Origin of the sequence: Sphingomonas sp. IBVSS2, from assembly GCF_002127225.1 — a bacterium.
GTDB lineage: Bacteria > Pseudomonadota > Alphaproteobacteria > Sphingomonadales > Sphingomonadaceae > Sphingomonas.
The window spans coordinates 171,637-285,468 of the sequence record NZ_NFUR01000001.1; the positions used below are offsets into that span (position 1 = coordinate 171,637).

109 protein-coding genes and 1 tRNA gene (2 of these 110 cut by a window edge) are annotated in these 113,832 nt (G+C 69.1%); 71 read left to right on the plus strand and 39 right to left on the minus strand.

The features are described 5' to 3' along the window. The 7 genes from egtD to gluQRS all read right to left on the minus strand — a co-directional run. Positions 1–204: the 5' end (the start) of an L-histidine N(alpha)-methyltransferase gene (gene egtD / locus CAP40_RS00710; protein ID WP_086127445.1), read on the minus strand. 774 nt of this gene lie to the left of the window's left edge; the window shows 204 of its 978 coding nt (coding positions 1–204); the start codon lies at positions 202–204; its stop codon lies off the left edge, out of view. A 49-nt stretch (positions 205–253) separates the two neighbouring features. Beyond that, complete coding sequence (gene egtB, locus CAP40_RS00715; RefSeq protein WP_086127446.1) at positions 254–1,531, minus strand: ergothioneine biosynthesis protein EgtB; 1,278 nt, start codon at positions 1,529–1,531, stop codon at positions 254–256. A 52-nt stretch (positions 1,532–1,583) separates the two neighbouring features. Next, a complete protein-coding gene (locus CAP40_RS00720; RefSeq protein WP_086127447.1) occupies positions 1,584–2,129 on the minus strand; it encodes a cob(I)yrinic acid a,c-diamide adenosyltransferase in 546 nt (181 codons plus the stop codon). 73 nt (positions 2,130–2,202) lie between these two features. Beyond that, complete coding sequence (locus CAP40_RS00725) at positions 2,203–3,072, minus strand: CmcI family methyltransferase (RefSeq protein ID WP_086127448.1); 870 nt, start codon at positions 3,070–3,072, stop codon at positions 2,203–2,205. Positions 3,073–3,119: 47 nt separating this feature from the next. Next, positions 3,120–3,755 (minus strand): LysE family translocator, encoded by a 636-nt coding sequence (locus CAP40_RS00730; RefSeq protein ID WP_086127449.1) that lies wholly within the window; start codon positions 3,753–3,755, stop codon positions 3,120–3,122. Positions 3,756–3,809: 54 nt separating this feature from the next. Then, complete coding sequence (locus CAP40_RS00735; RefSeq protein ID WP_086127450.1) at positions 3,810–4,043, minus strand: twin transmembrane helix small protein; 234 nt, start codon at positions 4,041–4,043, stop codon at positions 3,810–3,812. 9 nt (positions 4,044–4,052) lie between these two features. Next, entirely contained in the window at positions 4,053–4,904 is an 852-nt protein-coding gene (gluQRS, locus tag CAP40_RS00740) for a tRNA glutamyl-Q(34) synthetase GluQRS (RefSeq protein ID WP_086127451.1), read from the minus strand. A 98-nt stretch (positions 4,905–5,002) separates the two neighbouring features. Here gluQRS and CAP40_RS00745 point away from each other — a divergent pair, with 98 nt between their 5' ends. From CAP40_RS00745 to CAP40_RS00770, 6 genes are all read left to right on the plus strand, one after another. Then, positions 5,003–5,569, plus strand: a complete 567-nt coding sequence (locus tag CAP40_RS00745; RefSeq protein WP_086127452.1) for an HNH endonuclease — start codon at positions 5,003–5,005, stop codon at positions 5,567–5,569. Positions 5,570–5,683: 114 nt separating this feature from the next. After that, positions 5,684–7,270 (plus strand): serine hydrolase, encoded by a 1,587-nt coding sequence (locus CAP40_RS00750; RefSeq protein ID WP_086127453.1) that lies wholly within the window; start codon positions 5,684–5,686, stop codon positions 7,268–7,270. Between the two features lie 71 nt (positions 7,271–7,341). Next, positions 7,342–9,648 carry a transglycosylase domain-containing protein gene (locus CAP40_RS00755; RefSeq protein WP_256923953.1) on the plus strand — a complete coding sequence of 769 codons (2,307 nt, stop codon included), beginning with the start codon at positions 7,342–7,344 and terminating at the stop codon, positions 9,646–9,648. A gap of 174 nt (positions 9,649–9,822) precedes the next feature. Next, positions 9,823–10,881, plus strand: a complete 1,059-nt coding sequence (locus CAP40_RS00760) for an alpha/beta fold hydrolase (protein ID WP_086127454.1) — start codon at positions 9,823–9,825, stop codon at positions 10,879–10,881. Between the two features lie 129 nt (positions 10,882–11,010). Then, positions 11,011–12,012 (plus strand): low specificity L-threonine aldolase, encoded by a 1,002-nt coding sequence (locus CAP40_RS00765; RefSeq protein WP_086127455.1) that lies wholly within the window; start codon positions 11,011–11,013, stop codon positions 12,010–12,012. A 49-nt stretch (positions 12,013–12,061) separates the two neighbouring features. Then, on the plus strand, positions 12,062–12,976 hold the full coding sequence (locus CAP40_RS00770; RefSeq protein ID WP_086127456.1) for a DMT family transporter: 915 nt from the start codon (positions 12,062–12,064) through the stop codon (positions 12,974–12,976). On the opposite strand, the gene CAP40_RS00775 is transcribed toward CAP40_RS00770, so the two are convergent. The 4 genes from CAP40_RS00775 to CAP40_RS00790 all read right to left on the minus strand — a co-directional run bounded on the left by CAP40_RS00775 (position 12,886) and on the right by CAP40_RS00790 (position 18,746). Then, complete coding sequence (locus CAP40_RS00775) at positions 12,886–13,698, minus strand: NAD(P)-dependent oxidoreductase (protein WP_086127457.1); 813 nt, start codon at positions 13,696–13,698, stop codon at positions 12,886–12,888. The two genes, CAP40_RS00770 and CAP40_RS00775, sit on opposite strands and share 91 nt — an antisense overlap. Before the next feature lie 139 nt (positions 13,699–13,837). Continuing rightward, complete coding sequence (locus CAP40_RS00780) at positions 13,838–15,472, minus strand: M28 family metallopeptidase (protein ID WP_256923954.1); 1,635 nt, start codon at positions 15,470–15,472, stop codon at positions 13,838–13,840. Beyond that, on the minus strand, positions 15,469–17,055 hold the full coding sequence (locus CAP40_RS00785; RefSeq protein ID WP_086127459.1) for a M20/M25/M40 family metallo-hydrolase: 1,587 nt from the start codon (positions 17,053–17,055) through the stop codon (positions 15,469–15,471). The genes CAP40_RS00780 and CAP40_RS00785 overlap by 4 nt, the downstream gene beginning before the upstream one ends. A 2-nt stretch (positions 17,056–17,057) precedes the next feature. Beyond that, entirely contained in the window at positions 17,058–18,746 is a 1,689-nt protein-coding gene (locus CAP40_RS00790; protein WP_086127460.1) for a M28 family metallopeptidase, read from the minus strand. Positions 18,747–18,866: 120 nt separating this feature from the next. On the opposite strand from CAP40_RS00790, the gene pepN reads away from it, so the two are divergent. The 3 genes from pepN to CAP40_RS00805 all read left to right on the plus strand — a co-directional run bounded on the left by pepN (position 18,867) and on the right by CAP40_RS00805 (position 23,556). After that, positions 18,867–21,455, plus strand: a complete 2,589-nt coding sequence (gene pepN / locus CAP40_RS00795; protein WP_086127461.1) for an aminopeptidase N — start codon at positions 18,867–18,869, stop codon at positions 21,453–21,455. Between the two features lie 72 nt (positions 21,456–21,527). After that, positions 21,528–22,013, plus strand: a complete 486-nt coding sequence (locus CAP40_RS00800; protein ID WP_086127462.1) for a methylated-DNA--[protein]-cysteine S-methyltransferase — start codon at positions 21,528–21,530, stop codon at positions 22,011–22,013. 37 nt (positions 22,014–22,050) lie between these two features. Beyond that, on the plus strand, positions 22,051–23,556 hold the full coding sequence (locus CAP40_RS00805; RefSeq protein WP_086127463.1) for an AarF/ABC1/UbiB kinase family protein: 1,506 nt from the start codon (positions 22,051–22,053) through the stop codon (positions 23,554–23,556). 49 nt (positions 23,557–23,605) lie between these two features. Here CAP40_RS00805 and CAP40_RS00810 read toward each other — a convergent pair whose 3' ends face one another. After that, the gene (locus CAP40_RS00810; RefSeq protein ID WP_086127464.1) at positions 23,606–25,225 is read right to left on the minus strand and encodes an alkaline phosphatase; all 1,620 of its coding nucleotides are present in this window, start codon (positions 25,223–25,225) and stop codon (positions 23,606–23,608) included. Positions 25,226–25,387: 162 nt separating this feature from the next. Here CAP40_RS00810 and CAP40_RS00815 point away from each other — a divergent pair, with 162 nt between their 5' ends. Then, positions 25,388–26,938, plus strand: a complete 1,551-nt coding sequence (locus tag CAP40_RS00815; protein WP_086127465.1) for a glycosyltransferase family 39 protein — start codon at positions 25,388–25,390, stop codon at positions 26,936–26,938. Here the strand turns inward: CAP40_RS00815 and CAP40_RS00820 are convergent. The 3 genes from CAP40_RS00820 to CAP40_RS00830 are packed head-to-tail and all read right to left on the minus strand — an operon-like array spanning position 26,875 to position 29,551. Then, complete coding sequence (locus CAP40_RS00820) at positions 26,875–28,074, minus strand: glycosyltransferase (protein ID WP_086127466.1); 1,200 nt, start codon at positions 28,072–28,074, stop codon at positions 26,875–26,877. The two genes, CAP40_RS00815 and CAP40_RS00820, sit on opposite strands and share 64 nt — an antisense overlap. 11 nt (positions 28,075–28,085) lie before the next feature. Beyond that, the gene (locus CAP40_RS00825) at positions 28,086–28,622 is read right to left on the minus strand and encodes a DUF2141 domain-containing protein (protein WP_086127467.1); all 537 of its coding nucleotides are present in this window, start codon (positions 28,620–28,622) and stop codon (positions 28,086–28,088) included. Then, the gene (locus CAP40_RS00830) at positions 28,619–29,551 is read right to left on the minus strand and encodes a hypothetical protein (protein ID WP_179187837.1); all 933 of its coding nucleotides are present in this window, start codon (positions 29,549–29,551) and stop codon (positions 28,619–28,621) included. The genes CAP40_RS00825 and CAP40_RS00830 overlap by 4 nt, the downstream gene beginning before the upstream one ends. Positions 29,552–29,740: 189 nt before the next feature. Here CAP40_RS00830 and CAP40_RS00835 point away from each other — a divergent pair, with 189 nt between their 5' ends. Beyond that, positions 29,741–30,835 carry a glycosyltransferase gene (locus CAP40_RS00835; protein WP_086127468.1) on the plus strand — a complete coding sequence of 365 codons (1,095 nt, stop codon included), beginning with the start codon at positions 29,741–29,743 and terminating at the stop codon, positions 30,833–30,835. Positions 30,836–30,841: 6 nt separating this feature from the next. Here CAP40_RS00835 and CAP40_RS00840 read toward each other — a convergent pair whose 3' ends face one another. The 7 genes from CAP40_RS00840 to pyrE form a co-directional block, all read right to left on the minus strand. Continuing rightward, a complete protein-coding gene (locus CAP40_RS00840; protein WP_086127469.1) occupies positions 30,842–32,896 on the minus strand; it encodes a TonB-dependent siderophore receptor in 2,055 nt (684 codons plus the stop codon). Then, on the minus strand, positions 32,893–33,513 hold the full coding sequence (gene maiA / locus CAP40_RS00845) for a maleylacetoacetate isomerase (RefSeq protein ID WP_086127470.1): 621 nt from the start codon (positions 33,511–33,513) through the stop codon (positions 32,893–32,895). Before maiA ends, CAP40_RS00840 begins: the two co-directional genes overlap by 4 nt. Next, positions 33,510–34,676 carry an AI-2E family transporter gene (locus tag CAP40_RS00850; RefSeq protein ID WP_373384792.1) on the minus strand — a complete coding sequence of 389 codons (1,167 nt, stop codon included), beginning with the start codon at positions 34,674–34,676 and terminating at the stop codon, positions 33,510–33,512. Before CAP40_RS00850 ends, maiA begins: the two co-directional genes overlap by 4 nt. Next, positions 34,673–35,545: a signal peptidase I gene (gene lepB / locus CAP40_RS00855; protein ID WP_086127472.1), complete on the minus strand. Its 873-nt coding sequence runs from the start codon at positions 35,543–35,545 to the stop codon at positions 34,673–34,675. Before lepB ends, CAP40_RS00850 begins: the two co-directional genes overlap by 4 nt. Beyond that, on the minus strand, positions 35,545–35,949 hold the full coding sequence (gene acpS / locus CAP40_RS00860; protein WP_086127473.1) for a holo-ACP synthase: 405 nt from the start codon (positions 35,947–35,949) through the stop codon (positions 35,545–35,547). The genes lepB and acpS overlap by 1 nt, the downstream gene beginning before the upstream one ends. Before the next feature lie 106 nt (positions 35,950–36,055). Further along, entirely contained in the window at positions 36,056–36,808 is a 753-nt protein-coding gene (locus tag CAP40_RS00865; RefSeq protein ID WP_086127474.1) for a pyridoxine 5'-phosphate synthase, read from the minus strand. Between the two features lie 13 nt (positions 36,809–36,821). Then, a complete protein-coding gene (gene pyrE / locus CAP40_RS00870) occupies positions 36,822–37,418 on the minus strand; it encodes an orotate phosphoribosyltransferase (RefSeq protein WP_218822096.1) in 597 nt (198 codons plus the stop codon). A gap of 160 nt (positions 37,419–37,578) precedes the next feature. On the opposite strand from pyrE, the gene coxB reads away from it, so the two are divergent. Beyond that, positions 37,579–38,685 carry a cytochrome c oxidase subunit II gene (coxB, locus tag CAP40_RS00875; RefSeq protein WP_086127476.1) on the plus strand — a complete coding sequence of 369 codons (1,107 nt, stop codon included), beginning with the start codon at positions 37,579–37,581 and terminating at the stop codon, positions 38,683–38,685. A 4-nt stretch (positions 38,686–38,689) separates the two neighbouring features. Then, complete coding sequence (ctaD, locus tag CAP40_RS00880) at positions 38,690–40,357, plus strand: cytochrome c oxidase subunit I (RefSeq protein WP_086127477.1); 1,668 nt, start codon at positions 38,690–38,692, stop codon at positions 40,355–40,357. A gap of 102 nt (positions 40,358–40,459) precedes the next feature. Here the strand turns inward: ctaD and CAP40_RS00885 are convergent, their stop codons facing one another. Beyond that, the gene (locus CAP40_RS00885) at positions 40,460–41,923 is read right to left on the minus strand and encodes a hypothetical protein (RefSeq protein ID WP_144034180.1); all 1,464 of its coding nucleotides are present in this window, start codon (positions 41,921–41,923) and stop codon (positions 40,460–40,462) included. 294 nt (positions 41,924–42,217) lie between these two features. Here CAP40_RS00885 and CAP40_RS00890 point away from each other — a divergent pair, with 294 nt between their 5' ends. Further along, positions 42,218–43,108, plus strand: coding sequence for an aspartyl protease family protein (locus CAP40_RS00890; protein ID WP_086127479.1), 891 nt, complete (start codon positions 42,218–42,220; stop codon positions 43,106–43,108). Positions 43,109–43,215: 107 nt separating this feature from the next. Here CAP40_RS00890 and CAP40_RS00895 read toward each other — a convergent pair whose 3' ends face one another. Further along, the gene (locus CAP40_RS00895) at positions 43,216–44,694 is read right to left on the minus strand and encodes a glycosyl hydrolase family 28-related protein (protein ID WP_086127480.1); all 1,479 of its coding nucleotides are present in this window, start codon (positions 44,692–44,694) and stop codon (positions 43,216–43,218) included. Between the two features lie 212 nt (positions 44,695–44,906). On the opposite strand from CAP40_RS00895, the gene CAP40_RS00900 reads away from it, so the two are divergent. The 9 genes from CAP40_RS00900 to CAP40_RS00940 all read left to right on the plus strand — a co-directional run bounded on the left by CAP40_RS00900 (position 44,907) and on the right by CAP40_RS00940 (position 51,487). Further along, on the plus strand, positions 44,907–45,809 hold the full coding sequence (locus tag CAP40_RS00900) for a heme o synthase (protein WP_086127481.1): 903 nt from the start codon (positions 44,907–44,909) through the stop codon (positions 45,807–45,809). Then, on the plus strand, positions 45,806–45,985 hold the full coding sequence (locus CAP40_RS00905; RefSeq protein WP_086127482.1) for a hypothetical protein: 180 nt from the start codon (positions 45,806–45,808) through the stop codon (positions 45,983–45,985). The genes CAP40_RS00900 and CAP40_RS00905 overlap by 4 nt, the downstream gene beginning before the upstream one ends. Beyond that, a complete protein-coding gene (locus CAP40_RS00910) occupies positions 45,982–46,542 on the plus strand; it encodes a cytochrome c oxidase assembly protein (protein WP_086127483.1) in 561 nt (186 codons plus the stop codon). The genes CAP40_RS00905 and CAP40_RS00910 overlap by 4 nt, the downstream gene beginning before the upstream one ends. Positions 46,543–46,628: 86 nt before the next feature. Next, positions 46,629–47,531, plus strand: coding sequence for a cytochrome c oxidase subunit 3 (locus tag CAP40_RS00915; protein WP_086127484.1), 903 nt, complete (start codon positions 46,629–46,631; stop codon positions 47,529–47,531). A gap of 1 nt (position 47,532) precedes the next feature. Continuing rightward, entirely contained in the window at positions 47,533–47,934 is a 402-nt protein-coding gene (locus CAP40_RS00920) for a DUF983 domain-containing protein (RefSeq protein WP_256923957.1), read from the plus strand. Further along, entirely contained in the window at positions 47,934–48,554 is a 621-nt protein-coding gene (locus tag CAP40_RS00925; RefSeq protein ID WP_086128387.1) for an SURF1 family protein, read from the plus strand. The genes CAP40_RS00920 and CAP40_RS00925 overlap by 1 nt, the downstream gene beginning before the upstream one ends. Before the next feature lie 311 nt (positions 48,555–48,865). Beyond that, complete coding sequence (gene thrC, locus CAP40_RS00930) at positions 48,866–50,257, plus strand: threonine synthase (protein ID WP_086127486.1); 1,392 nt, start codon at positions 48,866–48,868, stop codon at positions 50,255–50,257. Positions 50,258–50,321: 64 nt separating this feature from the next. Further along, positions 50,322–51,191: a class I SAM-dependent methyltransferase gene (locus tag CAP40_RS00935; RefSeq protein WP_086127487.1), complete on the plus strand. Its 870-nt coding sequence runs from the start codon at positions 50,322–50,324 to the stop codon at positions 51,189–51,191. Beyond that, a complete protein-coding gene (locus tag CAP40_RS00940; RefSeq protein ID WP_086127488.1) occupies positions 51,191–51,487 on the plus strand; it encodes a hypothetical protein in 297 nt (98 codons plus the stop codon). The genes CAP40_RS00935 and CAP40_RS00940 overlap by 1 nt, the downstream gene beginning before the upstream one ends. Before the next feature lie 93 nt (positions 51,488–51,580). Here CAP40_RS00940 and CAP40_RS00945 read toward each other — a convergent pair whose 3' ends face one another. Genes CAP40_RS00945 through CAP40_RS00955 form a run of 3 tightly spaced genes read right to left on the minus strand, consistent with a single transcriptional unit; the run spans position 51,581 to position 53,171 of the window. Continuing rightward, positions 51,581–52,219 (minus strand): heme exporter protein CcmB, encoded by a 639-nt coding sequence (locus tag CAP40_RS00945; RefSeq protein WP_086127489.1) that lies wholly within the window; start codon positions 52,217–52,219, stop codon positions 51,581–51,583. Then, positions 52,216–52,782, minus strand: a complete 567-nt coding sequence (gene ccmA, locus CAP40_RS00950) for a heme ABC exporter ATP-binding protein CcmA (RefSeq protein WP_086127490.1) — start codon at positions 52,780–52,782, stop codon at positions 52,216–52,218. The genes CAP40_RS00945 and ccmA overlap by 4 nt, the downstream gene beginning before the upstream one ends. Next, a complete protein-coding gene (locus tag CAP40_RS00955; protein WP_086127491.1) occupies positions 52,779–53,171 on the minus strand; it encodes a metallopeptidase family protein in 393 nt (130 codons plus the stop codon). The genes ccmA and CAP40_RS00955 overlap by 4 nt, the downstream gene beginning before the upstream one ends. A 45-nt stretch (positions 53,172–53,216) precedes the next feature. On the opposite strand from CAP40_RS00955, the gene CAP40_RS00960 reads away from it, so the two are divergent. Further along, on the plus strand, positions 53,217–53,507 hold the full coding sequence (locus tag CAP40_RS00960; protein ID WP_086127492.1) for a 4a-hydroxytetrahydrobiopterin dehydratase: 291 nt from the start codon (positions 53,217–53,219) through the stop codon (positions 53,505–53,507). 150 nt (positions 53,508–53,657) lie between these two features. Here the strand turns inward: CAP40_RS00960 and CAP40_RS00965 are convergent, their stop codons facing one another. Next, on the minus strand, positions 53,658–54,200 hold the full coding sequence (locus CAP40_RS00965; protein WP_144034183.1) for a hypothetical protein: 543 nt from the start codon (positions 54,198–54,200) through the stop codon (positions 53,658–53,660). Then, positions 54,197–54,976: an SDR family oxidoreductase gene (locus CAP40_RS00970; protein WP_086127494.1), complete on the minus strand. Its 780-nt coding sequence runs from the start codon at positions 54,974–54,976 to the stop codon at positions 54,197–54,199. The genes CAP40_RS00965 and CAP40_RS00970 overlap by 4 nt, the downstream gene beginning before the upstream one ends. Before the next feature lie 54 nt (positions 54,977–55,030). Between CAP40_RS00970 and CAP40_RS00975 the strand changes: the two genes are divergently transcribed. From CAP40_RS00975 to CAP40_RS00990, 4 genes are read left to right on the plus strand one after another with little or no spacing between them, the layout of a single operon-like run. Continuing rightward, positions 55,031–55,798: an ATP-binding cassette domain-containing protein gene (locus CAP40_RS00975; RefSeq protein ID WP_086127495.1), complete on the plus strand. Its 768-nt coding sequence runs from the start codon at positions 55,031–55,033 to the stop codon at positions 55,796–55,798. After that, a complete protein-coding gene (locus tag CAP40_RS00980; RefSeq protein ID WP_086127496.1) occupies positions 55,795–57,315 on the plus strand; it encodes an ABC transporter permease/substrate-binding protein in 1,521 nt (506 codons plus the stop codon). Before CAP40_RS00975 ends, CAP40_RS00980 begins: the two co-directional genes overlap by 4 nt. Before the next feature lie 43 nt (positions 57,316–57,358). Beyond that, positions 57,359–59,818 carry a glycoside hydrolase family 3 protein gene (locus CAP40_RS00985; protein ID WP_086127497.1) on the plus strand — a complete coding sequence of 820 codons (2,460 nt, stop codon included), beginning with the start codon at positions 57,359–57,361 and terminating at the stop codon, positions 59,816–59,818. After that, positions 59,815–60,873, plus strand: coding sequence for an aldose epimerase family protein (locus CAP40_RS00990; protein WP_256923958.1), 1,059 nt, complete (start codon positions 59,815–59,817; stop codon positions 60,871–60,873). The genes CAP40_RS00985 and CAP40_RS00990 overlap by 4 nt, the downstream gene beginning before the upstream one ends. A gap of 22 nt (positions 60,874–60,895) precedes the next feature. On the opposite strand, the gene CAP40_RS00995 is transcribed toward CAP40_RS00990, so the two are convergent. The 4 genes from CAP40_RS00995 to CAP40_RS01010 form a co-directional block, all read right to left on the minus strand. Then, positions 60,896–61,324, minus strand: a complete 429-nt coding sequence (locus tag CAP40_RS00995; protein WP_086127498.1) for a nuclear transport factor 2 family protein — start codon at positions 61,322–61,324, stop codon at positions 60,896–60,898. Between the two features lie 139 nt (positions 61,325–61,463). Continuing rightward, entirely contained in the window at positions 61,464–63,035 is a 1,572-nt protein-coding gene (locus CAP40_RS01000; RefSeq protein ID WP_086127499.1) for an aldehyde dehydrogenase (NADP(+)), read from the minus strand. Between the two features lie 127 nt (positions 63,036–63,162). Further along, positions 63,163–63,948 carry a FadR/GntR family transcriptional regulator gene (locus CAP40_RS01005; protein WP_086127500.1) on the minus strand — a complete coding sequence of 262 codons (786 nt, stop codon included), beginning with the start codon at positions 63,946–63,948 and terminating at the stop codon, positions 63,163–63,165. A gap of 195 nt (positions 63,949–64,143) precedes the next feature. Next, a tRNA-Ser gene (locus CAP40_RS01010) sits at positions 64,144–64,233 on the minus strand. A gap of 154 nt (positions 64,234–64,387) precedes the next feature. Here CAP40_RS01010 and CAP40_RS01015 point away from each other — a divergent pair. The 14 genes from CAP40_RS01015 to CAP40_RS01075 all read left to right on the plus strand — a co-directional run bounded on the left by CAP40_RS01015 (position 64,388) and on the right by CAP40_RS01075 (position 72,878). Beyond that, positions 64,388–65,152 carry a DUF1134 domain-containing protein gene (locus CAP40_RS01015; RefSeq protein WP_086127501.1) on the plus strand — a complete coding sequence of 255 codons (765 nt, stop codon included), beginning with the start codon at positions 64,388–64,390 and terminating at the stop codon, positions 65,150–65,152. 348 nt (positions 65,153–65,500) lie between these two features. Further along, positions 65,501–65,812 (plus strand): hypothetical protein, encoded by a 312-nt coding sequence (locus tag CAP40_RS01020; protein ID WP_086127502.1) that lies wholly within the window; start codon positions 65,501–65,503, stop codon positions 65,810–65,812. Positions 65,813–66,016: 204 nt separating this feature from the next. Next, a complete protein-coding gene (locus tag CAP40_RS01025) occupies positions 66,017–67,129 on the plus strand; it encodes a phage portal protein (RefSeq protein WP_086127503.1) in 1,113 nt (370 codons plus the stop codon). Positions 67,130–67,174: 45 nt separating this feature from the next. Further along, entirely contained in the window at positions 67,175–67,480 is a 306-nt protein-coding gene (locus CAP40_RS01030; RefSeq protein ID WP_086127504.1) for a DUF6127 family protein, read from the plus strand. Continuing rightward, positions 67,477–67,845 (plus strand): HK97 family phage prohead protease, encoded by a 369-nt coding sequence (locus CAP40_RS01035; protein WP_086127505.1) that lies wholly within the window; start codon positions 67,477–67,479, stop codon positions 67,843–67,845. The genes CAP40_RS01030 and CAP40_RS01035 overlap by 4 nt, the downstream gene beginning before the upstream one ends. 76 nt (positions 67,846–67,921) lie before the next feature. Then, positions 67,922–68,977, plus strand: coding sequence for a phage major capsid protein (locus CAP40_RS01040; protein WP_086127506.1), 1,056 nt, complete (start codon positions 67,922–67,924; stop codon positions 68,975–68,977). 64 nt (positions 68,978–69,041) lie between these two features. Next, complete coding sequence (locus CAP40_RS01045; RefSeq protein WP_086127507.1) at positions 69,042–69,527, plus strand: hypothetical protein; 486 nt, start codon at positions 69,042–69,044, stop codon at positions 69,525–69,527. An 8-nt stretch (positions 69,528–69,535) separates the two neighbouring features. Next, positions 69,536–69,679 carry a hypothetical protein gene (locus CAP40_RS20320; RefSeq protein WP_179187839.1) on the plus strand — a complete coding sequence of 48 codons (144 nt, stop codon included), beginning with the start codon at positions 69,536–69,538 and terminating at the stop codon, positions 69,677–69,679. Then, positions 69,676–70,065: a DUF3168 domain-containing protein gene (locus CAP40_RS01050; protein ID WP_086127508.1), complete on the plus strand. Its 390-nt coding sequence runs from the start codon at positions 69,676–69,678 to the stop codon at positions 70,063–70,065. Before CAP40_RS20320 ends, CAP40_RS01050 begins: the two co-directional genes overlap by 4 nt. 11 nt (positions 70,066–70,076) lie before the next feature. Further along, a complete protein-coding gene (locus tag CAP40_RS01055; protein ID WP_086127509.1) occupies positions 70,077–70,484 on the plus strand; it encodes a phage major tail protein, TP901-1 family in 408 nt (135 codons plus the stop codon). Then, positions 70,481–70,792, plus strand: coding sequence for a GTA-gp10 family protein (locus tag CAP40_RS01060; protein WP_086127510.1), 312 nt, complete (start codon positions 70,481–70,483; stop codon positions 70,790–70,792). Before CAP40_RS01055 ends, CAP40_RS01060 begins: the two co-directional genes overlap by 4 nt. Next, complete coding sequence (locus tag CAP40_RS01065) at positions 70,792–70,983, plus strand: phage tail assembly chaperone (RefSeq protein WP_179187841.1); 192 nt, start codon at positions 70,792–70,794, stop codon at positions 70,981–70,983. Before CAP40_RS01060 ends, CAP40_RS01065 begins: the two co-directional genes overlap by 1 nt. Then, positions 70,976–71,545: a tail tape measure protein gene (locus tag CAP40_RS01070; protein ID WP_086127512.1), complete on the plus strand. Its 570-nt coding sequence runs from the start codon at positions 70,976–70,978 to the stop codon at positions 71,543–71,545. The genes CAP40_RS01065 and CAP40_RS01070 overlap by 8 nt, the downstream gene beginning before the upstream one ends. Positions 71,546–71,621: 76 nt before the next feature. Continuing rightward, positions 71,622–72,878: a hypothetical protein gene (locus tag CAP40_RS01075; protein WP_144034184.1), complete on the plus strand. Its 1,257-nt coding sequence runs from the start codon at positions 71,622–71,624 to the stop codon at positions 72,876–72,878. Positions 72,879–72,958: 80 nt separating this feature from the next. On the opposite strand, the gene CAP40_RS01080 is transcribed toward CAP40_RS01075, so the two are convergent. Further along, positions 72,959–73,525, minus strand: coding sequence for a DUF1993 family protein (locus tag CAP40_RS01080; RefSeq protein WP_086127514.1), 567 nt, complete (start codon positions 73,523–73,525; stop codon positions 72,959–72,961). A gap of 196 nt (positions 73,526–73,721) precedes the next feature. On the opposite strand from CAP40_RS01080, the gene CAP40_RS01085 reads away from it, so the two are divergent. The 7 genes from CAP40_RS01085 to CAP40_RS01115 all read left to right on the plus strand — a co-directional run bounded on the left by CAP40_RS01085 (position 73,722) and on the right by CAP40_RS01115 (position 82,731). Continuing rightward, positions 73,722–75,377, plus strand: coding sequence for a hypothetical protein (locus CAP40_RS01085; RefSeq protein ID WP_144034185.1), 1,656 nt, complete (start codon positions 73,722–73,724; stop codon positions 75,375–75,377). 66 nt (positions 75,378–75,443) lie between these two features. Beyond that, positions 75,444–77,654, plus strand: coding sequence for a DUF2460 domain-containing protein (locus CAP40_RS01090; RefSeq protein WP_086127516.1), 2,211 nt, complete (start codon positions 75,444–75,446; stop codon positions 77,652–77,654). Further along, the gene (locus CAP40_RS01095; protein ID WP_086127517.1) at positions 77,651–78,454 is read left to right on the plus strand and encodes a DUF2163 domain-containing protein; all 804 of its coding nucleotides are present in this window, start codon (positions 77,651–77,653) and stop codon (positions 78,452–78,454) included. The genes CAP40_RS01090 and CAP40_RS01095 overlap by 4 nt, the downstream gene beginning before the upstream one ends. After that, on the plus strand, positions 78,451–78,834 hold the full coding sequence (locus CAP40_RS01100) for a C40 family peptidase (protein WP_086127518.1): 384 nt from the start codon (positions 78,451–78,453) through the stop codon (positions 78,832–78,834). The genes CAP40_RS01095 and CAP40_RS01100 overlap by 4 nt, the downstream gene beginning before the upstream one ends. A gap of 1 nt (position 78,835) precedes the next feature. Then, positions 78,836–80,992 (plus strand): phage tail protein, encoded by a 2,157-nt coding sequence (locus CAP40_RS01105; protein ID WP_086127519.1) that lies wholly within the window; start codon positions 78,836–78,838, stop codon positions 80,990–80,992. Beyond that, a complete protein-coding gene (locus tag CAP40_RS01110; protein ID WP_086127520.1) occupies positions 80,989–81,495 on the plus strand; it encodes a DUF2793 domain-containing protein in 507 nt (168 codons plus the stop codon). The genes CAP40_RS01105 and CAP40_RS01110 overlap by 4 nt, the downstream gene beginning before the upstream one ends. A gap of 102 nt (positions 81,496–81,597) precedes the next feature. Continuing rightward, entirely contained in the window at positions 81,598–82,731 is a 1,134-nt protein-coding gene (locus CAP40_RS01115) for an OmpA family protein (RefSeq protein ID WP_086127521.1), read from the plus strand. Positions 82,732–82,973: 242 nt separating this feature from the next. Here the strand turns inward: CAP40_RS01115 and CAP40_RS01120 are convergent, their stop codons facing one another. After that, complete coding sequence (locus CAP40_RS01120; RefSeq protein WP_144034186.1) at positions 82,974–83,792, minus strand: hypothetical protein; 819 nt, start codon at positions 83,790–83,792, stop codon at positions 82,974–82,976. Positions 83,793–83,894: 102 nt separating this feature from the next. Continuing rightward, positions 83,895–84,620 carry a folate-binding protein YgfZ gene (locus tag CAP40_RS01125; protein WP_086127523.1) on the minus strand — a complete coding sequence of 242 codons (726 nt, stop codon included), beginning with the start codon at positions 84,618–84,620 and terminating at the stop codon, positions 83,895–83,897. 46 nt (positions 84,621–84,666) lie between these two features. On the opposite strand from CAP40_RS01125, the gene CAP40_RS01130 reads away from it, so the two are divergent. Further along, positions 84,667–85,989 (plus strand): dihydroorotase, encoded by a 1,323-nt coding sequence (locus CAP40_RS01130; RefSeq protein ID WP_086127524.1) that lies wholly within the window; start codon positions 84,667–84,669, stop codon positions 85,987–85,989. Continuing rightward, entirely contained in the window at positions 85,986–86,459 is a 474-nt protein-coding gene (locus tag CAP40_RS01135; protein ID WP_086127525.1) for an SRPBCC family protein, read from the plus strand. The genes CAP40_RS01130 and CAP40_RS01135 overlap by 4 nt, the downstream gene beginning before the upstream one ends. 9 nt (positions 86,460–86,468) lie before the next feature. On the opposite strand, the gene dapF is transcribed toward CAP40_RS01135, so the two are convergent. Together dapF and CAP40_RS01145 are read right to left on the minus strand one after the other, a co-directional pair. Then, positions 86,469–87,407 carry a diaminopimelate epimerase gene (gene dapF, locus CAP40_RS01140; RefSeq protein WP_179187843.1) on the minus strand — a complete coding sequence of 313 codons (939 nt, stop codon included), beginning with the start codon at positions 87,405–87,407 and terminating at the stop codon, positions 86,469–86,471. A gap of 32 nt (positions 87,408–87,439) precedes the next feature. Beyond that, positions 87,440–88,114 carry a glutathione S-transferase family protein gene (locus CAP40_RS01145; RefSeq protein ID WP_086127527.1) on the minus strand — a complete coding sequence of 225 codons (675 nt, stop codon included), beginning with the start codon at positions 88,112–88,114 and terminating at the stop codon, positions 87,440–87,442. A gap of 101 nt (positions 88,115–88,215) precedes the next feature. On the opposite strand from CAP40_RS01145, the gene CAP40_RS01150 reads away from it, so the two are divergent. Then, positions 88,216–90,696, plus strand: a complete 2,481-nt coding sequence (locus tag CAP40_RS01150; protein ID WP_086127528.1) for a DUF2339 domain-containing protein — start codon at positions 88,216–88,218, stop codon at positions 90,694–90,696. Here CAP40_RS01150 and CAP40_RS01155 read toward each other — a convergent pair. After that, positions 90,689–91,144, minus strand: coding sequence for a DUF6456 domain-containing protein (locus CAP40_RS01155; RefSeq protein ID WP_086127529.1), 456 nt, complete (start codon positions 91,142–91,144; stop codon positions 90,689–90,691). The genes CAP40_RS01150 and CAP40_RS01155 overlap by 8 nt on opposite strands. Positions 91,145–91,235: 91 nt before the next feature. On the opposite strand from CAP40_RS01155, the gene CAP40_RS01160 reads away from it, so the two are divergent. The 19 genes from CAP40_RS01160 to CAP40_RS01250 form a co-directional block, all read left to right on the plus strand. Continuing rightward, complete coding sequence (locus CAP40_RS01160; RefSeq protein WP_086127530.1) at positions 91,236–91,799, plus strand: helix-turn-helix domain-containing protein; 564 nt, start codon at positions 91,236–91,238, stop codon at positions 91,797–91,799. A 61-nt stretch (positions 91,800–91,860) separates the two neighbouring features. Next, a complete protein-coding gene (locus CAP40_RS01165; RefSeq protein WP_086127531.1) occupies positions 91,861–92,229 on the plus strand; it encodes a hypothetical protein in 369 nt (122 codons plus the stop codon). A 372-nt stretch (positions 92,230–92,601) separates the two neighbouring features. Then, a complete protein-coding gene (locus tag CAP40_RS01170) occupies positions 92,602–93,564 on the plus strand; it encodes a sigma-54-dependent Fis family transcriptional regulator (RefSeq protein WP_218822097.1) in 963 nt (320 codons plus the stop codon). 140 nt (positions 93,565–93,704) lie between these two features. Further along, a complete protein-coding gene (locus CAP40_RS01175) occupies positions 93,705–94,136 on the plus strand; it encodes a DUF3467 domain-containing protein (protein WP_086127532.1) in 432 nt (143 codons plus the stop codon). A 3-nt stretch (positions 94,137–94,139) separates the two neighbouring features. Further along, a complete protein-coding gene (locus CAP40_RS01180) occupies positions 94,140–97,418 on the plus strand; it encodes a papain-like cysteine protease family protein (RefSeq protein ID WP_086127533.1) in 3,279 nt (1,092 codons plus the stop codon). Between the two features lie 70 nt (positions 97,419–97,488). Continuing rightward, entirely contained in the window at positions 97,489–98,508 is a 1,020-nt protein-coding gene (locus CAP40_RS01185) for a hypothetical protein (protein ID WP_144034187.1), read from the plus strand. Next, positions 98,505–98,762 carry a hypothetical protein gene (locus CAP40_RS01190; protein WP_086127535.1) on the plus strand — a complete coding sequence of 86 codons (258 nt, stop codon included), beginning with the start codon at positions 98,505–98,507 and terminating at the stop codon, positions 98,760–98,762. The genes CAP40_RS01185 and CAP40_RS01190 overlap by 4 nt, the downstream gene beginning before the upstream one ends. After that, complete coding sequence (locus tag CAP40_RS01195; protein WP_086127536.1) at positions 98,759–99,568, plus strand: hypothetical protein; 810 nt, start codon at positions 98,759–98,761, stop codon at positions 99,566–99,568. Before CAP40_RS01190 ends, CAP40_RS01195 begins: the two co-directional genes overlap by 4 nt. Then, on the plus strand, positions 99,565–101,040 hold the full coding sequence (locus tag CAP40_RS01200) for a S8 family serine peptidase (RefSeq protein ID WP_086127537.1): 1,476 nt from the start codon (positions 99,565–99,567) through the stop codon (positions 101,038–101,040). The genes CAP40_RS01195 and CAP40_RS01200 overlap by 4 nt, the downstream gene beginning before the upstream one ends. A gap of 72 nt (positions 101,041–101,112) precedes the next feature. Further along, entirely contained in the window at positions 101,113–102,882 is a 1,770-nt protein-coding gene (locus CAP40_RS01205) for a hypothetical protein (RefSeq protein WP_086127538.1), read from the plus strand. 23 nt (positions 102,883–102,905) lie between these two features. Continuing rightward, complete coding sequence (locus tag CAP40_RS01210) at positions 102,906–103,964, plus strand: hypothetical protein (RefSeq protein ID WP_086127539.1); 1,059 nt, start codon at positions 102,906–102,908, stop codon at positions 103,962–103,964. A 30-nt stretch (positions 103,965–103,994) separates the two neighbouring features. Beyond that, positions 103,995–105,347 (plus strand): hypothetical protein, encoded by a 1,353-nt coding sequence (locus CAP40_RS20080; protein ID WP_144034188.1) that lies wholly within the window; start codon positions 103,995–103,997, stop codon positions 105,345–105,347. A gap of 3 nt (positions 105,348–105,350) precedes the next feature. After that, complete coding sequence (locus CAP40_RS01220; protein WP_179187845.1) at positions 105,351–106,583, plus strand: hypothetical protein; 1,233 nt, start codon at positions 105,351–105,353, stop codon at positions 106,581–106,583. Between the two features lie 3 nt (positions 106,584–106,586). Then, positions 106,587–107,546 carry a hypothetical protein gene (locus tag CAP40_RS01225; protein WP_086127541.1) on the plus strand — a complete coding sequence of 320 codons (960 nt, stop codon included), beginning with the start codon at positions 106,587–106,589 and terminating at the stop codon, positions 107,544–107,546. A gap of 3 nt (positions 107,547–107,549) precedes the next feature. Continuing rightward, positions 107,550–108,884 carry a hypothetical protein gene (locus CAP40_RS01230; protein ID WP_086127542.1) on the plus strand — a complete coding sequence of 445 codons (1,335 nt, stop codon included), beginning with the start codon at positions 107,550–107,552 and terminating at the stop codon, positions 108,882–108,884. Between the two features lie 234 nt (positions 108,885–109,118). Further along, entirely contained in the window at positions 109,119–111,551 is a 2,433-nt protein-coding gene (locus CAP40_RS01235) for an MHYT domain-containing protein (RefSeq protein WP_086127543.1), read from the plus strand. 94 nt (positions 111,552–111,645) lie between these two features. After that, on the plus strand, positions 111,646–112,305 hold the full coding sequence (locus tag CAP40_RS01240; RefSeq protein WP_086127544.1) for a response regulator transcription factor: 660 nt from the start codon (positions 111,646–111,648) through the stop codon (positions 112,303–112,305). After that, positions 112,302–113,672, plus strand: a complete 1,371-nt coding sequence (locus CAP40_RS01245; RefSeq protein WP_086127545.1) for a HAMP domain-containing sensor histidine kinase — start codon at positions 112,302–112,304, stop codon at positions 113,670–113,672. Before CAP40_RS01240 ends, CAP40_RS01245 begins: the two co-directional genes overlap by 4 nt. Before the next feature lie 69 nt (positions 113,673–113,741). Then, positions 113,742–113,832: the beginning of an efflux RND transporter periplasmic adaptor subunit gene (locus tag CAP40_RS01250; RefSeq protein ID WP_256923959.1), read on the plus strand. It continues 1,160 nt past the right edge of the window; only the first 91 of its 1,251 coding nucleotides appear in the window; it begins with the start codon at positions 113,742–113,744; the stop codon falls past the right edge of the window.

The window sequence follows — 113,832 nt, forward strand, 5'->3', positions numbered from 1 at the left end:
CTCGCGCAGCAACGCCGTCTCGGTGCGGGTCGGATAATATTCGGGGAGGCGGGTGATCTCCTCGAACAGCTCGGAACCGCGGCGATCATAGAACCAGCGCGCGGGAATGGCACGCGGCCGCGCGGCGAGGCCGCTCAGCACATCGGCGCGGAAATGCGGATCGGCCAGGCTGGACTGGCCGTCTTCGAGTTCCTGCTTCAGCATGACTGGCCGGCCTTTCCAAACGGTTCGGAATAGAGATGGCGAAGGGGAATCACAGATCCTTCGCCAGGCGCACGCCGGTGAATTGCCAGCGTTGATGGGGGTAGAAGAAGTTGCGGTAGCTCGCGCGGGAATGGCCGCGCGGCGTGGCGCAGGACGATCCGCGCAGCACGAACTGGCCGCTCATGAACTTGCCGTTGTACTCGCCCACTGCGCCCGCGGCCGGCCGGAAGCCGGGATAGGGGCGATAGGCGCTGCCGGTCCATTCCCAGACATCCCCGAAAAAGGCCGGCCCGCCCGCCGAGGGGCGCGGCTCGACCGGGCCGGCGGCGTCGAGCTGGTTGCCGCCCGCCGGATCGTGCGCCGCTGCGGCCGCTTCCCATTCGAACTCGGTGGGCAGGCGCGCGCCGGCCCAGCTGGCATAGGCATCCGCCTCGAAGAAGCTGACATGGGTGACCGGCGCCGCGGGATCGACCGGACGGCGGCCGTCGAGCCCGAACCGCGTCCAGACCTCCCCCTCCCGCCGCCAGTAGAGCGGCGCCTCCACGCTTTCCTTCTGCACCCAGGCCCAGCCGTCCGACAGCCAGTGGCGCGGATCGCGATAGCCGCCATCGGCGATGAAACCGGCCCATTCGCCGTTGGTGACGGTGCGATCGGCAAGGGCATGGGGCGTGAGCAGCGCCTGGTGGCGGGGCCCCTCGCAATCGAAGGCGAAGCCATCGTCCGGCCGGGCGGCCATCGGCTCCACCCCGACCGCGACCAGGCCTTCCAGCCCCGCGATCCAGCCGATCGGGCCGGGCATCGCCACCGGCACCTTGGGCGCGCCCTGCCAGACGGCCGGCTCGAGCGGATTGACCGAGAAATGGTGCAATATGTCGGTGAGCAGCAGCTCCTGATGCTGCTCCTCGTGATTGCAGCCGAGCAGCACCAGCGCCTGGGCGGCGGGCGGAAGATCGGGCAGCGCATCGGCAAGCGCGGCATCGACATGGGCGCGCCAGGCGCGGATCTCGTCCAGCGTGGGGCGCGACAGCATGCCGCGCCGCGGGCGCGCATGGCGCTGGCCCTCCGCCTCGTAATAGCTGTTGAACAGGAAGGGCCAGCGCGCATCGAACAGCGCATAGCCAGGCAAATGATCGCGCAGCACGAAGGTCTCGAAGAACCAGGTGGTGTGCGCGAGGTGCCATTTGGCGGGCGAGGCATCGTCCATCGACTGGATCGTCGCATCGGCATCGGAGAGCGGCCGGACCAGCGCCTCGCTCAGCGCGCGGGTGCGGAGGAACTTCGCGCCCAAGGCGCTGGAAGCCGGCGCAGATCCCGTTTCCGTTCGCATTATGTTCTCCTAGTCCAACAGGCCTCCGCCCGTCAACCGGAGAAGATATAGGTCAGCGGGACGCCCCCGGTACCCATAGAACGTCGCCCGCCTCGCTTTGGTTCACTGCGCGGGCGGCGACGAAGAGCAGGTCCGACAGGCGGTTGAGATAGGAAAGCGGCAGCCCGCCCGCGCCGGCGGCGACCGCGGCGCGCTCGGCCCGGCGCGTGACGGCGCGAGCGAGGTGAAGCTCGGGCGCGCCCGGGGCCCCGGCGGGAAGCACGAAGCTGGTCAGCGGCGCGAGCGCCGAGTTGATATGGTCGATCCGCTCCTCGAGCCAGGTCACCTGGGCCGGGGTGACGCGCAGCGCGCCTTCGATCTCGTCCGGCGTGGCGAGATCGGCGCCGAGGTCGAACAGGTCGTTCTGGATGTGGGCGAGCATGCCGCCGAACGCATGATGGCCAAGCGTGGCGCGGGCGACGCCGATGGCGCAGTTCGCCTCGTCGACATCGCCGATCGCCGCCATGCGCGCATCGGCCTTGGAGATGCGCGAGCCGTCGACCAGGCCGGTGGTGCCGTCGTCGCCGGTGCGCGTGTAGATCTTGTTGAGCTTGACCATGGCGCGAGGATAGGCCCGGGGCCGCGGCGATTCAAATGCCTCCCCGCGCCTGGCCCGGGGAGGCCTCGCGCGGTCAGGCCGCCGCGTCCAGCGCTTCGCGCGCCGGGGGCAGGAAATGCTCCGCGCCGAGCAGCGGGTGCGGGTAGAGGAAGCGATTGGCCGCCATGGGCAGCACCACGCCCTCCGCGACGCCGGGCATGAAGTAATTGCCCTGATAGCAGTTGGGCCGGGTCATCTCGCCTTCGCCATGATAGGCGGTGCCGATCGACGCATAGTTCAGCTCTGTCCCGAACACGGCGTAGAGCGCCATGTCGACGAAGTTCATGAACCGGGGCGTGCCGCGCAGATGCGTGTCCTGCGCGATCAGCGCGACCAGATCCTCGCGCACGAAGGAGAGCGCCGAGAGATCCTTCACCACCTGTTCGAAGTTATGGTCGCCGTCGTGATGGACGATGTTCCGGCGGCCGCGCTCCTCGAGCATGACATGGCGGACATAGGCGGGCACGTCGCCATGGAAAAGCCGGATACGGCGCGCCGCATCGGGGAACGTGCGGCGGACGCGCTCATGGGCGAAGCGCAGATATTCGGCGGATATGTCGACCAGGTCGAGATCGAAGTCGAACGCCTCGATGCAGCCGGCGAGATAGGCGGTGGAGCCGCCCATCAACACGCCCACCTCGACCACCCGGTCGAACTGCCCGTGATAGTCGCGCAGGGTGCGGACGATGTCGTAATAATATTGCGGCGAACACTGGTCCTCATAGGCCAGGCTCAGGGCACCGACCGTGCCGGCAATGCGATCGAAGATGCGGTTCTGGCCAAGCAGCGAGTGCATGTCGCCGCGCGTCTGATAGCCCGACAGGATCTCGATGCCGAGTGCCGCGGCGGGATCCGGCAGATCGTGCAGCGCTTCGTCGGCAGCGATGAAGGTTCCGAAGGTCATTGGGGCATCCTGCTGGTTACCCCCGCTTTATAGAGGCGCGGCGGGCCTCAGGCGTGGCGGAAACGCAACAGCAACACACCGAAGCCGATGAAGATCGTGCCGGTCAGCCGGTTGAACCATTTCTTGAGCGCGGGCCGGGCGAGATGGCGGGCCAGGCCGCGCCCGCCCAGCGCATAGACGGCGTACCAGAAGCATTCGACCACCGCGAAGGTGAGCACCAGGATCGCGAACTGGGGGGGCTTGGGCGCGGCGGCGCTGACGAACTGGGGGAAGAAGGCGGCGGCGAAGAGCAGCGCCTTGGGATTGGAGATGCTGATCGCGAAGCCGCCGCGGAAGAGCTGGGCCGGGGTGAGACGCCTGTCGGCGATCGCCTTGTCGTCGCCCATATCGAGCGGGGTCGGATCGGCCCGCCACGCCTTGATGCCCAGCCACACCAGATAGGCGGTGCCGAGCCAGCGCAGCACTTCGAACGCGCCGGGGATGGCGAGCAGCAGCGCGGTGAGGCCGGCGGCGGAAGCGGTGAGGATCGTCATCAGCCCGGCGAGGCAACCGGCCATCGCCGCCACGGTGCGCCGCACGCCGAAATCGACGCTGCGCTGGAGGATGTGGAGCATGTTGGGACCGGGCGTTCCCGAAAGCAGGAACACGGCCATGACGAAAAGCCACCAGGTCTGGAGTGTCATCGCGCGGACCTTCGCGATCGGGGGTCTTGGGAAGGGGCCGCCGGCCCCGGCGCGTCAGCCCTTGGCCGACATGACGAAGAGGATGATCGCCGCCACCGCGATCGCCACCGCCTGGAGCAGGATGCGTTGCTGCATCAGCTTCTGCGACTTGAGCGCGCGCGGGCTCGGGCCGTCGCCATGCCCCTCCAGGTCCTGGCTGGTGGTGCCCGCCATGTTCACCAGCCCCTTGATGAGGACGAACAGAGTCGCGAACATCGCGGCGACGAGCAGGATGGCGAGGAAGAACATCCGGCCAGCTTACGCCCCTGTCGCGGCGATGCCAACCGGCAGTTGCCCCGCGCGCAATCGCTCGGCGAGCGCGCGGCCGTCCTCGCCCGCCAGCCGCATCGCCTCCAGGCTCGGGGCGCCGTGGCGCTTGGCCAGGCGCGTGCCGTCCGGGCCGGCCAGGAGCGGGTGGTGGCGATATTCGGGCGTCGGCAGGCCCAGCAGCGCCTGGAGCAGGCGGTGGACATGGGTGGCCGCGAACAGGTCCACCCCGCGCACGACATCGGTGATGCCCTGGGCGGCATCGTCGACGGTGACGGCGAGATGGTAGCTGGCGGGCGCGTCCTTGCGGGCCAGGACGACGTCGCCGGCGGCGGCGGGATCGGCCCGGACGCGGCCGGCATGGGCGTCGTGCCAGCACAGATCCTCACCCGGCGGGGGGATCTGGATGGCCCGCGCCATGTCGAGCCGCCAGCAATGCGGCCGGGCCATGTCCGGCGCCTCCAGTCCGCGGCAGGTGCCGGGATAGAGCGCGCCCTCCGGCCCGTGCGGTGCCGATGCGCTGGCGGCGATGTCGGCGCGCGTGCAGAAACAGGGATAGAGCAGGCCCGCCGCGCGCAACCTGCCGAGCGCCGCCTCGTACAGGTGCAGGCGCCGGGACTGCCAGGTCACTTCGCCGTCCCAGCCCAGGCCGAGCCATTCCAGGTCCCGCAGGATCGCGTCGACATGCTCGGGCCGCGAGCGGGTGCCGTCGATATCCTCGATGCGCAGGGTGAAGCGGCCGCCATGTTGCCGCGCATGGTCGTGCGCCTGGATCGCCGACCAGGCATGGCCGAGGTGCAGGCGCCCCGTCGGGCTTGGCGCGAATCGCGTGTGGATAACCATCAAACCGGCCCTTGACCGCGAGTCGCGGCATATGCTGTCATCAGCGCGTCACGCTTCTCGGCGAGAGGCGGGGCACCATAGTTTGGGCGAGGGAGCGCATGTATCATCCCGATCTGATCCGCCATCCGGACAGCTGCCCCGCCCTTGTGCTCAACGCGGACTATACGCCCCTGAGCTATTACCCGCTGAGCGTGTGGCCCTGGCAGACTGCGGTCAAGGCACTGTTCCTCGAGCGGGTGGACGTCGTCTCCTATTACGAACGGGAAGTGCGAAGTCCCAGCGCGAGGCTGAAGCTCCCTTCGGTCATCGCGCTCAAACAATATGTGAAACCTTCGCAATTCCCCGCCTTCACGCGCTTCAACCTGTTCCTTCGCGACAAATTCTCCTGCCAATATTGCGGGACCCAGCGCGACCTCACCTTCGACCATGTCATTCCCCGCGCCCAGGGCGGACGCACCACCTGGGAGAATGTCGCGACTGCCTGCGCCCCATGCAACCTCAAGAAGGGCGGGCGCACGCCGCAACAGGCCGCGATGCCCCTCCACATCCAGCCGATCCGGCCGACCAGCTGGCAGCTCCAGGAGCATGGCCGGCGCTTTCCCCCCAATTATCTGCACGAGACCTGGCGCGACTGGCTCTACTGGGACGTGGAGCTGCTGGCCTAGACGCGCCACTCGGCCACCTCCCTCCCCGGCTCCCCCCGGCACGCGGCCGGGGTGACGCGCGTGGTTGGTGGCGCTAGCTTCCCCGCAACGATCTGATTCACGGGGGACCCAAGCATGAGCGGCTTCACCATCGACCGGCGCACGGCGCTGGCGCTTTCGCTGGGCGGCGCGGCCATGGTCGCCTTTCCGCGGCTGGCGCTTGCCGCCGCGCTCGACGAAGCGGCGGTCGACGCGATCGTCCAGCCCTTCATGGCCGCGTTCGAGACGCCGGGCATCGCCGTGGCGATCGTCCGTCCCGGCGCCCCGGCCTTCGTCAAGGGCTATGGCGTGCGCACGCTCGGCACGCCGGGCGCGGTGGACGCGCATACCCGCTTCGGCATCGCCTCCCACTCCAAGGCATTCACCGCCGCCGCGCTGGCGCTGCTCGTCGACGCGGGCAAGCTCGGCTGGGAAGACCCGGTGGTGCAGCACCTGCCCGAGTTCCGCATGTCCGATCCCGCGGTCACCCGGATGATGACGGTGCGCGACCTGCTGGTGCATCGTTCCGGACTTCCCCTGGGCGCCGGCGACCTGATGTTCTTCCCCGCCGGCACCCATGTCGCCGCCGACGTGCTCAAGGCGTTGCCGCACCTCAAGCCGGCGCGCGGCTTCCGGGCGGGCTATGACTATGACAACATCCTCTACATCGTCGCCGGCCTGCTGATCGAGCGCGTCGCCGGCATGCCCTGGGACAAGTTCGTCGAGGCGCGGCTGTTCGCGCCGCTCGGCATGGCCGACGCGGTGGGATCGCGCGGATCGCTCCGGACCGACAATGTCGCCGGCCGGCATGCGCGGCTGGGGCCGCCGGTGCGCGGGATCGGCAAGCTGGAAGTGGTGCAGCCGGACGAAGGCCCGATGGTCGACGCCGCGGGCGGCATCAACGCCAGCATCAGCGACATGGCGAAATGGCTGCAGGTGCAGCTCGCGCAGGGCAAGCTGCCCGACGGCAAGCAGCTCTGGTCGCCCGAACAGGCCAGGGAGATGTGGAAGCCGCAGACGATCACCGCGGCGAGCGACGGGCCGACCGACACCAACCCGGCGCGGCCGGTGCTCGCCGCCTATGCGCTCGGCTGGTTCGTGCAGGACTATCGCGGCATGCGCATGATCCAGCACAGCGGCGGCCTTTCCGGCCAGGTGACCTATTCGGGGATGCTGCCGTCGCGCGGCATCGGCGTATCGGTGCTGAGCAATGTCGAGGAGAGCGTCTCCGCCGCGATCCGCAACGCGATCCTCGACCGGCTGATCGACGCGCCGGCATTCGACTGGGTGTCGAGCTATCGCACCCGCCAGAAGGCGGCGCAGGACGAGGCGCTGGCAAGCGTCGAGGGCGGCGTGGACAAGGCGCCGGCCGGCGGCCCCTCGCTGCCGCTCGCCGGCTATGCCGGGCGCTATCGCGATCCCTGGTATGGCGATGTGGTGGTGAGCCGGAAGAGCGGCGGGCTGTGGATCGACTTCGTGCCGACTCCCGTCTTCAAGAGCGCGCTCGAGCCCTGGGGGCCGGACAGTTTCCGCACCCGCTTCGCCAAGGATGCCGGCGAGGATGCCGTGGTCAGCTTCGAGATCAAGGACGGCAAGGTCGCCGGCGTGACGATGAAGCCGCTCTCGCCGCTCGCCGATTTCAGCTACGACTATCAGCACCTCGCCTTCGTGCCGGTGCCGTAATCACTGTATTATTGTAGTAATACAGATGCTGCGCTAGAAGGGCATCATGCGAGCGGCGGAATCGACGACTGATGGCTGACGGGAACGATCCGAGGAACGTTCGTTTCCCGTTGCGCCGGTCCGGCGACGATTTCGAGCCGGCGCCCGCTCCGGCGGCCAGGCCCGAGCCGCGCGCCTGGCGCCCGCCCTCGCTCGAGGGAATCGTGGGCGACGCGCTCAAGCGGATGCGCCCGCAGCGGCAGGAGCCGCCGCTCGAGCTTTCCGGCGGCATGCCCCCGCCCGGGGACTATGCCCCGCGCTGGCGCCGCGCCGCGCCGCCGCCTCCGCCCCCACCGCCACCGATCCAGCCGGGCCATGCCGAGCCGCTGCCCGCGGGCGGCTACACCACCAACCTGCCGGTGGTGGTCCGGAAGCGGAACTGGCTGCGCTGGGCGAGCTGGGCGATCGCCGGCTTCCTCCTGCTGTTCTTCCTCGCGGTCGCCTGGCTGGCGTTGACCGCGCCGCTCTCCAAGTCGCTGCAGCCGCCGGCGCCGCCCTCGATCACCCTGCTCTCCGCCGAGGGCAAGCCGATCGCGCGGCGCGGCGCGGTGATCGCCGAGCCGGTGGACGCGACGAAGCTGCCCGCCCATGTCCGCAACGCGTTCGTCGGGATCGAGGACCGGCGCTTCTACAGCCATTGGGGCGTCGATCCGCGCGGCATCCTGCGTGCGTTCGTGCACAACGTCACCCAGAGCGGCGGCTCGCAGGGCGGCAGCACGATCACCCAGCAGCTCGCCAAGAACGCCTTCCTCAATTCGCAGCGCACCTTCGGGCGCAAGGCGCAGGAAGTGCTGATCGCCTTCTGGCTCGAGGCGTGGCTGAGCAAGGACGAGATACTCTCGCGCTATCTCTCCAACGTCTATTTCGGCGACAACGTCTATGGCCTGCGCGCCGCCGCGCGGCATTATTTCAGCACCGAGCCGGAGGACCTGACCCTGAGCCAGGCAACGCTGCTGGCCGGGCTGGTGCAGGCGCCTTCGCGGCTTGCCCCCACCGGCAACCTGAAGGGCGCGCGCGAGCGGCAGAAGCTGGTGATCGGCGCGATGGTGGATGCCGGCCTGATCACCAAGGCGCGGGCGGCATCGATCCGTCCGGCGGTGCTCAACGTCACCCGGTCCAGGGACGATCTGCCCAACGGCACCTATTTCGCCGACTGGGTGCTGCCCCAGGCGCGCGACCGGGCCGGCGGCGTCGGCACCGAGCAGACGGTGCAGACGACGCTGGAGCTGAACGCGCAACAGGCCGCCGAGCGCGCGGTGCGCGGCGCCGGGCTCAGGAAATCGCAGATCGCGATCGTGGCGATGCATCCGGACGGCCGGGTGATCGCGATGGTGGGCGGCAAGAGCTATGGCGAGAGCCCGTTCAACCGCGCCACCCAGGCGCGGCGCCAGCCGGGATCGACCTTCAAGCTGTTCGTCTATCTGGCGGCGCTGCGCGGCGGCATGGATCCCGACACGATCGTGGACGACAGCCCCGTCCAGATCGGCGACTGGAAGCCCGAGAATTCGCATGGCAGCTATGCCGGCAGGATCACGCTGCGCCAGGCCTTCGCCAAATCCTCGAACGTCGTCGCCGCGCGGCTGACCCAGAAGCTGGGCGTGCGCGAAGTGACGCGGGCGGCGCGCGACCTGGGCATCTCCACGCCGATCGGCGACGACGCCTCGATTGCGCTCGGCACCTCCACCGTGTCGCTGCTCGAGCTGACCGCCGCCTATGCCGCGGTGGCCAATGGCGCCTATCCGGTGCGGCCGCAGGGCCTGAGCGACGACGAGGCGGCAAGCGACTGGCTGGCCAAGCGGCTGGGCGGGCCCACCCGCTTCAACGGGCGCCAGCTCGACGACCTGCGCAGCCTGCTCGGCACGGTGGTGGAGGACGGCACCGGGCGCGGCGCGGCGCTGCCGATCCCGACCTATGGCAAGACCGGCACCACCCAGGACAATCGCGACGCGCTGTTCATCGGCTATGCCGGAGGCATCGTCTGCGGCGTGTGGCTGGGCAATGACGACAATTCGCCGAATCCCGGCCTGTCGGGCAGCGGCCTGCCCGCGCGGGTGTGGCGCGACTTCATGACCCGGGCGCTCGACCTGCGCATCCCGCCGCCCGAGCCGACGACCGAGCCCGACGGCAACGACGTGACGCTGGACGACGTGCTGAACGGCGTGGGCGACTTCATCCAGGGGACGGGGATCGAAACCCAGGTGGTGCCGCAGGGCGTCGACCCCGACGCCCAGGGCGAGGCGCCGATCGACGCCCCCCGCCCCCCGCGCCGCGACCGGGCCCCGGACGGGTCGCCGCCCGATCGCTTCCGTCCGGACGACAGGCGCAGCGAGGAGCGCTAGGTCGTATCGACAGTCACCTATCCTTTCCCGCCAGGGGAGGACAGGGATCCGGCACGCCAACGCCGAATGTAGATCCGCCCCGGGCTTCGGCGCTCCACGGGGTCGTGATCCGCACCATGGTAGCACCCCTGTACGGCGCCGTGCGCATGTGCATTACATCATTGCAACGCCAACATGATCCGTCGCCCCATCGCAACGGAAAGCACTCCAGTGATGCCGGAGGCACAGATGTTTCACCCGAAGCGTGCGCTATCGATCTGGTCCTGTTTCGTCCTCTGGCCGATCGCCCTGTCGGCATCCGCCGCGACATCGGCATCGGCGCAGGGCACCGGGTTTCGGGATGCCGCCGCCAAGGTCTCTCTCTCGACCGGTTCGACAGTCGGTGAATGGATCTTGAAAGGCGATGCGCCGCTCAACCAGAAGGCCATCGTCGTTTTCGTCCATGGTGGGCCGGGCCTCTACACCGAACAGCGCCGCCTCGACGAAGGCGCCGTGTTTCGTCGTGCCGGGTTCACGACTGCCTATTATGATCGGGCGGGCGGCGGCGTCTCGGAGCGGCTTCCCGCCGAACAATATTCGTTCGAACGCGAGATCGCGGATCTGGAAGCCTATCGCGTCCATCTGAATGCGGACAGGCTGATCCTGTGGGGGAATTCCTTCGGCGCCGCGCTGGCTGCTGCCTATGCGGCGCGATATCCCGAGCATGTTGCGGCCATGGTGCTGACGTCGCCGGGAACCTTCCCCGGCCAGGCGACGGAACGCGACTTCTCGCGAACCGAGAGGGCGCCCGTCGTCATGTCCCAGGAAATGAAGAACGCGACGTTGCTGATCGACGGCAAGGGCGCTGCCGCCGAGCGGCAACTCAGCCAGGCGGATGCCGGCAGGATTTTCGACGATTTCGTCAGCAGCCAGTTGGCCGATGGCTTCCTGTGCAAGGGGGCCGCGCTTTCTACACCCGCGCTCCCCGGCGGCGGCAATCTCTATGCCCAGCGCCTGATCTCCAGAAGTGCAGCGAAGGCAAGACCGGCCAGCATTGCACCCGGCCGGTTTCCGGCGCTGATCATTCGTGGATCCTGTGATTTCATGCCCGCCGCCAATGCCGCGCGATATGCGGGCTTTTTCGGGGGCGACCTGATCACCCTCGACGCCATCGGCCACGGGCTGCTGGAGAATCGCGCGGCAGTGGATGACGCGATCGCCAATTTCCTGCGGCGACATTTCGCGCGCTCGTGAACGGGGCCGAGATAAACACTGCCCCATAGGATCGGGCCCATAGGATCGAGCCGTGTGAAACCGGCGGTGCGAAGTGCTTCCCGCATTCCGGCGGTTGACGCCGCCCCGCACCCTCCTCATGGACCGGCCATGCGCTTCTTCTCCGACAACGCCGCCGCCGTCTGCCCCCAGGTGCTCGCCGCGCTGGGAAGCGTGAACCGGCTCGACACCGCCTATGACGGCGACCAATGGTCGCAATCGCTCGACGGCGCCTTTTCGGACCTGTTCGGCACGCAGGTGCGCGCGCTGTGGGTGCCCACCGGCACCGCGGCGAACAGCCTTGCCCTGGCGGCGCTCTGCCCGCCTCATGGCGGCGTGGTCTGCCACCGCGAGGCGCACATCAATGTCGACGAGTGTGGCGCGCCGGAATTCTACACGCACGGCGCCAAGCTGCTGGCCGGCGAGGGGCCCGGCTCGAAGCTGACCCCCGACGCGATCCGCGCGGTGATCGATCCGATCCGCCCCGACGTGCACCAGGTGCAGCCGCACGCGATCTCGATCACCAACGCGACCGAATATGGCCTGGCCTATACGCCGGACGAAGTGGCGGCGATCGGCGTGCTTGCCAAGGAACGCCGGTTCGGGCTGCACATGGACGGGGCGCGCTTCGCCAATGCCGTCGCGCATCTCGGCTGCCATCCCGGCGACGTGACGTGGCGCGCGGGCGTGGACGCGCTGAGCTTCGGCTTCGTCAAGAATGGCGGGATGAGCGCCGAGGCGCTGATCTTCTTCCGGCCCGAGCTGGCGGAGGCGACGCTCTATCGCCGCAAGCGGGCGGGGCTGCTCTTCTCCAAGGGCCGCTATCTCGCGGCGCAGATCCTGGCGATGCTGGAGAACGACCTGTGGCTCGACAACGCCCGCGCGGCCAATGCCGGCGCGCGCCTGCTCGCCCGGGCGGCGGGGGACCGGCTGGTGCACCCGGTCGAGGCCAATGAAGTGTTCCTGAGAATGAACGCCGGGGAAGCGGCGCGCCTGCGCGCGCTAGGCTTCGATTTCTACGACTGGGGCGTGGGCGAGGCGCGGCTGGTGATCAGCTGGGACCAGGCCGAGGAAGCGATACGGCCGCTGGCCGACGCCATCGCGGCGCTGTGAGGATGGGCTTCCGCCAATTCCGCCCCGGGACGCGCTCGGGGAGGAGCCAGTGAGCAACGCCTCCCCCCAATCCACCCGCCTCTCCGTCCTGGTCCCCTTCGCGATCGTCACGCTGATCTGGGGGTCGACCTGGATCGTGATCCGCGACCAGCTCTCGGTGGTGCCGCCGAGCTGGTCGGTCACCTATCGCTTCGCGGTGGCCGGGGTGACCATGCTGGCCTGGGCGGCGCTGCGCGGCGACGGGCTGCGGCTCGATGCACGGGGCGTGCGCTTCGCGGTGCTGCTCGGGCTCGCGCAGTTCGTGTTCAACTTCAACTTCGTCTATCGCGCCGAGCAGCACATCACCTCGGGCGTGGTGGCGGTGGTCTATGCGCTGCTGCTGGTGCCCAATGCGGTGCTGGCGCGGATCTTCCTCGGGCAGAAGATGGGGCGCCAGCTGATCATCGGCTCGGCCATCGCGATGGCGGGCGTCGCCCTGCTGTTCCTGCACGAGGCGCGGCTGAGCCCGGTGGGCCCGGCCCAGGCCCTGCTCGGCATCGCCATAGCGCTGGCCGGCGTCCTGTGCGCCTCGATCGCCAACATCATGCAGGCGACCGAGACGGCCAAGGCCTATCCGATGGCGACGATGCTGGGCTGGGCGATGCTGAGCGGCGCGGCGATCGACGGGCTGTTCGCGCTCGCCACCGCGGGGCCGCCGGCATTCGATCCCCGGCCCAGCTATGCCGGCGGCATCCTCTATCTCGGCGTGCTGGGGTCGGCGTTGACCTTCAGCATCTACTTCCGGCTGATCCGCACGATCGGCCCGGCCAAGGCAGCCTATACCAGCGTGCTGATCCCGGTGATCGCGATGCTCTTCTCGACGCTGTTCGAGGGCTATCGCTGGTCCGCGCTGGCGGAGGGCGGCGCGGGGCTGGTGCTCGCGGGGCTGGTGGTGGCATTGAGGGCACGCAGGCCGAACCGGTAATCGGCATGGCGCGGCCGCCAGCCCAGCACCCGCTTCGCCTTGCCGTTCGCGACGCGGCGATTCTCGGCATGGAAGGCGCGGGCCTGGGGGCTCAGCCCCGCCTGCTCCAGCGGGACCAGCGGCGGCACCGGCAGCCCCAGCAGCGCGCAGCCATAGGCAATGACGTCGCTCTGCGGAGCCGGGCGATCGTCGGCCAGGTTATAGGCGCCGGGCGGCCCGGCGAAGCCGGCGATCACGCCGTCGACGATGTCGTCGACATGGATGCGGCTGAACACCTGGCCCGGCAGGTCGATCCGCGGCGCGGCACCGGCGCGGATGCGATCGAGCGGGGAGCGGCCGGGGCCGTAGATGCCGGGCAGGCGGAACACGTGCGCGCCGGCAAGCGCCAGCCAGGCGGCGTCCGCCCGTGCCCGGGCGATGCGGCGGCCAATGCCCATGGGCGCCATCTCGTCGACCCAGGCACCGCCGGTATCGCCATAGACGCCGGTCGAGGAGAGATAGCCGATCCAGGCGCGGGAGGCGGCGATCGCGTTCCCATAGGTTGCGAGGACGGGATCATCCTCGCCCGGCGGGACGGTGGAGAGGATGTGCGTGGCGCGCGCAATGTCGCCCGCGCGGTCGGCAAAGGTCTCGCGGGTAACGGTGGCGATTTCCGCTCGGCCGGCGAGCCGGGCGACCAGGCGCGCGGCGGTATAGCCGGGGCCGAAGATCAGGAGGCGCACCTAGCCTCCCCTCCCTGGAAGGGAGGGGATCGAGGGGTGGGTCGGGTCCAGGCGATACTGAAGACACACGGGTCGCAGCCACCGCATCGCGTGCATCCACCCACCCCCAGCCCCTCCCTTCCAGGGAGGGGAGCAAGGATCATTGCGCCCCATATCCCCCGAACCGTACCCCGAAGAAATCGCCCCGGTTCCAGCGCGGGCGTTCCGGCGCATCGGTGAGCGCACGGGCGACGGCATAGTTCAGGCGCATATATTTGGCGGCCGAGTTCCAGTCGAAGGGCAAGTCGATCTGGTCCGAGGGCTTGTGATAATTCTCGGCCAGGAACTTCTTCTGCGCCTCGGCCCCCTGCCCGCCCGGGCCTGTGTCGATCGAGACCGCCGGAATGCCCGACTTGACGAAGCTGTAGTGATCCGAGCGGACGAAGAACATCTCCTCCGGGCTCGGATCGGGGACGACGGCGAGGCCTTCGCCAGCCGCCGCCGCGGCGATCACCGGGCCCAGGCTGGAGCGTTCGGCCCCCAGCGCCACCACGTCGACCAGCGGATAGGTGAGGATCGGCATGTCCATGTTGATATCGGCGACCAGCCGGTCCTTCGCCACCGGCGGATAATGCGCGAAATAGTCCGAGCCGAGCAGCCCCTTCTCCTCCGCCGCCAGTGCCACGAACAGCATCGAGCGGCGGGGCTTCTCACCCGAAGCGACGAACTTGCGGGCGACCTCGAGCATGGTCGAGACGCCGATCGCATTGTCCATCGCGCCATTGTAGATGCGGTCGCCATTGACCGCATCCCCCACGCCGACATGATCGAGATGGGCGGAGAGGACGACATATTCCGCCTTGAGCGACGGATCGGTGCCCGGGATCAGCCCGGCCACGTTGCGCGTCGCCTGCGTCAACAGCTTGGTCTTGCTCGCAACCTTGAGCGTGCCGGCGAGCGCTCCGGTCGGGACCCGCGTGCCCCGGCGCTGCGCGGCGAGCACATCGGCCCAGCGGATCTTCGCCCCCTGGAACAGCTTCTCCGCGCCGGCCGGGCCGACATAGCCGACCGGCGGGGCGCCGGACGCGGTCGCGAAGGCGGTGCCGTCGGGCCGGGCCCAGGTCGTGCGCTCATAGTCGTAATAGGGAACGATCGCCTCGAACGGGATCTGCTCGCGCTGGGCGAGCGATTCGAGCACGATCACCGCCACCGCGCCCTTCTGCTGCGCGATCGCCGCCTTCTGCTCGTCGTCGCCGAAATGCGCCTCGACTTCGTTGGGCAGCCCCTGGGGCACGCCGGGAAGGATCGCGACGATCTTCCCCTTCACGTCGAGCCCCTTGTAATCGTCGCGCCGGCCCTCGGGATAGACGATGCCATAACCCGCGAAGACGATGCCGCCCTCGGCCTTGAAATCGGGCGTGGCCGGCGCCGCCGTGTTGACATAGTCGATGCCGAACTGGAGCGGGATTTCCATCGCACCGCGCACCAGGCTCCACTTCGCCTTCTCGGCCGGCTTGTACGAGACCAGCTTGAACGGCTGGAACCAGCTTCCCGCCGCGCCGGGCACCAGGCCGATCGCCAGCATCTGCGCCGCGACATATTCGGCCGCCACGTCATAGTCGCGCGTTCCCGCCTCGCGCCCGCGAAGCGCGTCGGAGGCGAGGAACTGGACATGCGCCTTCAGCGCCGCCTGCTCGGGCGGAAGCTGGGCGGCCGGCTGGGGCGCGGTCTGCGCCTGGGCGAGCGGCGCGACGAGCAGCGCCGCCGCGGCGAAGAGGAAGCGGCGGAGGATCACTTTTCCGAGGATCCCTGGGCCATCGGCCCATTGTAGAGCGTGCCGAAGAAATCGCCCCTGTTCCATACCGGCCTAGCCTCGGCATCGGCGATGGCGCGCGCGATGGCATAGTTGAGGCCGACGAAGCGCAGCCCCTGCTTCCAGTCGATCAGCCCCACTTCGTCCGAAGGCTGGTGATAATGCTTGTCGAGGAATTCCTTCGTCGCCGCGGCGCCCGGCCCGCCCGGTCCCAGGTCGAGCGAGACCGAGGGGATGCCCGCCTTGACGAAGCTGTAGTGATCCGAGCGGACGAACGAAGCTTCCTCGGGCGTGGGATCGGGGACGAGCTTCACGCCCTCGGCCGCCGCCGCCGCCTCGACCATCTTGCCCACCGTGCTGCGATCGGCGCCATAGGCGACGAGATCGACGAAGTCATAGGTCAGGATCGGCATGTCGAGATTGACGTCGGCGACGATCGAGCCCTTCGGGACCGTGGGGTTGGCGGCGAAATATTCGGAGCCGACCAGGCCCTTCTCCTCCGCCGTCACCGCGACGAACAGGATCGAGCGGCGCGGCGCCTTGCCCGATGCCTGGAAGCGCCGGGCGACCTCGAGCATCGCGGCGGTGCCGACGGCATTGTCCATCGCGCCGTTATAGATGGTGTCGCCCTTCGCGTCGGGCTTGCCCACGCCGACATGATCGAGATGGGCGGAGAGGACGACATATTCGCCGCTCTTGTCGGTTCCGGGGAGCATGCCGGCGACATTGTTGGCCGTGAGATTGCGGACGGCGGTGTTGGCGGTGCCGGTGGCGGAGACGCCCAGCGGGCCCGTCGGCAGTTTCCTGTCCGCCTTGTCGGCCGCGAGCACCGCATCCCACTGGATCTTCGAGCCGGCGAACAGCTTGGCTGCCCCTTCGAAGCCGACATAGGCGAAGGGCGGCGCACCGGCACCCGCCTCGGAACCGGCCCAGGTCATCGCCTCGCTTTGCGCATAGCCGACGCTGACCGCGAACGGGAAGATCGCATGGCGGGCATTGCCCTCGATCAGGATCACGCCGATCGCGCCGTGGCGGGCCGCGACCGCCGCCTGCTGATCGGGCTGGGACGAATGGGCGCGGATGTCGCTGGGCAGGTCGTGCGGCGAATCGCGCAGCACCGCGACGATCGCGCCCTTGGTCTTGAGGCCCTTATACTCCGCCTCGCTGCCATAGCCGGCGAACACCACCGGCCCCGACACCGCGACCTTGGGATTGGACGGCACCGCGCGCGCGACATAGTCCTTGCCCCAGACGAGCGGAGTCGCGACCCCGCCACTGGTGAGCGACAGGCTGCCATGATCGGCCGACTTGTAGGCGACCAGCGGCACCGGCTGGAACCAGCCGCCATTTGCCCCGGCGGGCTTCAGTCCCGCCGCAAGCATCTGCGCCGCGACATATTGCTCGGCGATGGCCAGTTCGGGCGAGCCGGTGTCGCGGCCCTTCATCGCATCGGAGGCGAGGAACTGGACATGCGCCTTCAGCGCCGCCGCGTCCCTGTCGAGATCCTGGGCGAAGGCGGGGACGGCGGCGAGCAGAGTCGCGGCGAGGAGAAGGGCGCGCTTCATGCTCACTTGGCCCCCGGGCCGTTATAGGTGAGGCCGAAGAAATCGCCCTTGTTCCAAACCGGCCGCTCCGCGCCATCGGCGATCTCGCGGGCGATGCGATAGTTCACGTCGACGAAGCGCACGCCGGACTCCCAGTCGATCGCCGGCAGCTGGCCGATCTCGTCCGAGGGCTGGTGATAATGGTTCTTCATGAAGTCGTCATAGGCCGCGCGGCCGGGGCCGCCCGCGCCGGGCCAGAGGAAGACCGAAGGCACGCCCTTGCGGACGAAGTTATAGTGATCCGAGCGAACGAAGATGTTCTCGCCCGGCAGCGGGTCGTCCGACAGCGGCACGCCGATCGCCCTGCCGGCGCGCTCGACGATCGGGCCCAGCGTCGAATGGCCGGCGCCGTACACCATGATGTCCTGGAACTTGTAGGTGATGATCGGCATGTCGAGATTGACGTCGGCGACGATGCTCGACAGCGGCACGGTGGGATTGTTGGCGAAATAGTCCGAGCCGACCAGGCCCTTCTCCTCGGCGGTGACCGCGAGGAACAGGATCGAGCGGCGCGGCTTCGTGCCCGCCGTCTTGAAGCGCCTGGCCTCCTCGATCAGCGAGGCGATGCCGACGGCATCGTCGAGCGCGCCGTTGTTGATCGTGTCGCCGGTCTTGTCGGGCCGGCCGACGCCGATATGGTCGAGATGCGCGGAAAGGACCACGACTTCCTTCGACAGCGTGGGGTCGCTGCCCGGGATCATGCCGGCGACATTGTAGCTCTGCACGGGCGTAAGCACGGTCTTGGCGGCGACGGTGACGCTGACCGGCAGGGCCTCGGCCTTGAACACGGCATTATCGGCCTTGGCGGCCTTGGCGATATCCGCCCATTTCTGCTGCGCGCCGGCGAAGAGCTTCTCCGCGCCGACTAGGCTGACCGTGCCGGCCGAAGGCGTGCCGGGTGCCGCGATATGGCCGGTGCCACTGGCATTGGCCCAGGTGAAGCGCGCGCGCGTCGCGTAGGTGGCATAGAGGCTGAACGGTGGCGCCTTGCCGGCGCGCGGCGATTCAAGCGTGATCGTGGCGATCGCGCCATGCTTCGCCGCGATCTCCGCCTTGGCGGCGGGATTGGAGAAATGCGCGGCGACCTCGCCGGGGAAACTCTCGGGCGCGCCGCCGAAATAGGCGACGATCCGGCCCTTCACGTTGACGCCCTTATAGTCGTCGCGACCCTGGCCCACGATGCCATAGCCGACGAACACCACCGGCGCGGTGACGCGGTAATCGGGCGTCTCGGGATTGGCCGACGACACGAAGTCCTTGCCGAATTCGAGCGCGACCGGCGTGCCGCCCTTGCCCGTCACCGTCATCGTGCCGGGGCCGTCGAGCTTGGCGTTGACCAGCGGGACCTTCTGCAGATAGCCGCCCTCGTCGCCCGCCGGCTTCAGCCCGGCCGCATAGAATTGCGAGACGACATATTGCGCGGCGATCTCGAATTCGGGGCTGCCGGCCTCGCGGCCCTTCAGCGCATCCGATGCCAGGAACATGACATGGCTCTTGAGTGCCGCCTGGTCGGCGGGCAGCTCGGCATTGACGATCGCATTGCGCTCGGCGGCAGTGGGGGCCGGGGCGGGCGCCGGGGCCGGCGCGTTCTGGGCATAGGCGGGCAGCGCCAGCATCAGCGCAAGGGCCAGCGGCGTGGTGGTGCGGATCATGTGGGGGAACCTCTCGGCGGCAACTCGGTATATCGCTTCGGTAGCACGGCTTGACGCAGGCGCAAGCCGGCAGATTTTCAAGGTGGCGAGCGCCGAGCTTGCCCCTATATCCGAGGCATCATGGCAGACGCTTCCAACGCCCCGCAGACTCCGCACGTCACTCGCCGCGAGGACTATCGCGCGCCCGACTGGACGGTTCCCCAGATCGCGCTCGACTTCGATCTCGATCCGGTGGCGACGCGGGTCCGCGCCACGCTGAAGGTGGAGCGCAGCGGCACCCACGACCGCCCGCTGGTGCTGAACGGCGACGGGCTGGCGGCCGAGTCGGTCATGGTCGACGGCGCCGAGGCGCAGGGCTGGACGATGGACGGCCCGGACCTGGTGATCCCGCTTGACGGCGACGCGCACGAGATCGAGACGGTCGTGACGATCTCCCCCGAGCGCAACACCCAGCTGCAGGGCCTCTATGCCTCGTCGGGCATGCTCTGCACCCAGTGCGAGGCCGAGGGCTTCCGCCGCATCACCTTCTTTCCCGACCGGCCGGACGTGCTCTCGAAGTACAAGGTGCGGATGACCGCCGACCGCGCGCGCTTCCCCGTGCTGCTGGCGAACGGCGATCCGATCGCGCAGGGCGATGCGGGCGACGGGCGCCACTGGGCCGAGTGGCACGATCCCTTCCCCAAGCCGAGCTATCTGTTCGCGCTGGTCGCCGGCGACCTGGTCGCCAACAAGGGCGTCTTCACCACGATGCGCGGGCGCAAGGTCGACCTCGGCATCTGGGTGCGTGCGGGCGACCTGCCAAAGACCGATCACGCGCTGCACGCGCTCAAGCTGTCGATGGCCTGGGACGAGACCGTCTATGGCCGCGAATATGATCTCGACGTGTTCAACATCGTCGCGGTGGACGACTTCAATTTCGGCGCGATGGAGAACAAGGGGCTGAACGTCTTCAACAGCCGCTACATCCTTGCCGACCCCGATACCGCTACCGACTATGATTACGACGCGATCGCCGCGGTGGTGGCGCACGAATATTTCCACAACTGGTCGGGCAACCGCGTCACGTGCCGCGACTGGTTCCAGCTCAGCCTGAAGGAAGGCTTCACCGTCTTCCGCGACCAGAGCTTCTCGGGCGACCAGGGCAGCAAGGCGGTCAAGCGGATCGAGGATGTGCGCGGGCTGCGGGCCTCGCAATTCCCCGAGGATGCCGGCCCGCTCGCACATCCGGTGCGCCCGGACGAGTATATCGAGATCTCGAACTTCTACACGGCGACCATCTACAACAAGGGCGCCGAAGTGATCCGGATGATGTCGACCATCCTGGGGCGCGAGAAGTTCCGCGCCGCGACCGACCTGTATTTCGACCGGTTCGACGGCACTGCGGCGACCTGCGAGGATTTCGTGCGCTGCATGGAGGAGGCCGGCGGCGTCGACCTCACCCAGTTCCGCCGCTGGTACAGCCAGGCGGGCACGCCGCGCGTCTCGGCCAATCTGGCGCAGGAAGGCGGCCGCGCCCGCCTCAGGCTCGCCCAGACCGTGCCGCCGACACCGGGCCAGCCGGCCAAGGAGCCGATGGTGCTGCCGCTCCGGCTCAAGCTGTTCGGCGGCATCACCGGCCGGCCGATGTGCGACGAGCAGCTGGTCCTGCTCAGGGATGCCGCGCAGGAGATCCTGTTCGAGAACCTGTCCGAGCCGCCGGTGCTCTCGATCAACCGCGGCTTCTCCGCCCCCGTGATCGTCGAGACCAACCGCACGGCGAAGGACCTCGCCTTCCTCTCCGCGCATGACGACGACCCCTTCGCCCGTTACGAGGCGATGCAGCAGCTGATGCTGGACACGCTGGTCGCCGCAGTGACGAGCGGCAAGGGCGAGCACGGCGCGGTGATCGAGGCGGTGCGGAACACGCTGCTCGATGCGGGGCTCGACAAGGCGTTCGTCGCCGAGGCCGTGCTGCTGCCGTCGGACAGCTTCATCGGCGACCAGATGGGCATGGTCGATCCCGACGCGATCTTCGCGGCGCGCGAGGCCCTGCGCGCGGACCTGGGCAAGGCGCTGGAGGGCGAATGGCGCGCCGCCTATGACGGCGCGCAGGCCAATCGCTTCGAATATTCCCCGGCGGCCAAGGGCGCGCGGCGGCTGAAGACCGTTGCGCTCGGCTATATCGCGGCGAGCGGCGCGGACGACGCGGCCGCGCTCGCCTTCGACCAGTTCGAGGCGGCGGACAACATGACCGACCGCCAGGGCGCGCTGACCACGCTGGTCAATGGCAGCTCGGACAAGCGCGAAGCGGCGCTCGCGGCCTTTTACCACCGCTACCAGGGCAATGCGCTGGTGCTCGACAAATGGTTCCAGACCCAGGCGCTCTCGTCGCGCGACGATGCCGCGCAGGCCGTCGAGGCGCTGGCCGTGCACAAGGACTTCACGCTCGCCAACCCGAACCGGGCGCGGGCGCTGATCGGTGCGTTCAGCGTCAACCAGCGGGCGTTCCACGATCCTTCCGGCCGCGGCTATCGCTTCGTCGCCGACCAGCTGATCGCGCTCGACCGGCTCAATCCGCAGACCGCGGCCAAGCTGGTGCCGCCGCTCGGCCGGTGGAAGCGCTTCGATCCGGCACGCGCGGCAAAGATGCGCGCCGAGCTGGAGCGGATCATCGCCACGCCGGGGCTGAGCAAGGACATGTTCGAGCAGGCGAGCAAGTCGCTGGATTGAGGCTTTGACGACAAGGTGCGGGAAGCGATTCGCGGCGCCACCGTCCATATCGACAGGGTAAGGAGACACAGCATGACCTTGTCGACCAAGACCATCCCCTCGCCCGTCGGCGAACTCACCCTCGTCGCGAGCGACAAGGGCCTTGTCGCGATCCTCTGGGAGAATGATTCGCCCGACCGGGTGAAGCTGGGCGAAGCGGCCGGCGATGCCGGGCATCCGGTGCTGATGGCGGCCGAGGCCCAGCTGCGCGAATATTTCGCCGGCACCCGCACCCGCTTCGACCTGCCGCTGGATTTCCGGGGAACCGACTTCCAGAAGAGCGTCTGGGCCGAACTGCTCGCCATCCCCTTTGGCGAGACGCGCTCCTATGGCGAGATCGCCGCGAAGCTGGGCCGGCCGAAGGCGTCGCGCGCCGTCGGTGCCGCCAACGGGCGCAACCCGATCTCGATCGTCGCCCCGTGCCACCGGGTGATCGGATCGACCGGCAAGCTCACCGGCTTCGCGGGCGGGCTCGACGCCAAGGAATATCTGCTCGCGCTGGAGCGCCGCGCCGGTTGACGCGGGAGCGTTCGCCCCCGGCCGGCGTTGGCGCCGAATGATCAAGCTGATTGCCACCACTGCCCGCGACCGCGACCGCGTGGGCGAGATCGCGGCCGTGGCCGCGCGCTTCGGGCTGGGCGTGCTGCTCGCTCGGCTGGGCTTCGCCGGCGAAGGCGCGGATGCGGACGCGGGCGCGCTGCCGCTCCCGCGCCGCACCCGGCTGGCGCTCGAGGCACTGGGGCCGAGCTTCGTGAAGATCGGCCAGATCCTCGCGACGCGCGGCGACCTGCTGCCGCCCGAATGGATCGCCGAGCTCGAGCAGTTGCACAGCGATGCGCCGACCCTCGACTTCGAGACGATCCGTGCGGCGGTGGAGGAGGCGCTGGGCGAGCCGCCCGAGGCCGCCTTTGCGCGCTTCGACCCGGTGCCGCTCGCCGCCGCGTCGATGGCGCAGGTTCATCGCGCCCGGCTGAAGGACGGGCGCGAAGTGGTGCTCAAGGTCCGCCGCCCCGGCATCCGCCGCGCAATGGAGGCGGACATGCGGCTGATCGCCGAGCTGGCCGCGCTGGTCGAGCGGAGCAGCGCCGAGGCGCGGCGCTTCGAGCCGGTGGCGCTGGCGCGCCAGCTGCGCCAGGCGATGCTCGAGGAGTTGGACTTCACCCAGGAAGGCCGCAACGCCGATCGCATCCGCCAGGACCTGGCCGGCCAGCCCGGCGCGCTGGTGCCCGGCATCCATTGGCAATGGACCAGCGAGACCCTGCTGGTGATGGACTATGTCGAGGGCGTGAAGCCGCTCTCGGCCGAAGCGCTGGCGGCGCGCGGGATCGATCCGGCGGCGATCGCCGAACTCGGCGCCGATCTCGTGATCGAGATGGTGCTGGTCCATGGCCGCTTCCACGGCGATCCGCACCCCGGCAACCTGCTCTGCCTGCCCGGCAACCGGCTGGCGCTGCTCGACCTCGGCTCGATCGGCCATGTCGGACCGGGGCGGCGCGAGGAGTTTCTGGGCTTCGTCACGTCGCTGGCCTGGGGCAATCCGCGGGCGCTCGCGGAGACGCTGGCGCTCTGGTCCGAAGGGCATGGCGTGCCGCGCGGCCGCATCGACCGCGCCGCCGAACAGATCGTCCAGCGCCATGGCGGAGGGCGCATCGTCATGGCGGAGATGGTGCCCGATTTCCTCCGCCTGCTGCGCGAGGAAGGGCTGGTGATGCCGCCGGACCTGCTGCTGGTGTTCAAGGCCTTTGTGACGATGGACGGCGTGCTCGCGCGCATCGCGCCAGGCTTCGACCTGTCCGGCGCGATCCGGCGGGCGGCGGCGCGGCTGGTGGCGGCGCGCTTCGCGCCGGGGCGGCTGGCGGCGAGCGGCGGCATGCTGGCCTGGACCCTGGCGGGGCTGGGCGACGATGCGCCGCGACTGCTGCGCGCCGCGATCCGGCGGATCGAGGCCGAGCCGCCGAACGACGCCGCGACCGCCGCCGCGATCCGGCGCGGCGCCGGCTGGATCGCCGCCGCGCTGCTGGGCGGGGCGGCGATCCTGGCCGTGGCGCTGGTGCTGGCCTAGGCCCGGCGGCCCGAACAAATATCCGGGATTTGCCGATCGGCTCCTGGCGCTACGCCATCACGTTGCGGCCGCGCGTCACCACGGCGGTGTGCCCCACGCTGGCCCTGGTGGTGCGCTGGGTAACCGTGTCCATGAACACCCAGTCGTTGCTCGCCTTTTCCGGCGTGAGCGTGAGCGCCATATAGCCGCGGCGGCTGGTGTCGCACCATTTCAGCTCGGGATTGGCCGCGACCAGGCCGGCGGCGATGACCTTCGGGTCGGTCGCGGTGCTGTTCTCATAGCCCGGCGAAGTGACGCTGTGGCCGGCGAACTCGACGCCGGCGGGCTTGCCGTCCTGCCCCAGGTCGAACGCCCAGGCATTGTGGCTGTCGCCGCACAGCACGATGAGGTTGGCGCCCGCCGCCTGGGCGGACTTGAGGAAGCGTGCGCGAGCCGCCGGGAAGCCGCCCCAATTGTCGAGGTCCGACGGCACGCCCAGCTTGCTGGCGATCACGCCGGACTGGACATAGGCGCGGGTGCGGGCCGGGGCATCCGGCTTGATCCAGTCCAGCGCCTGCTCCGGCATCCGCTGCTTGCCCATGATCGTGCCGAAGCCGACCAGCTGCCACTTCTGGCCGGCACGCACCGACCTGCGCATCGCATGGCCGAGCCACACCTCCTGCTCGGTGCCGAGCATGGTGCGCGCCGGGTCCTGCAGCTCGCCGTCGCGGAAGGCGATCAATGCCTTCTGCGCATCGGCGGAGCGGAACAGCGGAGCGAGATCGGGCTCGTCGCTGCGCGCGAGGAGGCGGCTTTCGGTGCGGAACAGCGTGGCGAGGCCGCCAATGTCGTAGCTGCCCCAGGGCGTCTCCGAGATCGGCATCCATTCCTTGAACGCCTGCAGCGCGGCCGCCTTGCGGATGCTCCAGTCGCCTTCGTCCGGCTGATGGTTCTGCGCGCCGCCTTCCCAGCTGTTGTTGGTCGATTCGTGATCGTCCATCTGGATCAGCATCGGCTTGACGCGGTGCAGTTCCTGGAGATCGGGATCGCTGCGATAGCTGGCATAGCGCAGGCGATAGTCGGCGAGATGGACCATCTCGGTCGCCGGCTCGGGCCAGCGATCCGCCACCGCGCCGCCGGCCGGCGCATAGCCGCCCCGCTTATACTCGTAGAGATAGTCGCCGAGATGGACCCACAGGTCGAGATCGGGGCGCGCCGCGGCATGGCCATAGGCGTTGAAGAAGCCGAACGGCATGTTCGCGCAGGAGAAGACGCCAATGCCGAAGCGGCCGACATTGCCCATGGGCAGCGTCTTCGTCCTGCCCACCGGCGAGAAGCTGCCGTCCGGAGCCACGAAGCGATAGAAATAGCTGGTGCCGGGCTCGAGCCCCTCGACCGTGATCTTGGCGGTATGGTCGCGCCACGGGCCGGTGATCTGCTGGCCGCCCGAGACGATCTTCGCGAAATCCGCGGTCTTCGAAATCTCTGCCCTCAGCTTCACCGCACCGCCATCGGCGGGAACGTAGCGCGTCCAGAGCAGCATCGTGTCCTGCCCCGGCTCGCCGCTGGCGACCGAATGGGTGAAGCCGGTGGCAAGCGCCTGGGCGAGGGAGAAGCCCGGAAGCGCGAGGGCGCCGAGGCCCAGCGTGCCGGTGATGAGAAGCGAGCGGCGATCGGTACGAAGCGTCATTTGTAGCGTTCCCGGACAATTTCGTCGCACGCCTTGCCGCGCTCCCGTGGCGAGTTCGTGACAGCACGCGCGCGCGGCGCTAAGCACGGACCGGAATTAACCGGGAAGGGCCCGTTCGACAATCATGCTGCATCTCCTTCCGCCCGGGGCGCGGCGCTCCTGATGGCAAGCAAGTCCGAAGTGCTGGGGAGCCGGACTGCTCGCCTTTCCGATCTGGTCGTCACGATCGCCGCCTTGCCGCGCTGGTCGATCCTGCTGCTTGCCGCCGTGGCGGTGCGCGCGATCACCTTCGGCAATCCCGTCGTCCATATCGATGAGGAATTCTATCTCGTCACCGCGCAGCAGATGCTGCACGGCGCCGTTCCCTTCGTCGACGTCTGGGACCGTAAGCCCGTGGGGCTGTTCCTGATCTACCTGCTGCCCGCCGCCTTCGGGGTTCCGGCGGGGATCTGGATCTATCAGATGATGGCGCTGGCCGCCGTGGTGGGCACCGCGCTGCTGATCTGGCGGCTCGCCGACAAGGCCGGCTGGAGTCGCGGCGGCCTCCCCGCCGCGCTCCTCTATCTGTTCATGCTCAACTTCGCCGACGGCCAGGGCGGGCAGGCGCCGGTCTTCTACAACCTGCTGACGGCCTGGGCGGTGCTGCTGATCGTACCGCACCCGGACGACGCGAGCGACGATCGCCGGCGCATCCATCGCGCCACCGCGGCGATGCTGATCATCGGCCTGGCGATGCAGGTCAAATATTCGGTGGTCTTCGAGGCGATATTCCTCGGTTTGTGGCTGATGTGGAACGAGGCGCGCCTGGGGACCAGCGCGGCGCACGTGATGCGCCGCGGCGCGCTCTGGGCGGCGGCGGTGTGGCTGCCCACCCTCGCCACCTGGGCGGTGTTCATCCTGCTCGGCCATGGCGATCCCTGGTTCTACGCCAATTTCGGCTCGATCCTGGCGCGGCAGAGCGATCCGCCGCTGGTGCTGATTCGCAACTTCCTGGAAGTCGCGCTGATGCTGGCCCCGCTGCTGATCGTCTCCGGGCTCTCGCGCCATGTTCCGGTGGGCGCGCGTGGCGAGCATCCGGTGCGGGCATTGCTATTCGGCTGGCTGATCGCCGCGGTGATCGGGCTGCTGGTGTTCGGTACCTGGTTCAATCACTATGCGCTGCCGGTCCTGCTGCCCGCGAGCCTGTGCTGCGCCGGCTATCTGGGCGGCACCGAGACCGGCCGCAAATGGGTGGCGCCGCTGCTGCTGCTCGTGGCCGCCATCGGCGGCGAGGCCAGGCTGGTCAGCGTGAAATGGCACCGCGGCAATGCCGCGCAGCTCCAGGCCCTGGCCGACGGCATCGGCCGCGGCCCGGGCTGCATGTACCTCTATTCCGGCAATCCGATCCTCTATGGCTATACCGGCCGCTGCACCGTGTCGCCCTGGGTCTTCCCGAGCCACCTTTCGCGCGAGCGCGAGAATGGCGCGCTGGGCGTCGACCAGCTCCAGGAGATCGACCGCATCTTCACCGAGCGGCCGGAGATCGTGGTGATGCGCCCCGTCTATTTCGGCGAGCGCATGGCGTCGCACCGGCTGGCGGTGAAGCGGATGGAGGAGCTGGGATATCGCCTGCGCGGCCGCTGGCCGCTTGGCGACCTCAATATCTCGGTCTACGCGCTGCCGGCGGCGCGCGCGCCGGCGCCGCCGCGCCTCGCCTCCAGCAAGCCCTCGTAATAGGCCATCAGTTCGGCGGCATGGTCGGCATCGCTGCGCACCTTGCCCGCGGCGACGCGGGCGGCGTTGCGCAGGATGGCCTGCTCGCGGCCGAACATGCGCCGGATCGCGTCCGCCGCCGAATAGGCATCGCGCGCACGATAGGTTTCGGCGAAGAGCGGATCGGCAAGCTCGGCGAAACCGCCCTCGTCGGGCCCGATCAGCGGCAGGCCCGAGGCCAGCGCCTCGGAAGCGACGAGGCCGAAGGGCTCGGCATCGGACCCGTGGATCAGCGCATCGCAGCTCGCCATGATCCGCGAGAAGCGCACCCGGTCATAGACCGGACGGAAGATCTTGATGTGCGGGCTGCCGGCGATCCGGGCCTCGAGCTGGCGGCGCTGCGGGCCGTCGCCGATCAGCATCAGGCCGACGGGCAGGTCGTTCGCCGCCGCCTCCACCGCGTCGATCACCAGCGGCCAGCGCTTCTCCTTGTGATGCCGGCCCAGGCCGAGCAGCAGATGCCCTTCCGGCGGCAGGCCGAGCTGGGCGAGCAGCGCCACGCGCAGCTTCTCGTCGCGCAGGTCGGGCGAGAACCATTGCCGCTCGATCCCCAGCGGCATCGAGGCATGGACATGCATGCCGCGCCGGCGGAACCGCTTGGCCAGTGCCGGGCCGTTGGTGACGAACGCGTCGTAGTGCCCGAGGAAGCGGCTCATGTACCGCGTGTACCAGGCAAAGGCCCGCTCGACCTGGATCGGCGTCGCCACGCTGTCGAGCCAGCGCTGCGGATAGGCGCCGATATTGTCGCCATGCGCGAAGAATATCTTCACCGCATCGCCCTGCCAGCGCGCCACCGTCCAGGCCGGGAGCCAGGGCGAGCTGGTCTCGACGATGTCGGGCTTCAGCGCGTCGAGCAGGTTCCACACCGGCTCGTCATGGACGAAGATGCCGTAATTGCGATCGAGGATCAGCGGCGGCGCCTTGACCCAGAAGATGCGGCCGCCGCCGGGCCGCTCCTCGACGCTCGATTCGAGCGCCGGCGCGATCACGGTCAGCTCATGGCCCATATCGGCCATGATCCCCATCTTGCGATCGAGATAGGTGCGCACGCCGCCACCGGTCGGCGAGTAGAACTCGTTGACGTCGACGATGCGCATCGCCCTGTCCCTCAGTCCTCCAGCGGCGCGAAGCCGCCCAGGCCCCGGAGATATTGCGCCTTGATCGAGATCTGTCCACCGCCGGGGCCGACATTGACCAGCGCCTGGCGCACCTTGGGGCGGCTGCGGCCGAGCTTCTGGTTGCTCGGGAAGCCGGCGCCGTCCTCCCAGAAGTTGAACTTGTTCTTGCCGTCGCGATCGTGCGTGAACAGCACCGCCCAGGTGCCCGGGCCGGGCGCGCGGATGCACAGCCGGACGGGCCCCGAGGCCGGCGTCTGCGCCCAGATGCGGCGGAACGGCTTGTTCTCGCGCTTCAGCGACGTGTCGTCGCGCAGGAAATCCTCCTCGTTCGGCGGATAGATCTCCAGCTTGAGCCGGCCGGTGCGGTCCTTGAGGCCGGTGACGTTGACGTAGAGCGGCACGCCGGCCCGCGTCGCGCAGCTGCCGTCGACCGGATCGGGCTGCGCGCCGGCGGCGGCGGGCACTGCCGCGGGGGCGAGCGCAGCCGCGGCGCCGGTGGCCAGCAAGGCGATCGGGAAGCGGATCATGGCTGCTTGTTCCTCGTGAGCAGGGCCTGCACGCTGAAGCCCCCGATCAAGGTGACGTGGACGAGAAGGGTGAGGCCGGCGATCAGCGCCATCAGCTCGGACATGGCCGAGCCCTGGCCGATCACCACCCCGGTGATCGCGGCGAAGGCGGCCTCCTTGCTCGGCACCAGCGGCAGGCGCCAGACGAGGAGGCGGCCGGCCGCCATCATCAGCCACACGCCGATCGAGACGTTCGGCATCGCCAGGTGCCAGGCGATCGCGACCAGCAGCGAGCCGGTGACGATGCGCGCGCAGTGCACCAGGAACACCCACCACAGCTCGCGGCGGGGCAGCGAGAACACGCGCTTGGAGAAGAGCAGGAACGGCACCGACATCAGCAGCAGCACCACCACCGAGCCCAGCACCGCGCCTTTCCATTGCGGCGGCACCAGGCCCAGATAGAGCGGCAGGCCGACGATCATCATGATCAGCGTGATCGCATTGCCGGCGATGGCCGACAGGATCATCACGTCCTTCACCGCACCGAAGGGCGCGGCGACCATCTGGGTCCGCTGACGCGCCCAGGCGTAGAAATAGGCCTCGCCCGAATAGCCGAACAACACTTCGTTCGAGATGCGCTTCTTGTGGAGCGCGGCCAGTCCGGCGAGCGGAATCTGCCACAGCCGCCGGAAGATCACATAGTCGAAGGTCGGCGGGCCGACATAATAGAGCGCGAAGACCAGGTAGAAGATCGGGTTGGTGGGCAGGCTGCGATAAAGGCCCTGCAGGCCCGAGCCGAACAGCTCGCGGCCCAGCGCCGCGATCATGAGCAGCGTCAGCGCGCCGCCGAGAATCGCCGGCCAGCGGCGCCTGATCTTTTCGACGGGTTCGAGACCCGCAAGGTCGGGCGCGCCCGGGAGGGGGACGGCCTCGACAACGCTCGTGTTCAACGAAGCCTCCAGACTTGGTTCGTTCACCGATTCACATTCCGCCGCCCAAAACGGGCGTTTCCAGCACTTTTTCCGCGTCTTGCGGCGTACAGCCCCCCAGTTTACGCCAACACGAAAATGGCTGGTGGCAGCAGATTGCGGTTTATTGCGGGGGCGATTTGGGCTTAAGAGTGGCAATCCGCAAGACCTATGTTGCACCGCACCCAATCCAAAACCGCACAACACATCCTCACCTATGCCCAGCAATTGCAGGGCGGCGGTGTGGAACGCGCGATGCTGCGCATGGCCGCGGGATGGCATGCGGCAGGGCGCCGGGTAACCCTGGTGCTGGGCAGCAGCGAGGGGCCGCTGGCCGCGGAAATCCCCGGCGGGATCGAACTGATCGAACTGGGCGACGGACGGCACCAGGCCCTGTTCCGGCTCGCGGACGAAGTCCGGCGGGCGCGGCCGGACCTGCTGTTCTGCCCGGGCAACCGCTATACCGGCGTCACTGCGCTTGCCCGGCTGCGGCTGGGCGCCGACGCGCCGCCGATCGTGGGCAAGGTCTCCAACGCGCTTGTCCGCCCCGAGCTCTCGCGGGGAGCGGCATGGCGCTATCGGCGCTGGCTGCGGCTGCATCCGCGCTTCCTCGACCATGTCGTGGCGATGACCCCGGCAATGGCGACCGAGGCGATGGCCGAGATGGGAATGCCGCCGGAGCGCGTGCGGGTGATCGCCAATCCGCCCGCCCGGCCGATCGCGGGCGCCGCGCCGGTGGCGCTGCCCGCGGGCCGCTATCTGATCGGCGTCGGGCGGCTGGAGCCGCAGAAGCGCTGGGACCGGCTGCTCGCCGCCCTGCCCCGGCTGGCCGACAAGCAGGTGAAGCTGCTGCTGCTCGGCGAAGGCGGCGCGCGCGGCGCCCTGGACGCGCAGGTCGCGGCGCTGGGACTGGGCGACCGGGTGGCCATGCCCGGCCATGCCGGCGATCCGCTGCCTGCGCTCAGGGGCGCGGCGGTGGCGGTGCTGACGTCGGACTATGAAGGCGTGCCCGGCGTGCTGCGCGAGGCGCTTTCGGTGGGCACCCCGGTGGTATCGACCGAATCGAGCGTCGCGGTGCGCGAGATCGTCCATGCGCCGGAACTGGGCACGGTGATCGCCCGCGAGGATGGCGATGCGCTGGTCGCCGCCCTCGATCACTGGCTGGCGCCGGACGCGGTCCGGCCCGCACCGGTGATCGCGACGGGCGATTCGATCGCCGACTATCTGGCATTGTTCGACCGGGTGGTGGACAGCCACCGGCGGTGACCCGGATCAGCGCAGCCGCAGCCGCACGCCCAGCCACAGGGTGCGCGGCAGCGCGCGCTCGATCACGCCCGGGCCGCTGATCCCGGCCTGCACCTCGGCATCGAAGAGGTTCTCCGCCCGAGCCTGGAGCGCGAGATCGCGCGCGAGCGGCAGCGCGGCGGCGGCGTCGAGCGTGAAGGCGCCCTTCAGCGCGCGGCTGTTCTGGTCGTCCTCGAACTGCGGGCCGGCATAGCGGGCGGTGAGCGACGCGCCTGCCTCGTCCCGCGCCCAGCCGAGCGTCGCGCTCGCCTGGTGCCGCGCGGTCTGGGCCGGGCGCAGGCCATCCAGCGACGCCGCCACGCCCGATGCGGTCACCCGCGAATCGGTGAAGGCATAGGATGCGGCCAGGCTGAAGGCGCCGGCCACCCAGCGCCCGTCGAGCTCCACCCCCCTGGCCGTGACCGCATCGAGGTTGCGCCGCTGGCGATAGAAGCCCGCCGCGGAGACGAAGCCCACGCCAGGAAAGCTGCCCGGCCCCTGCGCCAGCGTGACGTTCGCGATCGCGCCGTCGAGGCGGTTCCAATAGCCGGTGGCACGGATGGTCAGCGCCGCGACGGGGCGCCAGTCCATCCCGATCTCGGCCCCGATCAGCCGCTCGGGATCGAGCGCGGCATTGGCGGCGGTGGCGTCGGCACCCGCGCGAAAAGGGCGGTAGAGCTCGTTGAGCGTGGGCAGGCGCCAGCCCCGATATGCGGCCGTGCGCAACGTCACGGTGCCCAGCCGATAGGCGGCGCCCGCGCGGCCGGTGGCTTCCCAGCCCTGGCGATCGGGGAAGCGGCCGTTCGCGATCACCGGGCCCGGCGCCAGCGACGTCTCCTGCAGCGCGCCGTCCGCGATGTCCCAATGGTCGAGCCGCCCGCCCAGGCTGAGCGTGAGCGGCCCGCTTTCATAGCTGGCGTCGGCGAAACCGCCGACGGTCAGGCTCTCCCCGCCCGCGACGCGGCGGCGAGTCGGACGGCCGGCGACATAAGTGTAGAGTTCCTCGCTCCGGCCCGAGACGCGGCGCAGGTCTCCGCCGAGGCGAAGCGTCACGCCCCCGCCGACGGGCGGGGCAATTTCGAGGCGCGCGCCCAGGCCAGTGGCGGGCACGGCATATTGGTCGAGCGCCGGCGTGACGGCGGTGCGGGCATCGTTGACCGCCGCGAATCCCGAAGCGAAATCGCGCGCCTGGAGCCAGGCAAGCGCCGACCAGCCCCAGGCGCCGCGCCCCACCAGGCGAAGGCTGGCATCGGCGCCTTCGCTCTTCATCCGCGTGAAATCGACGCCGCGGTCGCGGCGGTCGGTGAAGGCCGAGAGATTGGCCTGGAGCTCGGTATCGGCGCCGATGCCCGCGACGGCGCGCAGGGCGATGGCGGCCTGTTCATACGGCGCGGGCCGGTCGACCGGCCCGCGATCCGCCGCGACGATCGGCGTGAAACCGTCGCCGCGCGCATATTGGCCGGCGAGGGTGGCGAAGCCGCGCCCGAGCTCGACGGCGCCCACCCCCGCGAGATCGAGGCTGTCGCGGCTGCCGCCGAGCGCGTCCAGCGAGAGCCGGCCAAGCTGCGCCGGGCCGCCGCTCTCCAGCTCGATCGTGCCGGCCAGCGCGCCGGGCCCGGCATAGCCGCTGCCCCCGCCCCGCACGATTCGCGCGCCCGCCAGGCGCACGGGAAGATAGGCGGGAAAGGCGACCCAGCCGCCAAAGGGATCGGCCTGGGGCACGCCGTCGAGCAACAGCAGCGCGCGGCTGGAGGCATTGCCGCCCAGCCCGCGCAGCGTGATCCCCTGCGAGGTCGGATGGGCCGAGCGCGAATCGGAGCGGCGGAACTGAGCGAGGCCGGCGGCATCGCGCAGCGCATCCTCCAGCCGGCCGCTGGCAGTGCCGGCAATGCGATCGCGCCCGATCGTCACCACGTCATAGGCGGCATCGCCCGGCGGCGCCGCGAGCCCGCGGCCGGTGACTACGATGGCGTCGGGATCCTGCTCCTGCGCCAGGGCGGGTACGGCGAGCAGCAGGCCCGCCGCCAGCCCGGCGATCCTCACTTGGGCGCCACCGCGTCGGGATGGGCGGCGGCGAAGGCGGGGAGCGCGGCGGCGGCGGCGTCGATCGCGACCAGCCGGGGGAAAGCGTCGAGCGGCGTCTCGAAGCGCCTGGCATTGTACATCTGGGGCACCAGGCAGAGATCGGCGATCCCCGGCGCATCGCCGCCCAGGAAGCGCCCGTCCCCCGCCATCGCCTCCAGCGCGGCGAAGCCTTCCGTGATCCAGTGGCGGGTCCAGGCGTTCCGCCCCTCCTCGTCCACGCCCATCTCCTTCAGGCGCCGCATCACGCGCAGATTGTTGAGCGGATGCGTGTCCGCCGCGACGACGAGCGCCCGGGCCATCGCCGCGGCACGGGCATCGGGGTCGGCGGGGATCAGCCGCGGCTCGGGATGGCGCGCATCGAGCCATTCGATGATCGCCAGGCTCTGCGTGATCACCTTGCCATCGGCTTCCAGCGCGGGGACGAAGCCCTGGGGGTTGCGGGCGAGATGCTCCGGCGAGCGCTGCTGGTTCTCGAGCAGCATGACGTCGCGCCGCGCATAGGCCACGCCCTTCAAGTTCAGCGCGATGCGGACGCGATAGGCGGCCGAGGAGCGGAAATAATCGTAGAGGATCATGGCGCACCTGCCGGCGGCTCGAGAGGCGTGGGCGCCCCTTCCTCATAGCCCCGGCGCAGGCGGACCCGCCATTTGAGCCGCGGGCTCTCCTCGTCGGCGGCACGGGCGGCGCGCTCCGCCTCGCTTTCCAGCGCGACCTTGATCATCGCCACGATCGGATCGGCCAGCGCGAGGCCGAGCACGCCGAACAGCGTGCTGGCGAGGATCTGCGACGAGAGGGTGAGCGCCGGCGGCATGTCCACCGTGCGCCGCGCGACCATCGGGATCACGACATAGCCGTCGAAATTCTGCACGCCGAAATAGACGATGATCGCCCATATGCCGGTCTCGGTGCCGGCGCTGAAGCCCACCGAGATCATCATAACGCCGGAGACAAAGGCGCCGATATTGGGGATGAAGGCGAGCACGCCGGTGATGATGCCGAGCAGCAGCGCCATCGGCACGCCGGCCAGCCACAGGAAGAAGGCGGTGACCACGCCCTCGAAGAGCATGCCGAACAGGCGCCCGGCCAGCAGCCGCCGCATCGTCGTCGCCATGCGGCTGATGGTGAGCGCGAACGAATCGCGCGCGTCCCTGGGCACCATCCATTGCAGGCCACGCTCGTAGATGCGCGGCTCCAGCGCCACGAACAGGCCGATGACCACGATCATCAGCAGCGAGGAGACCGCGCCGAACACCGAGCCCACCGCCGAGGTGAGCCGCCCGACGCTGCCCAGCGCCTGCTGGGCCAGGCCGGTGAGATCGGAGCGGCCCGGCATCAGGCCCAGATCGGCCACCCATTGGGCGACCTTGTTCGCCTGCACTTCCAGCGTGGTGCGCAGCTGCTCCGCCTGGGCCGCGATCTGCACTCCGGTCAGGTAGAAGATGCCGGCGAAGAAGGCGATGACCAGCAGGACGACGATCACGATCCGCAGCGCGCGCGGGATCGGCAGGATACGGCCGAGCAGCCGCGCGCCGCCATCCAGCATCGATGCGAAGACCAGCCCGCCGAAGATGATCAGGATCGGCTGGATCAGCAGCACGAACAGGGCGACCGCGATACCGAGGCCGAACCAGACGCTCGCCTTCTTCAATTCGGCGCGGACCACCGGGTCGCGCAGTTCGTTGGGGCCCGGTTCCTGGACGACATGGACGTTGGGGGAGGCTAGCGGATCGCTCATCATTGATTGTCCCGTTGCGGGTGAAGCGAGGTGCCGGCGCGGCCGGGGCGGAAGGATCGCGGCCAGGTCAGCGGATTCCAGCTGGCGCTGCCGTCGAGGCTGAAGGTGATGAACTCGGCACGGCCGCCGATATTCTCCCACGGCACCGGGCCGCCCAGCCCGCCCTGCGCGAGCGGGAAGCGGCTGTCGGCCGAATTGTCGCGATTGTCGCCCATCAGGAACACCTTGTCCCGGGGCACGCGGATCTCGGGATAATTGTCCGCGCGGCCGGGGCGGAAGCCAAGGTCGATCGTGTCGTAGGAGCGGCCGCCGGGCAGCGTCTCGCGGAAGATCGGCAGGCGGCAATATTGCCGGCCGGCCCGCGTGACGAGGAAGCCGGGATATTGGTCCTCGCTGCAGCGCGTATTGGGATCGACGGGGATATAGCGATCGCCCATCGCGCGGCGCGGGACCGCCTTGCCGTTCAGATAGACGATGCCGCCCCTGACGGCGATCGTGTCGCCGGGCAGGCCGATCACGCGCTTGATATAGTCGGTGTTGGTGCCGGGCGGCGTGACGATCACCACGTCGCCGCGCTCGGGCAGCCTGCCCAGGATGCGGCCGTGCATGAAGGGCAGCACATGGAAGGTCGGCGTCACCCAGCTGTAGCCATAGGGATATTTGGTCACCACCAGCCGATCGCCGACGAGCAGGCCGGGCAGCATCGATTCGCTGGGAATGAAGAAGGGCTTGGCGATCAGGCTGTGGAAGCCGAGCACGGCGAGCACCAGCCACAGGATGCCGCGCGCTTCCGCCCACCAGTCGGTGCGCGTCCGGGCCTCGGCCTCTTCCTCGAACGCTTCGTGACTCAACGCGAGCTCGTCCGCCCCCATCAATCTTCCTTCACCGCCTCGATCATCACCATGGCGAACGCCCAGGGATGATCGTCCGTCAGCGTCAGATGCACCACGGCGACGTGACCCGCGGGGGTGATGGCGTCAAGCCTCGCCTTCGCGCCTCCGGTCAATGCCAGCGTGGGCGCGCCGGAGGGCGCGTTGACGACACCGATGTCCTTCATGAACACGCCCGCCTTGAACCCGGTTCCCACTGCCTTGGAGAAAGCCTCCTTCGCAGCGAAGCGCTTGGCGAGCGTGGCGGCATAGTTGTGCGGGCGGGTCTTCGCCTTGGCGATCTCCAGGTCGGTGAAGCTGCGCTGCTCGAAACGTGTGCCGAAACGGTCCAGCGACTTCCGGATCCGCTCGATATTGCACAGGTCCGAGCCCAGGCCGAGGATCATGACGGCACCGCCGTCATCCCGGCGAAAGCCGGGATCTCGCGCGGCAGGCTGCTCGCACTCCCCCCCGAGATCCCGGCTTTCGCCGGGATGACGGAATGAGAAGCCCTCACCGCGCGGCGTCCATCAGCGCGCGCATGTGGCGAATCACCGGAACGAGGCCGTCGAAGATCGCCTCGCCGATCAGGAAATGGCCGATGTTGAGTTCCATGACCTGCGGGATCGCCGCGATCGGGATCACATTGTCGAAGGTCAGGCCGTGGCCGGCATGCGGCTCGATCCCCGCCTTGGCGGCGAGGGCGGCGGCATCGGCGATTCGGCGCAGCTCGGCGGCGCGGTCCGCCTCGGCCAGCTCGCAATAGCGGCCGGTGTGGAACTCGACGACCGGCGCGCCCAGGCGCAGCGCCGCGTCGATCTGGCGCTCGTCGGGCTCGACGAACAGCGACACGCGGCTGCCATTCTCCCGCAGCCGCGCCACCATCGGCGCGAGATGGTCGAAATGCCCCGCGACATCCAGCCCGCCCTCGGTGGTGCGCTCCTCGCGCTTCTCGGGGACGATGCACACCGCGTGCGGGCGATGGCGCAGCGCGATCGCCAGCATCTCGCCGGTCGCCGCCATCTCCAGGTTGAGCGGCACCGTCAGTTCGGCGGAGAGCCGGGCGATGTCGTCGTCGGTGATGTGCCGGCGATCCTCGCGCAGGTGCGCGGTGATGCCGTCCGCGCCGGCCTCGGCCGCGAGCAGCGCCGCGCGCACCGGATCGGGATAGCCCGAGCCGCGCGCATTGCGCACGGTGGCGACGTGATCGATGTTGACGCCCAGGCGAAGGCGGTCGCTCGAAGCCTCTCGGAGCTTTCCGGTCACCGTTCGCCCCCCCCTATGCCGTGATCGCCCGGCTGCCCGGCTTGGTCGCGGGGATCGCCGCCAGCTCGGGCGGGAGCTGGTCGGCCGGATAGGCGGGCACGTCCATCTTCACCAGCGAGACCAGCGGCACGCCGATGTCCGCCTTGCCGTTCGAGCGATCGACGATGCAGGCGGCGCCGAGCAGTTCGCCGGGATGCTTCCGGATCGCGGCGATGCATTCGCGCGACGAAAGGCCGGTGGTGACGATGTCCTCGACCATCACCACGCGCGCACCCTCGGGAATCTCGAAGCCGCGGCGCAGCTGGAATTCGCCGTCCTCGCGCTCGACGAACACTGCCTTGCAGCCCAGCGCCCGGGCCGTCTCATAGCCCGGGATGATTCCGCCGATCGCCGGGGAGACGACCATGTCGACCTGCCCGAACGATTCGCGGATCAGCTTTCCTAGTGCACCGCACACACGCCCGGTGCGTACGGGATCCTCGAAAATACGCATCTTTTGCAAGAAGATGGGGGAACGAAGGCCGGAAGACAGGATGAAATGGCCTTCGAGCAACGCACCTGCAGCACGAAACTCGTCCAGAATTGCGTTGCCTTCCAATGCTCGCTCCATCGCCACCGGGATTGTCGATTTCCCTTAGGACCACCCTCCAACGACCGCAACGGGCGATCAAAAAGGGTTGAGAATGGATGCGTGGCTCGTATACGCCAGTTGCACTGGGGGTAATCCTTTCCCAGCCCGGGGCTCTTGCGGAACAGGGTGAAGATAGACGATGCGCATGCTTGGGTTGACTTCGATCCTCCTGGCGGCGGGGATGGCGTTCGCCACGCCCGCCTCGGCCCAGGAGCCTGTTGCGAACACCGCGACTCCGGTCGCGAACGGTTCGGTCGCGAACAGCGCCGCGCCGGCCGTGGCCGCCACGCCGGCGGTTGCCGATCCCACGCTCGACGCTTCGGGCCGGCCGCGGACCAAGGCGGCACCGGGCATCGGCCAGCCGACCGCCGACGCGATCACGCTGCAGACGCAGGTGACGCCGACCGGGCGGGAGGCGCACGAATTCCACAATTACATCCTGCTGCCGCTGATCACCGCGATCTCGATCTTCGTGCTGATCCTGCTGGTGTGGGTGATCTTCCGCTATCGCCGCGCCGCCAACCCGACGCCGTCGCGGACCGCGCACAACACCGTGATCGAGATCATCTGGACGCTGGTGCCGGTGCTGATCCTGGTCGCCATCGCGGTGCCTTCGATCAAGCTGCTCGCCGCGCAGTTCAAGCCGGCGCCCAAGGATGCGATCACCCTGAAGGCGATCGGCAACCAGTGGTTCTGGAGCTATGAATACCCGGACAATGGCGGCATCCAGCTGACCGCCAACATGCTCAAGGAGCAGAGCCAGGTCCCGGCCGGCACGCGCTATCGCACCGATGCCGACGGCCCCCGCCTGCTCGCGACCGACCAGCGCGTGGTGCTGCCGGTCGGCGTGCCGATCCGCCTGATCACCACCGCGCAGGACGTGATCCACAGCTGGGCCGTCCCCGCCTTCTGGATCAAGCTCGACGCGGTGCCGGGCAAGCTCAACGAGACGAGCTTCACCATCGACAAGCCGGGCCTGTATTTCGGCCAGTGCTCCGAACTGTGCGGCGCGCGCCACGCGTACATGCCGATCGCGGTCGAGGCCGTGTCGCCGGCCGAGTTCGCGCAGTGGGTGAAGTCGAAGGGCGGCACCATGCCGGCCGAGGTCGCCGCCGCCGCGGCGGCGACGGCCGCGCAGAATGCCGCCGCGCCGGCCGCCGAGACCAACGCCGCCGCCGAACCGGCCGCCACCAACGAGACCGCGCCGGCCGCCAACGCCGCCGCCGGCAACACGACGGGCAAGTGAGACCATGACCGATATCGCCCTCCACGCGCATGATCATGCGCATAATCACCACGATGCCGATCACAAGCCGGGCTTCTTCGCCCGCTGGTTCATGTCGACGAACCACAAGGACATCGGCACGCTCTACCTGATCTTCGCGATCGTCGCCGGCATCATCGGCGGCGCGATCTCGGGCCTGATGCGCGTCGAGCTGATGGAGCCGGGCATCCAGTATCTGCCGACCTGGCTGAGCTACCTGCACGGCAACGAGACCAAGTTCGACGACGCCATGCACTTCTGGAACGTGCTGATCACCGCGCACGGCCTGATCATGGTGTTCTTCATGGTCATGCCCGCGATGATCGGCGGCTTCGGCAACTGGTTCGTGCCGATCATGATCGGCGCGCCGGACATGGCGTTCCCGCGCATGAACAACATCTCGTTCTGGCTGCTGATCCCGGCCTTCCTGCTGCTGCTCGCCTCGCCCTTCGCCGGCGTCGGCGCCGGCACCGGCTGGACGGTCTATGCGCCGCTCTCCACTTATGGCGAGCCGGGGCCGTCGGTCGACATGGCGATCCTGTCGCTCCACCTGGCGGGCGCCAGCTCGATCCTGGGCGCGATCAACTTCATCACCACCATCTTCAACATGCGCGCGCCGGGCATGACCCTGCACAAGATGCCGCTGTTCGTGTGGTCGGTGCTGATCACCGCCTTCCTGCTGCTGCTGGCGCTGCCGGTGCTCGCCGCCGCGATCACCATGCTGCTGACCGACCGCAACTTCGGCACCGCCTTCTACGACCCGCAATATGGCGGCGATCCGATCCTCTACCAGCACCTGTTCTGGTTCTTCGGCCACCCCGAAGTGTACATCATGATCCTGCCGGGCTTCGGCATCGTCAGCCAGATCATCGCCACCTTCAGCCGCAAGCCGGTGTTCGGCTATCTCGGCATGGCCTATGCCATGGTCGCGATCGGCCTGGTCGGCTTCGTCGTGTGGGCGCACCACATGTTCACCACCGGCATGTCGGTGACGATCAAGATGTACTTCACCGCCGCCACCATGGTGATCGCGGTGCCGACGGGCGTGAAGATCTTCTCGTGGATCGCCACGATGTGGGGCGGCTCGATCAGCTTCAAGACCCCGATGGTCTGGGCGATCGGCTTCATCTTCATGTTCACCGTGGGCGGCGTCACCGGCGTCGTGCTCGCGAACGGCGGCGTCGACGACTATATGCAGGACACCTATTACGTCGTCGCGCACTTCCACTATGTGCTGTCGCTGGGCGCGGTGTTCTCGCTGTTCGCCGGCTTCTACTATTGGTTCCCGAAGATGAGCGGCCGCATGTACAGCGAGCTGCTCGGCCAGCTGCACTTCTGGATCTTCTTCATCGGCGTGAACATCCTGTTCTTCCCGATGCACTTCCTGGGCCTGCAGGGCATGCCGCGCCGCTATCCGGACTATCCGGACGCCTATGCGCTGTGGAACCATGTCGCCACCATGGGCTATTTCATCATGGCGCTCTCGATGGTGATCTTCTTCGTCAATGTGATCTGGGCGCTGGTCGCCGGCCGCAAGGCGGAGGGCAATCCCTGGGGCGAAGGCGCGACGACGCTCGAATGGACGCTGTCGAGCCCGCCGCCGTTCCACCAGTTCGAGACACTGCCGGTCATCGAGGACGGGCATCACCACTGAGCCCGGCCGAAAGGCTGAAACGAGAAACGCCCCGGAAGGAAACTTCCGGGGCGTTTTCGTTGGGAGGCCGAGCCGCGCCAACGCTGCGGCTGGATCAAGGGGCTAGGCGATCAGGCCATGCGCCTGGAGCCGGGCGATGAGGTCGGCAATCGCCGCGCGTGCCTCGACATCCTTGTCCATCGTGCTGGCCGACGCCAAGGTCACCGTGGCCTGGCGTGCGGCGATAACCTGCAGACCATTCACCTTCAGCCCGTGCAGCGCACCGACAAAGCCGCCGCTGAGGATATTCTTCGCCGCGGAGATGCCGCCCAGGGTCTGCATCGCACCGCTCGTGCCCGAGCCATCAGATGCATCCGATGCATCGGTCCAGCGATGCGGGCAGCCGTTCCAGCGCATCGGTCCGACTGCGGTCTGGAAGTCGTAGTAGATCGACTTGTCATAGGGATCGGCGAGCGTCGAGAAATAACCGACATCCCCGAGGAACGGCCGTTGCAGACGCGGCTGATAGGCGATCAGGCCCGGCTCCTCCGGGAAGGCCAACCTGCTGTTGTCCGCCAGCTCGATCAGTTGCCCGCCCACACCTTCGATGAAGCCGCGAAGGAAACGCGAGGGATCGGAAACCATGTCCATGCGCTTGACCACGATGGCAGCCTCAGCGCCCGGGTCGAGTTGCAGCCCGCCAAAACACTCGATCACCTCGAGACCATGCATCAGAATACCCCGCTTCGGGCCATCATCGACATAGGTCTGGTGAAAATGCACGACGAGGCCCGTCGAGCCGGTGCCGTCCACCTCAAGCCATCGGCCAAGGCCGTCGGGCCACAGATTGACCTTCGCGGCGATATGGATCTGAGTCGTGTAGCCATAGGGGTCGCCGGGGGCATAGACGACACCCGGATGCGGATCGTCGTAGCGCCGAACATAGATCGCGCGGGCATCGGGATCCTTGAGATCGTTGCGGATGCAAAGATCCTTCAGCATCATTCCGGCGATCGACTGCCCGCCACCGGGCTCGATGTGCAGCGTATGCAAGCCGTCCTGAAGATCCACGTCACGCGTGACGAGATTATAGGTCCCGCCATCGATCCACAACGCCTTGTCCGCCTGATTGCCTGCGCCATTGTCGCCGCTGATCACGAGATTCTCGAGCTTGATGCGGCGATTCTCCCGGGTCTGGTCGCTGATCCGGAGCGTCGCGGTACCGGCGCCGGTCGCATAGGGGCGGATACACGGCCATTTGTTCCCTCCGCTCTCTTCGCCCACGCCACCCTGCCCGCGCAGCTTGATGTTGCTCCGGTTGATCTTCAGGTTGATCCACCAATTGCCGGCGGGGATCTCGATGGTGCCGCCATGCGCACCGAGCGACGCGATCGCGTTCTCGAAGACGGTAGTGCTGTCGACATGGCTGTTCGGCACGCCGCCGAAATCAAGGACCGACACCGTTTCGCGCAGCTTGTCGCTGGCAGTTCGCGCGACCGCATTCGAGTCGAGCTGTGCGAAACCCACCATGTCGGCACCCTGGCCCGGCGCCACACCAGCCAGATTCGCCTCATCGACAAAAGCCATCTCATTCTCCCTCACGTTCAGTATGAACATATAGGGAACATCTAAAATCCTACATTGCAACCATAGCCCTCGTTCTGCCGGTCATCCAGGACGGGGATCGCCACTGAGCCCGGCCGAAAGGCTGAAACGAGAAACGCCCCGGAAGGAAACTTCCGGGGCGTTTTCGTTGGGGCACCATCGCATCGTCCGGTTTCGTCGTGCCAGGGGCGATATTCGTCGCACGGCATTCGCGGTTCAGCGTGCAGAAAGATGCGCAGGCGGAACGAATGCCGGAACATTCAGGGAGACCCGGTGATGAAGTTCCTGCCCGGCGCATGCGCGCTGCTGTTCGCCGCCATGCCCGCCGCGGAAGCGCAGACGGCACCGCCCGCCGCGCCCGAAGCGGTGATCCAGATGAAGCCGTGGCGCACTCGCTGGGCGATGGAAGCCGAGATCGCCGGCAGGAAGGGGCTGTACCTGCTCGACACCGGCGCCGGCATCACGCTCGTCTCGCGCGAGACGGCCACCCGGGCCGGCTGCGAACCCTGGGGGCGCCTCACCGGCTACAACATGATGGGCAAGCGCTTCGACGGCCCCCATTGCGGCGAGAATGTCGCGGTCACGGTGGGCGGCGTCACTGCCAGGCCGCCGATCACCGGACTGATCAACATGGCGGCGGACAATCCGAAGAATGCCGCGCTGGACGGAATCATCGGGCTCAACCTGTTCGAGGGCCGCACCGTGACCTTCGACTTCGCGGCCGGCACGATGACGCTCGAATCCGAAGCGAGCCGGGCCGCGCGCGTCGCCAGCATGCGGCCGCTGCGCATCCGGCTGAAGCGCGAGATCGACGGCGGCGCGCTGGCGGTGATGGCCGCGGTGCCGAGCAGGAAGGGCAGTTTGTGGTTCGAGCTCGATTCGGGCAATGGCGGCACCGTCCTCGTCTCCAAGCCCATCGCCGAGCTGGTGGGCATGGACCCGAAGCAGGAAGGCAAGCAGCCGGCCGATTTCGAAGTGCTGGGCGATATCCGCGCGACCACCGCCGACGCCTTCACACCGGACATGATCATGGACGGCAATCTCGGCATGCCGTTCCTGCGCAACTGGGTGGTGACGCTCGACCTCGCCCGCGGCCTGGCCTGGATCGGCAAGCCGCCCGTGCCGCCCAAGCCGGCGATCCCGCTCGATGAGGCCGCGAAGCAGTGAGCGGCCCGGCAATCCCTGGGGCGAAGGACAATCGCCGGGCTCTGCCGCTCGACTGACGCGGGAAACACCCCGGGAGAAAACTTCCGGGGCGTTTCCCGTTTGCAGCCCTAGAACTGAGCGCCGACGTGGGTGAGTTGCAGGCGCGTGAACGACAGGGTGTCGGTCACATGGTTCGTCCGGATACGGAGACGCAGTGATTCCCCGGCAAGTGCCTGGGCGTGGAACCATTCCCCGATCGTGATCGCGTGCCCGCTATTGCTCCAGGTCCGGAGCACCGTGGCCGAACTGCCATCGGTCGAGACGAGCTCGATGTGCGCGGCATCCCAGGACGAAGCATAGGCGCCCTCGGCCTGAAAGAGGAACATGCCCTCGTCCGGCAGCGGCAGGTAGAATTCGATCTGGTTGGCGCTCACGGCGCCGAGTTCGAGCTTCTTGACGCCCGCCGACTGCACGATACGCGCAATATCCGATGCGTTGGGCTTGAAGAAGGCGCTGGCGCCCTCGGCCATGCTGGCCTGATCATAGTCAAGCAGTCGGATGGCACCTGCCGGGACGATCCCTTCGAGCGAATAGGATTCGGGATCATCCAGCGCGTCGACCCGCCAGCGGCCGCTCAGGAACAGGCGCTGGCGCGACGGATCCTCGATATAGATCGCGCGCGGGCCGGCGCCGACCGCGCTCGCAACCGATGGGAAGCCAAAGGGATTGGTGATCGTGATCGAGGATTCGCTGATGCCGCGAAGCTGGATCAGTTTCCAGTTCTCGCTATGTGCGGTCAGCCCTGCAATCGATGGGCAATCGATATGGGCCTGGGAGCCTTCGGCGTAGAGCCAGTTGGAATTGGAGAGCTCGCAGCCCGGCGCGCCGATGAAGACGCCGTGCGCGGCCGAAAGCTCGAATATATAGGCGGGGTCGAGATAGTTGCCGCCGCTGTCGCCCATCGGATCGCCGGGCTCGCCGCCCTTGTCGCTTAGATCGCACGCGCAACCCAGCAACTGCAGGTAGGTGCTCTGCGAGATACGCCAGCCGCCGCCGCAGCCAAATGCCGTGGTGTTCCGCAGCACAAGCGAGGTGCAGCTCTCCGCGATCGTGAAACCGTAGTTCGAACAGCGATCCGCCGTCGCCTGTTGCAGGCTCGAGGTATAGCATTGGCGGAATACATACCCTTCGAGACACTCGATCGCAGCCGAGCCGACGATGTCGAAATAGGCGCAACCCAGGAGATAGAAGCCATAGCTGCTTGCGGTCACGGTGCCCGTGGCAAAGTCCTTGACGCGATTGCCGGTGACCGAGATATCCTGCACGCGAAAACGCGTCTGCCCTTTCCCATAGATCACGCAATCGATGGGCGCGGCGCCGCCGGTGGTGCCGGCACCGGGCTTGACCAGCATCGTCTTCTGCGCGCAGCCCTGCAGGTTGACGTTGCTCTTCAGTTCGATCGGCACACCCACCAGCCATGGGCCGACGCGCGGAAAATATACGGTGTCGCCGCCCAGCGATGCAGCCTGGTCGATGGCAGCCTGGATGGCCGCCGCATCGTCGGTCGTGCCATTGCCGACTGCGCCGAAATCTTCGACATTGATCATCTTCTTCTCCTTGGACCGGCCGAGCGCCGGGCATGCGGCACCGATCCACCCGACAGGTTGGGACGGTGCGGCAACGGCATCGACCTCGGCGAGATTCGGGCTTCCCAGCCAGGATCCTACATCGCAAGGTTTTTGTTCTCTCTATGTTCCAATCGACTTCCGCAGGCCCCCTTCCCCCTCGATCAACCCGGCCCTATAGCCGACGCACGACCATGAGCACCGCTTCCGCCACCGTCACCCTGCCCGCCGACTGGCGCGACTTCCTCGCGCTCACCAAGCCGCGGGTGATGACCCTTGTCGTCTTCACCGGGCTGTGCGGCATGCTGGCCGCGCCGGTGCCGATCCATCCCGTGCTGGGCTTCACCGCCATCTTGTGCATCGCGCTGGGCGCGGGCGCGGCGGGCGCGCTCAACCAATGGTACGAGGCCGATCTCGACGCCAAGATGAAGCGGACGCAGAAACGCCCGCTCCCGGCCGGGCGGATGGACCGCCAGTCGGCGCTGCATTTCGGCGTGGGGCTGGCGGGCTTCTCGCTGGTGTTGATGTATTTCGCGATCAACCTGGCGGCGACGATCATCCTCGCCGCCTCGATCCTGTTCTACGTGTTCGTCTACACGATCTGGCTCAAGCGCCGCACGCCGCAGAACATCGTGATCGGCGGCGCGGCCGGGGCCTTTCCGCCGATGATCGGCTGGGCCGCGGCGACGGGCGACGTGACGCTAATGCCGGTGCTGCTGTTCGCACTGATCTTCCTGTGGACGCCGCCGCATTTCTGGGCGCTCGCGCTGTTCGTGAAGACCGATTATGCCAATGCCGGCGTGCCGATGCTGCCGGTGGTGGCCGGCGAGAGATCGACGCGGATCCAGATCGGCCTCTACACCCTGCCCATGATCCTGTGCGCGGCCGCGCCCTGGCCGCTGGGGCTGGCGGGCCCGATCTACGGGATCGTCGCCGCGGTGATGTCCGGCCTGTTCCTCGCCATGGCGGTGCAGGTGGCGATCCGCCGCACCGAGCCCGGGGACGGCATGGCGCCCGAGAAGCGCCTGTTCAAATTCTCGATCCTCTATCTCTTCGTCGTTTTCGGCGCGCTCGTCGTCGACAGGTGGTTCGCATGACCGATGATCTGATCCCGACTCCCCCCCAGGCCCCGGCGACGCCGATCGAGGCGGCCGAGCTGATCCGCGCCCGCCAGCGCAACCGGGCCCGGGTGATGGCGGTGCTGCTGGGCCTGTTCGTGGTGCTCGTCTTCGCCATCTCGATCGTGAAGATCCAGCTGGGCCATGCGGGATGATCCGCATCGGCCGGAACCTGCGCGTCGCGATCCTCGCTGGGATCGGCGTATGCTCGATGACCGGGCTGGGCTTCGCGGCGGTGCCGCTCTACCGGATGTTCTGCGAGGCGACCGGGCTGAACGGCACCACCCAGCGCGGCGCGCGCGCGCCCGGCAGCGTGGGCCAGAAGATCACCATCGCGTTCGACAGCAACGTCGCCAAGGGCATTCCCTGGAAATTCCAGCCCGAGCGGCGATCGGACACGATCGACATCGGCGGGCGCGACATGGCGTTCTTCACCGCCACCAACACGTCCGACCATGAAGTGACGGGCACGGCGACGTTCAACGTCACGCCGGTGTTCGTCGGCAAATATTTCACCAAGATCCAGTGCTTCTGCTTCACCCAGCAGACGCTGAAGCCGGGCGAGACGGTGCGCATGCCGGTGATCTTCTATGTCGACCCCAAGATCCTCGACGATCCCGATGCCCGCGACGTGCAGGAGATCACGCTCTCCTACACCTTCTATCCGGCCGAATCGCCGGCAGTGAAGGAAGCCGCCGCCAAGGCCCATTGACGCCGTAGCCGCCCGCGCGCGACTATTGTTGCGGGAAGCGATTTCGCACCGTAAAGCTTGCCGCAAAACAGGAGCAGGGAAGTTCGATGGCCGGGGCAAAGAATCACCAGTACCATATCCTTCCGCCTAGCGTCTGGCCGCTGTTCGGCTCGTTCTCGGCGCTGGTTCTCGCGTCGGGCGCGATCATGTGGATGCACGGCGCGCACATCTCCCCGGAGAAGGACAATGGCGGCGGCTGGGTGTTCCTGGCCGGCCTGGTCGGCGTGGCGTTCACCATGTTCGGCTGGTGGGGCAAGGTGATCGAGGAGGCGCATGCCGGCGATCACACGCCGATCGTGCAGCTCCACCTGCGCTACGGCATGATCCTGTTCATCGCTTCCGAAGTGATGTTCTTCGTCGGCTGGTTCTGGGCCTGGTTCGACTTCTCGCTCTTCCCCTCGCATGTCGAGGCGGTGGGCGGGCAATGGCCGCCCAAGGGCATGGAAGTGCTCGATGCCTGGAAGTTCCCGCTGCTCAACACGCTGATCCTGCTGCTCTCGGGCTGCACCGTCACCTGGGCGCATCACGGGCTGATCCACAATGAGCGCGGCGGCGAGAAGAAGGGCCTGTGGGGCCTGATCGGCGTGGGCGAGAACGACACGGTCAAGAAGGGCCTGTGGCTCACCGTGATCCTCGGCATCACCTTCAGCTGCCTGCAGGCCTATGAGTATAGCGAGGCGCCCTTCCCCTTCCATGCCGCATCCGAGGGCGGGTCGAGCTATGGCGGCGCCTTCTTCATGGCGACCGGCTTCCACGGCTTCCACGTGATCGTGGGCACGATCTTCCTGATCGTGAACCTGGTCCGCGCCTATCGGGGCGACTTCACCCCCAAGCAGCATTTCGGCTTCGAGGCGGCGGCCTGGTACTGGCATTTCGTCGACGTGGTGTGGCTGTTCCTCTTCGCCTCCATCTATGTCTGGGGCGGCTGGGGCGCGCCGGTCCACGGCTGACGTGACCGATAGCGCGAACGACATTTCCGGGGGAGGCGGTCCAGCATCGCCTCCCCCGATCCTTTCGGGGACGAGGGGCGCCTGCCCGGGCTGCGGCGCATCCACGCTGTTCCGGAGCTTCGCCGGCTTTGCCGACCGGTGCACCGCCTGCGGGCTCGACTTCACCCGGTTCAACGTCGGCGACGGACCGGTGGTGTTCCTCACGCTGGGCATCGGCGCGCTGGTCACGGCGCTGGCGCTATGGGTGGAGTTCAACTTCGCGCCGGGCCTGCTGATCCATGCGCTGCTCTGGATCCCGGTCACCGCGGCGCTGGTGATCCTGGCGCTGCGCTTTTCCAAGGGCGTGCTGCTCGCGCTCGAATATCGCAACCGCGCGGGCGAAGGGCGGGTTCGGAGCGAATGATGCCACGTTTCCCCCCGATCCCGACGATCGTCGTCGCCCTTGCCGTCGCCGCAATGATCGGCCTCGGCATCTGGCAGCTCCAGCGCCGCGCGGAGAAGCTCGATGCGCTGAAGCTCTATGCCGCCAATTTCGACAAGCCCGAAATGGCGTTCCCCCGCCTGCCGGTGGGCGACCAGTATCTGTTCCGCCGCGCCAGCGCTTTCTGCCTCCAGGTGGTGGGCTGGCAGAGCCAGGGCGGACGCGCGGCCGACGGCACCAACGGCTATCGCCATGTCGCGCAATGCCGCACCGGTGCCGAGGGGCCGGTGCTGCTGATCGACATGGGCGTGGCGCCCGACCCCAAGTTCCAGCCGGTGTGGAAGGGCGGGCAAGTGGCCGGAACGATCACCCATGCCCCCGATCACCGCCCGCTGCTGGCCGGACTGTTCGACAGCGAGCCCAAGCATCTGATGCTGATCTCGGCAGCAGCCGCGCCCGGCCTGGCACCCACGGCGAAGCCCGACCTGTCCAGCGTGCCGAACAACCACCTCTCCTATGCGGTGCAATGGTTCCTGTTCGCGCTGGTCGCTTCGGTGATCTACCTGCTCGCGCTCAGATGGCGGCAGAAGCCGAAGGCCTAGGACGGATCGACATTCAGCTCTGTCCCTTCCGTTCCCGGTGGCGAGGGACGGAAGTTGAATGTCGGAGCCTCTCCCTCTTCCGTCATGCTGAACTTGTTTCAGGGTGACGATGGAGGCTGGTTCGGAGTGCTCCGGCCCGCCACGCCCGTCGCCCGGATGTCGATCCGTCCTGGCCGCCATCCCGGCGAAAGCCGGGATCTCGCGCAATAGCGCGACGCGGCCCGGGATCCCGGCTTTCGCCGGGATGACGAGGTCAGCCTAAACATAGCCTATCTTGTCCGCCTCTCCGCTCCCCGCTAGGCCCCGCCCTCATGCAATATCAGAGCACCCGAGGCAGTGCGCCGCTGCTTGGCTTCCGCGACGTGACCCTTGCCGGCCTGGCGAGCGACGGCGGATTGTATGTCCCCACAAGCTGGCCGCGCTTCAGCCGCGAGGATATCGAGGGGCTGAAGGGCCTGTCCTATGTCGAGACCGCCGTCCGGGTGATGGCGCCCTTCACCGGGGAGGATCTGGGCGAGGAAGCGCTGCGCGCGCTGTGCGAGCAGGCCTATGGCCGCTTCTCCCAGGCCGCGGTGACGCCGCTCGTCCAGCTCGACCATCGCCACTTCCTGCTCGAGCTGTTCCACGGCCCGACGCTGGCGTTCAAGGACGTGGCGCTCCAGCTGCTCGGCCTGCTCTTCGAGAAATTCCTGACCGGCAGCAGCGAGCCGCTGACCATCGTCGGCGCGACGTCGGGCGACACCGGCAGCGCCGCGATCGACGCGGTCGCCGGCCGGCACGGCGTGGACATCTTCATGCTCCACCCCAGGGGCCGCGTCTCCGACGTGCAGCGCCGCCAGATGACCACGGTGCTGGCGCCCAACGTCCACAACATCGCGATCGAGGGCAGCTTCGACGATGCCCAGGCGATGGTGAAGGCCCTGTTCAACGACGCCGCATTCTCCGGCCGTTTCCGCCTCAGCGCGGTCAACTCGATCAACTGGGCCCGGCTGATGGCGCAGGTGGTCTATTATTTCTACGCCGCCGTCCGCCTTGGCGCGCCGGCGCAGAAGGTCGCCTTCGCGGTGCCCACGGGCAATTTCGGCGACGTGTTCGCCGGCTATGTCGCGGCGCGCATGGGCCTGCCGGTCGAGCGGCTGATCGTCGCCACCAACGTCAACGACATTCTCCACCGCGCGCTGGCGAACGGCGACTATTCGGCCGGCACGGTCACGCCGACCGCGGCGCCCAGCATGGACATCCAGGTGAGCTCCAATTTCGAGCGACTGCTGTTCGATCTTGCCGGCACCAGCGTCGCCGAGCAGATGCAGGGCTTCGAATCGTCGAAGGCGATGCGCCTCTCCAACGTGCAGACCGAGGGGGCAGCGAAGATCTTCGCGAGCGACCGGATCACCCCGGACGAGATGAACGCGGCGATGCGCTGGGCCTCGGCCGAGGCGGCGCAGGTGATCGACCCGCACAGCGCGATCGGCCTTGCCGCCGCGCGCCGGGCCGAAATCCCCGCCGACGTGCCCGTCGTCACGCTGGCGACCGCGCACCCGGCCAAGTTCGCCGACGCCGTCGAGCGCGCCACCGGCGTCCGCCCGGGCCTGCCCGCGCGCGTGGGCGACCTGTTCGACCGGCAGGAGCGCTACGACGTGCTGCCGGGCACGCTCGACGCGGTGCGGGATTACATCGCCGAGCGCGCCAGGCCGCGCACCTAATTCCTCCCCGAGCTTGTCTCGGGGAGGAATTGGCGTCTTCGCCCTATCCTATTAAAGCCCCCTCATGGACCTGATCACTCTCACCGGCGAGCCCTGGGCGGACTATGGGCTGGTCGACAGCGGCCATGGCCGCAAGCTCGAGCGCTATGGCAGATATCGCTTCATCCGCCCCGAGCCCCAGGCGATGTGGGCGCCCGCGTCCGACAATTGGGACGCACATGGCGAGTTCGTGCCCGGCGCGGACGAGGATGGCGGCGGCCGCTGGAACTATACCAAGCCGGTGCCGAACGAAGGATGGCCGCTCGCCTGGGAGGAAGTACGCTTCACTGCGCAGAACACGCCCTTTCGCCACCTTGCCTTCTTCCCCGACATGGCGCCGGTCTGGCACTGGATGCGCGCGCAGATCGACGGGATGGACGCCCCCGAATGTATGAACCTGTTCGGCTATACCGGCGTCGGCTCGCTCGCATTGGCCGCCAGGGGAGCGAAGGTGACGCATGTCGATGCCTCGAAGAAGTCGGTCGCGGAAGGCAAGGCCAATGCCGCGCTTTCGACCATGGAGGACCTGCCGATCCGCTGGATGATCGACGATGCCGCCAAGTTCACCGCGCGCGAAGTGCGGCGCGGGCGGCGCTATGACGGGATCATCCTCGATCCACCGAAATGGGGCCGCGGCCCCAATGGCGAAGTGTGGAAGCTGGAGGAAGGCCTGCCCGGGCTCATCGCCGACGCGACGAAGCTGCTCGATGCGAACTCGCGCTTCCTGTTCCTGACGGTCTATGCCGTGCGCATGTCGGCGCTGGCGATCGGCGAGCTGCTGCGCCAGCACGTCTCGCACCTGCCCGGCAAGGTGGAGTGCGGCGAGCTGGCCGTGCGCGAGGAAGCGCGCGGGCTGGAACTGCCGACCGCGATCTTCGCGCGCTGGAGCCGCTGATGGGCCTCTCGGTCTTCCTCGCCACCGCCGTGGCCGACACCGTCGAGGGCCGCCGGCCGGGCGGGCGCCATGCGATGCTGATCTATGTCTCGGCCGGCAGTTTCGAGGAAGCGCAGGCCAAGGCCGCCGGCGTGGCGCTCGGCACCGGCTGGATGCTGGTGCGGCTGGAAAAGGGCATGGAAGTCGCCGACCCGGGCGCGACCGAGGACCCGGTGCTGCACGCCGCCGCCATGGATGCGCTGGCCGAGGGCTCGGCGATGGTGGTGTATGGCGACGAGCTGCCGCCGGAAGCCTAGCCACCGGAAGCCTAGCCAATAGCCGTCATCTCGGCGAAAGCCGGGATCTCGTGCGACTCTTTCCCGCGCCTGCGCCAGGCCCGAATCGCGCCGTCAGCTCCTTCCCATCCGCACCGCCGCGCCCGCCACGAACGGGCAGCCCGCCACCAGCAACAGGCTCACCGCGCCGAGCAGCTTGAGCGCGCCCGGCTGCCCGGCGGTGGCACCGAAGATCAGCAGCGGCACGGCGAAGGGCAGCATCACCAGCCCGGCCAGCGCGCTCGCCCCGCGCAGGCCCGCCACCAGCGCGGCGGTGGCGACGCCCAGCGCCGCCAGCCCCGGGGTGCCGATCAGCAGCGCGAGCAGCAGCGACGCCAGCGCGTCGCCTGGAAGCTGGAGCAGGCCCGAAGCGATCACCGTGGCGGCGAGCAGGGCGGGCGCGAAACCCAGCCAATGGCCCGCCACCTTGGCGGCGGCGACACCGGCATCGGGCAGCCCGCGCACCGCCAGCTGGTCGAGCATGCCGCTCTCCAGGTCCGGCGCCACCAGCCGCTCGACCGGCAGCAGCGCCGCGAGCAGCGCTGCCGCCCAGATGACCCCCGGCGCGATCCGCCCGAGCAGCTTCGCATCGGGGCCGACCGCGAAAGGGAAAAGGATCGCGACGAGCAGGAAGAAGACGACCGGCAGCGCCAGTCCGCCCATGCTCCAGGCCCGCCGCAGCTCGCGCAGGACGATCGCGGCATAGGCGTTCACAGCGCCACCACCCGGGCCCGCGGAAGCGCAATGGGCAGATGCGTGGCCACCAGTACGATGCCTCCGGCGGCACGATGCCGTGCGATCAGCCCTTCGAGCAGAGCGACCGAGCCGGTGTCGAGGCCATTGGCGGGCTCGTCGAGCAACCAGACCGGCGCGCCGCTCGCCACCACCCGGGCGAGCGCGGCGCGACGGCGCTGGCCGGTGGAGAGGAAGCGGACCGGCACGGGCGCCAGCTCCGCCAGGCCGAGTGCGGCGAGCGCCTCGGGCACGGCCTCGCGCCCGCCGTCGATCCCGGCCCAGAAGCGCAGCGCAGCGCCGAGCGGCAATTCGGGGTCGAGCGCCGGCACCTCGGCCATCAGGGCGCGCGCGCCTTCGCATTCGACGCTGCCGGCCGCGGGCGCCAGCAGCCCGGCGGCGATGCGGATCAGGCTCGACTTGCCGGCGCCGTTCGGTCCGGTGACCAGCGCCGCCTCGCCCGCCGCGAGCGCGAGGTCGAGCCCCTCGAACAACAGCCTGCCACCGCGCAGGCACGCGACGCCGCGAAGGGCGAGGGCGCTCACTCGGCCGAGTCTTCCAGCGCGTGCATGTCGTCGTCGGAAAGCCCGAAATGATGGCCGACTTCGTGCACCACGACATGCGTGATCAGCGCCTCGAGCGTCACGCCGGTGTGCACCCATTCGTCGAGCAGCGCGCGACGATAGAGATGGATCTCGTCGGGCATCGTCACCCCGTCCCAGGCCGATTTCTCGCCCACCGGCCGGCCGCGATACAGGCCGGTCAGGTCGAACGGATCCTCGATGCCCATGGCGTCGAGCGTCTCGTCATCGGCGAAATCCTCGACCACCAGCACGATGTCGGCGAGATGCGCCTGGAACGGTTCGGGAATGCGGGCGAGGGCGGCGCGGGCGAGGCGCTCGATCGCTGCTGCGTCTGGGGCTTGCCCGGTCATGCCGGGGGGAATAGGCCGGACAATGGAGCTACGGCAAGGGAGGCAATGATGGTGGCGCGTCTGACGGATGGACTTCGCGAGGAATCGCTCGCGGCGCTGCCCGACTGGCAATGGGATCCGGCGCGTGACGCGATCACCCGGCATTTCGCGTTCAAGGACTTCAACCAGGCCTTCGGCTTCATGGCCCGCGTGGCGCTGCTCGCCGAGAAGGCGGACCATCATCCCGAATGGTCGAACGTGTGGAACAAGGTCGACATCCTGTTGACCACGCACGACGCCGGCGGCCTCTCCATCCGCGACATCCAGATGGCGCAGGCGATCGACGCGCTGCTCTAGGATCGCCGGCCGGATGCGCCGGCACGCCCTGCTTGCAATGTAGGATTTCGCCTGCTTGGCTCGGCTGGCCGGGCCCCGTCCGGCCGCTCTTCGACCGCCGGGAGAAACGGGGTTGCGCGTGCACGACCTTCGTGACCTTTCCCGCCCGGCCTAGGATCCGCAGCGCAGCTTGCTGGCGCGCGCATGGTCCGCCGCCAGCCGGTCCGTGTCGGCGGCATAGGGCCTGGGCAGCTCGGCCTTGATCCGGGCCCAGACGGCGGCGCCGCCGGGCGTGCAGATCACCCGCACGAAATCCAGGCCCTGGCCCTGCTCGTAATGCGCGCGGGGCATCAGCCCTTCCTGGACGCGCTGCCAGACCTGATAGGTCGCCCAGCCATGCTCGCGCATGAGATAGTCGAAGCGCAGCTGGTCGGCGGGATCGAGCGGCCGGCTGCCGTCCATCCCCGCCCGGAACATCTCGGCGATGTCGCGCGAACCGTAGATCGAGGCGCGGAAGGACGCCCATTGCGCCTGGGTGTCGTTCGCCTCGCTGCGCGCCGCCACGCGGTTGCTCTCGTAGAGCTGGATCCCGACGAAGACGAGCGAGAGCACCACCGCGAGCGCACTCACGATCTGCCCGACGAACGCCCAATATTCCATCCGGTCGCGATGGAAGATCGGGCGCCGGGAGGCCGCGCCCTCCCGCCCGCTCACTTGAACGCCCGCCGCTGGAGCTTGCGCAGGGTGCCGGGCATCCAGCGCGCCATGAACCAGAGGCGGTGCGCGGTCTTGCCGACGCGCGTGTGCACTGCCTTGCGCGCATCCAGCATGTGGCGGACGGTCTTCACCACTTCGTCGACCGGGGTGATCTCCAGCCCGGCGGCGCGCACCGATTCGCGCACGTTGCGGTTGGAATCCTGGGTCACGTGGTTGAGCAGCGGCGTCTCGATGAAGCTCGGCATCAGCGAGCCGACATAGATGCCCTCCTGCCCCCATTCGGCATTGAGCGCCTCGGCGAAGCCGCGCATCGCGAACTTGCCGGCGCTGTAGATCGACATGCCCGCATTGCCCGAGATGCCGGCCGCCGAGCTGGTGACGATCATCGCCGACCCCGGCGTCGCCTTGAGCAGGCCGTGCGCGGCGCGCGCGCCATGGACGACGCCGTTGATGTTGATCGAAAGGCCGCGGTCGATGTCCGCGTCGGACATGGTCTCGAGCTGGCCGCCCACCGCGATCCCGGCATTGTTGAACAGGAAGTCGAGCCGGCCGCCGCTCTTGCCCGCGAAATCGGCGAGCGCGGCCTGCCATGCATCGCGGTCGCGCACGTCCATCGCATAGGTTTCGGCACCCGGGATCGCGGCCCTCGCCGCTTCCAGCCCCGCCGCGTTGACATCGGCCAGACCGACCAGCCAGCCGTCCGCCGCCAGACTCTTCGCGACGGCGAAACCGATGCCCGATGCGCCGCCCGTGATGAATGCCGCCTTGGCCATTGCCTCGCCTCTCCTCTTTGACCTTTGCCATTTCATCCCGCACAAAGCGCCGCGATGCCAGAGCAAAGCCGCTCCGTTACCTTCAAAAATGTCAGCAAGGTCTGGCCGGGGGGCGTGAGAGCCGTGGACGGCGTGTCGCTGGAAGTGGCCGCAGGCAGCTTCGTGGCGCTGGTCGGCGCTTCGGGATCGGGCAAGTCGACGCTGCTCAAGATGGTCAACCGGCTTATCGTGCCAAGCGAAGGGGCGGTGCTGGTGGGCGACGCGCCGGTGGATGCCGGTCCCGCGCCGGCGCTGCGGCGGCGGATCGGCTATGTGTTCCAGAATGTCGGCCTGTTCCCGCACATGCGCGTGGGCGAGAATATCGCGATCGGGCTGCGGCTGGCGGGCGAGAAGGACGTGGCCGCGCGGGTCGCCACGCTGCTGGAGCTGGTCGAACTGCCGCCCGAGATGGCCGGGCGCATGCCGGATGCGCTTTCGGGCGGGCAGCGCCAGCGCGTGGGCGTGGCGCGGGCGCTGGCGACGGGCCCGGGCATCCTGCTGATGGACGAGCCCTTCGGCGCGCTCGATCCCGTCACGCGCGACGGGCTGGGCGGCGCGATCCGCGCGCTGCACGACCGGATGGGGCTCACCACCATCCTCGTCACCCACGACATGGCGGAGGCGCTGCTGCTCGCCGATCGCGTGCTGGTGATGGAGAAGGGCCGGATCGTCGCCGATGCCACGCCGCGCGAACTGCTCGCCGGCAAAGGCGGCCCGGTGGCGGATGCGCTGGTCGCCGTGCCGCGCGAACAGGCCCACCGGCTGGCGGAGCTGGAGAAATGAACGCGCTGGCTCGCGTGCCCGACCTGCTCGCGCAGCATCTGCTGCTGGCGCTGGCCGCGCTGCTGCTCGGGCTGGCGATCGCGCTGCCGCTGGCGGTGTTCTCGGCGCGCAACCGGCTGGTCGGGCGCATCGCATTGGGCTTCGCCAGCCTCGTCCAGACCATTCCGAGCCTCGCCCTGCTCGCGCTCTTCTATCCGATCCTGCTCTCGCTTTCGGCGCTGGTCGGCGGCGGCATTCCCGCGCTGGGCTTCCTGCCCTCGTTGCTTGCGCTGTCGCTGTACGCGCTGCTGCCGATCCTGCGGAACGGCGTGACCGGGCTGGCGAACATCGATCCCGCGGTGATCGAGGCGGCCGACGGCGTGGGAATGACGGCGGCGCAGAAGCTCCGGCTGGTCGAGGCGCCGCTGATATTGCCGGTGCTGATGGCCGGTATCCGCACCGCCGCGGTGTGGACGATCGGTGCCGCGACGCTGTCGACCACGGTGGGCCAACCGAGCCTGGGCGACCTGATCTTCGCCGGCCTGCAGACGCAGAACTGGTCGCTGGTGCTGACCGGCTGCATCGCCGCCGCGGCGCTCGCGCTGGCGGTGGACGGGCTGCTGGGGCTGGCCGAGCATGGCATCGCGAAGCGGAAGCGGGGGCTGACCTGGGGCAGCCTCGGCACGTTGCTGGTCGTCGTCGCGCTGGCGCTCGTCCCCGCGCTGCCGGCGGCACGCGGCACCATCACCATCGGCGCCAAGGGCTTTTCCGAGCAATATATCCTCGCCCGGCTGATCGGGCACCGGCTGGAAGCGGCGGGATACAAGGTCCGCTATCGCGAGGGGCTCGGTTCCGCGGTCGCGTTCAGCGCGCTCGCGAGCGGCGATGTCGACGTCTATGTCGATTATTCGGGCACGATCTGGACCAACCAGATGCGGCGCAGCGACGTGCCGCCGCGCGATGCCATCGTGCGCGGCGTCGCGGACTGGGCGCGCGCGCGGCACAAGGTGACGCTGCTGGGCTCGCTGGGGTTCGAGAACGCCTATGCCTTCGCGATGCGGGGCGACGACGCCAGGCACCGCGGCATCGCCAGCATCGCCGACCTGGCGCCGGTCGCGGGCAGCCTCAACCTCGCCACCGATGTCGAGTTCCTCGAACGCCCCGAATGGGCGGCGGTGCGGAAGGCATATGGCCTGAGCTTCAAGTCCGCCCATCCCTATCAGCCGACCTTCATGTATCGCGCGCTCGCCTCCGGCACCGCGGACGTGATCCCCGCTTTCTCCTCCGACGGCAGGATCGCGGCGGACCGGCTCGTCGTGCTGGCCGATCCCAAGGGCGCGATCCCCGGCTATGACGCGATCCTGCTGCTCGCCCCCGGCCGTGCCGACGACTTGCGCTTCCAGGCGGCACTCAAGCCGCTCGTCGGCGCGATCCCGGTCGAGCGGATGCGCCAGGCCAACTACATGGTCGATCGCGACACCGACAAGGCAAGCCCCGACGAAGCGGCGAGATGGCTCGAGCGTGGACTCGCCCGATGAACTTCTGTTATCGCTACCAGAATATAAGAACGAGGAGAGAGAAATGCGGCCAGGCCTGAAGCTTCTGCTGTCGACCACCATGATCTGGGCCGCATCGCCGGCTTTTGCGCAGCATGCGCCGACAGCGCTGTCAGAGGCAAGCACCGCGCATCCCGGCAAATGGCCGGCCGCCGGCTCGCAGGGCTTGGTCGATCCCGCGACCGAGAAGTTCGTCACCGCGCTGATGGCGCAGATGACGCTGGAGGAGAAGGTGGGCCAGATGATCCAGGCGGACATCGGCGCGATGAAGCCCGAGGAGCTGCGCCAATATCCGCTGGGCTCGATCCTGGCGGGCGGAAGCTCGCCGCCGCTGGGCGCGCCGGACCGCTCGCCTGCCGCCCCCTGGGTCGCGACCGCCCAGGCCTTTCGCAAGGTGGCGATGGAGCCGCGCGGCAAGCACCAGCCGATCCCCCTGATCTTCGGGATCGACGCGGTGCACGGCAACAACAATGTGATCGGGGCGACGATCTTCCCGCACAATATCGGCCTGGGCGCGATGCACGATCCCGCGCTGATCCGCCGGATCGGCAGGGCGACGGCACGGGAAACCGCCGCGACCGGGCCCGACTGGGCGTTCGGCCCCACCCTCGCCGTGCCGCAGGACGATCGCTGGGGCCGCAGCTATGAAGGCTATTCGGAGGATCCCGCGGTGGTCCGTTCCTATGCCGGCGAGATGATCCGCGGACTGCAGGGCGAGCCCGGCACCAAGGGCCGGATCCAGCAGGGCTATGTCGCCGCGTCGGCCAAGCATTTCCTGGGCGACGGCGGCACGTTCGAAGGCGTCGACCAGGGCGATACCCGCGTCTCCGAGGACGCGCTGATCGCGATCCACGCCCAGGGCTATGTTCCCGCGATCCAGGCCGGCGCGCTCACCGTGATGGCCAGCTATTCGAGCTGGAACGGCGCCAAGATGCACGGCAGCAAGTCGCTGCTCACCGATGTGCTGAAGGACCGCATGGGCTTTCAGGGCTTCGTCGTCGGCGACTGGAACGGCCATGGCCAGGTGCCGGGCTGCCCCAGGACGGATTGCGCCGCCACCTTCAATGCCGGGCTCGACATGGCGATGGCGCCGGACAGCTGGAAGGGCCTGTTCGAGAGCACCGTGCGCCACGCCCGGGACGGCACCATTCCGATGGCCCGCATCGACGACGCCGTGCGCCGCATCCTGCGCGTGAAAGCGAAGCTCGGCCTGTTCGACCCCGCCCGCCCGATCGAAGGCAAGGCCGGCGTGCTGGGCAGCGCCGAGCACCGCGCGATCGCGCGCGAGGCGGTGGCCAAGTCGCTGGTGCTGCTGAAGAACCAGGGCGTGCTGCCGGTAAAGGCCTCGGCGAACATACTGGTCGCCGGGCCGGGGGCCGATTCGATGGCGCAGCAGACGGGCGGCTGGACGCTGAGCTGGCAAGGCGACGGCAACGACAATTCGATGTTCCCCAACGGCCAGACGATCTTCTCGGGCATCGCCGAGGCAGTGAAGGCCGGGGGCGGCACCGCGACGCTCTCGCCCGACGGCAGCTTCTCGGCCAGGCCCGACGTGGCGATCGTGGTATTCGGCGAGCAGCCCTATGCCGAGATGCGCGGCGACATCCCCACCCTCGAGTTCCAGCCGGGCGACAAGCAGGCGCTGGCGCTGCTCCGAAAGCTCAAGGCGGCCGGCGTGCCCACCGTCTCGGTGTTCCTCTCGGGCCGCCCGCTCTGGGTGAATCCCGAGATCAACGCCTCCGATGCGTTCGTCGCGGCCTGGCTGCCGGGCAGCGAAGGCGGGGGCGTGGCGGATGTGATCATCGGCGACAGGGCGGGCAAGCCGCGCAGGGACTTCCACGGCACGCTCTCGTTCAGCTGGCCAAGGAATGCCGGCCAGTTCACGCTCAATCGGGGCCAGCCCGGTTACGACCCGCTGTTCGCGCTCGGCTATGGCCTCAGCTATGCCAGGCCCGGCAAGGTGGAGGCGCTGAGCGAAGTCGCCGGCTTCGATGCCTCGGCGCGCAACACCAGCGTCTATTTCACCAAGGGCGTGACACCGGCCCCCTTCGCGTTCGCCGCCGATTCGAAGGTGACCCGCGCACCGATCGACGGACCGCAGACCCAGGAAGGCGCACAGCAGCTGTCCTGGCCCGAGGGTCCGGCGACGTTGCGCATCGGCGGCAAGCCGATCAGCCTGGCGCGTGAAGCGAATGGCGATCTCTCGCTCGCCCTCACCTATCGCCTCGATCGCGCGGCCGCCGGCCCGGTGACGCTTGCCATGGGCGAGGGCAAGGGCGTCGACGCGACCAGCCTGTTCACCGGCGAGACCGGCAAATGGCGCACGGTGAAGATCCTGCTCAAATGCTATCAAGCGAACGGAACCGACATGAATGCCGTTTCGGCGCCGGTGGTGATCGGCGCCTCGGGGCCGCTGGCGCTCAGCCTGTCCGATGCACGGATCGTGTCGGATCCCGCCAACTCGATCTGCCCTGGCGCCAAGTGAAGACCGTGGCGGGCGATCCGATCGAGACCGTCGCGATCGCCCGCGGCCCCTATCGCGCCGAGCTGATCACGCTCGGCGCGGCGCTCCGCCGGCTCGAAGTGCCGGATCGGCACGGCACGCCGGCGAATGTGGTGCTCGGCTTCGCGGACCTCGAAGACTATCGCGGGCCGCCGCGCTTCCACGGCGCCGTGACCGGCCGCTATGCCAACCGGATCGCCGGGGCGCGTTTCACGCTCGACGGGGCCGAGCATCGCATCGCGGCGAATGACGGCGCGAACAGCCTCCATGCGGGGCCGCTAGGGCTCGACCAGCAATTCTGGGAAGTGGTGGCGCGATCGGAGGCCTCGGCCAGCTTCCGCCATGTCAGCCCCGCCGGGCATAACGGCTTCCCCGGCAGGCTGACGGTCGAGGCGCATTATGCGATCGAAGCGGACGGGCTGGGGCTCCGCCTCACCGCGTTCACCGATGCGCCGACGGTGGTGAACCTCACGCATCATGCCTATTTCAACCTCGCCGGCGAGGCGAGCGGGGCGAGCGGGGCGACGATCCTCGACCATCTGCTGCGCATTCCCGCAAGCCGGACCACGCCAATCGACGCCGGGCTGATCCCGACCGGCATGCTGGCCGATGTGGCCGGCACGCCCTTCGATTTCCGCATGCCCAGGCGGATCGGCACCGGGATCGATGCGGACGACGAACAGCTCCGGCATGGCCAGGGCTATGACCATAATTTCGTGATCGACGCCGCGAGCGGAGCGCTCCGCCGCGTGGCGACTCTGTTCGATCCGGGCTCCGGCCGCGTACTCGATCTCCATTCGGGCGAGCCGGGGCTGCAATTCTATTCGGGCAACCACCTGGCCGGCGGCGCGCCCGGGACGAGCGGGCAAGCCTATGCGGCACGCGCCGGGCTGTGCCTGGAGCCGCAGAAGTTTCCGGACAGCCCGAACCGGCCGGATTTCCCTTCGGCCCGGCTCGATCCGGGCGCATTGTACCGCCACGATATCGCCTTCCGGTTTCGCACGGCGAACACGCGGGACGAGGCTTTCGGCGCCTGACTTCCTGCTGGAAAGGGGCGCACTACTGCCCTTTGCGCTCGGCCTGGAAGATCTTGTTGACGATCCGCCACGCGCCATCGGCCTTCACAAGCGAGAGATAGTCGACGAAGCGCACGCTCGGATAATCGAGCACCACCTTGGCCATGCCGGCATTGCCGGTGACGTCCAGGCTCTCGATCCAGCGCCTGCGCTGCGCCTCGTCCGCGGCCGGCTTCCCGGTCGCCGCGGCCGCGATGAAATCGGCAAGCGTCCGCTCGGCGAAGCCGCCGTCGCGGTTCCAGTAGAGCATCGCCTTGGGGTGGAAGGCCGCGGCGAATTCGGCCGCGCTGCCGGTAGCATGGCCGGCGAGATAATGATCCACCGCGGCGCGCGCGCCGGCTTCGTCCTTCTCCTGGGCTTGGGCGGGCAGAGCGGCAAATGTCAGGGCGGCGGCGAGGATCAGGCAGCGCATGGAGACCTCCGGTTGCAAGGAGGCCTCCAGCCTGGGGCATTTCGCGGCGGCCCGGCACGCGGGCCGGGCCGAACGACCGACGGATGGGATGAACGACATCCCGGCCTGCTCCCCTCCCGACGGGAAGGGGATCGGAAGGTTATAGCGTCGGCTTGCCGTCGACGCGGCGCGGCAGCCCCGCATCGCCGTCGCGCAGTTCGACGGGAAGCAGCGCCGCCGGCAGATCCTGATAGGCGACCGGGCGCAGGAAGCGATCGATCGCCAGCGTGCCGACCGAAGTGCTGCGGCCGTCCGCCGTCGACGGGAACGGGCCGCCATGGACCTGCGCATCGGTGACTTCCACGCCGGTGGGCCAGCCATTGGCGAGGATGCGGCCGGCCAGCCGCTCGAGGATCGGCAGCAGCCGGGCCGCGGTCTCGGTATCGGCGTCGTCGAGGTGCAGCGTCGCGGTGAGCTGGCCTTCGAGCAGCGAGACCACCGCCAGCAGCTCGTCCAGGCTGGCGCAGCGCACGAGCAGCGAGGCGGCGCCGAACACTTCCTCGGCATGGCTGGGATCGGCGATGAAGTCCGCGCCGGTCATCGTGAACAGCGCGGCGCGGCCGCAGCTGGCCGAGCCTTCCTGGCCCTGGGCGACCCGAGTCAGCCCCGGTGCCGAGGTCCAGCGGGCGACGCCGTTCTCATAGGCCTTTAGGATGCCGGGGGTCAGCATGGTCTGCGCCGCCACGCCGGATACGGCTTCGGTCGCCGCCGCCACGAAGCGGTCGAGCGCCGGGCTCTCGAGTGCGAGGACGAGGCCGGGATTGGTGCAGAACTGGCCGGCACCCATGGTCAGGCTGGCGATATACGCCTTGCCCAGCGCCTCGGCCCGCGCTTCCAGGGCATGCGGCAACAGGAACACCGGGTTGATGCTGCTCATCTCGGCATAGACCGGGATCGGCACCGGGCGGCTCGCGGCGAGCTTCATCAGGGCCGTGCCGCCGCCACGCGAGCCGGTAAAGCCGACCGCCTTCACGCGCGGATCGGAGACCAGCGCCGAGCCGACTTCGTTGCCGGCGCCGTTGATCAGCGAGAACACGCCCGCGGGCATGCCGGTCTTCTCCACGGCCCGGGCAATCGCGCCGGCAACCAGCTCCGACGTGCCGGGGTGCGCGGAATGCCCCTTCACGATCACCGGGCAGCCCGCGGCAAGCGCCGAAGCGGTGTCACCGCCGGCGACCGAAAAGGCGAGCGGGAAGTTGGAGGCCCCGAAGACGACGACCGGACCGAGCGGGATCATGCGCAGGCGCAGGTCCGGCTTGGGGGCGGGCTGGCGATCGGGGATCGCGTGATCGATGCGCGCGCGCAGATATTCGCCAAGGCGCAGTTCCCGGGCGAACAGGCGCAGCTGGCCCGAGGTGCGGCCGCGCTCGCCGGTGAGGCGCGCGTGCGGCAAGCCGCTTTCCTGCATCGCGCGCTCGGTGAGCGTCTCGCCCAACGCGTCGATCTCGTCGGCGATCGCCTCGAGGAACGCGGCACGCTTTTCGCGCGGCAGGTTGGCATAGGCGGGAAAGGCGGCTTCGGCGGCGGCGGCGGCGGCCTCGACATCGTCTCGCGTCGCCATGCTGAAGCTCGGCTCCAGCGGCGCGCCGGTCGAAGCGGCGACCGCCTGGAAACCCGGCCCGTCGCGCCGCACCCGCTTCGATGCAATGAACAATTCGCCGGTCAGCGCCATGCCTGCTCTCCTGTCTTTCCGATGTACGTTAGCGGTAACATTGCCCGTGCGGGACTTAGGCAGCCCCATGACGAAATGCAATCGGGCGCACCTGCGAAGTTGCGGGGCAGAACGATCGGCACGGCACTCAGCGGGCGACGCGGCGATCGCCGGCGCTGTTCACGGGCTTGCGCGCTTCCATCGTGTCCTGGAAGCCGCGCTCGACCAGCCGCGCCATTGCATCGTGCGCGCGCTCGGCATCCTGCGCTTCGATCGCCTCGAGCACCGCGAGATGGACCGGCAGCGCGTCGTGCGGGGCGGGCAGGTGCTGCTGCTTGAATGCCGTGGTCAGCTCGATCGCCGCGGCGACGCCGCTGGTGAGCGACATGATGAAATCATTGCCCGAAGCTTCGAGCAGCGCCGAGTGGAACGCCTCATCGCAGCACCGCCCCTCTTCGGAATCGAAGCCGTGGCGATCGACGCCCGCGAGCCCTTCCTGCATGCGGGCGAGCTGCTCCGGCGTGCGGCGGAGCGCGGCGAGGCGGGCGGCGTCGGGCTCGACGATGCGGCGCAGCTCGAACAGGCTCTCGATCAGCGCATCGTCGGGCGCTCCGGCGAAGATCCAGCTGAGCACGTCGGGATCGAGCAGATGCCATTCGCGGCGCGGACTCACCTGGGTGCCGATCTTGGGCCGGGAATGGACAAGGCCCTTGGCCGCCAGGATGCGGATCGCCTCGCGATAGGCGGTGCGGGAAACCTTGAACTGCTCGCTCGCCGCAATCTCGCCGTCGAGGATCTCGCCCGGCGCGATCTCGCCCGAGACGATGCGGACGCCGAGCGTCCGGGCGACGGTGCCGTGCAGGCGCAGGGAGCGGGGCCGGGGCTTGCGCGAACGGGGTTTTTTCTCGGTGGGCGTGGAGGAAGCGCCTCGCATCGAATTTCCTAGGCGACGGCGAAGACGGAAGGTTTCGTCTGCCAGCTGGGCATGGTTCGAATCCCTAGGCCCTTTGCATCCCACTGCCAAGAGCCGCGCGAATCGCAGGAACAGCTGCCGACACCCGGCCCGCCGACGCAGCCGCATGCGCAGGGCGCCCCAAAGAAACCCAGGGAAATCAAGATCTTGAAGGAGTGGCGGAGACGGAGGGATTCGAACCCTCGATACGGTTTCCCGTATGACGCTTTAGCAAAGCGTTGGTTTCAGCCACTCACCCACGTCTCCGGATAACGGCTCGAAGGCGAGCGCTATAGCGAGGGGTTTCCGGGCAATCAACGCCCAGCTTGACGTGAAATCGACTCAATCCGCCGCTCGTTCATTGCCGGGACAGCCGCGCTCTCTATAGATCGGGCATCTGCTGGGCTGGGGTAATTCGACCATGCGCGTTCGTGATCTGGTGTTGACGGCGGCGACGGCCGCGCTCGCGATGGGCGCCCTGCCCGCCGAGGCGCAGCAGCAGATGACCACGATCGACCCCAACACCGCGATCGATTCGGACCTGCACACCCCGCCGCCCGCGCAGGACCCCTATGCCGCCCCCGCGCAGCAGCGCCAGGACGCGCCACCCGCGCAGGGCGATCCCTATCCGGCCGACCAGCAGGCCCCGGGGCCTGCAGGCCAGGCCCCGTACAATCCCGGCGGCAGCGCCCGCCAGCAGGCCACCACCTATCAGCGCGACGAGCTGGTCGGCGCCGCCGAGGGCGTGTTCGGCAAGGGCGCATCGGGCCTGGGCAAGCTGATCGAGGACATCCTCAAGGACCAGGGCCAGCCCAACGCCTATATCGCCGGCAGCGAAGCCGCGGGCGCGGTGGGCGTGGGCCTGCGCTACGGATCCGGCATGATGTTCCACAAGGTCGAAGGCCAGCGGAAAGTCTATTGGACCGGCCCGTCGATCGGCTTCGACCTGGGCGGCGACGCCAACAAGGTGTTCGTCCTCGTCTACAACCTCTACGACAGCCAGGAGCTGTACAAGCGCTTCCCGCAGGGCGAAGGCCGCGCCTATTTCGTCGGCGGCCTCTCGGCATCCTATCTGCGGCGCGGCGACGTGGTGCTCATCCCCGTCCGCCTGGGCGTGGGCTGGCGGCTGGGCGTGAACGCCGGCTACATGAAGTTCAGCGAGAAGAAGCGCTGGCTGCCCTTCTAGGACACCGACCCCGGAGCACAGGCATTCGATCCGGCCGGCGCCAGCCGCCCTCGCCGGCCGCTTCGCATACCCCGCAACGAACCATATAGGCACTTTTTACTTGACATCGTCACGCTGATGTGGCACAAGTAACGCACGCTGAAGAATTGCGAGTCGGGCCGGGGCGGCAACGCCTTCCGGCCCTTTTCATGTCGGGAGAGGCATTGTGAAACAGGCTGACCGACGCTCGACACGCTGGCGGGCACCGGCAGCATATGCCAGGCGGCGGCAGGGATAGCCCCGCAAAGCGTCTACCGGCCGCATTGAGGCCCACGCCTTTCACCGAAGACGAACAACGGGAGAACCGAGATGACGGGACCGAATTGGGCCCGGCAGGCGATCGCGCTTGCCGGGATGCTGGCGCTGTGCGGCTGCATGCCGGCCGGCGCCGCGCTGCGCGGTGCGGGGAGCGCCGCGCTGGTGGCGCGCTTCGATGCGGACAAGGACGGCGGGCTCGACCGCACGGAGCTGGCCATGATGGTCGCGGCGGCGGTGCGTGGCCAGGGCGCGGAGCAGGATGCGCTGCGCGCCGGACTGGCCGCGGCCTATTGGACGCGCGATTGCGACCGGGATGGCCGGTTGACCCCGGCGGAGCTGGCTGCGAGCGATCGCTGCGGGTGAGGCCCGGGTTGCGGTCTCGTCATTCTCCACCATCACCCACCCCTCCATTGTCACCCCGCAAGGGCTTCCCCGTCTCCGCCGGCTCGGCGTCGCGGCGGACGGCGCGACAGGTGAGCCTTGCGGGCGAAGTCGCAACCATGCCCCGACATCCACCGGGGAGAATATGCGCCGCGGGCGGGCCATCCGGGTTTCAGGAGACGATGCATGAAATGGTTCGGGCGGAAGTCCGCGCGCGAAGGCGCGCGGCCGGCATTGTCGCGCGCGGGAACGCAGATGGGCGCGATCGGCGAATGGCCGCGCAGCTACGAAGCGCAGGTGCGCGAAGCCTATTGCCACAATCCGGTGGCGCAGCGCGCCGTGAAGCTGGTCGCCGAAGGCGCGGGCAGCGCGGTGCTGTCCGCCAGCGACCCCGCGCTGCTCGCGCTGGTTATGGCGCGCTCCGGCGGCCAGCCGCTGATCGAGACGCTGGCGGCGCACCTGCTGCTGCACGGCAACGGCTATGTACAGCTGCTGGCCGACGAAGGCGGCGCGCCGCGCGAACTCTATGCGCTGCGCCCCGAGCGGGTGACGGTAGAGCCCGACGCACGCGGCTGGCCGGTCGCCTATCGCTACCGGGTGGGCGAGAATGTCGCGCGGCTGGCGGCGGAGGATGCGGCCGGGCGCCCGGCGGTGATCCATCTGCGCAGCTTCTCGCCGGTCGACGATCACTATGGCCTGGGCTGCCTGGGCGCGGCGGCGGGCGCGGTGGCGATCCACAATGCCGCGGCGCGCTGGAACAAGGCGCTGCTCGACAATGCGGCACGGCCATCGGGCGCGCTCGTCCATGATCCGGGCGACGGCAGCGCGCTGGCACCAGACCAGTTCGAGCGGCTGAAGCGCGAGATGGAGGCCGGATTCGCCGGCGCGGCCAATGCCGGCCGGCCGATGCTGCTCGAAGGCGGGCTGAAATGGCAGGCATTGAGCCTGACCCCGGCCGATATGGATTTCGTGGGGCTGAAGGCAGCGGCGGCGCGCGACATCGCGCTGGCCTTTGGCGTGCCGCCGATGCTGCTCGGGCTGCCGGGCGACGCCGCCTATGCGAATTACCGCGAGGCCAATCGCGCGCTGTGGCGGCTCGCCATCCTGCCGCTGGCCGGCAAGATATTGCGCGGGATCGCCGAGGGGCTGGCGGGCTGGTTTCCGGAAGCGGCGCTGGCGGTGGACCTGGATCAGGTGACCGCCCTGGCCGAGGATCGCGAGCGGCTCTGGGCGCAGGTGAGCGCGGCCGGCTTCCTCTCCGACGACGAGAAACGCGAGATGGTGGGCGTGCGCCCCTGATGGGTCCGCCGATGGTGAACGAGCCGGCACGGAAAGGAACGAGAGATGAGCGAGGAGATGCTGGCGCAGCTGATCGGCCAGGCCGAGAGCGAAGGCGCCGAGCTGGTGACGCTGCGCGCGATCGCCGAGGAAGCGGGAACGCTGGGTGCCCAGCGGGCGCTGGCGCGGCTGGGGCTCGAGGATGCGGGCGCCGCCAAGGACATGAGCGAGCTGCGCGAATTGCTGGGCGCATGGCGCGACGCCAAGCGATCGGCATTCAAGGCGGCCTTTCAATGGGCCGGGCGGATGGTGGCGGCGCTGGTGCTGGTGGGGCTGGCGGTGAAGCTCGGCTTTCCGGGCTGGCTCAGGTGAGCGTGCGCTTCGCCGGCTATGCCGCGGTGTTCGACGCGGTGGATCGTGGCGGCGACGTCGTCCGCCGGGGCGCCTTTGCCGGGGCGCGGCGGGTGCCGCTGCTCTGGCAGCACCAGGGCGCGCCGGTAGGCGAAATCGAGGCGATCGGCGAGGACGGGCGGGGCCTGCGCGTGATCGGGCGGGTCGAGGCGCCGGAGCTGGCCGAGCGGCTTCGGCGCGGCGCGGTGACGGGGCTCTCCTTCGGCTATCGGGTGAAGCAGGCGGGCCGCGGCACACCGCGCGAGATCACTGCGCTCGACCTGATCGAAGTGAGCCTGGTCGCCAGCCCGATGCAGCCGCTGGCGCGGGTGCACGCGCTGGACTGACCTATTTTCGAAGGACCGGATTTCTGCCCGGCGGGACGCTCCCGTCCGGGTCCCTTGGCATGGACGGGAGACGAGGATGATCGAAGTGAAGGCGGACGCGCTCGAGGCAAGCTTCGAGGCGATGGAGAAGGCGGGGCTGCCGCCCGAACGGCCGATGCTCGCAGGCGCCCGGCCGGCGACGGGCGCGGCGTTCGAGCAGTTCCTGCGCGCGGGCGGCGGGATCGAGGCCAAGGCGATGAGCGGCGCGAGCGACGGCGCGGGCGGCCATGCCGTGCCCGACGAGCTCGATGCCCGGATCGACGCGACGCTGAAGAGCGTGTCGCCGATCCGCGCGATCGCCAGCGTGGTGCAGGTGGGGTCGAGCGGCTATCGCAAGCTGGTGGCGAGCGGCGGCTTCGAGAGCGGCTGGGCGGCGGAGACCGCGGCCCGCGACGAGACCGATACGCCGGTGTTCAACGAAGTCGCGCCGCCGATGGGCGATCTCTACGCCAATCCGGCGGCGAGCCAGGCGATGCTCGACGATGCCGCGTTCGACGTCGAGGCCTGGCTGGGCGACGAGATCGCGCGCGAGTTCGCGGCGGCGGAGGGTGCGGCGTTCGTCGGCGGCAACGGCGTCAACAAGCCGCGCGGCTTCCTGGCGGCGCCCAATGCGGCGGCCGGCGATGCGACGCGCGCGTTCGGCACGCTGCAATATATCGTCAGTGGCGCGGCGGGGGCGTTCGCGGCCAATCCCGAGGAGAAGCTGATCGACCTGGTCCAGGCGCTGCGCCCGCCCTATCGCCAGGGAGCGAGCTGGGTGATGAACTCGGCGACGCTGGCCCGGGTGCGAAAGTTCCGGACGAGCGACGGCGCCCTGCTCTGGCAGCCGGGGCTGACGGCGGGGCAGCCGGCGACGCTGCTGGGCTATCCGGTGGTCGAGGCCGAGGACATGCCCGACATCGCGGCGAACAGCCTGGCGATCGCCTTCGGCAATTTCCGGGCCGGCTATCTGATCGTCGAGCGCGGGGAGACGCAGGTGCTGCGCGATCCCTACAGCAACAAGCCGTTCGTCCATTTCTACGCGACCAAGCGCGTGGGCGGGATGGTGAGCAATTCGGAGGCGATCAAGCTGCTGCGATTCTCGGCGGCCTGATCCTTTCCGACGGGCGCCGCGCGGGGAGGGCGGCGCCCGTTTCTCCATAGCGATGGGAGGCGACATGGATTTTCCGCCCTTTCCCGCGGCGGCGATCGCGGCCGCGCGCGAGGCCGCCAAGGTGCATCTGCGGATCGCCGGGGCGAGCGAGGATGCGCTGATCGACGGGCTGGCCGCGACGGCGCTGGCGCTGGCCGAGCGCTTCACCGGCACCGTGCTGGTCGCGCGCGACTTTGTCGAGACGCTGGCGCCGGCCCGGCACTGGCAGGTCCTGGGCGCGGTGCCGGTGACGGCGATCGAGGCCGGGCTCGACGCGGCGATCGACATCGACGCCCGGGGTGTGGGCCGGGTGCGCACGGCGGTGCGGGTGCGCATCGCCTATCGCGCCGGGGCGGCGGCAGGCTGGGGCGACCTGCCGCCGCCCATCGCCACGGGCGTGGTGCTGCTGACCGGGTACCTGTTCGACCATCGCGGGGGCGAGCCGGCGCCGCCGGCCGCAGTGACCGCGCTGTGGCGGCCGTGGCGGCGCATGCGGCTGGCGGCGGCATGAGCGGCGCGGTGAGGCGCGCGATCGGCCGCGTGGCAGCGGCGGTGCGCGCGGCGGCACCCGACGCGCAGGTCGAGGTTCGCGAAGATGGCATCGCGATCGAGGGCCGGGGCCTGCGCGCGCGGCTACGCTGGATCGGAGGGCTGGTACGATGAGCGTGCAGGAAGTGCTGCAGGCCGCGCTGGTCGAGGCGCTGTCCGGGCTGGCGGTGACGCGCGTGTTCGACGCGCCGCCGGTGCGCGCCGCCCGGCCCTATGCCCTGGTCGAGGAGGCATGGCTCGTCGACTGGAGTACCAAGGACATGGCCGGGCGCGAGGGCCGGTTCGCCGTCGCGCTGTTCGACACCGGTGAGCGACCGGCCCGCCTGCGCGCGCTCGCCGGAGCGGCCGAGACGGCGATCGAGGCGATGCCCCGGGTGCTGGGGGAAGGCTGGGCGATCGCCAGCCTGACGCTGCTGCGCAGCCGCATCGCCCGCGACGGCGACGCGCGCTGGACGGCGACTAGCGAATTCCGCGTGCGGATGCTCCGCAGCGAATATTGAAAGGAAGCATTATGGCGGCGGAAAGAGGCAGCGCGTTCCTGCTCAAGGTGGGGAACGGCGCGACGCCGGCGGTCTATGCGACCGTGGCCGGGCTGCGCACCACCCAGCTGAGCGTGAACGGCGAGATGGTGGCGGTCACCAGCAAGGATTCCGGCGGCTGGCGCGAACTGCTCTCCGGCGCCGGGGTGCGCTCGGTGAGCGTATCGGGCGCGGGCGTGTTCACCGGATCGACGGCGGAGGCACGCGTGAAGGCCAATGCGCTTTCCGGCATGCTCGACGACTATCGGCTCAGCTTCGAAAGCGGCGAGACCATGACCGGCCGCTTCCTGGTCACGCGGCTCGACTATGCCGGCGACTTCAACGGCGAGCGCAGCTACACGCTGAGCCTGGAAAGCTCCGGCCCGGTGGTGTCGGCATGAGCGGCGCGGCGAACCCGGCACGCGGCGAGGTGGCGCTGGTGCTGGACGGCATCCCCCATGTGCTCCGGCCCAGCTTCCAGGCACTGGTGGCCGCGGAAGGCGAGCTCGGGCCGCTGTTCGAGTTCGTCGAGCGCGCGGCATCGGGCAAGCTCGGCATCGCCGAGATCGCCGGGCTGTTCTGGCATTGCCTGAAGGATCCGCCGGCGATGGACCGGGCGGCGTTCGGCGAGGCGCTGGCCGCCGCCGGCCTCAAGGCGCTGGCCCCGGCGCTGCGCATGCTGATCGGACAGATACTGGCAGGCCGGTGATGCGGTTCGCCGAGAATGCCCGGCGGCTGGCCGGGGCGGCCGGCGCGATGTTCGGCTGGCCGCCCGACGCCTTCTGGGCGGCGACGCCGGCCGAGCTGGGCGCGTTGCTCGACGCGATCCGCGGCGAAGCGGACCTGCCGCCCGACGCGGGCACCCTCGCCAGGCTCAAGGAGCGATTTCCCGATGGATGAGGAAGAGATCGAACGGCTGATCGTCAGCGTGCGCGCCGACACGCGCGCCTTTGCCCGCGACGTGGAGGAGATGCGCCAAGGGCTGGAAGGGCCGCTGGGCGCAGGCGCGGACCGCGCCGGCCGGGCGATCGAGAACGCGCTGCTGCGCGCGGTGCGCACCGGCACCTTCGGGTTCGAGGACCTGAAGCGCGTGGCGCTGGGCGTGATGGACGAAATCGCGCGATCGGCGCTGCGCGATGGCATCGCCTCGCTGGGCGGCGGCGGCAATGGCGGGCTGTCCGCACTGGCCAGCCTGGCGCTGTCGCTGTTCGGCGCGCCGGGCCGCGCGACCGGCGGGCCGGTGAGCCCGGGCCGCCCCTACCTCGTGGGCGAGCGCGGCCCCGAGCTGTTCGTGCCCGCGAGCGCAGGCAGCGTCGCCGCCACACCGGGCACTGCCGGCCCGCGCGAGGTGCGCGTGGCGATCACGGTGAATGCGCGTGCCGACACCGCGCCCCGCGCGCTGGCGCAATCGAGCCGCCAGGTGGCACGCGCGGTGAAGGCGGCGCTGGCGGGGGCGGAATGAAACGGCGGAGCACCCGCTGACCGCATGTCTCGATATTTTTGGCAACGCTCCTTCGGGGAGCCACAGGAGAACGGGCTTGGCGAACGTAACCAAAGAAGAATTGATCGCGAGCAATGGCGCATCCCTGATCGGCTGGACGCAGGAAGGCACGGGCGCTGTCACACGGACCGTCGAGGATCGACTTCGCGACACGCTCTCGATGGCCGACTTCCTGCCTGTGGGATATATGGCCGATGGCTCCGTCGACTATACCGGCGAGATCCAGGCCGCCATCGATGCGGCGATCGCCTCCCATCGGGCATTGCTCGTCCCTGCCGGCACGTTCGGCGTGCGCGGCAGCGGCCTCTTCATCGCGGATGGCATCCGGCTATCCGGTCAGGGCGCCGAGAACAGTTGCTGGAAGAATATCGGCGGGCCGGTGCTGAACCTGACGGGCGAGCATATCCACGTCAGCGACATCCGGTTCTGGTCGGTCGCGGGCGGTGCCACCATCGTCCAGAACGGCCTGGTCGCGCAATCGAGGTTCGAACGGGTTCACCTGTTCCAGGATGATCCCGCCAACCCGGTTTGGAGCAACGCCGCGCACGAATATGTCGACAACCGATTCGAGAATTGCCTGTTGCAGCACGTCACCGACAGCATGGTTCACGCCTTCGATCTCGTTGCCGTGGCGGGCCTGATCAACGACAATGTCTGGCGCGGGTGCCGGATCCAGAATTGCGGCACCAGGCATTTCTTCAATCTCGAATCGACGAGCCTGGGGCCGCAATTCTCGAACAAGTTCGAGGACCTTACCTTCGAGGTGTGCCTGGGCGGCGGCATTCGCATCCGCGGCGCCAATTTCGTCATCGACAATTGCCAGAACTGGGACGCCGGCATCGGCGCGATCGTCAACGACTTCTACGATATCGACCGGAACGTGGCGGGCACCGTCTGCGCCGGCCGGATCCGGGATTGCGGGCGCTGGAGCGGGACGATGGGCGCCGGCAAATATGACGTGAGCCTGCCCGGCGGCGGCGGCGCCGGCATCGAGATCACGGACTGCCGTGCGATCGGGAGCGGGGACAGCTTCACCGTCAATGCGCGGCACAATGCGATCCGGGTCTCCGGGGTGATCCCGAATGTGCTGACCATCACCGATGGCGACGGCGCGCTGACCGACAATGCCGCATTCGGCTATTTCGACAGCTGGGGCGAGTATCGGGTGCGCGGGCGCAAGGTCCTGGGCGAGCGCGGTGCCGCGGTCGGGGATGCCACCGCCGGCACCATCGTCGATACCGTCAACCTGCTCCTGGCGCGCCTGCGCGCACACGGGTTGATCGAAAACAGCTGATCGCGGCGGCGCCAGAGGGCCCGACGTGCGGGCGAACGCTCCCGGACCCGGGCCCCCTGGCGCTGGCACATATGCGATAGTCAGCCCCCCGAGCCCGCTCCCGGCCGGACATAGGCGAGCATGTGCGAGACATAGTCGCGCTTGCCCAGTTTGATGCCGCGGCCGCGCAGGATCGCGTAGGCAGTGACGAGGTGGAAATAGAATTGGGGCAGCGCCCAATCCCGCACATAATGCGCGCCCGTCATATCGAAATTCAGCCCGCCGGCGACGTCCAGCGCGATCGCGGCGTCCGCGCCGTCGTCCAGCGCCTGCGCATCGAGCCCTGCCAGCAGGGCGAGAGTCTCGTCGATACGGGCGATCGCATCGGCGATCGAGCCGGGGTGCGACCGCGCGCCTCGGCCCTCGGCCACCAGCGTTTCGCGCAACTCCGGCAACGGCACGCCGCGAAGGCGGGTAACGGCTTCGACTGCCTGCACGCAGGCGAAGCGGACCTGGGTCGCCAGGGGGAACATATCGGGCGCGATGCTCTCGGCCAGCAGCGCTTCGGCCTCCGCTTCGGGGAGCTGCTTTCGCGCCTTGTCGAGCCAGGCGGACAGAGCACGCAGCATCTGGGCAAAGGTCGGGACGAGAAGATTGGTGGGCGACATGATCTTCCTGGAACCTGGAGTTTCGCGAATCCCGCGGCGCCGCGACCATGCGGAGCCTGTGAGCCGTAGCCGGCACGGCCGGCCATGGCCATCGGCGAGGGGCGCCGGGGCGCACGGGCCAATCGAGAACAACTGATCGCGACCGCATCGGGCGGCGGCACCGGTGCGGAGGATTGATTCAACAAGGAGACGCGTGGTGAGTTATGTAACCGACACCGATCTGGCGGCGACCGGCCCCAGCCAGGGTGCAGCGATGGTCGGCTTCGCGCAGGCACTTGACGGCGCGGTATCGCGCACGGTCAGCGACAAGGCGCGCGAGATCAAGTCATTCGAGGATTGGGGGGCACGGCCGGATGATCCGCTGCAGAGCAAGAGCGACCTGCTGGCGGCGATCACCGCGGCATGGGAATCCGCGCTGGAGAACGGGCACGACCTGTATCATCCGGGCGGCGTCTACGACATCGGCGCGGCGCATTTTCCCTGGCGCGCAGCCGGCGCCGCGCAACTGCTCGACTGCAAGAACATCACGATCTGGGGCAACGGCCCGCGATCGGTGTTCAAGACCAGTTCGGGGGAATTCGGCTGGGACGTGTTCCAGCTGCATAGTCTCAAGAACATCCATTTTCGTAACCTGGCCATCACCGCGGAGCTGACCGCCGAGGGAGATGTGGACGGGGCCAACGCCATCAGCGTCACCGGCGGCTATGACAACGTCACGTTGCTCGACATCTGGTGCTACGACCTGCCTTCGCGTGTCCGGTTCGTAGATACCGGCGACGAACATCTCGACGGCGGCGCGGCGCTGTCGGTGCAAAGCGAGGGCAGTGGTCGCGAGATGGGTAGCCTGACGGCGCGCGTCTTCGCCAAGGGTTGTGCCATCGGCTTCGGCTTCTCGGCGGATCCGGTGCCGCTGCTGGCGAAGAAGCCCGCAATCAAGGTCGACCTGGTCGCCGAGGATTGCTGGCAGGCGATCCAGTATAATGGCGCGCCGCCCACTGTGCCGGCCGTTCCCGCCACCAACCCGCCCACCCGCGTATCGGTCCAGCTTCCGGCGGGAGTCCATGTAGGCATCATGGTCCGTGCACAGGCGATCAATTGCCAGACGGACGTGGCGCTGGGCCGGGCCTATGGTGTCGCCGTCGATTGTCAGGTGATCACCACCAAGACCGCCGATGCCCGCCGGCGCGACCCGAATGGTCGGATCTGGTGGGGCGCGCGGCAGGCCGTCCAGGCGCTTTGGTGCACCTATGCCAAGAATTCGCAGCTTCGCGTGACGGGCAACAAGGGCGAATGCGACTACAAGGCCCAGATCGGCGGTGCTGACGACAACGGCAGCGGCACGCCCACCGAGCAGTGCGATATCTTCCTCGATCTGGGCGGAACGCAGATCGGCGCGACCGGCGCGCCGGTCGCGCCGGAGCAGGCGATCAGGGAAGTCGTCGTTGGCGGCGCATCCGTCACCGCGTGCACGCTGTCGGTGACGCCGGCGACCGGCACCGTTCCGCCCGGCTTCCTCGATGCCGCGCGCGGCAATTTCGTGCTCCAGGGAGGCAGGCTGAGCAGCATCAAGCTGATGGGGGCCGATCCGATGGCGACACTGGCGGAAGTAAAAGCCCAGGACGGCGGCGTGGCGGTACGCCAGATCGCGTCGAGCGTCCCCGGCCAGCCAGTGCTCGTCGTGCTCAACGACGCCAATGTCCGGGTCGCGGCACTGCGCAACGACGGCGCGATGATGACCGAGGCGATCGTACCGGCAGATGTCGGCGAAGAGGTCGCCGGCGCGGTTCCCTTCTACGACAACAGCAATACGCTGGTGGGCTACGCGCTGCTGCACAAGGCCGCCACGCGCTGAACCGAGGCGCCCGGGGGTTTCACATCCCCGGGCGCCATCTTCCCCCCCAGAGCAAGGGAATAGCAGATGGCCCACTGGCTGGCGGCCGAGCGCCGCGGGCAGGCCGAAGGCGTGCTCTCGCGCTTCGACCCCGCTTATTGGACGGTCAACTTCCCGCGGCCGATGATGGCGGCGGTGACCACCACCGCGCCCGATGCGCTGCGGGTGGACCTGGTCTTCTATCGCCAGGACGACCTCGCCGGCCTGATCTGGGAGGCCGAGGACCGGCACGACCACCCGCTGCTGCGCTACGAGACCGCGCGGGACTTTCGCGACTGCCGGCTGCGCTTCCGCTGGCGCTCGTCAGGCGTGAAGCCGCTCGACGCGGTGCACGGTCCGGTGCTGACGATCGAGGGGCACGATGCCGCCGGCGATCCGCGCGCCTGGTATGTCCGGCTGTGGAACTATGCCGAGGGGACGCCGGAGGACGCGCTGGTCTCGATCGACTTCGCGCAGTTGCAGGGCGGGTTCCTGCTGCCGGACGAGGCCGACCCGGTGTGGAGCGGCGATGTCGACCGCATGTTCGTCTCGCTGGTGGCGCCGGGCCATAGCGGAGCGGATGCCGATCTGGCGGCACCAGCCGAGGGCTGGGTCGAGCTGAGCCAGATCGCCTGCGAGGGGCCGGGCTCGGTGCTGGCGATGGGCGATGCGATCGTGCCCGAGCACGGGCTGGAGATCGCCAATGGCTATGACGACAATTATCACCTGACGCCCGAGCGGCTGCTGCGCAACATGGTCCAGCTCGGCTGGCGCGGCGCGATCCTGCACTATGTGGGGATGAGCCATTATTTCCGGCTCGAGGCCAGTTCGGGCGGCCATTATGTCAGCCTGGGCGCGACGGCGCTGAACGTGGCGTGCCGGGCCTGGCACGCGGACTATGCGCGGCGGGCCCGGGCGCTGGGCTATGCGCTGATCCTGTCGCTGTCCTACGAACTGTTCGACCGGCATTGCTGGGGCGACTGGAAGCAGCGCGCGGCAGATGGATCGCCGGCGCTGACCGGCTGGGAGCCCCCCTCCACCTTGCTCTCGCCCGCCCATGCGGGGGCGATGGCCTATCTCCAGGCGGTGGCGCGCGAATTCGCCGGGATCGCGAAGGACGCGGGCCTCGAGGTGCGCTTCCAGATCGGCGAGCCCTGGTGGTGGACGCTGCCCGACGGAAGCCTGTGCATCCACGACGCGGCGGCCCGGGCGGCGCTGGCCGGGGCAAGCGACGTGCCGGCGGCAGCGGGGGCGCTGCTCGCCGCATCGACGCTGGCGCTGCGCGACGCGGTGCGCACGATGGATGCCGGGGCGGAGCTGCTGCTGCTGGTCTACACGCCGACCGCGCTGACCGCTCCGGCGGCGAACGTGCCGATCGGCTGGGCGGCGCCCGCCTTCGACGTGCTGCAGCTGGAGGACTATGACTGGGCCGCCACCGGCAACGAAGCGGCGAGCGCGCGCGGGATCGCGACGGTGACGGCGCGGCTCGGCTATCCCGTGACGGATCAGCACTATCTCGCCGGCTTCGCGCTGCGGCCCGAGGATCGCCGGCAGTGGCGGCACATCGAAGCCGCGGCGGCGCGGGCAAGGCAGCGCGGCGTGGCCCGCACCTTCCTATGGGCGCTGCCCCAGGTGCTGCGCGACGGCTTCGTGCATTTCGATCAGGAGGAAGTGATGGACGCGTTCGACGACGTGCTGTTCCCGCTCGCGCTGGGACGCGAGGCGGAAGTGGCGCCCGAGGTCTCGACTTCGATCGTGACCAGTGCCGGCGGGCAGGAGAAGCGCAACGCCGAATGGGCCGAGGCGCGGACCCATTATGATGTGGGGCCCGGATTGCGCTCCGAGGACGACATCGCCGAACTGCTCGCCTTCTTCCGGGCGCGCATGGGGCCGGCGCGCGGCTTCCGCCTGCGCGACCCCTTCGATTGCGAGGCGTGGGACGAGTTGATCGGCACGGGCGACGGCACGACCGCGCGGTTCGCGCTGGTACGGCGCTACGGCGACGTGGCGCGGCGGATCACCCGGCCGATCGCCGCGACGGTGCGGATCGCGGTCGACGGGGCGGAGACCGGGGATTTCGTGCTCGGCGCGGGCGGGATGGTGACGCTGGGCCGGGCGCCGGCCGCGGGAGCGGTGGTGCGCGCCAGCTTCGTGTTCGACGTGCCGGTGCGCTTCGCCGACGACCGGCTGCAGGTGAGCCGGGCGACCTTCCTGGCCGGCGCGCTCGCCTCGGTGCCGCTGGTCGAGATCCGCGAATGAGCTGGCTGGAAGGGGCGCTCACCACGCTGGCCCTGTGCTGGCGGATCGAACGGTGCGACGGCGTGACGATCGGGCTGACCGCGCATGACCGCGACCTGGAGTGGAACGGGCTGGTGCATCGCGCGGCTCCCGGCATGGTGCCGAGCGCGATCACCCGCGGGGCGGGGCTCGATCCCGGCGGCATGGACGTGACCGGCGCGCTGACCAGCGCGGCGATCAGCGAGGCCGATCTGCTCGCCGGGCGCTGGGACGGGGCGCGGGTGACGATCTTTGCCTGCGACTGGACCGATCCGGCGAACCAGGTCGCGCTGGGCGAAGGGACGATCGGCGCTGTCGAGACTCGCGACGGCGTGCTGACCGCCGAATTGCGCGGCGCGATGGCCGCGCTCGAGCGGCCGGTGGCGGAGGAGACCTCGCCCGAATGCCGCGCCGCGCTGGGGGATCGGCGCTGCCGGGTGGCGATGGCGGGTCGGAAGCGGTTCGCCCTGGTGACCGCGATCGAGGATACGGTGCTCCTGCTCGATGCCGCGGAGCCTCTGCCCAATGCCTATGGCCAGGGGCGGTTGCGCTGGATCGGCGGGGCCAATTCCGGACTGGACGATGCGATCCTCCGCTCCGACGGCGCGACCGTGACGCTGCGCCGGCCGCCACGCTTCGATGCCCCGGGCAGGGTGCTGCTGATCGAAGGCTGCGACAAGACGCTGGCCATGTGCGCGGCACGCTTCGGCAATGCCCTCAACTTCCGCGGCGAGCCCTATCTGCCGGGCATCGACCTGCTGACCCGCTATCCGGGCGGATGAGCGGCGACCTGGTGCTCGCCCGCGCGCGTGCGGCGATCGGCACGCGCTTCCGGCCGCGAGGGCGGACGCCGGAGAGCGGCTTCGACTGTGTCGGACTGGCCGGATGGGCGCACCGGCGGGCGGTGCCCGCCGGTTATGCGATGCGCAGCGCCGACACGGGGCGCGTGGCGGCCGTGGCGGAAGCCGCGGGACTGGTTCCGGCGGAGGGGCGGCGCGCAGGGGACTTGGTGCTGCTCGCGAGCGGCGCGGGGCAAATGCATCTGGGCATCGATAGCGGGACGGGCCTGGTCCATGCCGACGCGATGCTGCGCCGGGTGGTGGAGCGGCCCGATCCGCTGCCCTGGCCGGTGATCGGCCGCTGGCGACGAAAGGAGGACTGACATGGCAACCATGGTGCTGACCATGGCGGGCGGCCTGATCGGCGGCCCGTTGGGCGGGGCGATCGGCGGGCTGATCGGCAATGCCGTCGATCACGCGATCCTGCCCGCCGGCAAGCGCCGCGAAGGGCCGCGGCTGGGCGACCTCAAGGTGCAGACTTCTTCCTATGGCACCCAGATTCCCGGCCTGTTCGGCACGATGCGGGTGGCGGGATCGGTGATCTGGGCCACCGACCTTGCCGAGCATCGCGAGAGCCGATCGGGCGGCAAGGGGCAGCCGGGCAGCACGGCCTACAGCTATACGGCCAGCCTGGCGGTAGCGCTCTCGGCACGGCCGATCCTGGGGGTGGGGCGGATCTGGGCGGACGGACAGCTGCTGCGCGGCGCCGCCGGCGACTTCAAGGCACGTACCGGCTTCCGCCTGTACCTGGGCGGCGAGGACCAGCCGGCCGATCCGCTGATCGTGGCTGCGGAGGGCATTGGACTGGCTCCGGCGCATCGCGGCATCGCCTATGCCGTGTTCGAGGATCTCGAGCTGGGCCCCTGGGGCAATCGAATCCCGTCGCTGACGTTCGAAGTGCGGGCGGATGCCGGGCCGGTGCCGGCCGGCGACATCGCCGTCGCGCTCGGCGCGGTGGCGACGAGCGACCCGACCGTGGCGCTGGCCGGCTTCGCGGCGCAGGGCACGAGCCTGGCCGCCGTGGCGGAGCTGCTGGCGGAGGCCGCGGGCGGCTGGTTCGGCCCGGGCCCCACGCTGCGCTGCGGGCCGGGGGACGCCATCGTCGTCGAGGACGAGGGCGCCGGCGGCCGGGGACGCGCGAACCGCTCGGTCGCGTCCGCGATGCGCGCGCCACGGGCATTGACGCTCAGCCATTATGATCCTGCCCGCGACTATCAGATCGGCGTGCGCCGCGCCGCCGCGCCCGGGGCAGGGCTGAGCGAGGCACGGATCGAGCTGCCCGCCGCGATCGATGCCGGCACCGCGCGGACGCTGGCGGAGGCGGCATTGCTCCGGGCCGATATCGAGCGGAACCGGCGAAGCATCCATGTCGGCTGGGAGGCGCTTGCCATCCCGCCCGGCGCCCGCGTGCGGATCGCCGGGACGCCCGGCATCTGGCGCGTCGACGGCTGGAAACTCGAGGCGATGACGATATCGCTCGACTGCGTTGCGCTGGCACCGGCTATGGCGCCGATCGCGGCGAGCGGCGGACGCGTGAGCCGCGCGCCCGACACCGCGATCGGCCGGACGATATTGCACGCGTTCGAATTGCCGCCGCTCGACGATGCCGCGGCTGCCGTGCCGCGCCTCGCCGTGGCGGCGGCGGGCGACGCCGCCGGGTGGCGCCGCGCCGCGCTGCTGCTCAGTACCGACGATGGCGCGGCATGGCGGCCGGGCGGCGGCACCCGCGGCATCGCGGTGCTCGGCGACATCCGCATCCCCCCGGGCTCCGCCCCGCCGCAGATCGAGGATCGGCGCAACTGGGCCGAAGTCGCGCTCGCCCACACCGCCATGGAGCTCGACCAGGCCGATGCGACGGCACTCGACCAAGGCGCCAACCTCGCGATGCTGGGCGACGAACTCATCCAGTTCGCGCATGCACAATTGCTGGGCGGCGGCCGCTGGCGCCTTTCCGGACTGTGGCGCGGACGGCACGGCACCGAGCGGGCCATCGGCACCCAGCGGCCCGGCGACCGCTTCGTGCTGCTCGACGCCGATGCGCTCACGCTTATCGACCTGCCTCGAACCGCATTGGGCACCCAAGTGCGCCTGCTGGCCGAAGGGGCCGGCGACGCGAATGGCCCCGCCGAGGCGCGCGCCCTGGTGCGCGGCATTTCGCTGCTGCCATTGGCGCCGGTACACCTCGCCGCGCGGCTGCTCCCCGATGGGGACGTCCACCTGCACTGGGCACGGCGCGGCCGGCATGACTCGCGGTGGCGGGATGGCGCGGACGTGGCGCCCGAGCCCGACGGCGAGCGCTATCGCATAACGCTGAAACCCGCCGCGGGCCCCGCATGGTCGGTGAACATGCTAGCGCCGGGAATGCGACTGGGCACCGCTATCGACGCCAGCGGGCTGGAAATCGAAGTCCGCCAGGTCACCACCGCAGGTCTTTCGCCCGCCGCGACCCTGACCCTGCCGATTCGTGGAGAAGAAGCATGACGGAGACGACCGATCGACTCGCCCTGCCGTTGTTGCACGCGGCCCAGGCACAGAAGGAAATGTACCACAATGAAGCGCTCGTGCGGCTCGACTTGCTCACCCAGGCCGCGGCCGAGGGGATCGGCGCGGATATGCCTCCCATCGATCCGCAGCCCGGCCGCTGCTGGATTATCGGCAATGCACCCGAAGGCGCCTGGCGGGGGCATGCCGGCGAGGTTGCCGGCTGGACCGAAGGCGGCTGGCGCTTCGTGGTTCCGCGCGAAGGCATGCGCCTGTGGCTGGGCCGGGGCGCTGGCCATGCCCTCTTCACCGACGGCGGCTGGCGCGCGGGCGAGGTCCATGGGCGACTGATCGTCGAGGGGCAACAGGTCATCGGCGCTCGCGCCACTGCGATCCCGGAACCAGAAGGCGGGACGGTGGTTGATGCCGCAGCGCGGGCCGCAATCTCCGCGGTACTGGTTGCGTTGCGCGCCCATGGTCTGATCGAAGAAGGCGGACTGTGACGTTCATGCAACAGTACCCGGATTTGTGCGCTTGCGCAGAAACTTTCGTTTCGGTACTGAGTTTTTCGCTGTCCGTAGTGACAATCATGAAAGGGGATTAAGATGCGGAAGCTTGCCGTTACTCTGGCACTCGCGACGACCGCGCTCAGCACGCCCGCCCTCGCCCGCGACGATGCGTGGTATGTGGGTGTCGAAGGCGGCGCGATGCTCGTCGAGGACATCAAGTTCGACATTGGTGCGGCTAAGGACGCCGCGACCGTGCACCACAAGGCCGGCTGGGATGCCGACGCTGTGGTCGGTTACGATTTCGGTCCGTTCCGTGCGGAAGCCGAAGTCGGCTATCGTCAGGCCTCGGTCAACCGCCTCAACAGCACGGTCACGATGCCGATCCGCAATTCGGCCGGCGCCGCGCTCAATGCGCCTCCGGGCAGCTATGGCTATGCCGGCGGCCGTTCCTCGGCGCTGAGCTTCATGGTCAACGGCCTGCTCGATTTCGGTGAAGACACCGGCGTGCAGGGCTTTGTCGGCGGCGGCGTGGGTGTCGCGCGCGTCAAGAACAAGGTCGGCCTGAACACCTACCAGGACTCGATCGACGATTCGGACACGGTCTTCGCCTGGCAGGCGATCGCGGGCATCCGCGCACCGCTGACCGACTCGATCGACATCTCGCTGAAGTATCGCTTCTTCAACGCCGACAATGTGAAGATCACCGACGTTTCGGGTCGCGTGTGGGACGGCCGTTTCCGTTCGCACTCGATCCTGGGCGGCCTGATCTTCAACTTCGGCGCCCCGGCCCCGGCCCCGACGCCGGTTCCGACGCCGGAGCCCACTCCGACGCCGACCTGGACGCCGACTCCGGAGCCGACCCCGACGCCGACCGTCGTCTGCACCCCGGGACCGTACATCGTGTTCTTCGACTGGGATAAGTCGGACATCACGCCGGAAGCCGCGAGCATCCTCGACAACGCCATCAGCAACTATCAGAACTGCGGCAACGCGCAGGTGATGCTGGCTGGCCACGCCGATCGCTCGGGTTCGGCCAGCTACAATGTCGGCCTCTCGCAGCGTCGTGCTGACTCGGTGAAGGCCTACATGACCGCCCGTGGCATCGCCGCCGGTGTGATCTCGACCGAAGCCTTCGGTGAGAGCAAGCCGCGCGTCGAAACCGCTGACGGTGTTCGCGAGCTGCAGAACCGTCGCGTGGAAGTCACCTACGGTCCGGGTTCGGGCAACTAAGCCAGACCCGTCCGCAAGGACTGAGAATTGGGGAGGTCGGGAAACCGGCCTCCCTTTTCTTTGGTGCGTTTGCTTTGGGGACCGCCTCGATTGCGAACGCACCCACCGGTCATGGCAGCATTTACCGCAATTCCATCTTCACCCGGACTTGCACTGGGGCGACGGCTGGGCGGGGTGGATCGCCGGAGCGGGCAATCGACACGACCGCCTTCTCCTCCGGCTGGGAGCCTTCGTGCAGCGGGCTAAAGGCCGAATTCGCCCGCTTGCACGACAAACAGCAGGGAGTTGAAATCGCGAAGCCCGATATCCGCCAGGCGCCGCAGCTCTCCCAGCGCCGGATCGGAATCCGGCTTCGCCTCCGGCAAGGAGGACAATGCCGCGCTCTGGCGTCGGCGAAATTCCTCGACGGACGTTACTTCGCGGGACACCGGCCCTCGGAGAACATGAGGCAGCTCGATCTGGGAAGACACCGGCTCCCGCGCTCGTTCAATTGCCGCCTCCGCCTCCGCCAGCGCCTCGGGAAGCGTGGCGCGCAGCGGCCGCTCTTCGCGCCTCAACCGCTGGCTCAGCATGGCTTCCAGTTCGGATAGCCCCAGTCCTTCGATCTCCTTCGGTTCCGACATTCTCCAATATGTCGCGCCATCGAAAGAGACATGATGGGCCCTGTCGTCGCCAAAGGCACCGATATCGCGCGGCCGGACATAGAAGGATCGGCCGCGGACCTGTCCCGACGCGAACGCTTCGTCGAACTCTTCCTTCTGATGGAACATCGGCGCAGCGTAGAGAACGATGTTCGGATGACGGTCCAGCTCGAGCAGATAGCGATGCTGATCCGAGTCGGCCCGACCGGTTATCGTGATCCGATAATAGGGCAAGTCGAGCGCGGCTCCCGCCTTCAGCTCTCGTGAGTTGGGCGCCTTCAGGCACTCGGAACGCTTGAACTGGATGAAGAGCGGGATGCCCGGCGCCTCCAGCTTCACATCATATCCGCCCCCGGCTCTTCCTTCCTCGAGCAGCGAAGGGAATATCGGCGCGGCCGACAGGCTTCCCAGGCTGTCCACCAACTCTCTCGTAAGCGCGAATCCAAAGGAGAATTCCGAAATCAAGGATCGCATGCTCTTCCCCGCCAGCACCCTCTTCGAGTGCCACCGGCGGCGAAGGCATCACAACAAGCTTTGCATCCATTCCGGCACCAGCGCATCGCCCAGCGCCTCCACGCGGCGCAGCTCCACCATGAGGCCCAGCTCCGGATAGCGGGCGCGGGTGCGATCGCCCGCCTCGCCGATGGGCGCCACCACCAGCCGGCGGTTGACCTTGGCCCGGTAGTGCATGCGCGCCGTATTCTCCTGGCCGACATAGCAGCCCTTGGCGAAGCTGACGCCGTTCAGCTCGGCGGCGTTGCATTCCAGCCACAATGTCTTGTCCTGGCCGAGCTCGGCCGCGCCTTCGGTGACGCCGAGCGACAGGCGATGGGCGCGCCATGCGGCGCTGACATCACCGCCGGAATCTTCACCGAGCCACCGCCAGCCGAGCGTGGCGAGACGCGGATCGGCAACCGCACCGGGACGCGATACGGGCGACCAGTGTACATCGACACCAGACTCCAAGCCGATATGAATCTGCCGACGCAGGCGATACAGCATGAGGCGGCGCATCAGCGCCCCTGCTTGCGCTTCCTCGCAGTCGACCAGGATATCCTTGCCGTCGTCCCACAGGATGAAATCGAACAGCACCTTGCCCTGCGGCGTCAGCAGCGCCGCCCATTGCGGAGACGCGGGCGTCACAAGACCCATGTCCTGCGTCACCAATCCCTGCAGAAATCCGCGAACATCGTCTCCCGCGATGCGGATCAAGGCGCGGTCGGCTAGCGCGGTGCTGGTATCGGTCATGCCGAACAGGTAGGGGGTAGCCGGGGGCGACGGAAGAGGCGTGGATATGAATGTCGATCTGAAGCTCAAGGGCGGGCGCGTGCACCTGCCCGGCGGTGCGGCCGAAACGGATATCGGCGTCTCCAACGGACGCATCGTCGCGATCGGCGGCGCACTGGAGGCAGGCGAGACGATCGACTGCACCGGGCTGGACGTGCTGCCCGGCGTGATCGACAGCCAGGTCCATTTCCGCGAGCCCGGGCTGGAAGCCAAGGAGGACCTGGAGAGCGGCGCGCGCGCCGCGGTGCTCGGCGGAGTGACTGCGGTGTTCGAGATGCCGAACACCAAGCCCAACACCGATTCGGCCGAAGCCGTGCAGGACAAGCTCGCCCGCGCGCGCGACCGGATGTGGTGCGACCACGCCTTCTATGTCGGCGCGACCAATCACAATGCCGAGCATCTTGCCGAGCTGGAACGCCTGCCGGGCACGGCGGGCGTGAAGATCTTCATGGGCGCCTCCACCGGCGACCTGCTGGTCTCCGACGACGCGAATCTGGCGCGCGTGCTCGCTTCGGGGCATCGTCGCGTCGCGATCCATGCCGAGGACGAGTTCCGCATGCAGGATCGGCTGGGTGAGCGCGTGCCCGGCGACCCGTCGAGCCACCCGGTCTGGCGCGACGACGAGAGCGCGATGCTGGCGACGCGCCGCATCCTGGGCCTGGCGCGCGCGGCGCGGCGGCGGATCCACGTCCTCCATGTGACGACCCCGGCCGAACTGGAACTGCTCGGCCAGCACAAGGACATCGCGACATGCGAGGTCACCCCGCAGCACCTGACGCTGGCCGGCGAGGAAGCCTATCCCAGGATCGGCACCTTCGCGCAGATGAACCCGCCGATCCGCTCGGCCGCGCATCGCGCCGGGCTGTGGCACTGGCTCAACCAGGGCGTGCCCGATGTGCTGGGCTCCGACCATGCGCCGCACACGCGCGAGGAAAAGGCCAAGCCCTATCCCGACAGCCCCAGCGGCATGCCGGGCGTGCAGACGCTGTTGCCGCTGATGCTCAACCATGTCGCCGAGGGGCGGACGACGCTGCAGCGCGTGATCGACCTGACCAGCGCGGGTCCGCAGCGGATCTTCGGCATCGCCGGCAAGGGCCGGATCGCCGTGGGCTATGACGCCGACTTCACCGTGGTGGACCTCAAGGCGCGCTGGACGGTGGAGGAGAGCTGGCTCGCCTCGCGGTGCGGCTGGTCGTCCTTCACCGGTATGCAGCTGACCGGCCGGCCCATCGGCACGATCGTGCGCGGCAACCGGGTCATGTGGGAAGCCGAACTGGCCAACCAGGCCATGGGCAGGCCGGTCCGCTTCGAGGCAGTCGAGTTCGGGTGAGGACGGTCTCCCGCACCGATCGCGCGTCGCGGCTGATCAAGGCGCCGGCGAGCCAGGTCTATCGCGCCTTCATCGATCCCGCGGCGCTGGTGCGCTGGCTGCCCCCGGAGGGAATGACCGGCGAGATGCTGGCGTTCGACGCCCGGCCGGGCGGCGGCTATCGGATGGCGCTGCACCATGGCGACACCGAACATGCGACGCCCGGCAAGACTTCCGAACATAGCGATGTGGTCGAGACACGCTTCGTCTCGCTGAACCCGGGCAGGGGCATCGTCCAGTCGGCAGTGTTCGATTCGGAGGATCCGGCCTTTGCCGGGACGATGCGGATGACCTGGACCTTCGAGCCGGCCGAAGGCGGCACGCGCGTCGCGATCACTTGCGAGGACGTGCCGCAGGGCATCCGCAAGCAGGATCATCTTCAGGGATTGAAGTCTTCGCTCGCCAATCTTGCGGCGTTCGTTGGCGGATAGCCGGGGCGGCTAGGCCGGGATGGCGGCGGCCCAGGCAGCGGCTTCGTCCTCGCGCCGGGCATGGACGAGCGGCGGCCCGGCCGTCGCCAGTGCCGGATCGACTTCGATGCTCGCATCGTAGAGGAAGGTCGCGTTGCCGAGGATCGTGACCATGCCGGCGGCGTCCGACGATCCCATCACCAGCCCGCCCTTGTTGAACACCTTCATCGTCGTGCCGAACGGCACGCGGCCCGTGCGGCCGGCGGCATAGACCGCCGAGGCCATGGCGCTGCCGCAACTGTCGGTCAGGCCGACGCCGCGTTCATAGGTACGCACGAACAGATCCTGCCCGCGCAGCTCGACGAAGGAGACATTGGCGCGCGCCGGGATCAGATCGGGCCCGGCCTCGCACCAGTCGCCCAGCGCAACCAGCTCGGCTTCGTCCACCGCGTCCACGAACGCGACAAGATGCGGGTTGGGCATCGCGACCGCAGTGAAGGCCCGTGTGCTGGGCAGGCCGGGGATGGCCGCGTCGATCACCGTCTCCGCCGCGATGCGCAGGCCGACGGTGTCGGTGCGGGTGGCAGCCGGGCCGGCAGTCTCGCGAATCGTCACCACGCCCGGCGCGAGCGGCTCGGCACGGGCCACTTCGGCACTGCTCGTCTTCAGCCGCACCCGCGCCGCATCGACGCCGAGCAGTTCGAATCCCAGCCGCGCGACGCAGCGCAAGCCGTTGAGGCAGGTCTCCGCTTCCGAACCGTCCGAATTGAACATGCGCATGCCGAAATCATGACCGGCATCGTCCCCCTCGGTGAGCAGCAACAGGCCGTCGCCACCAACCGGCCCGGCACGATCGGCTAGCGCGCGCGCCACGCCCGCCCAATCCGCATCGGGCAAGTCGAGCGCACGCGCGTCGAACAGGGGAAAATCATTCCCCGAGCCGTGGCATTTGATGAAGGCGAGCCGCATGGCGCCCATCTAGGCACGCCGGGCCGCGCTGGCTAGCCGGCAAGCACCTCGCGCTGCACCGGGCCACCCATCGCATCGATCATCGCCCGGTCGCGCGTGATGATGGCGGCGAAGCTCGGCCGGGCGTGCATCGCCGCAACCCATTCCGCCAGTCGCGGATAGATCGTGGCGTCCACGGTCACACCGATGCAGCCCAGCGTCGCGAGCGGGCTCGCCACCGCGATGTCCGCCAGGGTCAGCCGATCTTCGACGAGGAATCCGCTCTCGGGGATCGCGGTTTCCAGATAGGCGAGGATCGGCGGCATCAGATCGCGCTCGGCGGCGTCCGCCGCGGCATGGTCGCACTCCATCTTGAGCACCCGCGGGCGCACGAAGCGCTGGCCGAAGATCGCGCCACCCGCTGCCATCATGATCGTGTCGGCAAGCTCGTCGAACCAGATCGTCCGCGCACGTGCGCGCGGCTCGGCCGGGATCAGGCTCGGCTCGGGATATTTGGCATCGAGATAGGCGACGATCGCCGAACTGTCCGAGATCAGGAAATCGTCATCCTTGAAGCCCGGCATCTTGCCGAACGGGCTCGCCGCCATGAACTCCGGCCCGCCCCGGCCCATGCCGGCGGCCTGCAGCTCGAGATCCAGCCCCTTCTCGGCACCGAACACCATTACCTTGCGCACATAGGGCGAAAGCGTCGAACCAAACACGATCATGCCAACCTCTCCTCGGCTTGGGCATCAGGCTATCGAATCAGTTGCCATTTGCAACTGGTTTATGCGCGACAGGTGCGCTCCACTATGCGAAGAGGGGATGCGTGATTGCTCTCACTCTCCTCCTCGTACTGGGCGCGGCTGCGGCCTTTTATGTCGTGCTGCGGCGCATCGCCTTTCTGGAGGAAGAACTGCGCCGTGTCGAATCGCTGATCGCCGTGCGTGACCATGCCGGGCCCGAGGCACCGGCGCACCAACCCGAATCCCCGGCGCCGCCCGCCCCCGCAATCGAAGCGCCGAGCCGGGTCGCCGAAGCCCAGCCGAAGCAGGCGCCCGCGCGGACCGGAGTCGAGCCGCGGCCCCTGCCCCAGTTCAGCCTCGAGACGCTGATCGGCGGGCGATTGCCGATCTGGATCGGCGGCGCGGCGCTGGTGCTCGCCGGCTTCTTCCTCGTCCGCTATTCCATCGAGAGCGGATTGCTCGGGCCGGGAACGCGAACCGTGCTCGCGGCGCTGTTCGGCGCGACGCTGATCGCGGGCAGCGAAATCGTACGGCGCCTGCCCGCCACCGCCGACGATCCACGCGTGGCCCAGGCGCTGGCCGGGGCGGGAATCGCGAGCCTCTACGGCACGCTCTACATGGCGGCGGCGCTCTATCATCTGATCGCACCGCTCACCGCTTTCCTGCTCGTGCTGCTGATCACCGGCGGCGCGCTCGCCCTGGCGCTGCGCCACGGGCCGCCCACTGCGGCGATGGCGCTGATCGGCGGGTTTGCCGCGCCCCTGGTCGCCGGGTTCGATGCAGCGGGGATCGGCCCGCTGCTCGTCTATCTCGCGCTGTTCACTGCCGCCCTGTTCGGCCTGGCCATCCATCGCGGCTGGGCCTGGCTGGCGCTGGCAGCCTGCGTCGCGGGCTTCGCCTGGGTCAATTTCCTAATCGCGATGCTGGTGGCGCGCGAGGGCGATCTCTCCGCTGTCGGCGCCTTCACCATGCTGCTCGCGATCGGCGCCAGCGCAGCGCTGCCGGCCACGGGCGCGGGCAATCGCTGGCTTCGTCTGGCCCCCTTGGTGGCAGGATGCGTGCAACTCGCCATACTTGCCCCGGCGCTCGATTTCGGCTGGCTCGCCTGGAGCCTTTACCTCACCCTCGCCGCCGCCGCGCTTTTCCTCGCCTGGCGCGACACGATCTACCTTCCCGGCGCGCTTGCCGCCTGTGCCTTGCTGCTCGTGCTCGAGATGCTCGCGATCGACCTGCGCGCGCCCAGCTTCACGCCGGTCGCCGCGATTCTCGCCACCGGGCTGTTCGCCGTCCCTGGCCATGCGCTGGCGCGGCGCCACCCGCTCTGGGCGGGAATCGCGCTGCTCGGCACCGCCGGTCCTCTCCTCATCGCCCATTTGCGCGCGCCGGGGCTGCTATCCGCCGTGCAATGGGGATGGATCGAGCTGGCGGCTGCGGCCGCAGTGTCCGGCCTGGCCTGGCGAAGCCGTGCCGACCGCACGCAGTCGCCGCTCGTCCCGGCGACTGCGCTGGCGGCCTTCCTCGCGGGACTTGGCCTGGGCCAGTTCGTGCCGAGCGACTGGCTCGCTTTGCCGCTTTCCTGCATCGCCGCCGCCCTCGCCTGGTGGGCGCGCAAGATACGCGCGCCGCTGCTCTACGAGTTGCCCGCCTATCCCCTCGCCGCCGCGCTGATCGCCGCCGCGCTGCCGCTCGGCGCGCTGAGCGAGCTGATCCTCGCCTCGCTTTCCGGAGAGCGGCTCCCCTATGCGCTGCTCCCCGCCTTGCCCGAGCTGCTGCGCGACCTGGCGCTGCCGGTGGCGCTTGCCGCCGCACTGCTCCTCGACCCCGCGCAGTTCGGCCGGGTCCGCCGGGTCGCGTCGCTCTTCGCCATCACGCTCGGCGTGCTGCTGCTCTATGCGCTCGCCAAACAGCCGCTCGCCATCGCCACCCTGCCGCGTTTCGAGACGTTCGGCTTCGTCGAGCGCGCACTGCTCACCCAGGCCTGCCTCGCCGCCGGTTGGCTGCTCCTGCGCCGCGCAAGGGCGGCCACGCTCGGCCATGCGCTGCTCGCGCTCGGCCTGTTCCGGATCCTGTGGTTCGACCTGTTGCTGCTCACGCCGCTGGCGGAGCCCCAGGCGGTCGGCCCATTGCCGCTCCTCAACGCCGCCGTGCTCCATCTCGCGCTCGCCAGCTTCTGGCTGTGGACCCTGCCCCCGCGCTGGCGGCCGGGCGCGGCGCTGCTCGCCCTCCTGGCCGTGCTGGCGGCGGTGCGCCAGGCCGCACATGGCAACCTGCTCACCGGTCCGATCGGCACGGGCGAGAATGGCGGATACAGCGCCGCGATGCTGGCGCTCGCGCTGTTCTGGCTGTGGCGGGGCATTGCCGCCGGCGCGCGCGACCTGCGCGTCTTCGGCCTGGCCTTGCTTACCGGCGTCACCTTCAAGGTATTCCTGATCGATGCCGCGGCACTCGACGGGCTGCTGCGCATCCTTTCCTTCCTCGGCCTCGGCCTCGCGCTGATCGGAATCGGCTGGGCCTATGGCCGCTTCGTGGGCAAGGGCACCGCAGCACCCGAGCCGCTCACCTGATGCCGTAGAAATCGGCGACGCGATCGAGCGCGAAGCAGAGCACCAGCTTGCCCGCGCGGCTCGGCCAGCCCAGCGCCTTCTCCGCCGGCCCCAATCCCTCGCCCGCACAGACCACGCGCCACAATATGTCGGCAAGCCCGGCACCGGCCGCCGTCACCGCTCCGTCGAACCGGCGCCGCGCGGCGATCTGTGCCAGGCTGGGGTCGAGCCGTTCCGGCGCGCCGCCCGGCGACCGCCCAACCGGCGCGGCGTCCCAGCGCATCGTGACGCGTGGCCCCAACGCCGCCGTCTCGTAATCGGCACGAAGCCTTTCCCCAGCCTCGAGCTGCCGCACGCTGACATGGCCGCGCGCCGCCAGCCACGCCAGCGGCGATTCGGCCTGGTTCACCGTGACCCGCCGCCGGGGCCCGGCCCCGTCCGCGATCGTCCGCTCCACCAGCTCGCGCATGCATGATCTCCTTTTGTTTCCGTTCCACCCCCTTGCCATGACGGCTCGATTGTAGGAAAGAAGAAAACCGATTTGGTTAGGAGACGTGCCGATGATCACCGCCATCCGCGAAGTGCGCCGCGCCAAGGGGCTCACGCTGGAAGAAGTGGCGGCGCGTTGCGTGCCCGCCACCACGGCGCAGACGATCGGCCGGCTGGAGATGGGCACGCGCACCGTCTCGGTCGGATGGCTCAATCGCATCGCCGCCGCGCTCGGGGTGGACAGTGCCGACCTGGTCAGGCTGCCCGAACGGCCGGAGATCCCGGTGGCGGCCATGCTCGACAATGCCGGGGCCCAGGCGCCGCGCCGGCCGGCGGCAGTAGTGCCCCCGCATGCCGAGCCGGGCATGGTGGCGGTGGCGGTGGCGGCGGGCATCGGCGACTATCGCGCCGGGGACGAGATCTGGTGCCGCACGCTGGCGCCCGAGGGGTTTGCCGGTGCGCTCAACCGCGACGTGCTCGTGCCTCGCCCTGCCGGCCGCTTCCTGTTCGGACGGCTGATCGGGCGGGAGGGCGACCGGCTCCACCTCCTCCCCCTCGGCGCCGGCGCCCGCCAGCAAGTGGTGGCCGACCCGCCCTGGATCGCCGAAGCGATCCGCCTGGTCCGCTCCCTCTGAATCGGCTTGCGGAGTGCCGCGGACAGGCGCATTTTGCCGGCAAAAGCAGGAGGGGCATTTCATGCTGAAACTGGGTCTGGCGACAATTGCCGCAATCGTGATCGCAACGCCCGCAATGGCGGACGATTGGGATTTCGTGCTGATCAACAATACCGGCAAGGCGATCAAGACGGTCGAGATCGCGCCGACGGGCACCACCACCTGGCAACCCAACAAGATCGATCCCGATTTCAAGAAGGACGACGCGACGGTGAAGTCCGGTGCCCGGATGACGGTGCATTTCAACAAGGGCACCGTCTGCAAATACGATCTGAAGCTCAACTTCGCCGACAACAGCAACAGCGTATGGATGGGCATCAATGTGTGCGACAATTCCTACGTCACCGTGAAGTACAACCCCGCGGGCGCGACCGTCTTCACGGCGAACTGACCGCGCGCGGCCGCGCATGAACGCGAATGGCGGGGGATCGCAGGGCCGATCTTCCGCCATTCGCGTTTATAGACCCGACGAAAGATCCGGCCCGGTGGGATTTCCCGCATCGCACGGTCTCGATCCCGAAATCGGATATCGGCGGAAGAGTAGACGAAGTATCCACCATTAATAGGAGTCGACTGTCCGGTCTGTTAAAGTTATCCACAGCCTGTCGAGTCGCCTTAGATATCATGGCCGCCAAGGGGTCGCGGCTGCTTCACATGTACATTGCCAGTTCCGGAAGGCGCGCCGCGTCTTTCCGTGTTCTCATGGTCGAACGTCCCCGGTATCGCTCCGGGGCGGGCGCGCAATGCTGTCGGGTGAGCGGGCGTGGACGATCTCGTGACCGGATTGCTGGGCGACAGCGAAGCAATGGTGCGGCTGCGTACCATCGTTCCCAAGATCGCGCGCTGCGACGCCCCGGCGCTGATCACCGGCTCCACCGGCACCGGCAAGGAACATTGCGCGCGCACCATCCATGCGTTGAGCGAGCGCCGCTGCGCGCCCTTCGTCGCGATCAACTGCGGCGCGGTTCCCGACAGCCTGTTCGAGGCCGAGCTGTTCGGGTTCGAACGCGGCAGCTTCACCGGGGCGGTACGCAGCCAGACGGGCAAGGCGGTGATCGCCGGCGCCGGCGGCACGCTGTTCCTCGACGAGGTCGGCGAGCTCTCGCCGTTCAGCCAGGTCAAGCTTCTGCGGCTGCTGGAAGAGAAGGAAGTGCAGCCGATCGGGCGCGAAAAGCCGGTGAAGGTCGATCTGCGCGTGATCGCGGCGACCAACCGCGACGTCGAGCAGCAGGTGGAGGAAGGCAGCTTTCGCGCCGACCTCTATTATCGGCTCAATGTCGCCCGGGTGACGCTGCCCGATCTCGCCGAGCGAACCGAGGACATCGCGCTCTACATCACGCACTTCATCGAGCGCTTCAATCGCCGCTGCGGCTGCGACGTCGCCGCGCCCGATGCCGAGCTGCTCGACCTGCTGATGCACTATGACTGGCCGGGCAATGTCCGCGAGGTGCGCAACTTCGTCGAGGCCGTCTTCATCGATCCCCCGCGCGGCGCGATCCGGCGCGACCATATCCCCGATGCCTTTGTGCGGCTGCAGCGCAGCTTCGATCGCTCGGGCAAGGACGAGCGCGCCCGTATCCGCGCCGCGCTCGACCGCACCGACTGGAACCGCGCCGAGGCCGCGCGCGCACTCAGCTGGTCGCGGATGACGCTCTACCGCAAGATGACCAAGTACGAGATGACCCGCGCCGGCCCCGAAGGCCCCGAGGACGGCCCCGCGCTGTAACGGGCGCGCGTAACCCTGATACGTCGGTGCCGTGCCATTGTTACGCAGCCATAGGCAGGCCGACAGGGTAATCCCTTGCAATAAAGTCATTTCATGGTCTGGCACGCGGCTTGCTCCCGATCCGTCAGGAGGCATGCCGGATGAACCAGGGCAGCGTGGCGGACAGGGATGCGGACGCGGCGATACGCGGCGAGACATCCCGCGCGCCCGCCAGCTACGTCAATTATTTCGAGCTCGGCCAGAACCCCTTCGAGTTCCTGATCGATCTCGGCCAATATTATCCGAGCGGCAATGAAGGCGTCGGCGCGATCGCCATCCACACGCGGCTGGTGCTCACCCCGCCCTATGCGAAGATGCTTTCCGAACTCCTCGCCCGCTCGGTCCACGAGCATGAGCGCGAAAATGGGCCGGTCGCCCAGATCGGCCAGGAAAGCTGCCCCTTCGACATCGTCCTCTCCTCGATCGGCGACTTCGAGGAGCGCGCCCGCGCGCTGCGCGCCGCGCGCACGCGATCCGATACGGCCCCCGGCGACGATGCCGGCCGCAATTCCCCTTCCAGCAACGACAGGTGATCCATGACTGCTCAGATCCGTCCCAACCGCATGGAGGTCAGCGATCGGTTCCCGATGCTGGGGTTCGCCGTTCGCGTCGACCGGCCCGATGTCGAGGTGCAGGTGGTGCTGGCGACCGACGTCTCGCTGTTCGATCCCGCGAACAAGCCGCATCGCACCGCCGCCAATTTCTATTGCAGCGACGAGCAGGGGCGGCTCAGCGTGCCGCGCGGCGACGGCGTGTTCGTGGTGCCGCCCGAAGTGCTCGCGCGCTTCATCGGCGGCCAGAAGATCTATTTCGGGCTCGCGACCGGCCATGCCGGCAATGGCGGGCTGAACGTGGACGCGCTGCCGCGCGAGGGCAGTCCCTATGTCGCGCTCAGCAATTTCACCGGGCGCAGCCTGCGCCGCAGCTACACGGCCCCGCGCACCACGCCCGTGCTCGAATGGGCGGGCGATGCCCCGCAGCCCGGCAGCCGTGCGGCGGCGCCCCCGCCCGCCGCCGCCGCGCCGATCGCCGCGACGCGAACTCCGGCGGCGCCGGGCGGCGGCAACAGCTATGACGACGGCTTCGGCCCGATGCCCGATATCCCCGCGAAGAGCGCCGGGCTCGCGCGGTCCGCGCCCATGGCGGCGGGATCGCGCGGCGGCGTTGCGCTCAACATGGCATCGGGGCTCGGCGCCGGCGATGCGCTCGGCTGGATCATGGAGAAGGTGCGCACCGCCGCCGCGACGGCGGGCAGCGAAGTCAATCCGCCGCGCCTCTACCGGTTCGGCGGCGCCAGCAGCACCTTCGTCGCCGCATGGCAGGCCGGCTTCGGGATCACCGGGCTGATCAACCCGCTCAACGCGTTCCTCGCCGCGCTGCCCCAGCTCGCGGCGCGCAGCAACGTGACGATCTCGGTCGGCCCCGCGCTCGATACGCCGGTGTTCGGCGGCGGCCTGGGCGCCGTCTTCGCGCCCGACGGCCAGGCCGCGCTGTTCGGCACTGCCGATTCCAGCTTCGACGCGCAGGGCGTCAGCGACTTCATCGAGCATCTGAAGCTCGCGCTCCAGGCCAGGCTCAAGCTCGGCTACAATGCCGGCGGCATCGACGGCTTTGCCGGCCTGCGCAAGGTGGCCGCCCTCAATGTCGGCGACGAGATCGTGGTGGGCGCCGAGCTGTGGCTCGACGGCGCCGACCAGGGCATCGGCGGCGCGGTCTCGATCGGCGCGGGCTTCGCGCTGCAATTCGGGCAGGAAGAAGCCGCCTATGTGCCCCCGGCCCTGCCCGGCACCGGCGCGCGAGACCGGGCCAGCCGGATCGGCGGCATGTTCGCGGCGCGGATCGGGGAAGCGCTCGACCTCGGCCTGGCCGAGGCAGCGGTCACGCCATTGCTCGAAAGGCTCGAAAGCGCGAGCCGGCCCGATCCGCTGCGCGCCTCGGCGAGCACGATCGCCTATGCCCGCGCCCAGGCGACGGGCCGCAGCATCAACTGGAACGGCGTCGACTGGATCGCCCAGCCCAACGACAATGCCTGCTGGGCGACCACGCTGGCGATGCTGATCGGCTGGAAGGACCAGAAATGCTATGAGCCGGCGACGATCGCGCAGCGTTGCGGCCGCGACATCGAACAGGGGCTCCCCTGGGATCAGCGCGCCACCGTCGCCGCGGCGCTGGGCCTGGGGACGCTCCAGCCGCAATGCTACACCCCCGAGGGCTTTTTCAGCCTGATCGAGCGCCACGGCCCGCTCTATGTCGGCAAGATGGCGAGCGCGGCCAACCTGTCGGGCCATGCCGTGCTCGTCGTCGGCATGTACGAGGATGGCGGCCAATATTATGTCCGCGTGGTCGATCCCTGGGATCGCCCGGTCGGCACGCCCGGCGCACCCGGCGCCTATGCCAGCACGCACGAGCGGAGCAGCCGCTACATCCTTCGGTTCGAGGATTTCGAGACCGAGTATGAAATGGCGGCGGACGGCAATCCCGCCTATGTCCAGATCATCTATGCCGGCATACCGGCAGGCCGCCAGCCTGACACCGGCACCGGCGCGCCCGCGGGCTTCGCCATGGCGGCGCCGCGCACCGCCCGCGCGATGGCCGCGGCTGACTGGTCGATCAACTGGGACGGGGTGCAGCTCATCCCGCAACCCACCGGCAATGGCTGCTGGGCCACTACCATCGCCATGCTGCTCGGCTGGCGCGACGAACGCAGCGTCTCGCCCGAAACGATCGCGCAGCGCTGCGGCAACGACATCGAGCAGGGCCTGCCCTGGGCCGAGCATGCCGCCGCCGCGGCCAGGCTGGGCCTCACCGCGCATCCGCCGCAATGCTATGCGCCCGACGGCTTCGCCGCGCTGATCGAGAACAACGGCCCGCTCTATGTGAGCAAGATCGCGACTTCGACGATCCTGTCGGGCCATGCCGTGCTCGTCGTCGGCATGTATTCGAGCGGCGGCGACTATTTCGTGCGCATCGCCGATCCCTGGGATCGTCCGGTCGGCAGCCCCGGCAGCCCCGGCGACTATGCCCCCACCCATGCGCGCGGCAGCCGCTACATCCTGCGCTACGAGGATTTCCAGACCGAGTATGAGATGGCGGCCTCGGGCAGCAATCCCGTCAATGTGCAGATCCTGAGTGGCGGGGTCCCGGCCGGGCGCCAGATCAACGGCGGCACCACCGCGCCTGCGGGCTATGCGATGGCGGCTCCCCGCACCTTGCCCGCACCGCCGCCCGCCCGCACCCGCGCGCTGGACATCGGTGCCGCCGCCACGATCGCGGGCACCGCAGTGCAGATCATCGCGGCCAATAGCGGCGACATCCACACCAACCTCGCCAGCTGGAACGGCATCAAGCATCCGGGCGACCGCGCACCGGCACGCCCCGCCGCCTTCCAGGACGGCGCCATCGAGCTGCGCGACTGGCCGATGGTCGGCGGCACCTTCGGGCTGGACGACATCTATTGCTGGCTGCGGATCCGCTGGCAATACAACGGCACCTCGCTCGGCCATATCTATATCGACGATATCGGCCATGACGATGCCGCCGGCTGGGGCCTGACCGTCAACGCGACGATCGAGGACGACGCCCGGCTCTATGCCCGCAGCTCGCATGCCAGCGCGGCGGGGCCGGCGCAGGTGCCGGCGCTGCACGTCAACATCACCTATACGTTCGACGAGGTGATCGCCGACGACCAGGTCGCCCATTCGCGCATCACGCTCTACGCCGACGGCACGCACGACATCGAGAGCCGCTGGGTCCAGCACTCGCGGCCCGGCGGCGGCACGCCGACCACCATAGCCCGCCCGCTCGCATACGCGTGATCCGATGCCGGGTGCCCGCTCCCTCCCGCCGCCCCCTGCGGCCACGTCCCGGCAGGCGAGCCACGCCGCAATGCCCGCGCACGCCATGGCGGGCTCGTTCTGGGGCAATGACGGCACGCAGCCGCAGCCCGCGCCGCAGGACGCGCCGGGAGCGAGCGCGCCCTCCGGCGCCGGCAAGGCACCGCCCGCAACCGAGACGATCGGCCGGCGCGCCGGCGCGCTTTCCGACGAACTCAACTTCCCGGATTTCGTCGCCTCGCTGATCCACGGCACCTGGGACGCGATGGTGGATTCCTCGATCCGCCAGATGGACAGCTATGCCGATCTGGTGGCGGCGATATCGAAGCCGCTTTCCCAGTTCCGCGACGAGAACGTCACCGCCAATCAGGCGCGCGACTGGCTGATCGCGCAATATCCCGGCGATATCGGGCTGGCCCGCGGCGATGCGGAGGGCACGCTGGTGCCCCGCAAGGCCAATGGCGAGTCGGGCGAGAGCAATGCGCCCGCCTGGCTCTCCGATTTCGGCCTGGGCGGCCAGGAACTGACTCCGGAACTGATCGAGGAGCAGCTCGTCCCCGCGGCGCGCGACCGGCTGGCGGGCGACCGGATGCAGACGCTGGCGACGCTGGTGATGCTCGGCATGAACCGTATCGTCGTGAAGGACGGCTCGATCACCGCGCGCCTGCGCTTCCGCGCGGCGGCGGCGGACAAGACCGCGGTCGACTATGCGGTGAGCGACGATCCCGGCAATGCGACGCCGTCGGGCAGCTGGTCGACGCGCGGCAGCACCTCCTATCAGGCGCCGGTCACCAAGGTCTCGACCGTCGGCGTCAACGCCCAGACCGACAGCCAGCTCAACGCCGAGCTGTTCGGCGAAGTGAAGATCAACTTCGCGAGCGAGACGCTGCCGCTCGACCGGTTCGTCGACGATGCGCGGCGCACCCTGCTCGAACGCGCCGCCCGCCCCGCGCAGGTGGCCGCCAAACCACCCGCCGCCGCGTTGCCGCCTCCGACGCCCGCGCCGGCACCGGCACCCGCGGCGCCCACGCCGATAACGCCACCCGTCGCGCCCCCGGGAGGCGCCGCGTGACCGACGCCGCCCCCCGCCCCCTGGAGGACCTGATCGGCGAGCTGCTCGACGGCGTCGCCGCGCTGCCGGCGGTCGGGTTGCGCGCGACGGGCGTCACGTTCGACCTGCCGATCGAGGCCCGGGTCGAGGCCGGCCCCGCCGGCCCGCTGGTCCGCGCCGACCTGCCGCGCACGCGCACCCGCACCTGGTTCGACCGCCCGATCGGCCGCCTCTCGCTCAGTATCGGCACGCTGCCGGTGGAGGAGGTGCGATGATCGGCGAGACCGGCGAAGCGGTGGCGCTCGAGGATTTCATCCAGGCGGTGCAGTCGCAGCTCGATACCGCCCAGGCCCGCATGACGCTCAAGGCGCAGAACGACCGCTTGCCCCTGACCTTCGCGATCCGGGACATCTCGATGGACCTGAAGGCGCATCTCGAGCTCAACCAGGGCGAGCTGCGCATCCGCCCGGCGGGACCCAGCGACAAGGACCCCACTGTCCTCCATCTCGTCTTCACCGCGATCACCAAGCCGATGATCGAAGAGAATGCCGTCCCGCTCTCGGTCGACGACAAGAACGACGTGCCGCTCTCGGCATTGGGCGACGAGCTCGACCCCGCCGAGCGTCGCCGCCTGGAAGGCATCGGCGTACGCACCGTCGAGAAGCTCAACGAGCTCGAGCGCCGCGGCCTCTCCAATTCGGTCGGCCGGATCACCCGGCTCGCGCCGGACAAGCTCGAACAGGTGCTCGCCCGCGCCTCGCGCCCGATGGTCGACGATGTCAGCCGCGACGGCGCCGACGACAGCGGCCAGGCCGACGAGTTGCGCCAGCGGCTGCGGGTCAAGGGCCGCAACCTGCTGCGCGGCGGGATGCCGCCCCAGGTGACGATTGCCGGCCGCCCGGTCGATATCGTCCAGGCGCACGACAATGAGCTCGTCCTCGCTCCCGATCGCGACCAGCTCGCCGGGCAGATGAGCCTGACCCACGATCCCCGAGCGCCGACCGAATTGTGGTTCGACCAGGCGCCGCGCCGCCCCTTGCCGACCCCGCCCTCCAACGGCTTCGACGGAGGCCGGCCATGACCGCCCGGCTCGGCCGCCTCGTCCAGCCCTGGGCGCACCGCGCCGGCGCCTATGCCGCGCCCGGCAGCCTGCTCGTGCGGCTGAAGCTGGGCGAAGTGCCCGCCGGCATCCCCGCCGCACTCGACGTCCGCCGCCGCGCCGCCCAGCCCGCCGAGACCACGCAGCACGACATACTCGATCGGGTGGTCAAGTCGTTCGGCGGCACGCTGCGCGTCTCCCGCCTCCACGCCGCCGCCCAGGCGCTCCATGCGGTCGGCGCGCGCAACCGCGGCTATAGCGAGGCCGAGGAGATCAGCGGCATCGCCCGCGTGCTGCGCCTCGACGTGGAGCCGGACACGCATATCGGCTCGCTCGCCGTCTCGCTGATGCAGCTCGACATCGTCGAATCGGCGATGCCCAACTATCTCTGCACGGTCGGCCTGGACGGCCCTGCCCATCCTTCCCGCCGCGACGAGGATGACGACAATCAGGGCTGGGACCCGCGCGACATGATCCATGCGCGCCAGGCGCTCGCCTATTGTGCGGGGGATGGCGGCGTCATCGTCGGCGTGGTCGACAGCGGCATCAACCCGCATCACCCCGAATTCTCCAGCCAGGCGCCGGACACGGGCGATCGGCTCCGCCGCGGCTATGACACGGTGCAGCTGAGCGAAGGCCAGCTCGCCACCGGCATCCGGCTGCTCGGCGACAACAAGGGCGCGGATACCGATCCCACCGATCGCTATGTCGGCCATGGCACCGCCTGCGCCGCGATCATCGGCGGCAGCGGCGCGGGATTGCCGCCGGGCGTCGCCGGTGCCTGCCGCCTGCTGCCGATCCGCTCGCTCGGCGCAGCGCAGCCGCCCGATCACAAGCCGATCGGCATCGGCGCGATCAGCGACCTCGACATGGGGCTGGTGATGGCCGCCCAGCTCGGCGCCCATGTGATCAACTGCAGCTTCGGCACCGATGACGAGGCGATCGAGCCCGGCATGCCCAAGCCGCATGCCGAAGCGGTCGCCTATGCCACCGAGCGCGGCTGCACGCTGGTCGCCGCCTCGGGCAACAGCGGCGACCGGCGCGTCTACTGGCCCGCCGCCTTTCCCCAGGTGATCGCCGTCGGCGCCGTCGACGCCGAACGCCGGGTCGCCGGCTTCTCGACCAGTGGCGACCATGTCGCGCTGTGCGCGCCGGGCGTGAGCATCCGCACCGCGGACCTGGACGGCTATCAGCGCGCCACCGGCACCAGCTTCGCGGCGCCCTTCGTCGCCGGTGCCGCCGCCCTGCTCGTCGCCCGGGCGCAGGAGCGCGCCGCCGCGCTCGATCCGGAAACGATCCGCAGGGTGCTGATCGCCAGCGCCCAGCCCCACCGCGCCGACATCGCCGATGGCAACGGCGCCGGCATCCTCGATGCGGCGCGTGCGCTCGCCCTGCTCGATCGCGCGATCGACGCCGACGACACCACCGAATTGGGAGGCGCCGATGACGGCTAGAGCCCGCCCCGCGCGCTAGCGCCCCCCGCGCCTCCAACGAAGGACATCGATCTCGAAAAAGGAACTCTGAAAATGGCCGACATCCTGATCCCGACCATCCGCTTCGTCGATATCGCCAAGCGCGAGCAAGCCGCCCGCGACGCCATTCTCGACAGCCATGCCAATCTCACCGCCCGGCTCGCCAAGCTGGGCCAGCTCAGCCAGGCGGACGCCGCCGAGCTGGCGCGCGTCAAGGACCTGAAGGCGCTGATCGACGGCACCCAGAAGAACCGGCTCTATTTCGACCCCCTCTTCGCGACGGCGCGCGCCGCGCTGGCCTCGGCGGAAACCGGGCTTCGGCCGCGCGACGTCGAGCAGGAAGGCGGAATCCTCAAATTCCCCGAAATGGCCGGCGACAATGCGACCGAGGCCGAACGCGATGCCGAAGTCGCCCGCGTCGGCCTGATCCTCGGCCTGCTCCAGTATAACGGCACGCCGCTGCCACAGCTGATCGTCGTCGAGCACAGCAAGCTCAAGACCCCGCAGCCCGACCCGGCGGACCCGAACAGCGCCGCCTTCGGAGAGGGCCTGTTCAAGGCGGTGGGCCGCATTGCGGGGCGGCTCGAACTTGCCGAGCGCACGCTCAAGCAGGTCGCCGCCGCGGTCAACATCCAGGGCGACAAGCAGCAGCCGGGCGTCTCTTCCGCCGAATATGCGCGCGTGTTCGAGGGGCTGGTCGATCGCGGCGTCACCGCCGGCGACGTCAATCTGAAGCGGCTGGTCGAGGACCAGTTCGACAAGGTCCAGGCGCTCGGCGACGACCAGGCGATGCACGACATCGTCATCGACCTGCCCGACCTGGAGGCGACCACCGCCTTCGAAGTCGTCGCCAGCCATTGCAAGCTGATGGGTTCGTTCATCTTCGCCTCCGCCTTCGAGGAGCTGAAGGCGTTCCAGGTGGTCGACAAGCTGGTCGAGATGTCGCAGCGCGGCGATCTCGCGCTGGTGAAGGGGCCCGCCGGCACCCAGCTCTACAGCTATTGGCGCGAGGCGCCGAACCGGATGAGCGAGAGCGAGCGCCAGGGCTTCTACGCGATGATGCTCGGCCTGCCGACCGGCCAGCCCGGCATCAAGGTCAACACCGAGTTCCAGGACCTGTGGCTGCGCTTCGTCTCCTCGGTCTCCACGCTGGTGCGCGAAGCGCGCGTCGACGCGCTGATCCGCGCGTCCACGCCGATGGCCGTCAACCAGCAACAGGTGAAGAAGGCGGCGCGCGACCTGGCCACCAACATGTCGCTGCACGGCTATGGCATGGCCTTCTACGCGGCGGCCGACCTGCAGAAGCAGATCAACGACATGATCGCGCTGCTGCAGGACCGGGAATTGCTCTCGGCCTTCGGCGCGAACGACATGTGGGGCGTGATCGACCAGGTCGCCCAGACCGAGCTGGGCGGCGCGCGCAACAGCTCCAAATACCGGATGCTCGCCACCAGCGGCGCGATCATCACCGCATGGATCGCCGGCAATACCGAGCGGCTGCGCGATCCCACCTCGCCGATGGTCGACCTCGGCATCGTCGGCAATCCGCCCACCCGTCCGCGCGGCCAGTCGGCGGTGTCGCATCCCAACGACTATGACCTCGTCAATGCCTGCGAGATGTGGCTCGCGGACTCGGCGATGGACGAGGGCCGCATCGAGCAGATGTCGCAGCCGCGCGAGGCGCCCAACATGACGAGCCGGCCGATCCAGATCCCGTCGATCGCGCGCGACCTGCTCGACAGCGCCGGGCTCGGCATGGGCATGGGCTATGACCAGGCGCCGCGGGCGAACGGGCACGCCCCGTCCCGCTATGCCGGCTATTGAACGCGGGCGGGAGGAGCAAGGCCATGGGCTATGAACCACTCAGCACGCAGGTGAAGGGGCGACTGGTCAGCGCCTCGCGCAAGCTGCGTACCGCCAATCCGATGGGCTTTGTCGGGCGGATGCTGGAGGACAGCTTCCCCCTGCCCCTCGGCGATCCGCGCTATGCCGCCAACGCGCTGGTGCCGGGTGCCGCGCCGATAGAGCCGGTGTTCGGATCGAACCAGAGCCGCGCGCTCGCCTTCCATCTCGAGCCGCTCGGCCCCGAGGCATCGGGATGCGAGCGCCGCGACATGGCCAGCCGCGAGATGCGGCGGCTGGTGGGCGACAATTTCGGCCGCGAGGCACTGTTCTGGTTCGACGGCGCGAGCGAGAGCCATCGCAGCCTCACCCGCTCCGGCGGCCTGCGCTACGGCGCCTTCTTCGGATCGAGCTTCGACCAGAACGGGCTGGAGAGCGCCACCGTCACCTATGAGGGCGGCGGCGGCAATCCGATGACCGAGGTGAACCCGGCGCTCGCCCGGCTGATCGGCCAGGCGATGGCGGCGATGCCGGGCCTGCGCCCGGTATTCACCACGCTGGTGGCCGGGCGCGACTATGGCAGCCAATGGATCACCTTCCTGCTCACCAACCGCTTCCGCATCGCCGACATGCGGCCGATGCTGGACGAGCTGGGCCTGGGCGAGCGGCTGGCCAGCATCCTGCAGATCGTCGGCGTCGCGCTGGGCGGCCGGTTCGACGTGCCCGATGGCGCCGCCCTCGTCGCGTTCGGGCGCAGCCCCCAGGGCGTGGAGCTCGATCTGCAGATCATGCTCGATGCGATCCCGGACGTGCCGCCCAATTTCCTCCAGCTGCTCACCATGAACCTGCGCGAACGGCCGCGCGAGCTGGCGGCGCTGGAGCGCTTCCTCGAGGCGTTCACGCCCGCCGACGACATCTGGCCCGGCCGCTTCACCATCCTCGGCATCCGCGTCGGCCCCAGCGGCCCGCCCAAGGTGAAGCTCTATCTGCGCCCGGTGGAGTTCGAGATCACGCCCGCCGCCTCGCTGGTGAGCGCCGCGCCGCCCGTTCCCGTCGCCGCCTGAACCGCGGCCGGCCAGTCAAGGACCGAAGAAATGAACGCTCCCGCCCAGATCGCCGCCCCCGGGCCCGAGGTGCCGGCCGAGGGAACGCCGCGGCCCGAAGTGCGCGCCAAGGTGCGCGAGATGCTCGCCGCAACGCCGTCCTTCCACCAGCTGCCGCCCGACGCCCAGATGCAGGTGGCGCGCGACACCGCGCTGATCGCCGACGCGCTGGTCGGCAAGGCCGAGGCGGGGACGCAGTCGGTCACCGCGCAGTCGATGGCGCAAGGACCGACGGGGCAGGAGCAGTGGGAGTCCGACAAGCAGGCGGTCGACGATATCGGCAAGGAGCAATTCTCTGCCGGTTCGCTGATGGCCGGCGCCCAGGCGGCCGGCGAGTTCATGCGCCAGGTGAACTTCGTCGAATTCGTCTCGGGGCTGATCGACGGCGTGTTCAACTCGATCATCACCTCGAACATCCAGCAGATGGAGGCCTATTCGAAGATGGTCTCCGACGTGTCCAAGTCGCTGAACCAGTTCCGGGACGACAACACGACTTCGAACGACGGCAAGGACCAGCTCTGCGAGCAGTTTCCCGACCTGTTCGACATCGGCACCGACTCCTTCTCCGGCGGAGCGCCCCAGCTGCGCGTCAAGGACGGGGCGGATCTCGATGCCGGGCTGTCGAACGTGCGCGACGCGCTGGGCAGCTATGCGGACAAGGAGATCGATTCGATCGACGTCACCGATCCCGAAGTGCAGGAGACGCTGATCAAGGCCGCGCGCGGCCAGATCGCCACGTCGCGCCAGCAGCTGCTCGCCACCATGGTGATGATGGGCCTGTCGCGGATCGTCGTCACCAACGGCAAGATCCAGGCGAAGATCCTCTACGACTTCAACGCGTCGAGCCAGCGCACGCTCTCGCGCACCGCCATGGCCCGCGACTATGCGCGCGACGCCGCGGGCAACCTTGCGGTGACCACCGACGGCGAAGGCGAAAGCGAGCGCAGCGGCAAGACCAAGGGCGACTACAACAACACCTATGAAAGCGGGAAGAGCACCTACACGGGCAATTACGATTCCGATTACTATACCAAGGGCAAGTACAAATATTCGCAGAAGCCGGTGATGACCGCCCAGGCGGTGGCACAGGACCAGAGCGTCGACCAGATCACCGCCAAGGCCAGCCTGGCCGGCACCGTCGACGTGAATTTCAAGAGCGATTACCTGCCGCTCGAGAAGATGGCGACGCCCGAGATGATCGCGGCGATCCAGATGCGCTCCAAGCCGGTCGATCACAACAAGCCGCAATATACGCCGGGGCCTGCGCCCGCCGCAGCGGCACCCGCGCCCGCCCCGGCGCCGGCGCCTGCCCCAGCGCCCGCCCCCGCGCCGGCCCGTGCCTGAACCATGACCGGGCCGCTCCCTTCCGATCCGCAGCCGCAATCGCCGCCGCTCCATGGCGGGCCGGGCGGCATGACCCCGGCGGCGATCGCGCGGGTGCGCCCCAGGGTCCAGGCGATGCTCACCGGCATCCCCGCCTTCGCGATGCTGAGCGCGGCCGAGCAGGCCAAGCTTGCCAACGACATGGTGAAGGTTCTCGCCTATATCGACGATCCTGCCGGCGTCGTGGAGCAGGCGGCGACCGCGCCGGCACGCGGCATGGCGGATGCCAACGAGCAGACCCGCCAGAACCTCTCCCGGTCGCCGGGCTTCGCGGGCAAGGATTTCGTCGCCGGCGCAGCGGCGCAGGGCACGCAGCAGTTCACCAACCTCGTCCACAATGTCGATTTCCCGGCGTTCGTCGGCGGGCTGATCAACAATGTCTTCAAGTCGATCGTCGAAACCACGATCGAGCAGATGCGCGCCTATGCCGAACTGATCGCCGCGGTGGCCAAGACCGCCGAGGAATATATGGCCGAGAATATCGGCATGGGTCAGGGCCGCGACTATATGGTCGATCGTTTCCCCGACCTGCTGGCGCTCGATGTCGACACGGACAGCGGCAAGACCAAGCTGCGCGTCACCGGCGAGGACGAGGAGGCGGCGCTCGGCGAGATCCACGCGACCCTGGGCATGGCGGGGCCCGCCCCCACCGACCTGGGCGAGGAAGAGACGGAGGCCGCGTTCGTCAACGCCGCGCGCATCGTGATGGCCAAGTCGCGCCAGCAGCTGCTCGCTTCGATGGTGATGCTGGGGATAAACCGCATCGTGGTCACCGACGGATCCATCACCGCCAAGGTGAAGTTCGACATGCGCGCCACCGACGAAGCCAAGCGCGACTATCGCGCCGCCGCCTATGACCGCCAGTCGAGCCGCAACCGCAACGTCAGTGCGTTCGGTGGCAGCTTCCTGGGCTTTGGCGGCGGCTCGGTGAACGTCAACGAACAGTCCCATGTCGCCACCGTCAGCACCAGCGTCGACGAGACCAGCGAGTCCAAGCTCGAGCTTGCGGCCAAGATGCAGGGCGAGGTGCGGGTGAACTTCAAGTCCGACTATCTGCCGCTCGAGAAGATGGCCACGCCCGAGATGATCGGCGCGATCCAGGGCAATTCGATACCGCCCCCGCCGCGCGGCGGCACCCGGCCGGCGGCACCCGGTGCCGCCACGCCCACACCCACGCCCGTGCCGGCGGGGCCTTGAGCGATGCAGCACACGACCAGCCTTGCCCTCGCGCTCGAAGCGCGGCCACCCCTGCCGCACGGGCTTATCCGCGCGGTCGACGATGCCGAGCGGCTGCTCCTCGCCGCACATGCGCATGCGACGATGCTCGCCGAGCTGGGCGATATCGAACTGCCGCCCGCCGCGCGTGCCGATGCGATGCAGGTGCGCGCCATCGCCAGCCTCTATCTCGCCTCGACGCTGGAGATGGCGGGCCTGATCCAGGCGGCGGACGACTTCACCCGGCTGATGCGCACCGGCGCGCTCGAGGGCGACGTCGGCGACGCGGCCCCCGCGATCGAGCGCTTCTGGCAGAGCCGGAACCAGCGGCCCAGCGAAGCCGAGCGGCTGGCGCTGTTCGGGCGATTGTTTGGCGCACCCACCGGCCCGGAGGATGTCGGCGCCCGTGCCAATGGCGCGTTCGAGGAGCTGCTGCTCAACCTGTGCGACGCGCTCATGAAGGCTGCGGACGGCGGCAGCCAGGGGCACGCACGCCAGGCCGCGATCCAGGTCGCGGAGAATGTCTCCGGCGCGGCGAGCGGCATGGTGCTGATGCTCGCGCGCCAGATCCTCGACACGCTTTCCCAGGCCATCGCCCTGCTCAACAATGCGCAGGTCCGCGCGCTGCTGCATGCCCGCACCCTGTGGGACGCGGTCGGCGCGATCGACCGCAAGTTCCGCCGCACGCCGCGGCCGACGCTCACGCTGCTGCGCCGGGGCCGTGCCGGCATGGCCGTGCTCGCCTGGCTCGCCGAGCATGTCGACACGATCGAGACCGCCGGCGGCAACCTGGTCCAGCCCAGCGACCCCGTCGTCGATTCCGCAGTCGACTGGGTCGACGAGACGCTGTCGATCGTGCGCGGGCAGGGTGGCACGCCCGCGGCGCCCAATCCCCCATCCGCTCCCGGCGGCGCGAGCACCAGCTGGCGCGACCTGGGGAGCTGAGCCGTGGCGACGGCGCTCGCCACCCCTTCGCCGGCGGTGCGCGGCGCGATCCGCGATTCGCTCACCGCGGCCAGGGGCTTCGACGATCTCGACCCGCGCGACCGCCACGAGATCGCCAATGCGCTGGTGCGGATCGCGCACGCCGCGCAACTGTTCGAGACCGAAGCCGCGGCCGGCGCCGCGCGGAGGAAACCCGCCGCCCTCGCCGCCGGGATGAACGCCGGCGATCATGTCTCGGGCACCGCCGTCGCGGGCGTCGCGGGCACCACCCATGCCGTCCTGCGCGCGATCAGCTTCCCGCGCTTCGTCGCCGAACTGATCAACGGCATCTTCCGCGCGATGGTCGACACCAACCAGCAGCAGCTCCGGCAATATATCGAACTCGTCCGCGGCGTCTCGCAGTCGCTCGACGGCTTCGCCTCGACCGGCGGATCGAGCGACGATCCCGCCAAGCGCTGGCTCGCCGAGCAATTTCCCCAGAGCTTCCGCATCGAGGAGCCCGAGGCGCCCGATCCGCGCGACGTGCCCGACCCCGAGGACGTGCCCGATCCGATCCGGCTGGCCCCGACGGGCGCCCCGCCGACGATCGATGCCGTGCGCGCGGCGCTCAACCTGGAGCCGGACGCCGCGATCCCCGGCACCGGCGCCCAGGAGCTGATCCCCTTCGTGCGCAGCTCGCTGGCGCGCAACCGCCAGCAGATGCTGGCGACGATGGTGCAGATGGGCATGCAGCGCATCGTCATCGATTCCGGGAGGATCGCCGCGTCGATGCGCTTCCATATCGACGCCCAATCGGCAGCGCGCGAGCAGGAGCATAGCGGCTTCGACACCCGCACCTCGCTCGCCGCCAGCGCATCGGGCGGGTTCGGATTCTGGAGCGCATCGGCATCGGTCAATTCGACCATCGGCTATGTGCGGACCGACGACGTGACCACCAACGAGAGCACCAACGTCTCGGCCGATCTCGACAGCTCGGTCGAGCTGCATTTCCGCACCGACCAGGTGCCGCTCGACCGGATCGCATCGCAGAACACGGTCGAACGGCTGCGGCTGAACACGCTCAACCCCGAGCGCGAGGCGCAGATCGCGGCCGAGACCGATCGCGCCCGCATCACCGCCAACGGGACCGCGAATCCACCGGTCGCGGCCAGCGGCGGAACGGGCCTGGCGCCGGCGCAGACGGTGACCGCCCCGGCGCTCGCACCGGTCACGCCGCGCGGCGCCGCACCGGCTCCCGCAGCACCGGCAGCAGGCGCATCCGGCGGGTCCAGCGCCGCACCGCCGGCCGGCGGCGGGGCCGCGGCAAACCCGCCCGTGGCCGCGGCACCCGCGCATTAGAGGTGACGGCCGAAGCCGGGCCGCCAGTCATCCGGCACGAGCGCGACGGGATTGCCGCCTCGGTTATCGGCAACGCGCGCCCCACAGGCGATCGTCAGGCGGCGCCGGCACAGGTTTCTTCGTCTGTATTTTCCCGATGCGACATCGCATAATGGGCCGGGCCAAATATTCCGGACATGGAATTTAATGCCAAGCCGATTGCAAGAATTCGTGCGGCGTGGAATTTAGCAGATCATGGTTATGACCGGCAGCCATGATGCCTTTCTGGTGATGCTGTCGATTCTGATTGCGATCTTCGCGTCTTTCACTGCGCTCAGTCTGGCCAGCCGCATCCGATCCTCCACGGGCTGGACGCGGCGCGTATGGATCTCGGCCGCGGCGGCGGCCCTGGGCGGTGGCATCTGGTCGATGCATTTCGTCGCCATGCTGGCCTTCCACATGCCGGGCATGCGGATGAGCTATGACATCGGGCTCACCTTGCTTTCCCTTGCGCTCGCGCTCGGGTTCACCGGCGTCGGCTTCGCCACCCTGAACTGGCAGTCGGTATCCCGGGGGAGGATCGTCGCCGCCGGCATGCTGATCGGCTCGGGCGTCCTCGCGATGCACTATGTCGGCATGGCCGCCATGCGGATGCCGGCAACGCTCCGCTATGAACCCCTCTGGTTCGGCATCTCGGTTGTGATTGCCCTCGGCGCCGCCACCGCGGCGGTCTGGCTCGCCTCCCGCGACCGCAAGATGAGCCATCGCATCGCCGCCGCGATCCTGATGGGGTTTGCCATAGCGGGCATGCACTATTCCGGCATGCGCGCCGCGGTGTTCACGGTGGGCGCATATGCCGACATACGCGACGGGCTGCCGAGCGTCGGGCAAGCCTATCTCGCGGGCGCCATCGCCGCCATCACCGTCCTGATCCTGCTGCTTGCCCTGGGCGCCGCGACGCTGGAACGGCTCTTCCAGGGCTTTTCGAGGCGCGAGGCGCGGAGCGCGCTTCGCCTCGAGATCGCCGACATCCTGCGGGAGCGCGATACCGACAAGGCGCTGCACCAGGTCGCGGCGCTGATGGGGAAGCATTTCGGCGTCACCCGCACCGGCTATGGCAGGCTGGATGCGGCCGAGAACCTGTTCGACTATGATGTCTGCTGGACGGACGGAACCGTGCCGCCGCTCCTCGGCCGGCTTCCGGCCGCTGCTTTCGGGATCAAGATCGTGGCCGCGCTCGGCAGGGGCGAGACGGTCGTTATCGAGGACCTGCTGCAAGCGGAACTCAGCGACGAACTGCATACGCGCGACACCGCGCGAAAGGTCGGCACGCGCTCGATCCTGGTGGTGCCGTTCCTGCGCGACGGGCGCCTGCGCACCATCGTCTATCTCAACGATCGCCATCCGCGGCGCTGGCGGCAGGACGAGATCGCCTTCATGGAGGAGATTGCCGAACGCACCCGCCTGGTGACGGAGCGTGCCGCGGTCGAGGATCAGCTGCGCGAGCTCAACGCGACGCTCGAGGCGCGTGTCGAGGCCCGTTCGATGGAGCTGCGCCGCGCGCAGGAAGCCTTGCTCCAGAGCCAGAAGATGGAAGCGGTCGGGCAATTGGTCGCCGGCCTTTCGCACGACTTCAACAATGTGCTGGGTGCGGTAGTGGGCGCCTTCGAGCTGATCCGCCGCCGCATGCACGAGCCCGACAAGGTTCGGCATTTCGCCGAAGCCGGGTTGCAGGCGGCCGAACGGGGATCGAGGCTCACCGCGCAGCTGCTTGCCTTTTCCCGTTCGCAGGACATCCAGCTGCAACCCATATTGATCCGCGACGTGATCGAGGCGCTGGCCGATCTGCTGCGCCGGACGCTCGGCCCGATGATCGCTCTCGAACTGCGTTTCGATCCCTCGCCGGCGCCGGTCATGGCCGATCCGACCCAGGTCGAGATGATGGCGCTCAACCTGGCGATCAATGCGCGCGATGCGATGCCGGACGGCGGGCGGCTGACCATTTCGACGGCACTGCGCACGATCGCCGGCGATCCCGAGATGCACGATGGCGACTATGTCGAGATCGCTTTCGCGGACACGGGCACGGGCATGGACGAAATGACGCTGCGGCGCGCGATGGAGCCCTTCTTCACCACCAAGCCGGTAGGGAAGGGCACCGGCCTCGGCCTGGCGCAGATCTATGGCAGTGTACGTCAGGCGGGCGGCACGGTGCGCATCGACAGCGCGGTCGCGCAGGGGACCAACGTCCGCGTGCTCCTGCCCCGTACGGATCGCGCACCGATGCCGATCGAACCGGGCGCGCCGGAAATCGCGGCCGCCCTGGGCAGGAGCTGTCGGATATTGCTGGTGGACGACGATCCGGATCTGCGGGTCGTGTTCGCCGCCGCGCTGGAAGCATCGGGGCATGTCGTGACCAGCGCCGCCGACGGGCCGGCCGCCCTGGCCCTGCTCGAGGAGGCGGCGCCGGACGTGCTGCTGCTCGATTTCGCGATGCCCGGAATGAACGGCGTGGAAGTCGCCAGCGAGATCCGCCGCCGCAGGCCGGGGCTTCCGATCGTCTTCGCGAGCGGCTTTCCGGATGTCGGAGCGATCGAGGCGATCCAGGGATCGACGGCGATCTTGCGCAAGCCCTTTCACATGGACGAGCTGCTGAAGGCGTTGGGAGAAGCCGTTCGCAGCCGCTGATCATTGCGCGCCCACAGGCTTCCCTGCCGATCTGGATTGGTCCGGCATGCCGCGCTAGGCTGCCCCGAAGCGACGTAGCAACGAAACAAAGATCATGGCGCGCCTACTCCTCGTCGAAGATGACGCTCCCCTGGGCCGGGGCATGCGGGCCGCACTGGAAGATGCCGGCCATGCGGTCGATTGGGCCAGGACCGGGGAGGAGGCATTGCTGGCGTGCCGCAGCGAAGCCTATGGCGTCATCCTGCTGGACCTCGGCCTTCCCGATATCGCGGGGCTGGAGGTGCTCCGCGAACTTCGGGACAAGAACCGGCTCGTCCCGGTCATCGTCATCACGGCGCAGGACCGGATCACGCAGCGCGTTGCGGGGCTGGATGCCGGCGCCGACGATTATCTGGTCAAGCCGCTGGATATCGATGAGCTGGCCGCGCGCGTACGCGCGCAGTTGCGGCGGCGCGACGGACGTGGATCCGATCTTCTCGTCGCACGCGACGTGGCGCTCGACCTTGGAGGCCGCACCGTCCGGCTGCGCGACCAGCCGGTCGCGCTGACCGCCAAGGAATTCCGGATAGCCGCGCTCCTCATGCGCCGGGCCGGCCGTTTCGTCAGCAAGGCGGAACTCGAGGCGGCGCTGTACGACCAGGATCAGTATATCGAGAGCAATACGGTGGAGGTCGCCATCTCGGCACTGCGGCGCAAGCTGGACAAGGACTTCATCGTCACCGCGCGCGGGCTCGGCTACATGGTCGCGAAATGAAGGGGGCCATCGGCCGCTCCCTCACCGGCGCACTCTATGTCCGCACGCTGCTGCTGGTCGCGGTGACCGGAATGCTGATGGCCGGGGTGCTCTTCGCGATCGTGCGCGCCGACATCAACCAGCGCGCGGACCAGCAGCTGATCACCGCGACGCACGTACTGCATCTGCTCATGCGGGAGGAATTCACCGGGGAGGACCCAAAGTCACGGACGAACCACGACACCCCCTATCGCAGGCTGCTCAGCGAGGAGGATCTCAGCGCGTTCCGCGCCTCCGCCGCGTGGCGCCAGTTCGCCGTCTATCATTTCGGTATCCTGACGGTGCCGCCGACGCGAGGCGATGTCGGGAAGGGCGTGGCCGCGATACCCGGGTTTCGCACCTTCAGCGTCGGTAGCGGCGAATGGCGCAGCTATGGCCTCGCGGTTCCCGAGCAACGGCTGCTGATCGTGGTGGCGGAGCCGATGCAGTCGCGGGCCGGGCTGATCCTGCGCGTCGGCGAGCAGTTGATCGGGCCGATCATGCTCCTGATCCTCGGCAGCGCGGTGCTGCTATGGCTCACGCTGCGCCGCGGGCTGTCGGCGGTGCAGCAGCTCAGCGCCACGCTCGGCAGCCGGTCCGCGGCCGAGCTGAAGCCGCTGCACCTCCACACCATGCCGCGCGATCTGGCGCCGATAGTCGCCGCGCTGAACGGCCTCCTCGCGCGCGTGCGCGCCGCGATCGAGCACGAACAAGCCTTTGCCGACCATGCCGCGCATCAATTGCGCACCCCGCTCGCCGCGCTGAAGCTACGGGCGCAACTGCTGCTGCGGCGGGCGCCACCCGACTCCGAGGAGCATGCGGCGCTTTCCGATCTGCTGGAAAGCGTGGATCGCGGCAGCGACACGATCACCCAGATGCTGCAGCTCGCCCGGCTCGACGCGGCGACGCTCACCCGCGAGCAGGTCGATCTGCGCGAGCTGGCAAGCGAAGTCATCGCGGATCGCGCGCTGTTCGCGGCGCGGGCCGGCGCCGATTTCTCGCTGACGGCACCCGAAGCGGCAATCGCCTCGACCGACCCGACACCGCTGCGGGTGGCGCTGGCGACGATCATCGACAATGCCGTGGAGCATGCGGCGAGCGGCGGCACGATCGATGTCGAGATCCGCCGCGTTGGCGGGAGGATGGCGCTGGTCGTGCGCGATCGCGGCCCGGGCATGCATCCCGAGCGCCTGTCGGGAGCGGCGGGCCGGGATCGCAATCCCCGCCCCGGCAAGGGCCTGGGCCTGGCAATCGCCCGGCGAGCGGTGACGGTGCTGGGCGGCGAACTGCTGCTCGAGAACCGGGACGACGGCCCGGGGCTGCGGGCGACGATTTTCCTGCCGGATTGACCGCCACCTTCAGTTTCGCATCAGCTTCGCGATCTATCGGCGGCGCCTCTCCTGCCGTTCGAGGTTGCCTTGACCGAAATCGTCCCGCCCGCGCCATCGCCGGAAGCGCTGCCCCGCCGGCGGCAGATCGCCTATGTGCTGGCCGGCGCGGCGATCCTGC

Bases quoted from the DNA above. Each gene is read 5' to 3' on its own strand.
- CAP40_RS01065 (WP_179187841.1), top strand. From the start codon at position 70,792: ATGCGGTTCGCCGAGAATGCCCGGCGGCTGGCCGGGGCGGCCGGCGCG.
- CAP40_RS01165 (WP_086127531.1), top strand. From the start codon at position 91,861: ATGCTGAAACTGGGTCTGGCGACAATTGCCGCAATCGTGATCGCAACG.
- CAP40_RS01180 (WP_086127533.1), top strand. From the start codon at position 94,140: ATGACTGCTCAGATCCGTCCCAACCGCATGGAGGTCAGCGATCGGTTC.
- ctaD (WP_086127477.1), top strand. From the start codon at position 38,690: ATGACCGATATCGCCCTCCACGCGCATGATCATGCGCATAATCACCAC.
- CAP40_RS00820 (WP_086127466.1), bottom strand. From the start codon at position 28,074: ATGCGCATCGTCGACGTCAACGAGTTCTACTCGCCGACCGGTGGCGGC.
- CAP40_RS01025 (WP_086127503.1), top strand. From the start codon at position 66,017: ATGAAATGGTTCGGGCGGAAGTCCGCGCGCGAAGGCGCGCGGCCGGCA.
- acpS (WP_086127473.1), bottom strand. From the start codon at position 35,949: ATGATCCTCGGCCTGGGCTCGGACCTGTGCAATATCGAGCGGATCCGG.
- CAP40_RS01200 (WP_086127537.1), top strand. From the start codon at position 99,565: ATGACCGCCCGGCTCGGCCGCCTCGTCCAGCCCTGGGCGCACCGCGCC.
- CAP40_RS00760 (WP_086127454.1), top strand. From the start codon at position 9,823: ATGATCCGTCGCCCCATCGCAACGGAAAGCACTCCAGTGATGCCGGAG.
- CAP40_RS00975 (WP_086127495.1), top strand. From the start codon at position 55,031: ATGCCAGAGCAAAGCCGCTCCGTTACCTTCAAAAATGTCAGCAAGGTC.
- CAP40_RS01235 (WP_086127543.1), top strand. From the start codon at position 109,119: ATGGTTATGACCGGCAGCCATGATGCCTTTCTGGTGATGCTGTCGATT.
- CAP40_RS01000 (WP_086127499.1), bottom strand. From the start codon at position 63,035: ATGGCGCTGACCGGCGAATTGTTCATTGCATCGAAGCGGGTGCGGCGC.
- CAP40_RS01245 (WP_086127545.1), top strand. From the start codon at position 112,302: ATGAAGGGGGCCATCGGCCGCTCCCTCACCGGCGCACTCTATGTCCGC.
- CAP40_RS00955 (WP_086127491.1), bottom strand. From the start codon at position 53,171: ATGACCGGGCAAGCCCCAGACGCAGCAGCGATCGAGCGCCTCGCCCGC.
- CAP40_RS00805 (WP_086127463.1), top strand. From the start codon at position 22,051: ATGATCAAGCTGATTGCCACCACTGCCCGCGACCGCGACCGCGTGGGC.
- CAP40_RS00815 (WP_086127465.1), top strand. From the start codon at position 25,388: ATGGCAAGCAAGTCCGAAGTGCTGGGGAGCCGGACTGCTCGCCTTTCC.
- CAP40_RS01070 (WP_086127512.1), top strand. From the start codon at position 70,976: ATGGATGAGGAAGAGATCGAACGGCTGATCGTCAGCGTGCGCGCCGAC.
- CAP40_RS00915 (WP_086127484.1), top strand. From the start codon at position 46,629: ATGGCCGGGGCAAAGAATCACCAGTACCATATCCTTCCGCCTAGCGTC.
- CAP40_RS00730 (WP_086127449.1), bottom strand. From the start codon at position 3,755: ATGACACTCCAGACCTGGTGGCTTTTCGTCATGGCCGTGTTCCTGCTT.
- CAP40_RS01005 (WP_086127500.1), bottom strand. From the start codon at position 63,948: ATGCGAGGCGCTTCCTCCACGCCCACCGAGAAAAAACCCCGTTCGCGC.
- egtB (WP_086127446.1), bottom strand. From the start codon at position 1,531: ATGCGAACGGAAACGGGATCTGCGCCGGCTTCCAGCGCCTTGGGCGCG.
- coxB (WP_086127476.1), top strand. From the start codon at position 37,579: ATGCGCATGCTTGGGTTGACTTCGATCCTCCTGGCGGCGGGGATGGCG.
- CAP40_RS00800 (WP_086127462.1), top strand. From the start codon at position 21,528: ATGACCTTGTCGACCAAGACCATCCCCTCGCCCGTCGGCGAACTCACC.
- CAP40_RS00905 (WP_086127482.1), top strand. From the start codon at position 45,806: ATGACCGATGATCTGATCCCGACTCCCCCCCAGGCCCCGGCGACGCCG.
- CAP40_RS01090 (WP_086127516.1), top strand. From the start codon at position 75,444: ATGGCCCACTGGCTGGCGGCCGAGCGCCGCGGGCAGGCCGAAGGCGTG.
- CAP40_RS01160 (WP_086127530.1), top strand. From the start codon at position 91,236: ATGATCACCGCCATCCGCGAAGTGCGCCGCGCCAAGGGGCTCACGCTG.
- CAP40_RS01040 (WP_086127506.1), top strand. From the start codon at position 67,922: ATGATCGAAGTGAAGGCGGACGCGCTCGAGGCAAGCTTCGAGGCGATG.
- dapF (WP_179187843.1), bottom strand. From the start codon at position 87,407: ATGCGGCTCGCCTTCATCAAATGCCACGGCTCGGGGAATGATTTTCCC.
- CAP40_RS00745 (WP_086127452.1), top strand. From the start codon at position 5,003: ATGTATCATCCCGATCTGATCCGCCATCCGGACAGCTGCCCCGCCCTT.
- CAP40_RS00910 (WP_086127483.1), top strand. From the start codon at position 45,982: ATGATCCGCATCGGCCGGAACCTGCGCGTCGCGATCCTCGCTGGGATC.
- CAP40_RS00790 (WP_086127460.1), bottom strand. From the start codon at position 18,746: ATGATCCGCACCACCACGCCGCTGGCCCTTGCGCTGATGCTGGCGCTG.
- CAP40_RS01225 (WP_086127541.1), top strand. From the start codon at position 106,587: ATGCAGCACACGACCAGCCTTGCCCTCGCGCTCGAAGCGCGGCCACCC.
- CAP40_RS01175 (WP_086127532.1), top strand. From the start codon at position 93,705: ATGAACCAGGGCAGCGTGGCGGACAGGGATGCGGACGCGGCGATACGC.
- CAP40_RS00735 (WP_086127450.1), bottom strand. From the start codon at position 4,043: ATGTTCTTCCTCGCCATCCTGCTCGTCGCCGCGATGTTCGCGACTCTG.
- pepN (WP_086127461.1), top strand. From the start codon at position 18,867: ATGGCAGACGCTTCCAACGCCCCGCAGACTCCGCACGTCACTCGCCGC.
- CAP40_RS00720 (WP_086127447.1), bottom strand. From the start codon at position 2,129: ATGGTCAAGCTCAACAAGATCTACACGCGCACCGGCGACGACGGCACC.
- CAP40_RS01100 (WP_086127518.1), top strand. From the start codon at position 78,451: ATGAGCGGCGACCTGGTGCTCGCCCGCGCGCGTGCGGCGATCGGCACG.
- CAP40_RS00935 (WP_086127487.1), top strand. From the start codon at position 50,322: ATGGACCTGATCACTCTCACCGGCGAGCCCTGGGCGGACTATGGGCTG.
- CAP40_RS01060 (WP_086127510.1), top strand. From the start codon at position 70,481: ATGAGCGGCGCGGCGAACCCGGCACGCGGCGAGGTGGCGCTGGTGCTG.
- CAP40_RS00900 (WP_086127481.1), top strand. From the start codon at position 44,907: ATGAGCACCGCTTCCGCCACCGTCACCCTGCCCGCCGACTGGCGCGAC.
- CAP40_RS00995 (WP_086127498.1), bottom strand. From the start codon at position 61,324: ATGCGCTGCCTGATCCTCGCCGCCGCCCTGACATTTGCCGCTCTGCCC.
- CAP40_RS00890 (WP_086127479.1), top strand. From the start codon at position 42,218: ATGAAGTTCCTGCCCGGCGCATGCGCGCTGCTGTTCGCCGCCATGCCC.
- CAP40_RS01145 (WP_086127527.1), bottom strand. From the start codon at position 88,114: ATGATCGTGTTTGGTTCGACGCTTTCGCCCTATGTGCGCAAGGTAATG.
- CAP40_RS00835 (WP_086127468.1), top strand. From the start codon at position 29,741: ATGTTGCACCGCACCCAATCCAAAACCGCACAACACATCCTCACCTAT.
- CAP40_RS00985 (WP_086127497.1), top strand. From the start codon at position 57,359: ATGCGGCCAGGCCTGAAGCTTCTGCTGTCGACCACCATGATCTGGGCC.
- CAP40_RS00895 (WP_086127480.1), bottom strand. From the start codon at position 44,694: ATGATCAATGTCGAAGATTTCGGCGCAGTCGGCAATGGCACGACCGAC.
- CAP40_RS01195 (WP_086127536.1), top strand. From the start codon at position 98,759: ATGATCGGCGAGACCGGCGAAGCGGTGGCGCTCGAGGATTTCATCCAG.
- CAP40_RS00925 (WP_086128387.1), top strand. From the start codon at position 47,934: ATGCCACGTTTCCCCCCGATCCCGACGATCGTCGTCGCCCTTGCCGTC.
- CAP40_RS00960 (WP_086127492.1), top strand. From the start codon at position 53,217: ATGATGGTGGCGCGTCTGACGGATGGACTTCGCGAGGAATCGCTCGCG.
- CAP40_RS01020 (WP_086127502.1), top strand. From the start codon at position 65,501: ATGACGGGACCGAATTGGGCCCGGCAGGCGATCGCGCTTGCCGGGATG.
- CAP40_RS00785 (WP_086127459.1), bottom strand. From the start codon at position 17,055: ATGAAGCGCGCCCTTCTCCTCGCCGCGACTCTGCTCGCCGCCGTCCCC.
- CAP40_RS01080 (WP_086127514.1), bottom strand. From the start codon at position 73,525: ATGTCGCCCACCAATCTTCTCGTCCCGACCTTTGCCCAGATGCTGCGT.
- CAP40_RS01130 (WP_086127524.1), top strand. From the start codon at position 84,667: ATGAATGTCGATCTGAAGCTCAAGGGCGGGCGCGTGCACCTGCCCGGC.
- CAP40_RS01030 (WP_086127504.1), top strand. From the start codon at position 67,175: ATGAGCGAGGAGATGCTGGCGCAGCTGATCGGCCAGGCCGAGAGCGAA.
- CAP40_RS00725 (WP_086127448.1), bottom strand. From the start codon at position 3,072: ATGACCTTCGGAACCTTCATCGCTGCCGACGAAGCGCTGCACGATCTG.
- CAP40_RS01105 (WP_086127519.1), top strand. From the start codon at position 78,836: ATGGCAACCATGGTGCTGACCATGGCGGGCGGCCTGATCGGCGGCCCG.
- lepB (WP_086127472.1), bottom strand. From the start codon at position 35,545: ATGGGGGCGGACGAGCTCGCGTTGAGTCACGAAGCGTTCGAGGAAGAG.
- CAP40_RS00825 (WP_086127467.1), bottom strand. From the start codon at position 28,622: ATGATCCGCTTCCCGATCGCCTTGCTGGCCACCGGCGCCGCGGCTGCG.
- CAP40_RS01210 (WP_086127539.1), top strand. From the start codon at position 102,906: ATGGGCTATGAACCACTCAGCACGCAGGTGAAGGGGCGACTGGTCAGC.
- CAP40_RS00885 (WP_144034180.1), bottom strand. From the start codon at position 41,923: ATGGCTTTTGTCGATGAGGCGAATCTGGCTGGTGTGGCGCCGGGCCAG.
- gluQRS (WP_086127451.1), bottom strand. From the start codon at position 4,904: ATGGTTATCCACACGCGATTCGCGCCAAGCCCGACGGGGCGCCTGCAC.
- CAP40_RS00850 (WP_373384792.1), bottom strand. From the start codon at position 34,676: ATGATGAGCGATCCGCTAGCCTCCCCCAACGTCCATGTCGTCCAGGAA.
- CAP40_RS01125 (WP_086127523.1), bottom strand. From the start codon at position 84,620: ATGACCGATACCAGCACCGCGCTAGCCGACCGCGCCTTGATCCGCATC.
- thrC (WP_086127486.1), top strand. From the start codon at position 48,866: ATGCAATATCAGAGCACCCGAGGCAGTGCGCCGCTGCTTGGCTTCCGC.
- CAP40_RS01055 (WP_086127509.1), top strand. From the start codon at position 70,077: ATGGCGGCGGAAAGAGGCAGCGCGTTCCTGCTCAAGGTGGGGAACGGC.
- CAP40_RS00765 (WP_086127455.1), top strand. From the start codon at position 11,011: ATGCGCTTCTTCTCCGACAACGCCGCCGCCGTCTGCCCCCAGGTGCTC.
- maiA (WP_086127470.1), bottom strand. From the start codon at position 33,513: ATGATCCTCTACGATTATTTCCGCTCCTCGGCCGCCTATCGCGTCCGC.
- pyrE (WP_218822096.1), bottom strand. From the start codon at position 37,418: ATGGAGCGAGCATTGGAAGGCAACGCAATTCTGGACGAGTTTCGTGCT.
- CAP40_RS01110 (WP_086127520.1), top strand. From the start codon at position 80,989: ATGACGGAGACGACCGATCGACTCGCCCTGCCGTTGTTGCACGCGGCC.
- CAP40_RS00810 (WP_086127464.1), bottom strand. From the start codon at position 25,225: ATGACGCTTCGTACCGATCGCCGCTCGCTTCTCATCACCGGCACGCTG.
- CAP40_RS01045 (WP_086127507.1), top strand. From the start codon at position 69,042: ATGGATTTTCCGCCCTTTCCCGCGGCGGCGATCGCGGCCGCGCGCGAG.
- CAP40_RS01115 (WP_086127521.1), top strand. From the start codon at position 81,598: ATGCGGAAGCTTGCCGTTACTCTGGCACTCGCGACGACCGCGCTCAGC.
- CAP40_RS01220 (WP_179187845.1), top strand. From the start codon at position 105,351: ATGACCGGGCCGCTCCCTTCCGATCCGCAGCCGCAATCGCCGCCGCTC.
- CAP40_RS01095 (WP_086127517.1), top strand. From the start codon at position 77,651: ATGAGCTGGCTGGAAGGGGCGCTCACCACGCTGGCCCTGTGCTGGCGG.
- CAP40_RS00970 (WP_086127494.1), bottom strand. From the start codon at position 54,976: ATGGCCAAGGCGGCATTCATCACGGGCGGCGCATCGGGCATCGGTTTC.
- CAP40_RS01155 (WP_086127529.1), bottom strand. From the start codon at position 91,144: ATGCGCGAGCTGGTGGAGCGGACGATCGCGGACGGGGCCGGGCCCCGG.
- CAP40_RS01205 (WP_086127538.1), top strand. From the start codon at position 101,113: ATGGCCGACATCCTGATCCCGACCATCCGCTTCGTCGATATCGCCAAG.
- CAP40_RS01240 (WP_086127544.1), top strand. From the start codon at position 111,646: ATGGCGCGCCTACTCCTCGTCGAAGATGACGCTCCCCTGGGCCGGGGC.
- CAP40_RS20080 (WP_144034188.1), top strand. From the start codon at position 103,995: ATGAACGCTCCCGCCCAGATCGCCGCCCCCGGGCCCGAGGTGCCGGCC.
- CAP40_RS01015 (WP_086127501.1), top strand. From the start codon at position 64,388: ATGCGCGTTCGTGATCTGGTGTTGACGGCGGCGACGGCCGCGCTCGCG.
- CAP40_RS00980 (WP_086127496.1), top strand. From the start codon at position 55,795: ATGAACGCGCTGGCTCGCGTGCCCGACCTGCTCGCGCAGCATCTGCTG.
- CAP40_RS01050 (WP_086127508.1), top strand. From the start codon at position 69,676: ATGAGCGTGCAGGAAGTGCTGCAGGCCGCGCTGGTCGAGGCGCTGTCC.
- CAP40_RS01185 (WP_144034187.1), top strand. From the start codon at position 97,489: ATGCCCGCGCACGCCATGGCGGGCTCGTTCTGGGGCAATGACGGCACG.
- CAP40_RS00940 (WP_086127488.1), top strand. From the start codon at position 51,191: ATGGGCCTCTCGGTCTTCCTCGCCACCGCCGTGGCCGACACCGTCGAG.
- CAP40_RS00750 (WP_086127453.1), top strand. From the start codon at position 5,684: ATGAGCGGCTTCACCATCGACCGGCGCACGGCGCTGGCGCTTTCGCTG.
- CAP40_RS00755 (WP_256923953.1), top strand. From the start codon at position 7,342: ATGGCTGACGGGAACGATCCGAGGAACGTTCGTTTCCCGTTGCGCCGG.